104 protein-coding genes, 9 tRNA genes and 1 other RNA gene (2 of these 114 running past the window's edge) are annotated in these 115,343 nt (G+C 46.3%); 59 read left to right on the top strand and 55 right to left on the bottom strand.

Annotation, left to right across the window (positions count from 1 at the left end):
- Window positions 1–220 carry the beginning of a bifunctional methylenetetrahydrofolate dehydrogenase/methenyltetrahydrofolate cyclohydrolase FolD gene (folD, locus tag FTT68_RS01140; protein ID WP_005176331.1) on the bottom strand. It extends 629 nt beyond the left edge of the window, so 220 of the gene's 849 nt are visible here — the first part of the coding sequence; the start codon lies at window positions 218–220; its stop codon lies beyond the left edge, outside the window.
- Window positions 221–373: 153 nt separating this feature from the next.
- Here folD and FTT68_RS01135 point away from each other — a divergent pair.
- The 3 genes from FTT68_RS01135 to FTT68_RS01125 all read left to right on the top strand — a co-directional run bounded on the left by FTT68_RS01135 (window position 374) and on the right by FTT68_RS01125 (window position 1,370).
- Window positions 374–447: transfer RNA gene (locus FTT68_RS01135), tRNA-Cys, on the top strand.
- 14 nt (window positions 448–461) lie between these two features.
- A tRNA-Leu gene (locus FTT68_RS01130) sits at window positions 462–547 on the top strand.
- A gap of 91 nt (window positions 548–638) precedes the next feature.
- Window positions 639–1,370, top strand: a complete 732-nt coding sequence (locus FTT68_RS01125) for a hypothetical protein (protein WP_005176329.1) — start codon at window positions 639–641, stop codon at window positions 1,368–1,370.
- A gap of 40 nt (window positions 1,371–1,410) precedes the next feature.
- On the opposite strand, the gene FTT68_RS01120 is transcribed toward FTT68_RS01125, so the two are convergent.
- Window positions 1,411–3,180: an alkaline phosphatase gene (locus FTT68_RS01120; protein ID WP_180006791.1), complete on the bottom strand. Its 1,770-nt coding sequence runs from the start codon at window positions 3,178–3,180 to the stop codon at window positions 1,411–1,413.
- Window positions 3,181–3,379: 199 nt separating this feature from the next.
- Between FTT68_RS01120 and FTT68_RS01115 the strand changes: the two genes are divergently transcribed.
- Window positions 3,380–3,465: transfer RNA gene (locus FTT68_RS01115), tRNA-Leu, on the top strand.
- Window positions 3,466–3,828: 363 nt separating this feature from the next.
- Here the strand turns inward: FTT68_RS01115 and FTT68_RS01110 are convergent.
- From FTT68_RS01110 to rlmE, 5 genes are all read right to left on the bottom strand, one after another.
- The gene (locus tag FTT68_RS01110) at window positions 3,829–4,143 is read right to left on the bottom strand and encodes a DUF5713 family protein (protein ID WP_016659949.1); all 315 of its coding nucleotides are present in this window, start codon (window positions 4,141–4,143) and stop codon (window positions 3,829–3,831) included.
- A 126-nt stretch (window positions 4,144–4,269) separates the two neighbouring features.
- Window positions 4,270–5,121 (bottom strand): dihydropteroate synthase, encoded by an 852-nt coding sequence (gene folP / locus FTT68_RS01105; RefSeq protein ID WP_180006792.1) that lies wholly within the window; start codon window positions 5,119–5,121, stop codon window positions 4,270–4,272.
- A gap of 188 nt (window positions 5,122–5,309) precedes the next feature.
- Window positions 5,310–5,963 (bottom strand): YitT family protein, encoded by a 654-nt coding sequence (locus FTT68_RS01100; RefSeq protein ID WP_016659947.1) that lies wholly within the window; start codon window positions 5,961–5,963, stop codon window positions 5,310–5,312.
- 259 nt (window positions 5,964–6,222) lie between these two features.
- Entirely contained in the window at window positions 6,223–8,112 is a 1,890-nt protein-coding gene (gene ftsH, locus FTT68_RS01095; RefSeq protein WP_168398992.1) for an ATP-dependent zinc metalloprotease FtsH, read from the bottom strand.
- Window positions 8,113–8,246: 134 nt separating this feature from the next.
- The gene (rlmE, locus tag FTT68_RS01090) at window positions 8,247–8,897 is read right to left on the bottom strand and encodes a 23S rRNA (uridine(2552)-2'-O)-methyltransferase RlmE (protein WP_005176316.1); all 651 of its coding nucleotides are present in this window, start codon (window positions 8,895–8,897) and stop codon (window positions 8,247–8,249) included.
- A gap of 196 nt (window positions 8,898–9,093) precedes the next feature.
- On the opposite strand from rlmE, the gene yhbY reads away from it, so the two are divergent.
- Together yhbY and FTT68_RS01080 are read left to right on the top strand one after the other, a co-directional pair.
- Complete coding sequence (yhbY, locus tag FTT68_RS01085) at window positions 9,094–9,417, top strand: ribosome assembly RNA-binding protein YhbY (RefSeq protein ID WP_005176314.1); 324 nt, start codon at window positions 9,094–9,096, stop codon at window positions 9,415–9,417.
- A gap of 9 nt (window positions 9,418–9,426) precedes the next feature.
- Window positions 9,427–9,966, top strand: a complete 540-nt coding sequence (locus tag FTT68_RS01080; protein WP_075167187.1) for a DOMON-like domain-containing protein — start codon at window positions 9,427–9,429, stop codon at window positions 9,964–9,966.
- A gap of 94 nt (window positions 9,967–10,060) precedes the next feature.
- On the opposite strand, the gene FTT68_RS01075 is transcribed toward FTT68_RS01080, so the two are convergent.
- Window positions 10,061–10,552, bottom strand: a complete 492-nt coding sequence (locus FTT68_RS01075; protein ID WP_160243447.1) for a hypothetical protein — start codon at window positions 10,550–10,552, stop codon at window positions 10,061–10,063.
- A gap of 310 nt (window positions 10,553–10,862) precedes the next feature.
- Here FTT68_RS01075 and carA point away from each other — a divergent pair, with 310 nt between their 5' ends.
- From carA to FTT68_RS01045, 6 genes are all read left to right on the top strand, one after another.
- Window positions 10,863–12,002, top strand: coding sequence for a glutamine-hydrolyzing carbamoyl-phosphate synthase small subunit (gene carA, locus FTT68_RS01070; protein ID WP_005176309.1), 1,140 nt, complete (start codon window positions 10,863–10,865; stop codon window positions 12,000–12,002).
- 14 nt (window positions 12,003–12,016) lie between these two features.
- Entirely contained in the window at window positions 12,017–15,247 is a 3,231-nt protein-coding gene (gene carB, locus FTT68_RS01065; protein ID WP_016659941.1) for a carbamoyl-phosphate synthase large subunit, read from the top strand.
- 92 nt (window positions 15,248–15,339) lie between these two features.
- The gene (gene greA / locus FTT68_RS01060) at window positions 15,340–15,816 is read left to right on the top strand and encodes a transcription elongation factor GreA (protein WP_152342225.1); all 477 of its coding nucleotides are present in this window, start codon (window positions 15,340–15,342) and stop codon (window positions 15,814–15,816) included.
- A gap of 131 nt (window positions 15,817–15,947) precedes the next feature.
- A complete protein-coding gene (locus tag FTT68_RS01055) occupies window positions 15,948–17,384 on the top strand; it encodes a deoxyribodipyrimidine photo-lyase (RefSeq protein WP_180006793.1) in 1,437 nt (478 codons plus the stop codon).
- 42 nt (window positions 17,385–17,426) lie between these two features.
- Window positions 17,427–18,050 carry a CatB-related O-acetyltransferase gene (locus tag FTT68_RS01050; RefSeq protein ID WP_005176296.1) on the top strand — a complete coding sequence of 208 codons (624 nt, stop codon included), beginning with the start codon at window positions 17,427–17,429 and terminating at the stop codon, window positions 18,048–18,050.
- 319 nt (window positions 18,051–18,369) lie between these two features.
- Window positions 18,370–18,807, top strand: a complete 438-nt coding sequence (locus tag FTT68_RS01045) for a universal stress protein (protein ID WP_005176293.1) — start codon at window positions 18,370–18,372, stop codon at window positions 18,805–18,807.
- A gap of 52 nt (window positions 18,808–18,859) precedes the next feature.
- Here the strand turns inward: FTT68_RS01045 and FTT68_RS01040 are convergent, their stop codons facing one another.
- The 3 genes from FTT68_RS01040 to FTT68_RS01030 form a co-directional block, all read right to left on the bottom strand.
- The gene (locus tag FTT68_RS01040) at window positions 18,860–19,189 is read right to left on the bottom strand and encodes an MGMT family protein (RefSeq protein ID WP_168390664.1); all 330 of its coding nucleotides are present in this window, start codon (window positions 19,187–19,189) and stop codon (window positions 18,860–18,862) included.
- A 137-nt stretch (window positions 19,190–19,326) separates the two neighbouring features.
- Complete coding sequence (locus tag FTT68_RS01035; RefSeq protein ID WP_005176288.1) at window positions 19,327–20,232, bottom strand: neutral zinc metallopeptidase; 906 nt, start codon at window positions 20,230–20,232, stop codon at window positions 19,327–19,329.
- A gap of 47 nt (window positions 20,233–20,279) precedes the next feature.
- Window positions 20,280–21,206 (bottom strand): DUF808 domain-containing protein, encoded by a 927-nt coding sequence (locus tag FTT68_RS01030; protein WP_075174426.1) that lies wholly within the window; start codon window positions 21,204–21,206, stop codon window positions 20,280–20,282.
- 203 nt (window positions 21,207–21,409) lie between these two features.
- Between FTT68_RS01030 and trpS the strand changes: the two genes are divergently transcribed.
- The 3 genes from trpS to FTT68_RS01015 all read left to right on the top strand — a co-directional run bounded on the left by trpS (window position 21,410) and on the right by FTT68_RS01015 (window position 25,232).
- A complete protein-coding gene (gene trpS, locus FTT68_RS01025) occupies window positions 21,410–22,423 on the top strand; it encodes a tryptophan--tRNA ligase (RefSeq protein WP_005176282.1) in 1,014 nt (337 codons plus the stop codon).
- A 405-nt stretch (window positions 22,424–22,828) separates the two neighbouring features.
- Window positions 22,829–23,476, top strand: coding sequence for a YqiJ family protein (locus FTT68_RS01020; protein WP_005176281.1), 648 nt, complete (start codon window positions 22,829–22,831; stop codon window positions 23,474–23,476).
- A gap of 25 nt (window positions 23,477–23,501) precedes the next feature.
- Window positions 23,502–25,232 (top strand): flotillin family protein, encoded by a 1,731-nt coding sequence (locus tag FTT68_RS01015; protein ID WP_127798958.1) that lies wholly within the window; start codon window positions 23,502–23,504, stop codon window positions 25,230–25,232.
- A gap of 59 nt (window positions 25,233–25,291) precedes the next feature.
- Here FTT68_RS01015 and pgaD read toward each other — a convergent pair whose 3' ends face one another.
- From pgaD to sdhC, 13 genes are all read right to left on the bottom strand, one after another.
- Complete coding sequence (gene pgaD / locus FTT68_RS01010; protein ID WP_005176275.1) at window positions 25,292–25,780, bottom strand: poly-beta-1,6-N-acetyl-D-glucosamine biosynthesis protein PgaD; 489 nt, start codon at window positions 25,778–25,780, stop codon at window positions 25,292–25,294.
- Window positions 25,773–27,041, bottom strand: a complete 1,269-nt coding sequence (pgaC, locus tag FTT68_RS01005; RefSeq protein ID WP_171260915.1) for a poly-beta-1,6-N-acetyl-D-glucosamine synthase — start codon at window positions 27,039–27,041, stop codon at window positions 25,773–25,775. Before pgaC ends, pgaD begins: the two co-directional genes overlap by 8 nt.
- Window positions 27,041–28,891 (bottom strand): poly-beta-1,6-N-acetyl-D-glucosamine N-deacetylase PgaB, encoded by a 1,851-nt coding sequence (pgaB, locus tag FTT68_RS01000; protein WP_180006794.1) that lies wholly within the window; start codon window positions 28,889–28,891, stop codon window positions 27,041–27,043. The genes pgaC and pgaB overlap by 1 nt, the downstream gene beginning before the upstream one ends.
- A complete protein-coding gene (gene pgaA, locus FTT68_RS00995) occupies window positions 28,891–31,350 on the bottom strand; it encodes a poly-beta-1,6 N-acetyl-D-glucosamine export porin PgaA (protein ID WP_180006795.1) in 2,460 nt (819 codons plus the stop codon). The genes pgaB and pgaA overlap by 1 nt, the downstream gene beginning before the upstream one ends.
- Before the next feature lie 188 nt (window positions 31,351–31,538).
- On the bottom strand, window positions 31,539–32,429 hold the full coding sequence (gene sucD, locus FTT68_RS00990; RefSeq protein WP_104471739.1) for a succinate--CoA ligase subunit alpha: 891 nt from the start codon (window positions 32,427–32,429) through the stop codon (window positions 31,539–31,541).
- 11 nt (window positions 32,430–32,440) lie between these two features.
- Window positions 32,441–33,607: an ADP-forming succinate--CoA ligase subunit beta gene (gene sucC / locus FTT68_RS00985; RefSeq protein ID WP_005176263.1), complete on the bottom strand. Its 1,167-nt coding sequence runs from the start codon at window positions 33,605–33,607 to the stop codon at window positions 32,441–32,443.
- Window positions 33,608–33,777: 170 nt separating this feature from the next.
- The gene (lpdA, locus tag FTT68_RS00980; protein ID WP_045796462.1) at window positions 33,778–35,211 is read right to left on the bottom strand and encodes a dihydrolipoyl dehydrogenase; all 1,434 of its coding nucleotides are present in this window, start codon (window positions 35,209–35,211) and stop codon (window positions 33,778–33,780) included.
- Between the two features lie 99 nt (window positions 35,212–35,310).
- Window positions 35,311–36,519 (bottom strand): 2-oxoglutarate dehydrogenase complex dihydrolipoyllysine-residue succinyltransferase, encoded by a 1,209-nt coding sequence (gene odhB, locus FTT68_RS00975; RefSeq protein ID WP_104471741.1) that lies wholly within the window; start codon window positions 36,517–36,519, stop codon window positions 35,311–35,313.
- Between the two features lie 16 nt (window positions 36,520–36,535).
- The gene (locus FTT68_RS00970; protein ID WP_180006796.1) at window positions 36,536–39,361 is read right to left on the bottom strand and encodes a 2-oxoglutarate dehydrogenase E1 component; all 2,826 of its coding nucleotides are present in this window, start codon (window positions 39,359–39,361) and stop codon (window positions 36,536–36,538) included.
- A gap of 816 nt (window positions 39,362–40,177) precedes the next feature.
- Window positions 40,178–40,888 (bottom strand): succinate dehydrogenase iron-sulfur subunit, encoded by a 711-nt coding sequence (locus tag FTT68_RS00965; protein ID WP_005176256.1) that lies wholly within the window; start codon window positions 40,886–40,888, stop codon window positions 40,178–40,180.
- A gap of 14 nt (window positions 40,889–40,902) precedes the next feature.
- On the bottom strand, window positions 40,903–42,801 hold the full coding sequence (locus FTT68_RS00960) for an FAD-binding protein (protein WP_005176254.1): 1,899 nt from the start codon (window positions 42,799–42,801) through the stop codon (window positions 40,903–40,905).
- A gap of 12 nt (window positions 42,802–42,813) precedes the next feature.
- Window positions 42,814–43,179 carry a succinate dehydrogenase, hydrophobic membrane anchor protein gene (gene sdhD, locus FTT68_RS00955; RefSeq protein WP_005176252.1) on the bottom strand — a complete coding sequence of 122 codons (366 nt, stop codon included), beginning with the start codon at window positions 43,177–43,179 and terminating at the stop codon, window positions 42,814–42,816.
- Window positions 43,179–43,577, bottom strand: coding sequence for a succinate dehydrogenase, cytochrome b556 subunit (sdhC, locus tag FTT68_RS00950; RefSeq protein WP_005176242.1), 399 nt, complete (start codon window positions 43,575–43,577; stop codon window positions 43,179–43,181). Before sdhC ends, sdhD begins: the two co-directional genes overlap by 1 nt.
- 1,020 nt (window positions 43,578–44,597) lie before the next feature.
- Between sdhC and gltA the strand changes: the two genes are divergently transcribed.
- A complete protein-coding gene (gene gltA / locus FTT68_RS00945) occupies window positions 44,598–45,872 on the top strand; it encodes a citrate synthase (protein WP_005176240.1) in 1,275 nt (424 codons plus the stop codon).
- A gap of 119 nt (window positions 45,873–45,991) precedes the next feature.
- Here the strand turns inward: gltA and FTT68_RS00940 are convergent, their stop codons facing one another.
- From FTT68_RS00940 to FTT68_RS00920, 5 genes are all read right to left on the bottom strand, one after another.
- Window positions 45,992–47,446 carry an NAD(P)/FAD-dependent oxidoreductase gene (locus FTT68_RS00940; protein ID WP_180056931.1) on the bottom strand — a complete coding sequence of 485 codons (1,455 nt, stop codon included), beginning with the start codon at window positions 47,444–47,446 and terminating at the stop codon, window positions 45,992–45,994.
- A 175-nt stretch (window positions 47,447–47,621) separates the two neighbouring features.
- Window positions 47,622–48,473 (bottom strand): SDR family oxidoreductase, encoded by an 852-nt coding sequence (locus tag FTT68_RS00935; RefSeq protein ID WP_180056933.1) that lies wholly within the window; start codon window positions 48,471–48,473, stop codon window positions 47,622–47,624.
- Between the two features lie 15 nt (window positions 48,474–48,488).
- Window positions 48,489–49,445 carry a metal-dependent hydrolase gene (locus FTT68_RS00930; RefSeq protein ID WP_180056909.1) on the bottom strand — a complete coding sequence of 319 codons (957 nt, stop codon included), beginning with the start codon at window positions 49,443–49,445 and terminating at the stop codon, window positions 48,489–48,491.
- Between the two features lie 209 nt (window positions 49,446–49,654).
- On the bottom strand, window positions 49,655–51,118 hold the full coding sequence (locus FTT68_RS00925) for a VWA domain-containing protein (protein ID WP_005176227.1): 1,464 nt from the start codon (window positions 51,116–51,118) through the stop codon (window positions 49,655–49,657).
- Complete coding sequence (locus FTT68_RS00920; RefSeq protein ID WP_180056910.1) at window positions 51,106–52,608, bottom strand: AAA family ATPase; 1,503 nt, start codon at window positions 52,606–52,608, stop codon at window positions 51,106–51,108. The genes FTT68_RS00925 and FTT68_RS00920 overlap by 13 nt, the downstream gene beginning before the upstream one ends.
- A 154-nt stretch (window positions 52,609–52,762) precedes the next feature.
- Between FTT68_RS00920 and FTT68_RS00915 the strand changes: the two genes are divergently transcribed.
- The 3 genes from FTT68_RS00915 to FTT68_RS00905 all read left to right on the top strand — a co-directional run bounded on the left by FTT68_RS00915 (window position 52,763) and on the right by FTT68_RS00905 (window position 55,789).
- Window positions 52,763–53,263: a hypothetical protein gene (locus tag FTT68_RS00915; RefSeq protein WP_016659914.1), complete on the top strand. Its 501-nt coding sequence runs from the start codon at window positions 52,763–52,765 to the stop codon at window positions 53,261–53,263.
- A 374-nt stretch (window positions 53,264–53,637) separates the two neighbouring features.
- The gene (locus tag FTT68_RS00910) at window positions 53,638–55,263 is read left to right on the top strand and encodes an NAD+ synthase (protein ID WP_180056911.1); all 1,626 of its coding nucleotides are present in this window, start codon (window positions 53,638–53,640) and stop codon (window positions 55,261–55,263) included.
- 253 nt (window positions 55,264–55,516) lie between these two features.
- Window positions 55,517–55,789, top strand: coding sequence for a hypothetical protein (locus tag FTT68_RS00905; protein WP_180056912.1), 273 nt, complete (start codon window positions 55,517–55,519; stop codon window positions 55,787–55,789).
- A gap of 116 nt (window positions 55,790–55,905) precedes the next feature.
- Here FTT68_RS00905 and FTT68_RS00900 read toward each other — a convergent pair.
- A tRNA-Met gene (locus FTT68_RS00900) sits at window positions 55,906–55,982 on the bottom strand.
- A gap of 186 nt (window positions 55,983–56,168) precedes the next feature.
- On the opposite strand from FTT68_RS00900, the gene FTT68_RS00895 reads away from it, so the two are divergent.
- Window positions 56,169–56,582: a hypothetical protein gene (locus FTT68_RS00895; RefSeq protein ID WP_225876425.1), complete on the top strand. Its 414-nt coding sequence runs from the start codon at window positions 56,169–56,171 to the stop codon at window positions 56,580–56,582.
- A 40-nt stretch (window positions 56,583–56,622) separates the two neighbouring features.
- On the opposite strand, the gene FTT68_RS00890 is transcribed toward FTT68_RS00895, so the two are convergent.
- The 4 genes from FTT68_RS00890 to coaD form a co-directional block, all read right to left on the bottom strand.
- A tRNA-Met gene (locus tag FTT68_RS00890) sits at window positions 56,623–56,699 on the bottom strand.
- Between the two features lie 73 nt (window positions 56,700–56,772).
- An RNA gene (gene rnpB / locus FTT68_RS00885) (RNase P RNA component class A) lies at window positions 56,773–57,151 on the bottom strand.
- Between the two features lie 27 nt (window positions 57,152–57,178).
- Window positions 57,179–57,442, bottom strand: a complete 264-nt coding sequence (locus tag FTT68_RS00880) for a YfhL family 4Fe-4S dicluster ferredoxin (protein WP_034597403.1) — start codon at window positions 57,440–57,442, stop codon at window positions 57,179–57,181.
- A gap of 1 nt (window position 57,443) precedes the next feature.
- Window positions 57,444–57,935, bottom strand: a complete 492-nt coding sequence (gene coaD / locus FTT68_RS00875) for a pantetheine-phosphate adenylyltransferase (protein WP_005176208.1) — start codon at window positions 57,933–57,935, stop codon at window positions 57,444–57,446.
- A gap of 181 nt (window positions 57,936–58,116) precedes the next feature.
- Here coaD and smpB point away from each other — a divergent pair, with 181 nt between their 5' ends.
- On the top strand, window positions 58,117–58,593 hold the full coding sequence (smpB, locus tag FTT68_RS00870; protein WP_005176206.1) for an SsrA-binding protein SmpB: 477 nt from the start codon (window positions 58,117–58,119) through the stop codon (window positions 58,591–58,593).
- A gap of 80 nt (window positions 58,594–58,673) precedes the next feature.
- Here the strand turns inward: smpB and FTT68_RS00865 are convergent, their stop codons facing one another.
- The 3 genes from FTT68_RS00865 to rluD form a co-directional block, all read right to left on the bottom strand.
- Entirely contained in the window at window positions 58,674–59,237 is a 564-nt protein-coding gene (locus FTT68_RS00865) for a flavodoxin family protein (protein WP_104500249.1), read from the bottom strand.
- A gap of 33 nt (window positions 59,238–59,270) precedes the next feature.
- The gene (gene pgeF, locus FTT68_RS00860; RefSeq protein ID WP_005176194.1) at window positions 59,271–60,020 is read right to left on the bottom strand and encodes a peptidoglycan editing factor PgeF; all 750 of its coding nucleotides are present in this window, start codon (window positions 60,018–60,020) and stop codon (window positions 59,271–59,273) included.
- Window positions 60,021–60,084: 64 nt separating this feature from the next.
- On the bottom strand, window positions 60,085–61,137 hold the full coding sequence (rluD, locus tag FTT68_RS00855) for a 23S rRNA pseudouridine(1911/1915/1917) synthase RluD (RefSeq protein WP_180061306.1): 1,053 nt from the start codon (window positions 61,135–61,137) through the stop codon (window positions 60,085–60,087).
- 71 nt (window positions 61,138–61,208) lie between these two features.
- On the opposite strand from rluD, the gene FTT68_RS00850 reads away from it, so the two are divergent.
- The gene (locus FTT68_RS00850) at window positions 61,209–62,192 is read left to right on the top strand and encodes an outer membrane protein assembly factor BamD (protein ID WP_005176190.1); all 984 of its coding nucleotides are present in this window, start codon (window positions 61,209–61,211) and stop codon (window positions 62,190–62,192) included.
- Window positions 62,193–62,652: 460 nt separating this feature from the next.
- A complete protein-coding gene (locus tag FTT68_RS00845) occupies window positions 62,653–64,551 on the top strand; it encodes a DNA primase (RefSeq protein WP_104488032.1) in 1,899 nt (632 codons plus the stop codon).
- Between the two features lie 35 nt (window positions 64,552–64,586).
- Here the strand turns inward: FTT68_RS00845 and hemA are convergent, their stop codons facing one another.
- The gene (gene hemA, locus FTT68_RS00840; RefSeq protein ID WP_016659909.1) at window positions 64,587–65,870 is read right to left on the bottom strand and encodes a glutamyl-tRNA reductase; all 1,284 of its coding nucleotides are present in this window, start codon (window positions 65,868–65,870) and stop codon (window positions 64,587–64,589) included.
- A gap of 78 nt (window positions 65,871–65,948) precedes the next feature.
- Here hemA and FTT68_RS00835 point away from each other — a divergent pair, with 78 nt between their 5' ends.
- The 11 genes from FTT68_RS00835 to panD all read left to right on the top strand — a co-directional run bounded on the left by FTT68_RS00835 (window position 65,949) and on the right by panD (window position 72,027).
- Window positions 65,949–67,661 carry a tetratricopeptide repeat protein gene (locus tag FTT68_RS00835; protein WP_180056916.1) on the top strand — a complete coding sequence of 571 codons (1,713 nt, stop codon included), beginning with the start codon at window positions 65,949–65,951 and terminating at the stop codon, window positions 67,659–67,661.
- Between the two features lie 5 nt (window positions 67,662–67,666).
- Window positions 67,667–68,245: a lipoprotein insertase outer membrane protein LolB gene (lolB, locus tag FTT68_RS00830; protein ID WP_016659907.1), complete on the top strand. Its 579-nt coding sequence runs from the start codon at window positions 67,667–67,669 to the stop codon at window positions 68,243–68,245.
- Between the two features lie 12 nt (window positions 68,246–68,257).
- On the top strand, window positions 68,258–69,088 hold the full coding sequence (ispE, locus tag FTT68_RS00825; protein ID WP_180056917.1) for a 4-(cytidine 5'-diphospho)-2-C-methyl-D-erythritol kinase: 831 nt from the start codon (window positions 68,258–68,260) through the stop codon (window positions 69,086–69,088).
- A tRNA-Gln gene (locus FTT68_RS00820) sits at window positions 69,087–69,161 on the top strand. Before ispE ends, FTT68_RS00820 begins: the two co-directional genes overlap by 2 nt.
- Window positions 69,162–69,187: 26 nt before the next feature.
- Window positions 69,188–69,262, top strand: a tRNA-Gln gene (locus FTT68_RS00815).
- Between the two features lie 19 nt (window positions 69,263–69,281).
- A tRNA-Gln gene (locus FTT68_RS00810) sits at window positions 69,282–69,356 on the top strand.
- A 91-nt stretch (window positions 69,357–69,447) separates the two neighbouring features.
- Window positions 69,448–69,522 (top strand) — tRNA-Gln (locus FTT68_RS00805).
- A 36-nt stretch (window positions 69,523–69,558) separates the two neighbouring features.
- Window positions 69,559–70,512, top strand: a complete 954-nt coding sequence (locus tag FTT68_RS00800; protein ID WP_005176171.1) for a ribose-phosphate pyrophosphokinase — start codon at window positions 69,559–69,561, stop codon at window positions 70,510–70,512.
- A 99-nt stretch (window positions 70,513–70,611) separates the two neighbouring features.
- A complete protein-coding gene (gene rplY / locus FTT68_RS00795; protein WP_005176167.1) occupies window positions 70,612–70,908 on the top strand; it encodes a 50S ribosomal protein L25 in 297 nt (98 codons plus the stop codon).
- A 19-nt stretch (window positions 70,909–70,927) separates the two neighbouring features.
- A complete protein-coding gene (pth, locus tag FTT68_RS00790) occupies window positions 70,928–71,512 on the top strand; it encodes an aminoacyl-tRNA hydrolase (RefSeq protein ID WP_087662153.1) in 585 nt (194 codons plus the stop codon).
- Between the two features lie 134 nt (window positions 71,513–71,646).
- Window positions 71,647–72,027: an aspartate 1-decarboxylase gene (gene panD / locus FTT68_RS00785; protein WP_005176160.1), complete on the top strand. Its 381-nt coding sequence runs from the start codon at window positions 71,647–71,649 to the stop codon at window positions 72,025–72,027.
- A 74-nt stretch (window positions 72,028–72,101) separates the two neighbouring features.
- Here panD and FTT68_RS00780 read toward each other — a convergent pair whose 3' ends face one another.
- Window positions 72,102–72,719, bottom strand: coding sequence for a LysE family translocator (locus tag FTT68_RS00780; RefSeq protein WP_180056934.1), 618 nt, complete (start codon window positions 72,717–72,719; stop codon window positions 72,102–72,104).
- Between the two features lie 49 nt (window positions 72,720–72,768).
- A complete protein-coding gene (locus FTT68_RS00775) occupies window positions 72,769–73,260 on the bottom strand; it encodes a DUF1289 domain-containing protein (RefSeq protein WP_075174416.1) in 492 nt (163 codons plus the stop codon).
- A 199-nt stretch (window positions 73,261–73,459) separates the two neighbouring features.
- Between FTT68_RS00775 and FTT68_RS00770 the strand changes: the two genes are divergently transcribed.
- The 5 genes from FTT68_RS00770 to FTT68_RS00750 all read left to right on the top strand — a co-directional run bounded on the left by FTT68_RS00770 (window position 73,460) and on the right by FTT68_RS00750 (window position 76,894).
- Window positions 73,460–74,392, top strand: a complete 933-nt coding sequence (locus tag FTT68_RS00770) for a rhodanese-related sulfurtransferase (RefSeq protein ID WP_005176153.1) — start codon at window positions 73,460–73,462, stop codon at window positions 74,390–74,392.
- Between the two features lie 209 nt (window positions 74,393–74,601).
- Window positions 74,602–74,904 carry a hypothetical protein gene (locus FTT68_RS00765; RefSeq protein ID WP_005176151.1) on the top strand — a complete coding sequence of 101 codons (303 nt, stop codon included), beginning with the start codon at window positions 74,602–74,604 and terminating at the stop codon, window positions 74,902–74,904.
- Window positions 74,905–74,978: 74 nt separating this feature from the next.
- On the top strand, window positions 74,979–75,593 hold the full coding sequence (locus tag FTT68_RS00760) for a DedA family protein (RefSeq protein ID WP_160243472.1): 615 nt from the start codon (window positions 74,979–74,981) through the stop codon (window positions 75,591–75,593).
- A gap of 39 nt (window positions 75,594–75,632) precedes the next feature.
- Window positions 75,633–76,040, top strand: a complete 408-nt coding sequence (locus tag FTT68_RS00755) for an ABZJ_00895 family protein (protein ID WP_075167535.1) — start codon at window positions 75,633–75,635, stop codon at window positions 76,038–76,040.
- 293 nt (window positions 76,041–76,333) lie between these two features.
- On the top strand, window positions 76,334–76,894 hold the full coding sequence (locus FTT68_RS00750) for a glycine zipper domain-containing protein (protein ID WP_016659900.1): 561 nt from the start codon (window positions 76,334–76,336) through the stop codon (window positions 76,892–76,894).
- A gap of 60 nt (window positions 76,895–76,954) precedes the next feature.
- Here the strand turns inward: FTT68_RS00750 and FTT68_RS00745 are convergent, their stop codons facing one another.
- Together FTT68_RS00745 and FTT68_RS00740 are read right to left on the bottom strand one after the other, a co-directional pair.
- Window positions 76,955–77,479 carry a YecA family protein gene (locus FTT68_RS00745; protein WP_005176137.1) on the bottom strand — a complete coding sequence of 175 codons (525 nt, stop codon included), beginning with the start codon at window positions 77,477–77,479 and terminating at the stop codon, window positions 76,955–76,957.
- 69 nt (window positions 77,480–77,548) lie between these two features.
- The gene (locus FTT68_RS00740) at window positions 77,549–77,755 is read right to left on the bottom strand and encodes a PA3496 family putative envelope integrity protein (protein ID WP_005176134.1); all 207 of its coding nucleotides are present in this window, start codon (window positions 77,753–77,755) and stop codon (window positions 77,549–77,551) included.
- Window positions 77,756–78,129: 374 nt separating this feature from the next.
- Here FTT68_RS00740 and rpoD point away from each other — a divergent pair, with 374 nt between their 5' ends.
- The 6 genes from rpoD to FTT68_RS00710 all read left to right on the top strand — a co-directional run bounded on the left by rpoD (window position 78,130) and on the right by FTT68_RS00710 (window position 84,678).
- On the top strand, window positions 78,130–80,022 hold the full coding sequence (gene rpoD, locus FTT68_RS00735; protein ID WP_180006803.1) for an RNA polymerase sigma factor RpoD: 1,893 nt from the start codon (window positions 78,130–78,132) through the stop codon (window positions 80,020–80,022).
- 99 nt (window positions 80,023–80,121) lie between these two features.
- Window positions 80,122–80,409, top strand: a complete 288-nt coding sequence (locus FTT68_RS00730; protein ID WP_005176130.1) for a YbeD family protein — start codon at window positions 80,122–80,124, stop codon at window positions 80,407–80,409.
- A 140-nt stretch (window positions 80,410–80,549) separates the two neighbouring features.
- Window positions 80,550–81,209, top strand: coding sequence for a lipoyl(octanoyl) transferase LipB (gene lipB / locus FTT68_RS00725; protein ID WP_180006804.1), 660 nt, complete (start codon window positions 80,550–80,552; stop codon window positions 81,207–81,209).
- 81 nt (window positions 81,210–81,290) lie between these two features.
- Window positions 81,291–81,824, top strand: coding sequence for a hypothetical protein (locus tag FTT68_RS00720; RefSeq protein WP_160241544.1), 534 nt, complete (start codon window positions 81,291–81,293; stop codon window positions 81,822–81,824).
- A 1-nt stretch (window position 81,825) separates the two neighbouring features.
- On the top strand, window positions 81,826–83,010 hold the full coding sequence (locus FTT68_RS00715; protein WP_005176121.1) for an iron-containing alcohol dehydrogenase: 1,185 nt from the start codon (window positions 81,826–81,828) through the stop codon (window positions 83,008–83,010).
- Between the two features lie 270 nt (window positions 83,011–83,280).
- Window positions 83,281–84,678, top strand: coding sequence for an APC family permease (locus tag FTT68_RS00710; protein WP_005176119.1), 1,398 nt, complete (start codon window positions 83,281–83,283; stop codon window positions 84,676–84,678).
- 156 nt (window positions 84,679–84,834) lie between these two features.
- On the opposite strand, the gene FTT68_RS00705 is transcribed toward FTT68_RS00710, so the two are convergent.
- From FTT68_RS00705 to rplU, 7 genes are all read right to left on the bottom strand, one after another.
- A complete protein-coding gene (locus tag FTT68_RS00705) occupies window positions 84,835–85,314 on the bottom strand; it encodes a tRNA (cytidine(34)-2'-O)-methyltransferase (protein ID WP_005176117.1) in 480 nt (159 codons plus the stop codon).
- 298 nt (window positions 85,315–85,612) lie between these two features.
- Window positions 85,613–86,995, bottom strand: coding sequence for a siroheme synthase CysG (cysG, locus tag FTT68_RS00700; protein ID WP_180006805.1), 1,383 nt, complete (start codon window positions 86,993–86,995; stop codon window positions 85,613–85,615).
- Between the two features lie 81 nt (window positions 86,996–87,076).
- On the bottom strand, window positions 87,077–88,348 hold the full coding sequence (gene serS, locus FTT68_RS00695) for a serine--tRNA ligase (protein WP_016659896.1): 1,272 nt from the start codon (window positions 88,346–88,348) through the stop codon (window positions 87,077–87,079).
- Between the two features lie 119 nt (window positions 88,349–88,467).
- The gene (locus tag FTT68_RS00690; RefSeq protein WP_180175115.1) at window positions 88,468–89,328 is read right to left on the bottom strand and encodes an RsiV family protein; all 861 of its coding nucleotides are present in this window, start codon (window positions 89,326–89,328) and stop codon (window positions 88,468–88,470) included.
- 582 nt (window positions 89,329–89,910) lie between these two features.
- Window positions 89,911–90,603, bottom strand: coding sequence for an outer membrane lipoprotein chaperone LolA (gene lolA / locus FTT68_RS00685; RefSeq protein ID WP_005176107.1), 693 nt, complete (start codon window positions 90,601–90,603; stop codon window positions 89,911–89,913).
- 218 nt (window positions 90,604–90,821) lie between these two features.
- Complete coding sequence (rpmA, locus tag FTT68_RS00680; protein WP_005176106.1) at window positions 90,822–91,073, bottom strand: 50S ribosomal protein L27; 252 nt, start codon at window positions 91,071–91,073, stop codon at window positions 90,822–90,824.
- Window positions 91,074–91,092: 19 nt separating this feature from the next.
- A complete protein-coding gene (gene rplU, locus FTT68_RS00675) occupies window positions 91,093–91,404 on the bottom strand; it encodes a 50S ribosomal protein L21 (protein ID WP_005176105.1) in 312 nt (103 codons plus the stop codon).
- A 445-nt stretch (window positions 91,405–91,849) separates the two neighbouring features.
- Between rplU and sdsA the strand changes: the two genes are divergently transcribed.
- From sdsA to adeK, 6 genes are all read left to right on the top strand, one after another.
- On the top strand, window positions 91,850–92,827 hold the full coding sequence (gene sdsA / locus FTT68_RS00670; RefSeq protein ID WP_104472144.1) for an All-trans-nonaprenyl-diphosphate synthase: 978 nt from the start codon (window positions 91,850–91,852) through the stop codon (window positions 92,825–92,827).
- Window positions 92,828–92,845: 18 nt separating this feature from the next.
- Window positions 92,846–94,897 (top strand): site-specific recombinase, encoded by a 2,052-nt coding sequence (locus tag FTT68_RS00665; protein ID WP_160241549.1) that lies wholly within the window; start codon window positions 92,846–92,848, stop codon window positions 94,895–94,897.
- A gap of 152 nt (window positions 94,898–95,049) precedes the next feature.
- Window positions 95,050–95,664, top strand: coding sequence for a phosphatase PAP2 family protein (locus tag FTT68_RS00660; protein ID WP_005176089.1), 615 nt, complete (start codon window positions 95,050–95,052; stop codon window positions 95,662–95,664).
- Window positions 95,665–95,693: 29 nt separating this feature from the next.
- Window positions 95,694–96,959, top strand: a complete 1,266-nt coding sequence (locus FTT68_RS00655; RefSeq protein WP_005176086.1) for an efflux RND transporter periplasmic adaptor subunit — start codon at window positions 95,694–95,696, stop codon at window positions 96,957–96,959.
- A gap of 13 nt (window positions 96,960–96,972) precedes the next feature.
- On the top strand, window positions 96,973–100,152 hold the full coding sequence (locus FTT68_RS00650; RefSeq protein ID WP_016659891.1) for an efflux RND transporter permease subunit: 3,180 nt from the start codon (window positions 96,973–96,975) through the stop codon (window positions 100,150–100,152).
- Complete coding sequence (gene adeK, locus FTT68_RS00645; protein WP_005176082.1) at window positions 100,152–101,609, top strand: multidrug efflux RND transporter AdeIJK outer membrane channel subunit AdeK; 1,458 nt, start codon at window positions 100,152–100,154, stop codon at window positions 101,607–101,609. The genes FTT68_RS00650 and adeK overlap by 1 nt, the downstream gene beginning before the upstream one ends.
- 26 nt (window positions 101,610–101,635) lie before the next feature.
- On the opposite strand, the gene FTT68_RS00640 is transcribed toward adeK, so the two are convergent.
- Window positions 101,636–101,908, bottom strand: coding sequence for a hypothetical protein (locus tag FTT68_RS00640; protein ID WP_034597392.1), 273 nt, complete (start codon window positions 101,906–101,908; stop codon window positions 101,636–101,638).
- Between the two features lie 3 nt (window positions 101,909–101,911).
- Here FTT68_RS00640 and FTT68_RS00635 point away from each other — a divergent pair, with 3 nt between their 5' ends.
- A complete protein-coding gene (locus tag FTT68_RS00635; protein ID WP_005176080.1) occupies window positions 101,912–102,268 on the top strand; it encodes a YbjQ family protein in 357 nt (118 codons plus the stop codon).
- 3 nt (window positions 102,269–102,271) lie between these two features.
- The gene (locus FTT68_RS00630; RefSeq protein WP_005176078.1) at window positions 102,272–102,706 is read left to right on the top strand and encodes a YbjQ family protein; all 435 of its coding nucleotides are present in this window, start codon (window positions 102,272–102,274) and stop codon (window positions 102,704–102,706) included.
- A gap of 47 nt (window positions 102,707–102,753) precedes the next feature.
- On the opposite strand, the gene FTT68_RS00625 is transcribed toward FTT68_RS00630, so the two are convergent.
- Both FTT68_RS00625 and FTT68_RS00620 read right to left on the bottom strand, forming a co-directional pair.
- The gene (locus tag FTT68_RS00625) at window positions 102,754–103,557 is read right to left on the bottom strand and encodes an SDR family NAD(P)-dependent oxidoreductase (RefSeq protein ID WP_160241550.1); all 804 of its coding nucleotides are present in this window, start codon (window positions 103,555–103,557) and stop codon (window positions 102,754–102,756) included.
- Window positions 103,558–103,577: 20 nt separating this feature from the next.
- Window positions 103,578–104,273 (bottom strand): hypothetical protein, encoded by a 696-nt coding sequence (locus tag FTT68_RS00620; RefSeq protein ID WP_005176074.1) that lies wholly within the window; start codon window positions 104,271–104,273, stop codon window positions 103,578–103,580.
- A 183-nt stretch (window positions 104,274–104,456) separates the two neighbouring features.
- Here FTT68_RS00620 and FTT68_RS00615 point away from each other — a divergent pair, with 183 nt between their 5' ends.
- Window positions 104,457–107,351 carry a valine--tRNA ligase gene (locus FTT68_RS00615; RefSeq protein ID WP_180006807.1) on the top strand — a complete coding sequence of 965 codons (2,895 nt, stop codon included), beginning with the start codon at window positions 104,457–104,459 and terminating at the stop codon, window positions 107,349–107,351.
- A 49-nt stretch (window positions 107,352–107,400) separates the two neighbouring features.
- Here FTT68_RS00615 and herA read toward each other — a convergent pair whose 3' ends face one another.
- From herA to FTT68_RS00600, 3 genes are all read right to left on the bottom strand, one after another.
- Window positions 107,401–109,149, bottom strand: coding sequence for an anti-phage-associated helicase HerA (gene herA / locus FTT68_RS00610; RefSeq protein ID WP_180006808.1), 1,749 nt, complete (start codon window positions 109,147–109,149; stop codon window positions 107,401–107,403).
- Entirely contained in the window at window positions 109,142–110,377 is a 1,236-nt protein-coding gene (locus FTT68_RS00605) for a DUF4297 family anti-phage-associated protein (RefSeq protein ID WP_045795824.1), read from the bottom strand. Before FTT68_RS00605 ends, herA begins: the two co-directional genes overlap by 8 nt.
- Window positions 110,378–110,476: 99 nt before the next feature.
- Window positions 110,477–111,508: a molecular chaperone DnaJ gene (locus FTT68_RS00600; RefSeq protein ID WP_180006840.1), complete on the bottom strand. Its 1,032-nt coding sequence runs from the start codon at window positions 111,506–111,508 to the stop codon at window positions 110,477–110,479.
- A gap of 255 nt (window positions 111,509–111,763) precedes the next feature.
- Between FTT68_RS00600 and FTT68_RS00595 the strand changes: the two genes are divergently transcribed.
- From FTT68_RS00595 to FTT68_RS00575, 5 genes are all read left to right on the top strand, one after another.
- Complete coding sequence (locus FTT68_RS00595; RefSeq protein WP_160243482.1) at window positions 111,764–112,441, top strand: DUF421 domain-containing protein; 678 nt, start codon at window positions 111,764–111,766, stop codon at window positions 112,439–112,441.
- A gap of 361 nt (window positions 112,442–112,802) precedes the next feature.
- Window positions 112,803–113,747, top strand: a complete 945-nt coding sequence (locus tag FTT68_RS00590) for a transporter substrate-binding domain-containing protein (protein ID WP_005176051.1) — start codon at window positions 112,803–112,805, stop codon at window positions 113,745–113,747.
- A gap of 63 nt (window positions 113,748–113,810) precedes the next feature.
- On the top strand, window positions 113,811–114,554 hold the full coding sequence (locus FTT68_RS00585; RefSeq protein ID WP_005176049.1) for an amino acid ABC transporter permease: 744 nt from the start codon (window positions 113,811–113,813) through the stop codon (window positions 114,552–114,554).
- Complete coding sequence (locus FTT68_RS00580; protein ID WP_005176046.1) at window positions 114,554–115,237, top strand: ABC transporter permease subunit; 684 nt, start codon at window positions 114,554–114,556, stop codon at window positions 115,235–115,237. Before FTT68_RS00585 ends, FTT68_RS00580 begins: the two co-directional genes overlap by 1 nt.
- Window positions 115,238–115,251: 14 nt before the next feature.
- A protein-coding gene (locus tag FTT68_RS00575; RefSeq protein WP_171249308.1) for an amino acid ABC transporter ATP-binding protein crosses the window boundary here: on the top strand, window positions 115,252–115,343 show its beginning. Its footprint extends 634 nt past the window's final position; only the first 92 of its 726 coding nucleotides appear in the window; the start codon lies at window positions 115,252–115,254; its stop codon lies off the right edge, out of view.

The raw sequence follows: 115,343 nt of genomic DNA, 5'->3' as shown, positions 1-115,343 counted from the left end.
TGGTTTCCTGTGGAAGCTCGATTTTTAAAGAGTCCATACCGACACGGCGGCAGGCATTCCCTTTCATACGTACATAAGTTGCAGATGCACCGTCGTCACCTACCAAAATAGTCGCCAGAATTGGGGTACGACCTGTTTTCGCCTTTAATGCTTCTACGCGTGTTAACAAGTCAGCTTCAATTTGCTTTGCTAATGCACGACCATCCAAAACTAATGCCACGGCACATCTCCAAATGTTGATAGGAATCAATTTTGCAAATAATACATGATAATTTAGGCAATTTTCTTTCATATGCCGAATTTATGTGCATATGCGCGATTTATAGTATTGTTTTTTTTCCAGAGCTTGCTAATATGTGCATCACCAAGACGTGGCGGGGTGGCAGAGTGGTCATGCAGCGGACTGCAACTCCGTGGACGCCGGTTCGATTCCGACCTCCGCCTCCAATCTTGGTAAAAATGCCCGAGTGGTGAAATCGGTAGACACAGGGGATTTAAAATCCCCCGCCCTCAAAGCGTGCCAGTTCGAGTCTGGCCTCGGGCACCATTTTAACAGATCTTAAAATGGTGCAGTAAAGAATCCAGCGTCAAGCTGGTTTTTTTATGCCTGCAATTTAGCTTCTGCGTTGACCCTGTCCATGACCCCACAACAGCCCCTGCTTTTTCTACAACAGCTACAACAACACCATCCGGCTGCATTTAAACGCAATTTTCTGCTGTATGGCGCAATAAAAATCAAAGGCATGCTGGATGAGTGGAAAGAAATCCTCCCCTGGGTGCTGGCCCTGCTGATTTTTATTCCGCTGTCGATGGTCCTTGCAGATGTGATTCAGCAGCACTTGCCACAGTTTGATGCCGCACAAAGCAAAAGTATGGCAATTTTAGCGCTCATGTTGCTGTTGATGCTCACGACACCCTATGTGATTTATCAACTCAAACACAGTGCAGCGGCCTTATATCGCATGCTCCGCCATACCCCAATCAAACTGGCGATCGTGATTTTAGTGCAGGCGCTAAATGTCTATTACTGGCAAAGCGTGCTATTGCAAGGGATACTGTTCTTTTTTGCCCTGAGTTTTGGCTTTGTACGTTTTTATAAAGAAAACCTGTTTCGTCATGAGGCTACACCAGAACAGCAATACTGTTTGCAGCAGATTCGCCGTGCAGCGTACTGGTCATATCGTCAGCTTCGTAATACCCACCTAAAAATGTACTTTTATCCCAAAAGTTCGGCACGCTATGCAGACCTGGCGGTACAGCGGATGAAATATGCCAATCTGCATCAGCAAATCATGCAGGTTGAACACAAGTTTGCGCAGCAGATTAAATTTATTGATCTGGACAGTTATCTCAACGAAATCAGCCAATAAAAAAACCGGGACAATCCCGGTTTTTTTATAGAAACAGGGTTTAAGCACTGGCCGGCAGGTCTTTAATTTCCACCAGAGCCGGCGTGTATTGCAGACGGTGATAACGCGCATCATCCAGTTGATAATCTGCTGCTTTGACCGTGTTCACGAATTTCCACTCGGCCAGCATCTCATCTGCCGTAAAGCTGACGGTCAGATAACCTCGCTGATTCAGGTTGCAATAACTCAGCTCATCAATCAGGGTATTAAAGGCAAATTCAAATTCGTATAGCTTGGCCGCCGGAATCTGCAGATATTTTTCCATCCCCGGAGAGGACACCGAACTGGTGGCCAGCTCCACCCCGACAAAGTTCTGCTGGGCATCATACAGCTGTGCAGACCAGGCATTATGAGTATCGCCCGCCAGCACCACCACTTTTTTACCCAGTTGACCCAATATGCTATACAGTGCTTCACGCTCGTAAGCATAGCCATCCCAAGCATCCAGGTTATACGGCACCACGGTCAGAATACGGGCTTTTTCCTGTGCGGTTAAAGTGGGATCGCCCTGTAAATAACGGCTTTTTAGCGTCACCAGTTCTACCAGCATCCGCTCGACATTGGCCAAGGTCTCTACGGTTGCCTGACCACTGGTGATTTGCCCGAGCACCTGCAAGATTTCCGCCGGAATCAGCATTTTCGCCATCAGCACCTGTTGCCCCAGCACATTCCAGATGGCCTGAGATTGGGTCAGCTGCTGCGCCAACCAGGTAAACTGAGTACGGCCAAGCAAGGTACGGTTAGTGTCAGTTAAATCTGCGCTAAATCGGGCGGCATCCAGACCGATCGCGGTTAAATAATGGGCATAATCCAGCTGCTTGTGACGCGCCAATACCCGCGTATCCAGCATATTTAACTGCACCAGCTGACCGAAATTAAACTGGCGATAAATATTCAGATGGTCATTTTCAGAGACCGGACGAATTGGCATCCACTCAAAATAGGCCTGCAATGCAGCCAACTTGCGTGCAAAGAAATCACCTTCGTTGTCCTGATGATTCTCCGCCCCTTCCATCCAGGTATCATTGGTCAGCTCGTGGTCATCCCAGATTACAATAAACGGATGGCGCTGATGCACCGCCTGTAAGTCGGTATCCCCACGATATAAGGCATAACGCTTGCGATAATCATCTAAACGGATAATTTCCTGATTGTTATCTGCGGCCAAGGTACGTCCCAGTTTTTCCGCATCTTCAGTGGCATAACCATCGGCGCCATATTCATAAATATAATCACCCAGATGGATGACCACATCCAGATTTTCCTTGGCCATTTCCTTATAGACATGGAAATAACCGGCCGGATAGTTGGAGCAGGAACAGACCGCAAACTTTACAGCAGCAGTATCAAGCGGCAAGGTTTTGGTTTGGCCTACCGGTGAGCTTTGCGCGCCATAGCGGAAACGGTAGAAATAGGTCTGATTGGCTTCTAAACCGTCTGCATCAACTTTGACGGTAAAGTCCTGCGCCTGTGTGGTCAGCACTTTGCCCGTATTTACAATGTGCTGAAACGCCTGATCGGTCGCGATTTCCCACTGTACTTCCAGACGCATAGCCGTATCTTCGGGGCTAAGACGGGTCCATAGAATCACCCGGTCTGCCAATGGGTCACCACTGGCCACACCATGTAAAAATTGTATTTGTGGCGCATCAGGAGATGGATGCTCTGGATCATCATCGCCACAGGCAGTTAAGCTGAGTGGCAAAGACAGTGCCCCAAAACCAGCAATGGTTTTTTGAATCAGTTCACGACGGTTCATGTGCGTTGTCATACGGTTTTCCTGTTGTTTTTATTTGATCTACCTTAGAAAACCGAGGTTTAGCTTTGATCTCATTTTGATGAAAAAATGATGACAGTCGTTTCCTTCCCTGCCGAGAGTTTAGGCTAATACAATGATTTGCTTGAAAAGAAAGCAATTGTAAGCAAATTTACTTGCCAAGTTTTCCATCCTCCTCTATTATTGCGCACATGCCCGAGTGGTGAAATCGGTAGACACAGGGGATTTAAAATCCCCCGCCCTCAAAGCGTGCCAGTTCGAGTCTGGCCTCGGGCACCATTTTAATAGATCTTAAAATGGTGCAATAAATTACCCAGCGTCAAGCTGGTTTTTTTATGCCCGAAATTTAATAAAACAGATTGAATAGAAAGAGAAGAAATATAAAAAGAAGGATGAAATATCAGGTCACCCTACTCACCTTGCCAAGCTGTTTTTCAAGCATTTATGCCGCCGATGAATCAAGCATTTAATATGATCAAGAAACGCCCGTACAGCAAAGCAACCTGCTGAGTAGGTCTTGCAGGTAGATGAGAGGACTAAAGCATATCCGAAACAGAGCTGCTATTTACTGTACACTCTGTAAGATTGAGCGATAGAATCATCTCAAACCCAGATCACCCCATTATAAAAAAAGAGAGCGGCTTACCACTCTCGATTCGATACCAGCTCTTCCATTTCCAGCTCGAAATAGCCGGCATCTTGCAGCACCATCATCATCGCTTCGGCAATATAGTCCGCCGCAGTATCATCCAGTGATGAGTCCAGATCTTCAAATTGTGGTTTCATCTTGTTGATGACACTTACCGTTTCATGGGCGAAGTGATAAATATCCGCCTCGGACAAATTCGGCTTGGCGACTTTTTTCGCAAACTGTTCAATGGACTGTTTGATTTCAGCGACCAGAATATCGGGATAATAGTCATCGTCAAACATGGGGAGAAGTAAATCTGTAAACATACAGGCACTCAAAACTACAAAAGGTCAAATTCAAGACAGGCTATATAGCACAAAGCCCCTGAAAAGCCAAACTGAGCGAGATTTGAATACCTATATGATATAAAGCAGGCTGGTATAGAGCAGCCCTTAAGCCAATTGCATCGCCTGCCAGATTTTAATGGCATCGGCGGTAGCTTTCACATCATGCGCGCGCACCATACAGGCACCCTGCTGAATACTCAGCAAATGCGCAGTGGCTGAACCAACTGCACGTTGCTGTGGCTCTGCGGCATCCAGCACACTGCCAATAAAACGTTTACGCGACAAGGCAGATAAAATTGGATAACCCATGTCAGTCAGTTTATGGAACTCATTTAGCAATTGCAGATTTTGCTGGACATTTTTGGCAAAACCAAAGCCCGGATCAATCATAATGTTTTCAGCCTTGACCCCGGCATCCAGTGCATCCTGAACCCGTTGCGAGAGTTCACGAATAACATCTGTAGTGACATCTTCATATTGATCCAGATTATTCATGGTGGTTGGCTCACCGCGCATATGCATGATGATCACCGGAATATTTAATTCAGCTGCGGTTTCCAGCGCCTGAGGACGGGTTAAAGCCCGCACATCATTCCAGATATGTGCACCGGCCGCTACTGCCGCACGAATCACTTCCGGCTGTGAAGTATCAATTGAAATCACCACATCCAGTTTGGCCAGCTCCTCGACCACAGGCACCACCCGGCGGATTTCTTCATCAATTTCCACCACCGCTGCGCCGGGACGGGTCGATTCACCCCCCACATCAATGACGGTGGCACCTTCAGCAATCATCTGTTTGGCACGGGCAATCGCCTGCTCTTTTTCATTGTGCTGCCCCCCGTCACTAAACGAGTCCGGGGTTACATTCAAGATTCCCATCACATGCGGCTGAGACAGATCCAAAGTTAAAGCTCCAAAGCTCCATTGACGCTGCGGTAATGGCATCAGCTGCATGTTTTTCTCCTCATTCACAATAAGGCAAATATTGTCTTATGGATAATTCAGTAAAGTAAAGCCTTAGATGTCAAACTGCGGCTTATTTGCATATTGCAACAGCTTGGACAGTCGGCTTAATTTCACAAAAGGGATCATTTTTTTCGTCCGACAAAACAGCTGATAGATCCCCTATTAAAGACAGGAGATTATGACTGACCCTGATAACGCCCCGGCCGATGATTGAGGGCCAAAAAGATACCCATAATCACCGCTGCCAAGATAGACCACAACACCTGCTGATATGGCATCACCCCAAAAGCCAATGCAACGACCACACAATCAATGGCCATTTGTACCTTACCGGCACTGATGCCAGCTTTGTCTTGCAAATACAGCGACAAGATGGTGGCGCCACCCAAACTCGATTGATGCCGGGCCAAAAACAGAATACCGGTTCCCAGCATTAAGCCGCCAGCAATGGCGGCAAAAAGTGGATGCAAATAATGAATGTCCAGATATTGCGGCACAATATAGGTCAATAAAGAAAGTAAGGCCACACAAATAAAGGTTTTCAGCGTGAAGCTTTTGCCCAGTCTGCGCCACGCAAACCAGTAAAACGGCAGATTAATCAGAAAATACAGCAAACTAAACGACCAGCCAGTTGCATAGTGCAGCACAAAAGCAATCCCTGCGGTACTCCCGGTCAGCAGACCTGCCTGTTCATACAGAATCAGGGTAATTCCGACAAACAGCGTTCCTGAGAACAGTGCTAGGCTGTCATCCATATAACTATGTTTAAGCGGATGCATCGATGGTAGAGGCGCAGCTTTTAACGCGCTTGGATTAGATTGGTTATTCATGTTGAGAATCCCCTGTTCACCCTGTACTTGTGGTCTGTGGTGAATAGCATGTGTGTGCTTGTGGCACGTGGTATTTTTATTGCGTTTTTAATATGACAAAGGATAAAAATTTCTACAATCTTTAATTGTTGTCTTTTCTCCTGTCCGGGTTTATGGCTTGCATAGACCTTTCATCTAACCAATTGGGTCAGGTACCCATAAATACATGCAAATTTCATGCATAAAAAAACCACCCGAAGGTGGTTTTCTTAAAATATTCTTAGTTGGCTGGCAATGGTGGTGGTGTGCTTGGACCATTGCTTGGGGTTACATCAATCACCGGATTTTCTGCAACATATACTTTTGGTGGCTGTGGTTCACGGCCTTCCATAATGTCACGAATCTGCTCACGATCAATGGTTTCCCAATCCATCAGCGCTTTTACCATGGCATGGGCAATCTCTTTGTTGTTTTCCAAGATATCCCAGGCCACTTTATATTGCTCATCCAGAATGCGGCGCACTTCACGGTCCACTTCCAGCTGTGTCGCTTCAGAAATGGTCCGGCTACCCAGGCTGCCCATGAAGGATTGCTGTGAATCATCTTCATAAACCATCACGCCTAGTTTGTCCGACATACCGTATTTGGTCACCATGGCACGTGCCATTTTGGTTGCACGCTCAAAGTCGTTCGATGCACCGGTAGATTGCTGATTAATGAAAATTTCTTCAGCAATACGACCACCAAACAGGATTGAAATTTCTTTCAGCATCTTGTCTTTGTAATGGCTGGTCTGATCAAACTCAGGCAACTGCCAGGTTACACCCAGCGCCCAACCACGCGGCATAATCGTAACTTTATGCACAGGATCCGTACCCGGCAGCATTTCCGCCACAATGGCATGGCCTGCTTCATGATAAGCCGTCGCACGACGTTCTTCTTCACGAATCACCATCGATTTACGTTCAGGACCCATGTACAGCTTGTCTTTGGCGTCTTCAAAGTCATGCATGTCGACCGTGTTCTTGTTACGACGTGCAGCAAATAGCGCTGCTTCGTTCACCAAGTTGGCCAACTGTGCACCCGAGAAGCCCGGTGTACCACGTGCAAGGACTTTTACATCCACACCTGTGGTTGAAGGCAATTTTTTCAGGTGAACATTCAAGATTTGCTCACGACCTTTAATATCGGGTAAGCCCACCATCACCTGACGGTCAAAACGACCTGGACGTAATAAAGCTTTATCCAGTACATCGGCACGGTTGGTTGCGGCAATGACGATAATACCTTCGTTGCCTTCAAAACCGTCCATTTCGACCAGCATCTGGTTTAAGGTCTGCTCACGCTCATCGTGACCACCACCAGTACCTGAACCACGGTGACGACCGACCGCATCAATCTCATCAATAAAGATAATACATGGCGCGTGGCGTTTCGCCTGCTCGAACATGTCACGGACACGAGATGCACCGACACCCACGAACATTTCTACGAAGTCAGAACCTGAAATACTGAAGAATGGAACTTTCGCTTCACCTGCAATCGCTTTTGCAAGCAGGGTTTTACCCGTACCCGGAGGACCCACCATCAGGACGCCCTTAGGAATAGTTGCCCCCAGACGTTTGAATTTGGCCGGATCTTTCAGGAAGTCAACGATTTCCACGACTTCCTGTTTTGCTTCATCACAACCCGCAACATCAGTAAAGGTGACTTTAATCTGGTCTTCAGACAGCATTTTTGCCTTTGACTTACCGAAGCTCATCGGACCGTTCTTACCGCCTGCACCGCCACCCATGTTGCGCATAAAGAACATGAATAACAAAATGATTAAGAGCACAGGGAAACTTGCAATCAGCAACTGCATCAACAAACCTTGACGTTGAGGTGCAGTACCTTCAACAACAACGTTGTTTTCAATGAGGCTCGGCATGAGTTCAGGATCTTGAACCGCCGGACGAATACTTTCAAATGGTGAGCCATTGGCTTTTTCACCACTAATTCTTTCGCCATCAATTGTAACTTTTTTAATTTGACCAGCATCCACCGCCGCAACGAACTCGGAATAGTTCATTGACGTTGGCTTATCACTGCCATTGATGTTACTGAAAATCAGAATCAGTACACCAAGTATAATTAGCCACAATACGGCATTCTTGAAGAGATCGCTCAAAGCTTTATTCCCATATCAATCTAATTTGATCATGCCCTTTACAGGGTGACCTTAATGTTAAAGCTGAAGATCAGCCTACAAAACTCTTAAAAACGTACAAAATGCACAATTTTTAACGGCTTGGCAAGTAAACTTTATTTGAATGCCTTCTTCCGGCCCTGTCCGATCAAAAACACTTCTTTCGAACGTGCACGAGAAGCTGCCGGTTTTGCAGTCTTTAATACATCGAAGCTGTCGACGACCTGTTTGCGAAATTCATCGAAGCCAGAACCCTGGAACACCTTCACAACAAACTGTCCGTTTGGCCCCAGCACTTTTTGCGCAAAGTCCAAAGCCAGTTCACATAAATAGATTTGTCGTGGCTGATCTACTGCTCTATTACCTGATGTATTGGGGGCCATATCGGAAATTACAACGTCTACAGTCCGGCCATTTAAAATATTTAACAATTTTTCAAAAACTTCTTCCTCACGGAAGTCACCTTGCAGGAAGGTCACATCTGGTAAGGCATCCATAGGCAAAATATCCGATGCAATCACCAGCCCTTTGTCACCGACCAGTTTGCCGGCAATTTGCGACCAGCTGCCGGGCGCAGCCCCCAGATCGACCACCGTCATGCCGGGTTTGATAATTTTATATTTTTCCTGAATCTCTAGCAGTTTATACGCAGCACGCGCACGATAACCTTCCTTCTGGGCTTTTTTCACGAAAGGGTCATCCAGGTGCTCTCTCATCCACGCACGACTACTTTTGGATAATTTCTGGTTGGTAATGCGTGTTGCCATAACTCTCTAAATATTAAAAACCTTCTAATTTATAATTGTACGTGAAAATTGCCGCGCTTGCAGTACAGATGTGTAGTTAAATGGACGTAGAGGGTGTGATTTTTTCTATTATTTGCATCGATTATTTGCGCAGATTTTACAGCGTTTCAAATTGGGATTTGCTATACTAAGCCGTTTTTAAAATCAGGTTATTTTTATGGCGGCTTTATCTATTCAGGAACGCAAGCGTTTACGTCAAATCGGTCATGCACTCAATCCGGTTGTGATGATTGGCGGACAAGGGCTTACTGAAAATGTCATTGAAGAAACCACGCGTGCGTTAAACGACCACGAACTGATTAAAGTGAAAATTGGCGGTGAAGACCGTGAAGCACGTGCAGCTGTAATTGAGGCAATTGCAGAAGCGACTGGTGCAGAAGTGGTACAGACCATTGGTAAAATTGCCCTGCTGTATAAAAAAGCCAAACCGCAAAATCCAAAATTATCGAACCTGGTTCGTCACGCGCATCTGGCAAAATAATTTTTCCTTATGGCAAGTTATGAACTGAGTGCTTTTGATCGCCGTTTTCAGGCCATCTCCCTGGTCGGGGCGATTGAGCAGCAAAGCCCGTTTAACCTGAATATTGGTTACTGGCTGCGTGATCCGAACCAGTATGTGCAGTGGCCCGATCTGGTGTCTGCGCATCCGCGTCAGGATTTTCTCTGGCAGAACACCTGTTTTGAAGTGTTTATTGGGGTTCATGGGGAAGATTTTTATCGTGAAATTAATCTTTCTCCATCTCAAGCCTGGCAGGCCTATCAGTTTGAGGAATATCGCTATCCGGAAGATATGCCGCCGCAAGCCGCCTATGATATTGAGCTCAACCAGCTGAAACGCACCCATTATGGACTGAATGTCAGTCTGGACTTGGGCGAATTCATGGCCAAGCATAAATTAAAGTGGTCGGATCTGTTCATTGGTTTAACTGCCGTGTTAAACACTTCTGAAGGTGAACACTATTACGCCATGCAGCACAGCAGTCCACAGGCCGATTTTCATAACAAGCGCGATTGGCTGCATCAGTTCTAGGCATTATGTCTGAACTAAAACGCAGTATAAAAAAGTGAGGCACATGACCTCACTTTTTTATTGCCTGCATCGCACGCACCCGCTACAACACGCCTTAGCTTTTAAGGGTGGTGTCGGTTTCAGAAGCAGGTGCCGCCTCTTTTGCTGGTACAACTTTTTTCCAGGTTTCCAAGGTATGTTCTTTGGAGCGCTTGAAGGTTTCAGTTAACTGGTCTTTATGCTTGACTGAAATCTGGCTGACATCGGCTTTAAGCTCTTTGCCAATTTTATTCAAATCTTCAATCACCGCATTAAACTCGGTTTTCACGAACTCTTTTAGTTCACCAAGATCTTTTTGTGAGCTGCCAAAATGCCCCTTGAGCGATTCAATTTTCTGCAGTAGCTCCTTCTTGAGCTGACTGAGCTGCTCCTGCACGCTGCCATTAAATTTTTTCGCTTCGGTCTGCAGTTTTTCCTGGGTCTCCCCGACTGCTTCAGTAACCTGCTGCTTGGCCTCTTGCGCTGCCTGTTCAAGCTTTTCAGTGCCTTCTGCCACCACGTCTTTTAAGGAGTTTTTAGCCGCTGGCTGTTTTTGTTCTGCTGTCATTGCCGTTCACCCGCCTGTTATTATGAAAGACCACAGCATAGTAGAAACAGATAAAATTTAAGTTTTGATTTGTTAGACAATTATTAAATGCTTACATTTCTGTGACATTGCGTGACAAACATGCTTTTGCACCAAAAGAATACTTTTTTATTGGATATTCCGCTTCAAGAACGTGGACTTTTTCAGAGTTGGTGCGTATAATGCGCTGTTAAGTTCAAGCGAGCAGATGTGAGGAGGGTAGGTTGTATAGTAGCCTTCCTTTTTTTTCGTCTACTCGCTTTTTTACAGCCTAAATTTCAGGAGCTTTGGTTTGAGCACCCCCGCCATTTTAGCCCTTGCCGACGGTACGATCTTCAAAGGAACGTCAATCGGTGCATCGGGTAGTACGACTGGTGAAGTCGTTTTTAACACTGCCATGACTGGCTATCAAGAAATTTTGACTGACCCGAGTTATGCACAGCAACTTGTGACTTTAACTTACCCGCATATTGGTAACACAGGTTGTAATGAAGAAGACGCAGAATCTGGTCGTATTCATAAAGTATGGGCCAACGGATTAATCATTCGTGATTTGCCTTTATTGCATAGCAACTTCCGTTCTACACAGTCTTTAGCGGATTACCTGAAGCAACACAATGTGGTTGCCATTGCCGATATCGACACGCGTAAACTGACTCGTATTTTACGTGCAAAAGGTGCGCAAAACGGTTGTATTCTGGCTGGTGAAAATATCACTGAAGAAGAAGCAATTGCAAAAGCACGTGCATTTGGCGGCTTAAACGGTTTAGACCTTGCAAAAGAATGCTGTGACCCGAACGGTTTTGAATGGACCGAAGGCTCATGGGAACTTGGCAAAGGCTTTACTCAACCTGAACTTAAATTCCATGTGGTTGCATACGACTACGGTGTCAAAACCAACATCCTGCGTATGCTGGCAGACCGCGGCTGTAAACTGACCGTTGTGCCTGCACAAACCCCTGCTGCTGACGTACTTGCGTTAAATCCAGATGGCGTGTTCCTGTCGAACGGCCCTGGCGACCCAGCTGCTTGTGATTATGCAATTGAAGCTGTAAAAACTATTGTTGAAACCACCAATCTCCCTGTGTTTGGTATCTGTTTAGGTCACCAGATTCTTGCTCTGGCTTCTGGCGCAAAAACCATGAAAATGGCGCACGGTCACCACGGTGCCAACCATCCTGTACAAAACATCGAAGATGGTACAGTGATGATTACCTCGCAAAACCACGGCTTCGCAGTGGATGAAAGCAACCTGCCAGCAGTCTTGCGTGTTACCCACCGTTCACTGTTCGATGGTACTAACCAGGGTATCCACCGTACAGACAAGCCGGCATTCAGCTTCCAGGGTCACCCTGAAGCCAGCCCAGGTCCACACGACTGTGCCCCACTGTTCGATCATTTCATCGAACTTCTTGAAGCAGCTAAGAAGTAATTAAGGAGCAAATAATGCCAAAGCGTACGGATATTAAAAGCATCTTAATTATTGGTGCTGGTCCTATTGTTATCGGTCAGGCCTGTGAGTTTGACTACTCGGGTGCTCAAGCCTGTAAAGCGCTGCGTGAAGAAGGTTACCGCGTCATTCTGGTGAACTCGAACCCGGCGACGATTATGACTGACCCGGCAATGGCGGATGCAACCTATATCGAGCCAATCACCTGGCAAACCGTTGCAGCGATCATTGAAAAAGAACGTCCAGATGCAGTTTTACCAACCATGGGCGGCCAGACTGCACTGAACTGTGCCCTTGCTCTGGATGCCAACGGTATTTTAGAAAAATACAATGTTGAGCTGATTGGCGCGACTAAAGAAGCGATTGAAAAAGCAGAAGACCGTAAACTGTTTGACGAAGCAATGCGTAAAATTGGTCTGGAATGTCCAAAAGCTGCGATTGCGGAATCTATGGAAGAAGCGCTGGACATTCAGGCGCGCTTCGGTTTCCCTGTGATTATTCGTCCATCATTCACCATGGGTGGTTCTGGTGGCGGTATCGCGTACAACCGCGAAGAATTCCTTGAAATCTGTGAACGTGGTTTCGACCTGTCTCCGACTCACCAGTTATTGATTGATGAATCACTCATTGGCTGGAAAGAATACGAGATGGAAGTTGTTCGTGACAAAAACGACAACTGTATTATCGTCTGTTCAATCGAAAACTTTGACCCAATGGGCGTGCATACTGGTGACTCCATCACAGTTGCTCCGGCACAAACATTGACCGACAAAGAATATCAACTCATGCGTAACGCGTCTTTAGCGGTACTGCGTGAAATTGGTGTAGAAACCGGTGGTTCTAACGTTCAGTTCGGTATTAACCCGAAAGATGGCCGTATGGTTATCATTGAAATGAACCCGCGTGTATCGCGTTCATCTGCCCTTGCGTCTAAAGCAACAGGTTTCCCGATTGCGAAAATCGCAGCGAAACTGGCAGTGGGTTATACCCTGGATGAGCTGAAAAACGACATCACTGGCGGTACAACTCCTGCATCGTTCGAGCCATCAATTGACTACGTTGTAACCAAGGTTCCACGTTTCAACTTCGAAAAATTCCCGCAAGCAGATGCAACACTGACGACTCAGATGAAATCTGTGGGTGAAGTAATGGCAATTGGCCGTAACTTCCAGGAATCTGTCAACAAAGCCCTTCGTGGTCTAGAAGTCGGTGCTTCTGGTTTTGATGAAAAAATCGAAGTGGGTACTGAAGGTGCGCGCGAGAAAATCCTGCAAGAACTTAAAGTTCCAGGCCCAGAGCGTATCTGGTACGTAGCGGATGCCTTCCGTCATGGCTTCACTTTAGATGAAGTATTTGAAGCGACCAAAATTGACCGCTGGTTCCTGATTCAGATTGAAGACATCATCAATACTGAAAACCAGATCAAAACTTTAGGTTTCGGTGATTTAAACGCAGACAACATCCGTGCGTTCAAACGCAAAGGTTTATCGGATCTGCGTATCGCCAACCTGATGGGTATTTCACAAAAACAATTCCGTAAACACCGCTGGAACCTGGGCGTGACTCCGGTTTACAAACGTGTGGATACATGTGCGGCAGAATTCGAATCTGATACCGCTTATATGTATTCAACTTACGATGAAGAATGTGAATCGAATCCATCTGCGAAAGACAAGATCATGGTCATCGGTGGTGGTCCTAACCGTATTGGTCAGGGTATCGAATTCGATTACTGCTGTGTACACGCGGCGCTTGCGATGCGTGAAGACGGTTATGAAACCATCATGGTGAACTGTAACCCTGAAACGGTTTCTACTGACTATGACACCTCAGATCGTCTGTACTTCGAACCAATTACTTTGGAAGATGTGCTTGAAATCGTGCGTACCGAGAAGCCTAAAGGCATTATCGTACAGTACGGTGGTCAAACACCGCTGAAACTGGCGCGTGCGTTAGAAGAGGCTGGTGCACCAATCATTGGTACATCTCCAGATGCGATTGACCGTGCCGAAGACCGTGAACGTTTCCAGCAAATGATTCAACGTCTGCAACTGCGTCAACCAAACAACAGCATCGTAAAATCTGCTGAAGAAGGTATTGCTGAAGCGGCGAAAGTGGGCTATCCACTGGTGGTACGTCCATCATACGTACTAGGTGGCCGTGCGATGGAAATCGTGTACAACGAAGAAGAATTGAAGCGTTACTTACGTGATGCCGTTCAGGCGTCGAATGATGCCCCTGTTCTTCTTGACCGCTTCCTGGATGATGCGATTGAAGTTGACGTAGACTGCGTATCTGACGGTAAAGATGTGGTGATCGGCGGGATCATGCAGCACATTGAACAGGCGGGTATTCACTCAGGTGACTCTGCATGTTCGATTCCACCTTACTCGTTATCAAACGAAGTACAGGACGAAATGCGTCGTCAAACCGTAGCGATGGCCAAAGAGCTGGGCGTTATCGGTTTAATGAACGTACAGTTCGCGGTAAAAGGCGATGACGTTTACATTCTGGAAGTGAACCCACGTGCTTCTCGTACCGTGCCGTTCGTATCTAAGTGTATCGGTGAATCATTAGCGAAAATTGCTGCACGTTGTATGGCGGGTCAATCTCTGGAGTCACAAGGCTTCACAACCGAGATTATTCCTGAGCACTTCTCTGTTAAAGAAGCGGTGTTCCCATTCAACAAGTTCCCGGGTGTTGACCCAATCCTTGGCCCTGAAATGAAATCTACAGGCGAAGTAATGGGTGTGGGTAAAACTTTTGGTGAAGCATTCTACAAAGCTGTGTTAGGCTCGAATGAACGCTTACCAGGTTTGCCAACCGAAGGCGAAATCAAGCATGCATTCATTTCGGTACGTGATTCTGATAAACCACGTGCAGCAGGTATTGCCAAACAGCTTGCAGACTTTGGCTTCAAAATTATCGCTACCGGCGGTACTTATGATGTGATCAAAGCCGCAGGAATTGAATGTGAACGTGTGAATAAAGTAACTGAAGGTCGTCCGAATATTGTGGACCGCTTGAAAAATGGCGAAATTCACCTCATTATCAATACCACTGAAGGCAAACAAGCGCAGCAGGATTCATTCTCAATCCGCCGTTCTGCCCTGCAAGGTAAGGTCTATCATACGACTACCCTGAATGGTGCCGATGCGGTATGCCAAGCGTTAGCCATTAAATTGCCGATGGATGTTTATCGTTTGCAAGATTTAAGCAAAGGTTAATTGTCTACCGAGAAGTCCCGTCACCTCTCGGTGGCGGGCTTTTTTTCATTTATAGAGCTGTATTTTTCTAATATTCAACTTGAGGGACAACAATGCAACGTTATCCTATGACTCCTGAAGGCAAAGTCGCCTTAGAGAAAGAATTACACCAGTTAAAAACTGTTGAACGCCCACGTATTACTGCTGCGATTGCAGAAGCACGTGAACACGGCGACCTAAAAGAAAATGCAGAGTATCATGCAGCACGTGAGCAGCAAGGTTTCTGTGAGGGGCGTATTCAAGACATCGAAGGTAAACTCGGTGCTTGCCAAGTCATTGATGTAAAAGAACTTGAGCAAAATGGTCGTGTTGTATTTGGGGTAACAGTAACCATTGAAAACCTTGACACAGAAGAACGTAAAACTTACAAAATTGTAGGTGATGATGAAGCAGATTTTAAAATTAATAAAATCTCTGTGAACTCTCCAATCGCGCGTGGCCTGTTGGGCAAAAATGAAGGCGATGACGTAAAAATTGTCACCCCGCAAGGTGAAGTTGAGTACGAAATCGTCAGCGTTGAATACATCTAATCCTTAGATGGTTTGACATCCCAAAGCCCCTCTTCTGAGGGGTTTTTTATTATCTTTCAAACAAAAGTTCACGAAAAAATTACAGCAAATGTATATGCTTTAATAGTCAATATTTTTCTATAAATTTTAAAATGCAGCTTATTTGGTTCCGTCAAGATTTAAGAATTCATGATCATGCAGCTCTTTGGCATACTCGCGAAGCTGGCCCTTGCATTGCCTTAGTCGTGCTATCGCCAAAACAATGGCAAGTGCACAATGATGCGCTAATTAAAATTGACTTCTATTTAAGACAACTGAATTATCTAAAAAATGAACTTGCCACGTTAAATATTCCACTTGTTATTTTAACTATTCCATTATGGAAAGACCTGCCAAATCAATTATTAAGCTTATGCCAAAATCATAATATTCAAGCTGTTCATGCCGATATAGAATTGGGTGTAAATGAATTAAAACGCGATGCTCAAACTCAACAGCTATTAGAAAAGAATAATATTCGTTTTGAGTTGTATCATGACCGAACTATTTTCCCTGTTGGAAGCATTCGTAATAAAACTGGTCATCCATATCAAGTATTTGGTGCATTTAAAAAGCAATGCTATGAGAAACTCAGCATAAGCTTGCCACAATGCTACCCAACTATTGAGGTTCAAAAACCAATTCCACAGCACAATGACTTTACAAGAGAAGTTCCACAATTAAGTGATATTTACTCAAATTCAGAAGAAAAAGTAATCAGCGAAAACCTACAAAATCTTTGGCAAATTGGTGAGCATCATGCTTGGGAACTTTTAGATGAGTTTATTGAAAATCAAGTTGAGTATTATCATATTGAACGTGATTTCCCGAATTTGAATAGCACGAGTAAACTTGCAGCTTATTTAAATATTGGCATTCTTTCTATTCGCCAATGTTTACAAGCTTTGTTTCGCCACAGTCACGGCTGTATGGAATTTGAAAACAATGGGCAACAAATTTGGTTAAATGAACTCCTTTGGCGTGAGTTTTATCAGCATATTTTATTCGACTACCCTCGCGTATCGAAAAACTTACCATTTAAATTAGACACTCAACGCATTGTATGGCGCAATGCTCCTGAAGATTTACAGGCTTGGCAGCATGGGCAAACAGGTATCCCAATTGTAGATGCTGGCATGCGACAGTTACTTGCAACGGGTTGGATGCATAACCGTGTTCGTATGATTTGCGCGATGTTTTTAAGCAAAAATTTACTGATAGATTGGCGTTTAGGCGAATCATGGTTTATGCAGCATTTAATTGATAGTGATTTGGCTGCCAATAACGGTGGATGGCAGTGGTGTGCATCTACAGGAACAGATGCTGCACCGTATTTCCGTATTTTCAACCCTGTAAGTCAGTCGCAAAAGTTTGATGCAAATGGCGATTATATTCGTCAATGGGTACCTGAAATTTCACATTTAAATGCGAAACAAATTCACGAACCTTATGCGAAAAATCCACAACTAAAATTGGATTATCCAAAGCCGATTGTAGATTTAAAAAGCAGTCGTGTTCGTGCAATTGAGGCCTTTAAGCATTTGAGTTAACTTCGGCTATAATGGCGTTACGCTTGTTCTTTGATTGCTCTTATGGCTGAACCCTTAATTAATTCCCCTGTTAAGCATTGGTGTGAATTCGAATTTATTTCTAAAACTATGAAAAACCCTAATATTCACATTAAGGGAAACTATTCTTATTATTCTGCTTATTGGGATCAGGGTTTTGAGCGTTGTGTTGTGCGTTATTTGCATGACAAGCCTTCTACGCCTGAGAAGCCAATTGATCAGCTTTATATTGGCAATTTCGTGTGTTTTGGGGCGGAATGCGTGATTATGATGGGCGGTAATCAGTTACACCGAACTGACTGGATTTCTGCCTTTCCGTTTGATACGCGCAGTTTTGTACCTGCTGGCGATACTGTTATTGGTGATGGTTGCTGGATTGGCTCACGTGCCATGATTATGCAAGGCGTGACGCTGGGTGAAGGTGCAATTGTGGCAACTGGTGCGGTCGTAACAAAAGACGTTCCACCTTATGCCGTGGTGGGAGGAGTTCCTGCCAAAATTATTAAATATCGCTTTCCACAAGAAGATATAGAAAAACTGCTTTCCCTTAAAATTTACGAGATGGATGAAAAGCAGTTTTTAAAGATGCGGGAACAGTTGCAGACAGAGGATGTTGCTGCTTTGGTTGATTATTTCAAAGACTGCTGATTATTCCCTTGGACTTTTGCTTAGGCCAAGCATCAGGTCAAAACTTTCATCTAATCGATATTAAAACTCAAAAAACCTGAGCTAAACACATTCTAAAGCTAGACTTAATGAAATAAGCCTTCAACTTTAGTGTAAACTGCTGATTAATTACTCAAAAACATGTTAAATTAGAAAGGCTTAAACTTTCTTAAAAAAATAATTATCCCTATGAAATTACTGGGTTTTATTATTTAAAAATAAGCGCTAAGATAACATTAAGGCAATAGAAAGTGTTCCCTCAATTTTTTATTGTTGAATGACACAATAAGGAGAAATAACGATGGCATTTCAACACATTTTAGTTCCAGTGGACGGTTCTGAAACTTCTTACGCAGCAGTTGCCAAAGCAGTCGAGCTTGCCAAAGCTTTCGGCAGTAAAGTAACCGTTGCACAGGTGTTAACACTCGATCCATATATTGCATCAGAATACATTTCAGCAGGCCAGACCAATGACCTGATTGAACGTGCGCGTGTGTCTATTCTCAAAACACTGGATGAAGCCAAAGCAAAATTCCAGGAACAAGGTGTAGCAGTTGAGTCTCGTCTGCTTGAAGGTCAAGTGATTCATCGTGAAATTGCACGTGCTGCAACTGAAATGAATGCAGACCTGATTGTGATGGGTTCTCATGGCCGTACCGGTTTGAAAAAGTTATTCCTCGGTAGCGTCGCGCAAAGCGTACTGGGCGAAGGTAATGTTCCTGTACTCATCGTACGTTAATCTTTCCTCCAGAAAATTCCCTGTACCTGCGGGTATGGGGAATTTTTTATTTTTAGGGCTGCCATTGATACTGCTTTAAGCTCACCTTGTTATTCAGGACCACTACACCCTCCTGTATCAGTTTTAACGCCTGTATATTTTCACCCTGCGCATTGATTTTGCTTAGGCTAATTTTCCCTTGCGCATTTAGCACCCGATGCCATGGCAACACATGCCCCGGTGCCAGATGTTTCAGTACATAACCCACCAGACGCGCATGTTTCGGCAAACCGGCCAGTTTTGCAATCTGACCATAGGTGGCAACTTTACCAGGTGGAATCTGGGCAATCACCGCGGTGATATAAGCGGCCAACTCCTGACTGGGACGTGCTGGAATAGACATAAAAAGAATCTTAGAGTGTTGAAATCTATTGGGATGAAAAGCTGTGCTGGTTAGAAAAGCTAGGCTTAAAAAACTAGAGGACATGCAGTTGCACATCCTCCTGTATTCACCTTGAGTTAAAAAGCGGATGCAACACTTTAGATGGCTTGTCCAAAGGTATCGCAATCATTCATATTGCCCGACTTCAGACCAGTATTAAACCATTGCACGCGCTGGGCACTGGTACCATGGGTAAAGCTATCCGGCACTACTTGTCCGCTCGAACGTTTTTGCAAATAGTCATCGCCAATTTTATGTGCGGCATCCATCGCTTCCTGTACATCGCCCTGTTCCAGGAATTGAGTACGCTGATGGTTATGATGCGCCCAGACACCGGCCAGACAATCGGCCTGAAGTTCCTGACGAACCGATAACTGGTTGCCTTCGACCTGACTGGCACGCTGACGCATCTGCTGTACCTGTCCGGAAATCCCCAGAATGGTCTGAATATGATGGCCGACTTCATGTGCAATCACATAAGCCTGGGCAAAATCTCCAGCCTGATCCTGACGCGATAATTCGGTCTGGTTCTGCTCGCCGGAAATTCCCATCTGGGTGCGCATATCTTTAAAGAAACCAGTATCTAAATAGACTTTCTGATCGGCCGGGCAATAAAACGGCCCCATGGCAGCGCTGGCATTGCCACAGGCGGAACTGACCGCACCATTAAACATCACCAGTTTGGGTGGCACATATTGCTGGTTCAGCTGCTGGGCAAACACCTGCGTCCAGGTATCTTCGGTATCGGCCAGAATGGTACCAATAAACTCCATCGATTCCTGCTGCTCCGGCGTCGGATTTTCCAGACCACGCGTTTCCGCGCTCTGCCCCTGATTGGTCACCTGTTTGGTGGCCTGATAGGCTGTTTGCGGATCGACCCCAAAAAACTTCCAGGCCACAAAAGCCACCACCAGACCCAGAATACTGATCCCGCCGGCTTTGGCACCGCCACCACCGCGACGATCTTCTACATTGCTACTGACGCGACGACCTTTCCAACGCATAGCAATCTCCTTATTATCTTTATCTCTTGGCTAGAATTTTACATAGTTTAAGAGGCTTTGGAACGTGGCCAGACCTTTTTCACCAGACCAATTAGCGCCACCACAATCAAACCGGCAATAAAGCCCACAGCAAAATTGATCAAGGTTGGAGTAAGCGCACCAAAAATACTGCCGATATTGGGAATTTCCTGCACGTATTCCACACTGTCTTCGGTAAAGTGATGTACCAATGGAATAGCGTGGTTGATAATCCCGCCGCCCACCAGGAACATGGCCAGAGTCCCGACAATCGACAGGATTTTCATCAAGATTGGCGCAAAGGCCAACAAGCCGCGCCCGACCGACTGTTTAAAATTAGAAGCCTGTTCCGAGAGATGCAGCCCAATATCATCAATCTTGACAATAAATGCCACTAACCCATAGACCCCAATGGTCATGGCGATGGCAATAATACTCAGCACTGTGACTTTTACACCAAAGGCCGCGGTAGCTACAGTACCCAAGGAAATGACAATAATCTCTGCCGAGAGAATAAAGTCGGTCCGGACTGCCCCTTTGATTTTTTCATTTTCAAACGTGGCCAGATCGGTTTCGGTTTTAATTAATTCCTGCTGCGCTTCTTCGGCAGTTTTGGCTTTTTTCTTGTGCAAGGAATGCAGGACTTTTTCAACCCCTTCATAACATAAGAATAAACCGCCCACGACCAGTAACGGGTTAATCAGCCACGGCGCCACCACGCTAATCAGTAGAGCTAAAGGCACCAGAATCAGTTTATTGACAAAAGAACCTTTGGCCACGCGCCAGACCACCGGCAGTTCCCGCTCCGAACGTACACCGCTGACCTGCTGGGCATTCAGGGCCAGATCATCACCGAGTACACCGGCCGTTTTCTTTGCGGCCATTTTACTCATGACCGCCACATCATCTAAAACAGTGGCAATATCATCTAATAATAGTAATAAGCTACTCGCCATAATTTTTATCCTTATCGTGTTCTAGGCTTATTCTAAGGAGAAATCTTCCAAAACTTTGTATTTACTTCATTAATAAATCTTTAAAATTTCCAGACAATTGTTGATTCTGTTCGGCTTATCCCGTGACATTCAAAAATATTATGCCGTACAATGTAGCCCAATCATCGGTATAGAAATGTCGTAACAACGACTTGGAAGAGATAATGAGTAATCAAGATAATCGTCCTGTTATTTTGACTGGCGACCGTCCAACCGGACAACTTCACCTCGGTCATTTTGTAGGTTCTTTACGTTCACGTGTAGGTTTACAGGATTCTCACCATCAACATCTTTTACTTGCCGATGCTCAAGCCCTGACTGATAACGCCGACAACTTTGAAAAAGTACGTCGTAATATTATTGAAGTGGCGACCGATTACCTGGCCGTGGGCATTGACCCGACCAAAACCACCATTTGTGTTCAGTCTTGCCTGCCGGCCTTGAATGAACTGACCATGCTGTATTTAAACTTTGTCACTGTGGCACGTTTAGAGCGCAACCCGACCATTAAATCTGAAATTCAGATGCGTGGTTTTGAACGTGATATTCCAGCTGGTTTCCTGTGCTATCCAGTTGCCCAAGCGGCCGATATTACCGCGTTTAAAGCGACTGTAGTGCCCGTGGGTGAAGATCAGATTCCTATGATCGAACAGACCAACGAAATTGTACGCCGCATTAACCGTCAGGTAGGTCAGGACCTGCTGCCTGAATGTAAAGCACTGCTGTCGAATGTTGGCCGTTTACCTGGTTTTGATGGTAAAGCCAAAATGTCAAAATCATTGGGCAACACCATTGTGCTCGATGCTACTGACAAAGACATTAAAAAAGCAGTAAATGCCATGTACACCGACCCGAACCACCTCCGCATTGAAGATCCGGGCCAGGTTGAAGGCAACGTGGTATTTACCTACCTAGATGCTTTCGATCCGAACAAAGAAGAACTGGAAGAATTAAAAGCCCATTATCGCCGTGGTGGTCTGGGTGATGGTACCGTGAAAAAACGTCTGGAAGGCATTTTAAAAGAGCTGATTGGTCCAATCCGTGAACGCCGTTTAGAACTGGCCAAAGATCCGGATTACATCATGGATATCTTAAAGACCGGTACCGATAAGTGCCGTGACATTACTCAAGCCACTTTAGATGAAGTTAAAGCCGGTTTAGGGGTGTTCCGCTTCTAAGCCCCATGCTGATCTTGAAAAGCCTTTCCTCGCGAAAGGCTTTTTTATGCTACGTTTACAATGATGGAGAAAATATGGAGAGAAATGTCACACAATTTTTATAGAAGCAACAATCTTTAACATGAATTTACCTGAACGCTGCTGAACCCTGCCTCATGCCGGCGTATTCTAGTCATATGTTCTAGGAGCAATCCTAATTCATAACATTTCTCCTTTACCGAAACTGTGCAAGCAGATTCGTTGTTCTACGCAATGATCACCCCAATCATTGCGTATTTTTTTGCCTAAAATATGCAGGTTTTTTAGACAAAAACGCGGCCTAATGCTATGCTAGGCGCATTCAATAATAATATATATTTTGAATATCAATAATTTAAACACAACAGAACAATAGAGTATTCAGTTATGTGGGATTTGCTCACTCACCCTTCCAATCTGATTTTTAGTGTCTGTATCTGCCTGCTGTTTTTCTTTGCCCTGCTGGAAGTGTTTCTGTTACTGGCCGGTGGCGGCAGTCAGGGCATTCTGGACCAGTTCCTGCCAGATGACTTAATTCCGCATAAAGATGTAGAAGTGAATATTGATGGTTCTAGTGGCCTGTTGGTCCAGTTTCTGGACTGGCTGTACATTGGCCGGGTACCGCTGCTGATCTGGCTGATTATTTTCCTGACCTTATATGGTTTGTCTGGCCTGATTTTACAATCAGTGCTGTTTCAATGGATCGGTCAATATATTACAGCCTGGATAATGGCACCGGCCTGTCTGTTTCTGAGCATGCCCCTGGTGCGTTATAGCGCCATGCTGATTGCCCGCATTTTACCGCAAGATGAAACCACCGCCATTTATAGTGACGAGCTGATTGGCCGCACAGCCACCATTATTTTAGGTGTGGCTACTCCCAATTCTCCGGCAGAAGCCAAAGTGCAGGATCAGCATGGTCTGACCCACTATATTCTGGTAGAACCGGAACAGGACGAAAGTTTTCAACAGGGTCAATCCGTAATTTTAACGGGGAGAACCAAAATTGGCTTTTATGCCATGCATTTAAATTAACAACTGAAAAACACAAGAGATAACAATGTTAAGTTCAAATATGTATAACGTCTTGATTATTGCCGGAATTATTTTCCTGGCCTTATTTGTGATTGGTTTAATCCTGGCCCGCCTGTATCGCCGCTCTAGCAAGGAAATTTCCTTTGTGCGTACCGGTTTTGGCGGTGAGCATGTCATTCTCGGCGGGGGGGCGATTGTGTTACCGGTGCTGCATGAAATTATTCCGGTCAATATGAATACCCTGCGTCTGGAAGTGCGCCGTGCTGAAGATCAGGCCCTGATTACCCGCGACCGTATGCGTGTCGATGTCATGGCCGAATTTTATGTGCGGGTTAAACCGACCGCTGAATCTATTGCCACCGCAGCACAAACGCTGGGGCAAAAAACCATGTCCCCGAATGAATTAAAAAATCTGGTCGAAGGTAAATTTGTCGATTCTTTACGTGCCGTAGCCGCAGAAATGGCGATGGAAGAACTGCATGAAAAACGCGTCGACTTCGTACAGAAAGTACAGCAGGTGGTGTCGGAAGATCTGTTTAAAAACGGTCTGGAACTGGAAACTGTATCTTTAACCGGACTGGATCAGACCAGTTTCCGCTACTTTAACCCGCAAAATGCTTTCGATGCCGAAGGTCTGACCAAATTAACCGAAACCATTGAAGACCGTCGTCGTAAACGTAACGACATTGAACAGGATGCCGACTTAGCCATTAAAGCCAAAAACCTGGAAGCCGAACAGGCGCGCCTGCAGATTCTTCGTGAAGAAGAATATGCCAAGTTACAGCAAGAACGTGAAATTTCGGTACGCCGTGCTGAACAGCTGGCGGAAATTGCAGCCCAGGAAGCAGCCAAAAAACGTGAAGCGGAAGAAGCCCGCATTGCTGCTGAACGTGAAATTGAACTGAAACGGATTGGCTCAGCACGTGATGTCGCCAATGAAAATATTTTAAAAGAACAGCTAGTCCAAAAAGCCCAAGTGGAACAGAAGAAAACCATTGAGCTGGCCGAACAGGACCGCGCCATTGCCATTGCGGAAAAATCCCGTGCCGAATCTGAAGCCAAAGCGCAGGCCGATTTAGCCCGTGCTCAAGCGGTAAAAGCAGAAGAAGAAGTGATTACCGTACGTGAAACCCAGCGCGCAGAACGTGCCAAGGCAGTCGAGCTGGTGGCTGCCAAGCAGGCCGCTGAAAAAGATGCGATTGCCATTACTGTTGCTGCTGAAGCGGGCAAACAGGCGGCGGTCGATGAAGCGGAAGCGGTGCGGATTACCGCAGAAGCCAATGCAGAACAGCTGCGTTTAAAAGCGCGTGGTGAAGCCGATGCCAAAGTCCTGCTGGCACAAGCGATGGAAAAACAGTATCAGGTTGATGCTGAAGGTACCCGTGCAGTCAACGAAGCCAATAACATCCTGTCGACGGAACAGGTCGAAATGCAGGTACGTCTGGCCATGCTGAAATACCTGCCAGAAATTATCCGTGAAAGCGTCAAGCCAATGGAAAATATTGATGACATCAAGATTCTGCACGTCAATGGTTTAAATGGGATGGGCAGCGCACATGTCGATGGCAGCGAACACGGTCATGGTCAAGTGGCCCTGTCTGATCAGGTGGTGAACAGTGCCCTGCGCTATCGTTCGCAAGCGCCGTTAATTGACAGCCTGATGAGTGAACTGGGTATTCATGGCGGTGATATTAACGGTCTGACCCAAAGCCTGAAATCTCAGCCGAAAATCAATCAGGAAACTTCATCAACTTAAATGAGGTGAATAAAAAAACGCAGCTAAGGCTGCGTTTTTTATGGCTGTTTTTCAATGTTCTATGATGAAGACAGTGGCTGATGAACTTCAAATTTTTCCAGCTGTCCATCTTGATCATAATGTAAGGTCAGATTTTTGGCCTGCTGCAAATACGCCATTTCAGTTGTGTCGACCTGAAAACTTTCCGCCAGCTGCTCAGTCTGAATATGCTCCGGAAAAGCCCGGCGCTCATTATCACGAAAACGCAGCCAGTTATACACAGCCCAGATCAGCAGAATCAGAATAAACACCATAATCGCCAGCCCCAGATAAAACAGGCTGAACGAGCTTTGCGGCGCCGACATCACAAACAGCTGCTCATATACGGTATAGCCCTGAAACAGCCACAGCAACATAGTGATCAGAGGCAGGAATAACCAGATCCAGGCCAGCCAGCCCAGAAAGAATAGTCCATAGCCTGCGGCCTTGTTACGTACATAGCGCGGCTCATCAATATATTCTGGTAGCTCCAGCTGAGCTTCATCCTCAATCATTTTAAATTTAGCCATGCTCGTGCTCCTTGGTAAAACCACGGTCCGGGCTGACCCAGCGTGCACGTTTCTGCTTTTTCAGCAAAGTTTTTGGCACAGACACCACCGTGGTCAGCGCGGTAATCAGCCAGAAAAATAGCGGATACCAGATTACCCAGAAATAGGTTCTCAAGGTACGGTTTTTATCATATTGATGATCGATCATTAAGCTGACCAGAAACTGCAGCAAACAGGTCAGGCCCAAAATCACCCCGTACCACTGCGGCAGAATCGATTGAATCGCCCACTCACCCGGCAAGGGGAAAAACAGCCCATAAAAATACAGCACAAAGATGCCCATAATCACATAGGCCCATAGCACGCTGATGATCGATTCAATCACAATCGGCCACATCCGTCTAAGGCGCCATTTAAACAGTTTTGGCACATAGGCAATCAGCACTTCAATCCCGCCTTGTGCCCAGCGCAAGCGCTGTTTCCAGAGACCTTTAAACGTTTCCGGCATATAGATATAACACAGGGCTTTGGGCACATATTGCAAATCCCAGTGGTCGAACTGCAAACGCCACGAAACATCAATATCTTCCGTAATCATGTCATCACGCCAGTAGCCAATCCGGTCCAGCGCGGTTTTACGAAAACCGGCAATCGCACCTGATACGGTAAAAATCCGGCCATAGGTGCGCTGCGCGCGTTTAATCAATCCAATAATCGAGGAAAACTCACCAACCTGAATTTTACCCAGCACACTGGAGCGGTTAATAATCCGTGGATTACCGGTAACCGCCCCGACACGCGGGAAGCTGGTCAGCTGATGCATCATCCAGAATACCGCGTGTGGATGCAGCAGCGCATCACCATCAATACAGACCAGAAATTCATAGCGACTGACCATTGCCCCGGCTCTTAAGGCATAGGCTTTGCCCTGGTTTTCGGCCAGATGGACCACCCGCAGCTTTGGATATTGCGTGGCCAGTTCATCCAGAATTGCTGCAGTCCGGTCCTGACTGCCATCATTGACTGCAATTACTTCAAATTCCGGATACTGGCTTTGCATGGCAAACTTGATGGTACGTCTGACCTGCTCTTCTTCATTGAAGCAAGGAATGATAATACTGCAGCCTTCATCGCTCGGTTCAGGGAAATGATCCTGACGGTATTCCCGTTTAAAATAAAACCAGATCCCGCCTGCAATCCACAGCCAGGCCATCAGCAAGGGATATAAAAATGCAAAACCAAAATAAAAATCATTAAAACTCAATTTCGAGAACACTTCCATCATTGCGGCTCTCCCTGTTCCAGGACATAGGGATCACGATAACTCAGCGGACTTGCATTCAGGCTCAACGCCCGGTACAGGTGCTGATGCACGGCCTGCCCATGGGTCGGCTGATAATTATCAATACCAATTTTTTGAATGCCCTGACGTCTCAGCTGCTGATATATCTGCTGATAATGTCGCCACTCTGTTGCAGTGCTATCCGAATTGATCTGCAAGTTAATCATCAAATGCTGCTTTTCCCGCTCATTTAACTGGTTTAAAGCCTGATGCAGATTTTTGATGGCTTGGGGGGATGCCAACGGATCGACAGCCAGATACAGGAAATCGGCATGATCCGGCAGTTGCTGCAGCAGTTTTTTCAGTCCGTCAAGTGGCTGATTCTGAATCTCCAGCTTTAATGCAGTCTGATAGTTGTTACTGATATTGGCATAGTATTTACCCTGGCTTTTGGTCCGGTTCTTGATGCTCAACACCTGTTGCAGCTGTGCCTGACAGCTTGCACTCCATTCAGCCTGAAATACGGCGCAATGTAACGCATCGCCGGTTTCAATCATCAGCCCTTCAATCGAGCTGTTGTTTTTCACCAGATCTGCGGTCAATTCTGCCAGATCATAACCTTGCCGGGTTTCCAGACTCAGCGGCATTTCTGCATATACCCGATTAGCAATCCGGGTCCGGGCCTGCCATACCACCCGGTTCAGCAAATCCTGAGCCACCGGCAAGCTTCGATTCGGAAAATAAGCCACATCAATTTTACCATCGGCATTCTGATCGGCCACCGCATTTAGGACCAGCGTATTGGATTGAAAGGCATTGACCTGATTGAGCAGCTGGCTCAAATGTGCTTCTGATGCGGTGATATTGCTCCCTGCCAGATCTGCCAGGTTAATGCGTAATAAACTTTTACGCTGCTTATGCGGCGCCCGGCTATTCATTAAGAAGTCTTTAATTTCACCAAACACTTCTTCTGGTGATGGGTTTTCCGTAATCAGGGCACGCTGATAGGTGGTATCGGCATCGGCCAACGTCAATACACTGCCCAGACTAAACGACATTGGTAGACCGGCTTCACGGGCCAGCGCTTCAGTTTCCTTGGTCACCGCACCATACGGCCAGAAAATGGCACGGGTATTGATTCCCAACTCACGATCCAGAATCTGCTTTGATTGACGCAAGTCTTTTACCACTCGCTTCGCATAGGCGCGATCAGATTCATAACGCTGCTGGGCCGGGAAATATTCACGGGTAATCGCGGCTGGCTGCTGGTTTAGCTGCGGATTGGCAATAATCCCGTGATGCAAGTCATCACTGTGTGAGGCAAACTCGACCAGACCGGATTGCTGCATTTCACGCATCTGCGGCCAGTTCATCAGGTTGCCCTCCCCATAGGCTTCATAGGCATCTTTGGTATTGCCATTAATCCAGCTGGTCGGAATGGCAAAAACAGCCGGAACCTGATGCAGCTTTAATAAGGGGAAAATATGGCTATAGCTGCTGAGTGCGCCATCATCAATGGTAATTAATACTGCTTTTTCCGGTAAGGCTGTCTTGTGCTGACGGGCCCGCCAGACATCTTCTAGCCGAATGGGCTGCCAGCCATGTTCTTTAATCCATTGCAGGAACTGGGCAAAGTTATGGGTACTGATGGCGTATAAATCACGGTCACCCTGTTTGGCAACGTCATCACGCACATCATGAAAAGTTAAGGTAACAAATTCATAGGCCTGCGCATCAAGCGGCGCTGTAGTTGCTGCTGGCGCTGTGCTGGTCTCGGCCTGCACGGTCAAAGGAGAATAAACACATGCAGCGATACAGGCACTCAGGAGTAAAGCGGGTTTCATTTGCATTAGAATCGTCCTTCAAAGCCGAATACTGCATAGGTTTTTTCTTCTGTTTTGCCATCGTATGGATGGCTGCCCCAACCAATGCCATAGTGCAGTTTCCAGGTTCGTGACACATGCCAGTCATGGCGATACAACAGGTTATATATCGGCTCATTGGAATAGTCTTTCTGTCCAAATGTGCCCAGCGTCAGTTCAAAATGCTGATTAAAATGTTGCTCATAACGACGCCAGGTCATCCAGTCATGTTCCAGTTTCAGCTCTAAACTATGGCTGGATTCAGGATTAAAATAATCCACGGCGACGGGCTTATTTTTTCCATAATAGCCGCTGAGCGTGGCACGACTCAGATGATGCGGGGCCTGATAAAACTGCTGGCTAAAATAGGCCTGATATTCCTGACGGGTGTTGCCATCATCAATATCGGTCAATTGAAATTGTGCACCGGCTTTACGCGACTCGTTGGCCTGCCAGTTAAAACCCGCCCGATACGACTGTCCTTCATGTGCTTTGGCCATTGCCTGCAACGGAATATCGGCCTGGGTATTCACCGCCAGATGATATTGCCAATGATCATTTAACCAGTGTGACCAGTCCAGTGCAGCGCCCACACGGTCTTCATCTAAAGATTGAGACAGCAACAGGCTGGCATACTTGCGATCTTTGGACCAGGCCACACCCAGACCTAAACGCGGATCATCCAGGGTGCCATCTTCATAACGCCCCTGCCGATGCTGATGGTCAATAAAAACCTGATAATGCTCATTTAGCCACGGGCTGTTAAGACGGGTCCAATGAGTACGCTCTTCTGAACCTTTTAAACGGTTCAGCAACTGTTCCTGATCGGAACGACTTTCAGAAAAATAACTTTCATGCTGAATGCTGAAATGATCGCGATCCTTTAATTCTTTGCGGCTTAATTGCACACCGGTATCATCTGCAGCCGTCTGTAACAAGGCCTGATTCAGCTGACGCCAGCCCCTAATATCATTCAGGGCTTGGGCATTTTGCATCTGGTTAATCTGGGTGATTTGACTGACCTGATCCAGGCCATTCCACTGCTCCAGCGTTTGTTGGGAAGTCAGTGGTTTTTCACGCCAGCGCTGAATTTGTGCCAGATTGTTCTGATAGGCCAGATTATTCGGTGCAATTGAAACCAGGGTTTCAAAATACTGCTCGGCTTTGGCATGTTCGTTGCGGTAGGCATAGTTCAGCCCTTTTAAAGCCAGATACTGCTCCCGGTCTTCATGGGTACTGCGGTCCACGCCTTTGGCCTCGCTATAACGATAACGCGGTAACTGACGGTCCATGTCCTGAATCAGCTGATCAGCCTGCTTGAATTTTTCCTGTTCGATATAGGCATAATACAAACCAGCATACACCGTATAGTCTGCATAGTTCTTTTCCTGAAACAGGCTTAAATACACCGGTTCAGCCAGTTCCGGTTGTCGGGTGGCCAGATAGGCATCGGCAATGGCATGGCGTACATAAGCCGGCCAGTTTGCAATTGGCTGATGCTGCTGTTGCACAATTTTCAAGACCTGCTGATGACGCTTACGCTGTCCCAAGGCATACAGATAATCGGCATAGAATGCGCGCTGCAGTTCGGCGTCAGCTGCCACCTGTGGTTCATGTGCAGCCATATCGGCCAGTACCGCATCCAGCTCGGTATAGGCTGTTGCATATTCACTGCGCAGTTGTGCCGTTTTATAGGCCTGTACTGCATTCTGAATCCGGGTAGAAAACTGGTGCTGTTTGACTTGCAATAATAAACGAGGATGGCTCTGTGCTAACTGTTGTTGCAGCAGATAGTTCTCTGCTGCATGATGCTTGCCATTAAGCATCAGCGACAGTACATATTGTTCATGGCCTGCAATGCTGCTTTGCTTTTTTAATCCGGCTTCGGCTGCCTGCAAGGCTTGTACCGGCATATTCAGGATACGATAGGTATAAGACAGTAAACTCAGGTCATCGGCACTAAGCTGTTGCCATTGCAGGTTTTTCAGCAACGTTTTAGCGGCTGCTGCCTGACCCGACTCGGCTTCCAGTACCGCGTGCCAGACTTTGCCGCTGGCCTGGGTATTTAAAGGCTGAAACCGGGCCAGATACGCTTTGGCCTGAGCGTACTGCTTGGCATCACGGAGCACCTTGATAGCGCTGACCTGGGCATAGGCAGGAAAGGTTTTAGGTTGAATCTGCTGCGTTAGGCGGTATAAATCCTGTGGATGTACCACAGGCTGACCATAGGCCAAAACTAGATAATCCGCAATTAACTTTTGATCTGTGGGAAATTGAGCTAATAACGCCTGCAAGCGATTGAGTCCAGAGACCACCTGCCCGGACCGAACCATCTCCACCGCGTGCTCACGTTGCTGATCAAGCGTATTGGCATGAGCAGAAGAAAAAAATAAAAAAGAGCAAAGCGACAGACACTGAATCGGCATGATCGTTGTTATTTTGATCATATAAATTCTCAAGTTTCTGATAATTATTGCTCGATATTCTATTAAAGTGTGATGTAAATCACAATTACCAAGGCAATCATTTTATTTGTTTTGTATGCTTTACTTTTTCCTCAATAGAAGCGTCATCATTATCTATGTTCTTTGCCATAAAAAACCCCAAGAACTGGGGTTTTTTAGTCAGGTAGGTTTTACACCAAACCTTTGGCCTGCAATACTTTCAGCATGGTTGAACCGAGCTCGGCCGGGCTACGGGTATAAGCCATTCCGGCACGTTCAAAGGCAGCAAATTTCTCCTCTGCGGTTCCTTTACCGCCAGAAATAATCGCGCCAGCATGGCCCATGCGTTTGCCTTTTGGTGCGGTTACACCGGCAATATAGCCCACCACAGGCTTGGTCACATGCGCCTGAATGTATTCGGCTGCTTCTTCTTCGGCTGTGCCGCCAATCTCACCAATCATGATAATGGCTTCAGTTTGAGGATCGTCCTGAAACAGTTTCAGACAGTCAATCTGGTTCATGCCCGGAATCGGATCACCGCCGATGCCGATACAGGTCGACTGGCCCAGACCCAATTTGGTGGTTTGCGCAACCGCTTCATAGGTCAGCGTTCCTGAACGCGAGATAATCCCGATTTTCCCTGGCTGATGAATATGACCTGGCATAATCCCGATCTTACATTCGCCCGGGGTGATAATACCCGGACAGTTCGGGCCAATCAGGCGTGTACCATTACCATTGGTTTCCAGATAGCGTTTGGCTTTTAGCATATCTAGGGTCGGTACACCTTCAGTAATTACCACAATCAGTTCAATACCGGCATCGACTGCTTCAACAATCGAGTCCAGTACAAAAGGTGCGGGTACATAAATCACCGAAGCATCGGCCTGAGTTTCACGAACTGCCTGCTTCATGGTGTTAAATACTGGCAGGTCTAAATGGGTTTGACCACCTTTACCTGGAGTTACACCGCCGACAACACGCGTGCCATAATCCAGCGCCTGAGCCGAATGAAAGGTTCCGTTTTTACCAGTGAAACCCTGAACCAATACTTTTGTGTCTTTATTTACTAATACGCTCATGATGCATCTCCTTAAGCTTTTACCGCAGCAACAATTTTTTCTGCAGCATCGGCCAGGCCATTTGCAGAAATTAAGGTCAGGCCAGATTCATCCAGTAATTTGGCCCCCAGTTCAGCATTGTTTCCTTCCAGACGTACCACCACCGGCACGCTGACATTGACTTCCTGAACTGCTGCAATAATCGCTTCCGCAATCATGTCACAACGTACAATCCCACCAAAAATATTGATTAATACTCCCTGAACCGAATTGTCGGCCAGAATAATTTTAAATGCTTCAATCACGCGCTCTTTGGTTGCACCGCCACCGACATCAAGGAAGTTGGCCGGTTGACCACCATACAATTTGATGATGTCCATGGTTGCCATGGCAAGACCGGCACCATTGACCATACAGCCAATATTACCTTCTAGCGCTACATAGTTCAGATCGAACTCAGAGGCTTTCAGTTCGCGCTCATTTTCCTGACTCTTGTCACGCAGCGCCGCCACTTCCGGCAAACGGTACAGCGCATTGGAATCAATGCCAACTTTGGCATCGACACATAAAATTTCACCGTTTTCACGTACAGACAGCGGGTTAATTTCAAACAGGGCAAAATCGTTTTCAATAAAGGCCTGATACGCCGCGGTCATGATTTTGACAAACTGGTTGATTTGTCCATCTTTTAAGTTCAGGGCAAACGCAACTTCACGTGCCTGAAATGGTAATAAACCGACTAGAGGATCAACTTCAACTTTAATAATTTTTTCTGGGGTTTCTTCTGCGACTTTTTCAATTTCGACCCCACCTTCGGTTGAGGCCATAAAGGTCACGCGACGGCTAGAACGATCCACCACGGCACCTAAATATAATTCACGCTCTACCGGATAGACATCCTGGGCCACCAGAATACTGTTCACCGGCTGGCCATTGGCATCGGTCTGATAAGTGACCAGTCGAGTACCGATCAGCTGATTGGCATACTCTGCCGCTTCTTCAGCCGATTTCACCACTTTCACACCACCCGCCTTACCACGGCCACCCGCATGCACCTGGGCTTTCATGACAGCGAATTTGCCACCGAGCTGTTCAAATGCCTGTACTGCTTCATCTGCATTGGTTGCAAGCAGACCTTCCTGCACCGGCATACCATATTTTTTTAATAGCGCTTTGGCTTGGTACTCATGTAGATTCATTTATTTACCTTTTACTACTTTTCACGTTTTTTTATGACTCGCTAAAACTCCAACATCCATCGTCGTGAGTATTAACATTTATACAGTTTTATCGTTTTAGTTTTAGATGATTATTCAAACAAAAACAACCACCAAATGAAAAAGAGCGGTCGAAACCGCTCTTTTTTTATTTATTTACGCTTACGCTGAATCGCGTGGATGGCACGTCCATCGACGGCCAGTGCCGCTTCGTGCACCACCTCAGAGAAGGTTGGGTGACCGAATGTCATTAATTGTAAATCTTCAACTGAAGATACAAATTCAAGCGCGATCATACCTTGGTGAACAATGTCAGACGCCGCAGGTCCAATCACGTGCATACCCAGTAAACGATCTGTTTTAGCATCGGCAACGAACTTCACGAAACCAGCACCTTCACCGGCAGCTAAAGCCCGGCCGTTGACTGCGAAACCGAATTGACCGGTTTTCACTTCATGACCTTTTTCTTTGGCCTGCTCTTCTGTTAAACCTACCCACGCCGCTTCAGGGTGTGTATAGATGACAGAGATGATGGTGTCATAGTTCACTTGAGCAGCATGACCGTGAATACGTTCAACTGCCATTACGCCTTCTTCCATGGCTTTGTGTGCCAGCATTGGACCGCGTACCAAGTCACCAATTGCGTATACGCCTTCAACAGAAGTCGCACACCAGTCGTTCACTTCAACCAGACCACGTTCAGTCAGTTTGATACCACAGTCATCAGCCAGTAAGCCTTCAGCATACGCACGACGACCCACACACACGATCAGCTTGTCGAAAGTCTGTTCTTTCTCTTCGCCGCCTTGGGTGTATTTTACAGTTACTTCACGACCGTTGACTTCAGTGCCAGACACTTTCGCGCCTACACGGATATCCAGACCCTGTTTGGTCAGCAGTTTCTGGTAGTCTTTTGCCAGCGCTTTATCCGCCATTGGCAAGAAGGCATCCATTGCTTCAAATACAACAACTTCAGCACCTAGACGACGCCATACTGAACCAAGCTCCAGACCGATCACGCCGGCACCAATCACACCTAAACGCTTCGGTACTTCAGGGAACTCAAGCGCGCCAGTAGAGTCAACAATAATGTCTTGATCAACAGGAGCTACCGGAATGTTCACTGGTACAGAACCAGACGCAAGAATTACGTATTTTGGTTCTAGAACCTGAGTTTCACCTTCGTGAGGAACAAACTCAACTTTCTTACCCGCCAGTAATTTACCAGTACCTTTTAACCATTCGATACCATTGCCTTTCAGCAACTGGTCAATACCGCCAGTCAACTGGTCAACAATCTTGTCTTTACGTGCCAGTAATTTAGACAGGTCAAAGTTTACTTCACCTGTCGTAATACCATGATCAGCCAGGTGATGAACGGTATCTTCATAACGGTGTGAAGAATCAAGCAGTGCTTTAGACGGGATACAGCCCACGTTTAAGCAGGTACCACCTAAAGATGGTTTACCTTTGTGGATGCGTTTTTCGATACATGCCACTTTAAAACCAAGCTGAGCCGCACGAATGGCTGCTTCATAACCGCCTGGACCACCGCCAATAACAACTAAATCAAATTGTTGAGACATTTTTATCTCCAATCAATCTCTCTAAATCCCCCCTTTTGCTCAAGGGGGAACCTTTCCCCTCTTTTTTAGAGGGGTTAGGAGAGATTTTTAATTAATAAATTATAAGTCAAGGATAAGTTTAGCTGGCTCTTCTAACAATTCTTTGATTGTTACAAGGAAACCTACCGCTTCTTTACCATCGATTAAACGGTGGTCATAAGACAGCGCTAAATACATCATTGGCAAGATTTCAACCTGACCATTGACTGCCATAGGACGTTCCTGGATTTTGTGCATACCCAGAATAGCAGTTTGTGGTGTATTCAGAATTGGCGTAGACAGCAGTGAACCGAAAGTACCACCGTTAGTAATGGTGAATGTACCGCCAGTCATGTCTTCAATCGCAAGTTTACCTTCACGTGCTTTCGCAGCATAAGCACCAATGCCAGATTCAACTTCAGCGTAGTTCATACGGTCTGTATCACGTAATACAGGAACCACCAGACCACGGTCAGAAGATACAGCTACACCGATGTCATAGTAACCGTGATAAACGATATCGTCGCCATCAATTGATGCGTTGACTGCTGGGTAACGTTTTAGCGCTTCAGTCGCAGCTTTTACGAAGAATGACATGAAGCCAAGACGCGCACCGTGGCGTTTTTCAAATGCGTCTTTATATTGCTTACGCATTTCCATGATTGGTTTCATGTTCACTTCGTTGAACGTCGTCAACATTGCAGTTTCTTGAGTCGCTGCAAGTAAACGTTCAGCTACACGCTTACGTAAACGCGTCATAGGAACACGTTTCTCGATACGCTCGCCTACTGCTGCAGTTAAAGGCGCAGCCGCTGGTTTCGCCTGATGGTTTGCCACATCTTCTTTGGTGATGCGACCGCCACGGCCTGTACCTTGTACGTCAGCAGCGTTGATACCTGTTTCAGTCAATGCTTTACGCACTGCTGGTGCCTGGTCCGCAACTGGTTGAGCACGCTCAACTACAGGTGCTGCACCTGCTTCAGTTTTCGCAGCGGCCTGTTCAACTTTCTCTTCAGACTGAACTGCTTGAGTTTGCGCAGCGCCAGATACAGCACCTTCTTCAAACTGTGCAATCACTTCATTTGAAAGTACAGTATCGCCTTCATTTTTAATGATTTGAGCAATCGTACCGTCTGCAGGAGCTACAACTTCCAGAACAACTTTGTCAGTTTCAATGTCACAGATCACTTCATCACGTGATACTGCTTCACCTGGTTGTTTGTGCCAAGTCGCGATTGTTCCATCTGCAACTGACTCTGGAAATACCGGTGCTTTAATTTCGGTTGCCATTACTTCGAATCTCCTGTTATTCAACTACGATCGCAAGCGCGTCATTGATGAGCTGAGCTTGTTGTTTTGCATGCAAATATGGTGAACCACACGCTGGAGCGGCAGAAGCCTCACGACCAGCAAAGCTGATACGAACCTGTTTACCAGCTTTCATCACGTCATCATATAGACGCGGCGCGATGAACAACCAAGCACCTTGGTTCTTCGGTTCTTCCTGAGTCCAAACCAGTTCTTTCACGTTTGGATAAGCTTCAAGAATTTCCGCAATGCGTTGTTCTGGGTATGGATACAACTGTTCAATACGAACAATTGCCGTGTTGTTCAATTCTTTTTCACGACGTTTTTCAAGCAGGTCGTAATACACTTTACCACCACAAAGTACCAGACGGGTCACGTCGGCCTTGTTGATGTTGCTGTCGATTTCGTCAATCACGGTCTGGAAGGTACCAGTTGCCAGCTCATCAAGAGATGAAGTTGCCAGCTTGTGACGCAGCAATGATTTCGGTGACATCACAATCATTGGCTTACGGATTGGACGAATTGCCTGACGACGTAAAGCGTGGAAAATCTGTGCTGGTGTAGTCGGGGTAATCACTTGCATGTTGTCTTCAGCACACAGCTGTAAGAAACGTTCTAAACGTGCAGATGAGTGTTCCGGACCTTGACCTTCAAAGCCGTGTGGCAGCAACATGGTTAAACCACATACACGTTCCCACTTGGTTTCACCAGAGGCGATGAACTGGTCAATCACCACTTGCGCACAGTTAGCGAAGTCACCAAATTGTGCTTCCCAAATGATCAGACCGTGTGGAATCGTGGTCGCATAACCATATTCAAATGCCAGTACCGCCATTTCAGACAATAGCGAGTCATATAAAGCAAAACGCGGCTGGTTTTCTTTCACATGGCACAATGGAATATAAGTTTCGCCATCAACCTGGTTATGCAGTTTGGCATGACGGTGCGAGAAGGTACCACGACCTACGTCTTCACCAGTAATACGTACCAGGTAACCCTGATCTAGCAGTGTTGCATAGGCTAGAGTTTCAGCAGCACCCCAGTTCAGCGGCATTTCGCCGGTCTGCATTTTCAGACGTTCGTCAATCACTTTAGACACCTGACGCTGCATCACGAAACCTTCTGGAAGTTTACGCATGCCTTCACCAAGCTCTTTTAAGCGCTCAGCCGGGAAAGTGGTATCCCATTCGTCAGTGTATTCATGGCCCAGGTACGGCGTCCAGTCCACAAACATTTTCTTGTTCGGTTCAAGAACCAGCGCATTGGCAACGTGATTACCTGCTTCAAGATCGGCACGGTAGTCTTCAACCATTTGGTCTGCAGCAGCGCGATCTAATACGCCCTGTTGTACTAGTTGGTCTGCATACAAAGTACGTGTAGTGGCTTTCTTGTTGATCACCTGATACATCAGTGGCTGGGTTGCAGATGGCTCATCCGCTTCGTTGTGACCACGACGACGGTAACAGAACAGGTCAATCACTACGTCTTTACGGAAAGTATGACGGAAGTCGTGTGCCAATTGCGTTACGAAGATTACTGCTTCAGGATCATCACCATTCACGTGGAATACTGGCGCCTGAACCATTTTCGCGATGTCGGTACAGTATTCTGTAGAACGCGCATCACGTGGATCAGAGGTAGTGAAACCAACCTGGTTGTTAATTACGATGTGCACAGTACCACCCACGGTATAACCGCGTGTTTGTGACATCTGGAAAGTTTCCTGGTTCACGCCCTGACCTGCAAATGCAGCATCACCATGTACGATTAATGGCAATACGTCATCGCCACCAATGTCTTTACGACGTACTTGACGGGCACGTACCGAACCTTCAACCACAGGTCCAACAATTTCAAGGTGCGACGGGTTAAACGCCAATGCCAAGTGAACTTCGCCACCTGGGGTCATTACGTTAGATGAGAAACCTTGGTGGTACTTAACGTCACCCGAACCTTTCTTGTGTAAAGATTTACCTTCGAACTCGCCAAACAGGTCAGCCGGGTTTTTACCCATGATGTTAACCAGCAAGTTCAGACGGCCACGGTGTGGCATACCAATCACGACTTCTTTACAACCAACCGCACCGGCACGTTGAATTAGTTCGTTAACCATTGGAATGAAAGATTCACCACCTTCCACACCAAAGCGTTTTGCACCAACGTATTTATTACCTAAATATTTTTCCAGACCTTCAGCGGCAGTTAAACGCTCAAGGAAGTGTTTTTTCTGTTCTGCATTGAAGCCATACTGACCACGGGCACTTTCAAGACGCTGTTGAATCCAGCGTTTCTCTTTGGTGTCAACAATGTGCATGTACTCTGCACCAATTGAACCGCAGTAAGTTGCTTCCATCGCTTCAACCATTTCGCCCAGCGTGGTATCTGTTTTACCAATCGCCAGGTTGCCTGTGTTGAATACGGTATCTAAATCAGATTTGGTTAAACCGTGCGCAGCAAGATCAAGATCTGGCACTTCTTCGCGTTTTGCCAAACCTAGCGGATCTAATTTTGCTTTTTGGTGACCACGATTACGATACGCTGCGATCAGTTGCAGGACGCCTATTTGACGACGTTCATGCTCAGAGCTTACCGCGCTTTGAGCCACAGACTGAATACGATTTGAGTTGCGACCCAATAAAAGGAATTGCTCACGTACATTGCTATGAGGTTGATCACCTTTTGGGAATTTATCGAAGTACACTCTCCAGTCTTCACCAACTGACTCTGGAGACGTTAAATACTGCTCATAAAGTTCTTCAATATACGCTGCACTATCAGCGGAAAGTTCAGTGTCAAGACGCAGAGCGTCAGCAACTTCTTGCATTTGTGGACCCATTTCCTATTGCAAAAACATTTTTCAGGATGCTTTTTAAGCAAAACCCATGATTGATAATGTCAAATTGGTAACATGACATTCGTCCCCATTCGACAACTGTCATGAGGCGTTATCACTACATTAGGACTACCCAATGTGAATAATGAATCATAACGCCCTGATTGGCATCATCACTCATTTTATACTCGGCCAAAACCGAGCAATTTTTTTGCAAATCGACTTAGAAAAATTAATTCGGCAAATTAGCTTTTCTAAATAGGTTTACTCTAATTTCTGGCTTTCTACATCTCTTTAAATGTTGAAAAAATGTACATAAATTCAACCTCAATTTTTAAATATAGAAGTTTATTAATCGTAACATGATCTCCAACTCTCAATTGATTTTTTTGACGTATACCCCCTATAAATTGGCGAAATACAAGAAACATATTTTGCTCTAACATATGGTGCTTTATTTAATAATTAGAAGCAATTAAGACCAAAGTCCAACGGCTTCTTTATTCCATAAAACAAAAGAGAGCACATCTTTCAATCTGCCCTCTTCAACTTGCGTTATATAATAACATCTTGCACCACTTTTTGCAGTCTCATGCCCCATTTCTGGGCGTATTAAAACAAAATACCATCACTCTATTACACTTTTTTAGAAGATTGATTTAAAACTATTCACCTGCACTTTTCATACCCAGTTTGTATGCAGCAATGCATCTCATCAGACCAACCCCATTCAAGTGTTCAATAAAACAGCATAAAAAAAGCACATCCAGAGATGTGCTTTTTGAATTCACCAAACTGGCGTTCAGATTAACCCGCAGTATCCAGAAGCATGTTACGGATGTGACCGATTGCTTTGGTTGGGTTCAGACCTTTCGGACAAACTGACACACAGTTCATGATGCCTTTACAACGGAACAGCGAGAACGGGTCATCAAGACGCGCCAGACGCTCTTGAGTTGCAGTATCACGTGAATCGATGATGAAGCGGTAAGCATTCAACAGCGCTGAAGGACCCAGGAATTTGTCCGGGTTCCACCAGAATGATGGGCATGAAGTTGAACAGCATGCACATAAAATACATTCATACAAGCCATCTAGGTGCTCACGGTCTTCCTGAGACTGTAAACGCTCTTTTGGTGGCGCAGGCTGGTTGTTGATCAAGAATGGCTGAATCTTGTTGTACTGGTCGTAGAACTGATTCATATCAACAACTAGGTCTTTGATCACTGGCAGACCTGGTAATGGACGAATGGTGATTTCATTTGGTAAATCGTTCAGGTTCCAAAGACACGCCAAACCGTTTTTACCATTGATGTTTACACCATCAGAACCACAAATACCTTCGCGGCAAGAACGACGGAACGTTAAAGTTTCGTCTTGTACTTTCAACGCCAAAAGTGCGTCAAGCAACATACGATGCTTATCAGTCAATTCCAGCTTGAATGTTTGCATGTACGGTGCTTTATCCTTATCAGGATCATAGCGGTAGATATGAAATGTACGAGTACCTCTACTCATCTTGTTTCTCCTGATTAGAATGTACGTGGTTTAGGTGGAATAGCTGCAACAGAAAGCGGCTTGTAACGTACTGGTTTGTACTCAAGACGGTTGTCTGCAGAGAACCACAGAGTGTGCTTCATCCACTCATCATCACGACGACCATAAGAATAAGTCGGGTGATCTGGTGGTAATTCAAAGTCTACAACAGTGTGCGCACCACGACATTCTTTACGCGCAGCAGCAGAAATCAAGGTTGCTTTTGCGACTTCGTATAGGTTTTCAACTTCTAATGCTTCTACACGTGCAGTGTTGAAGACTTTAGATTTGTCTTTCAGGTGGATATTGCGAACACGTGGTTCAAGCGCAAGAATCTGTTTCACACCTTCTTCAAGCAATGCTGAAGTACGGAATACACCTGCGTGATCCTGAACGATGTTACGAATTGCATCCGCAACTTCTTGAGCGTTTTCACCTGAAGTTGATTCGTCAAGTTTACGAATACGGTTCAGCGTGTTTTCAAGTACAGTTGTAGGTAGTGGTTCGTACTCGCCATCGTGCTGTTTAGTTACATACTCAATGATATGTTGACCAGCCGCTTTACCAAATACCACCAGGTCAAGCAGTGAGTTAGTACCTAAACGGTTTGCACCGTGTACAGATACACATGAACATTCACCAATTGCATAGAAACCTTTTACAGGTTTCGCAAAGTCACGGCCTTCTGCATTTGTAGAATATGTGTCAGTGTCTTTGTCGTAGTTAGCAACCAGTGGAGTCGTTTCACGAGATTCTGGAACAACAACCTGACCATGAATGTTGGTCGGAATACCACCCATTTGGTAATGGATTGTTGGTACAACCGGAATTGGCTCTTTGGTACAGTCAACGTTCGCGAATTTCTTGCCAATCTCGAATACAGATGGCAGACGTTTCATGATCGTGTCAGCACCCAGGTGCGTCATATCCAGCAAGATGTAGTCTTTGTTTGGACCACAACCACGGCCTTCTTTAATTTCCTGGTCCATAGAACGTGATACGAAGTCACGTGGCGCCAAGTCTTTTAAAGTAGGAGCATAACGTTCCATGAACGGTTCGCCAGAATCGTTACGAAGGATACCACCCTCACCACGACAGCCTTCCGTTAACAATACGCCTGCGCCCGCAACACCTGTTGGGTGGAATTGCCAGAATTCCATATCCTGTAATGGAATACCTGCACGAGCAGCCATACCAAGACCGTCACCCGTGTTGATATACGCGTTAGTAGAGGCACGGTAAACACGACCTGCACCACCAGTAGCGAATAGCGTCGCTTTAGCTTGGAATACCGCAATTTTACCTGTTTCCTGGTCAATTGCAGTTACACCCAGTACGTCGCCTGCTTCGTTACGGATTAAGTCAAGTGCAATCCATTCAACGAAGAATTGAGTACCCATTTTCACGTTGCTTTGATAAAGCGTGTGAAGCAGCGCGTGGCCTGTACGGTCAGCAGCAGCACATGCACGTGGCACAGCTTTTTCACCGTAGTTTGCAGAGTGACCACCGAATGGACGCTGGTAAATTGTACCGTCTGCGTTACGGTCAAATGGCATACCCAAGTGTTCTAATTCATAAACCACTTGTGGCGCTTCACGCGTCATGAATTCGATCGCGTCTTGGTCGCCTAACCAGTCAGAACCTTTAACCGTGTCATAGAAGTGGTAGTGCCAGTTATCTTCTTGCATGTTACCAAGAGATGCACCAATACCACCTTGCGCTGCAACTGTGTGCGAACGTGTTGGGAATACTTTGGTCAGTACTGCAACTTTCAAACCCGCTTGAGCAAGTTGGTAAGATGCACGCATACCTGAACCACCACCACCAACGATGACTGCGTCAAAAAATTGGTGTGGAATATTTGAATAATCTTCTTTAGGGTTAATCGCGCCCATGATATCTTCCTATCAATTCGCCCAGAAAATCTGGATTGCCCAGATTGCGTATGCAAAAACAGCAATAATCACTGCTGAAGTCAGCACTAGGCGTAAACCTGAAGCTGAAGGACCCATCTGACGAGTAGTCACGTAATCTGTGAATACCTGCCACATACCAATCCATGCGTGTGCAACAAGAGATAAGACTGCCAATAAAGATAAAATCTTCATTGGTAATGTCATCATAAAGCCGTACCACTGTTCAAAGTTAAATCCGCCATTCAGCAGAATCCAACCAAATACCACAACGGTATAAACAGCAAGAACAACAGCACTTACGCGTTGGATAAACCAGTCGCGAGAACCTGAACCCGTTAAACCTGTAGCACTTTTCATTAGAGAACAATCCATACAAAGGCTGCGAGAATACCAATCGCAGACAAGACTAATGCGATAGTAGCTGCAACACGACCACTTTGCAGTTCCTCTGCAACACCAAGGTCAGCAAGTAAATGCTTGACACCAGCGATGAAGTGATAGATTAATCCGGCTACAAATACCCATACGATAAAGCGGACAAAGAAACCGTTAAAGATTTCCTGTACTTCTGCAAAACCTTCTGGCGAAGACAAAGACTTGTCTAATAACCAAAGAAGTACCGGTACGAGTAAAAATACGATGACACCTGAAAGACGGTGTAAAATTGATGCAATAGCCACAGGTGATTTTAAGTTTACTGATAAAACTTGACCCATGGACAAATTGACAGGTCTGTTGCTTTTCACAGCGGGCATCCTGTAAGTAAAAACTCCATCCGGAGTTTGTTGGAATTAATTCGAAGGAAAGCTGGCATTGCTAGGCATTCGAATGCCTATATTCAAAACGACACTGAATTATAAAACGTCAACTATTAAAATACAAACAACCGCACTGGGCTTTTTGAACAAAAAATCCTTAAATAAGAATCATTAACAAATAGGTAATTTATGAAACACATCAACCGGATACATCTTTAAGGCATCATCTCACTGTTTTTTATTAATTTATTTTATATTTCTGCTATTGGTTTTAGCTATAATTGCAATTTTCACCGGACTGAAATATTTAGACTAAAGCAGCACAGTAAATGTCTAGACACTATATTATTGAATCTTTTCACTTTATCTTTGGGTGCCTGAATATTTTTTCCTTGAATATTTGCTATCAGGCAAACAACATGAAATATTTTCAGCGCCCTGCCCGTGCTTCCCGCTTCAGGCCGGCATTTGGATTTTGAGTCTTGCAAAAGCTGACAGATTGCTCTGACTTTACTTGCAATTTCAGCGCATCAGAACAAGTTAACTGGCTGAATGGCTGATTTAATCAGCTATTTTTTAACCAGTTAAACCTAAAAAAATGACAGACTTAGCGCTTTTATTTATGAATAACAAAGCAGCAGCAGAACCGGCAAAGCCCAGCTAAGTTATGAAAAACAGATACATTTCGGAAAGCTTAAAATTCCAGCAGCCTGGCTTTTCAAGAGCTTTTAACGCTAAAAAATTGCTTACAATTAAAGCATTCCTATTATTTTTTTCTGCACCTGTCCGGGAATTTGACTTATTATAGCGCGTCGGTGCTGTGATTTTACTCAGTTTTTCATACGAATATTTTTTGACTAAGCTGCTGTGTCAGCGTCACTTTTTATCCATAAGTATAATTGACAAAATTTCAGTACACACTAATCTTATAGCAAATTTTCGATCCGTCTGATTCGCGCATTAAAAGATTGATACTACGAGTCAGATCAACATTCACCAGGACAGGAGATCTATTGAATGTCTGAAGCAACTGGCAAGAAAGCCGTTTTACAGCTTGATGGCAAAGAAATTGAATTACCAATTTACAGCGGCACATTGGGCCCAGATGTAATTGACGTTAAGGATGTGTTGGCTGCAGGTCACTTTACTTTTGATCCTGGTTTTATGGCGACAGCTTCTTGTGAATCTAAGATCACATTCATTGACGGTAACAAAGGTGTTCTGTTACACCGCGGTTACCCGATTGATCAATTGGCGACTAAAGCTGATTACCTGGAAACTTGCTACCTGTTATTAAACGGCGAGCTTCCAACAGCTGAGCAAAAAGAAGAATTTGACGCGAAAGTTCGTAACCACACCATGGTTCACGACCAAGTTAGCCGCTTCTATAACGGTTTCCGTCGTGATGCGCATCCTATGGCGATCATGGTTGGTGTTGTGGGTGCATTATCTGCGTTCTATCACAACAACCTGGACATCGAAGATGTTAACCACCGTGAAATCACTGCGATCCGTTTAATCGCGAAGATTCCTACTTTAGCGGCTTGGAGCTACAAGTACACTGTGGGTCAACCATTCGTTTACCCACGTAACGACTTAAGCTACGCTGAAAACTTCCTGTACATGATGTTTGCTACGCCTGCAGACCGTGACTACAAAGTGAACCCGATTCTTGCCAAAGCAATGGACCGTATCTTCACTCTTCACGCTGACCACGAGCAAAACGCGTCTACATCTACAGTACGTTTAGCGGGTTCTACCGGTGCTAACCCTTATGCTTGTATCGCTGCGGGTATCTCTGCACTTTGGGGTCCTGCGCACGGTGGTGCGAACGAAGCAGTTCTTAAGATGCTGGATGAAATCGGCACTGTAGAAAACGTTGCTGGCTTCATGGAAAAAGTGAAGACTAAAGAAGTTAAACTGATGGGCTTCGGTCACCGTGTTTACAAAAACTTCGACCCACGCGCGAAAGTAATGAAAGAGACTTGCGACGAAGTTCTTGGTGCATTAGGTATCAACGATCCACAATTAGCGTTAGCAATGGAACTTGAGCGTATCGCGCTTTCTGACGAATACTTCATCAAGCGTAACCTGTATCCAAACGTAGACTTCTACTCTGGTATCATCCTGAAAGCGATTGGTATTCCGACAGAAATGTTTACTGTGATCTTCGCGCTTGCACGTACAGTTGGTTGGATCAGCCACTGGTTAGAAATGCACAGCGGTCCTTACAAGATCGGTCGTCCTCGTCAGCTTTACACTGGCGAAGTTCAACGCGACATCAACCGTTAATCCGGTTCGCGTTCAACGACGAAAAAACCACCCGTTTGGGTGGTTTTTTTATGGACATTCAAACTAAATGCGCGTTTCGACCAGACCGAGGCAACGCCAATATTCAGCGCAAAAGTACGTTAAGCTACCTGATAATGCTCCAGATCTAGGCGCTGTAAACGTCGCTTTAACTCGGCCAGTGACCACGGCCAGGCGGCAAAGTTGCGACCATTCTGGTCCAGATAATAACTTTGACAGCCGCCACGGTTAAACACAGTTTTCTGCACATGAGTCTGTACTTTGGCATTGTGGTATTTCAGCACATCCGGCTTGATTTCAATGCGCTTTAAGCCCTTGGCTTTCATTTGCAATAAACCACTGACAATATAGTCCAGTTGCGCTTCAGCAATGCCAATAAAGGAATCATAGACCAGAATATTCGGCCCGAGCACCAAAAAGGCATTGGGTAAATGCTGGATACTGGTGCCCAAAAAGGCTTCGGGTGAACTGCTCTGCCACAGCTCGGAAAGTCGTTGGCCTTGGGCATTCTGCACACGGCGACCAATCGGTGGATGTGACACCTCAAAGCCCGTTCCCCAGATAATCACATCGACCTCATGCCGGTCACCATTGGCGGAAATCACCGTATTGCCTTCAATTTCCACCAAGCCATGCGGAATTAAAGTGCTATTCGGGGCCTGCAAGGCCGGATAATAATCATTGGCAAACAGTAAACGCTTACAGCCGACCGAAAAATTGGGGGTAACCGCCTGACGTAAAGCCGGATCTTTGACCTGTAATTTTAACAGCTGCCGGCTGAGTACATTCACGGGCTCCAACAAAGGTGGATGACGCAGGCCAAAATTAATCAGATTCAAAGATTGCGATACCGCACCGCGCCAACGCTGCTGGATGGCCGGAAACTTGGCCAGTGTACTTTTCATCACCTGATTCAGAGGCAGATCAGGCTTTGGCAGGACCCACGGCGCTGTACGCTGGAAAATATATAACTCTTTGGCCAGAGGCTGAATTTTCGGAATAAACTGAATGGCCGAGGCGCCGGTGCCAATGACCGCAATGCGTTTACCACGCAGGTCATAGGCATGGTTCCAGCGTGCCGAATGGAACATTTCGCCCTTAAAACTGTCGATACCTTTAATTTTCGGCAGTTGCGGCTCGGTAATCGGGCCGGTAGAGAAAATCACGGTTCTGGCCCGATATCGCCCTTTGCTGGTGTTGAGCTCCCACATCTGTTCAGTCTCATTCCAGCGTGCATCTTGCAGTTCATTATGAAATTCAATCTTGGCATATAGCTGAAAACGGGTCGCCACATCTTCCAGATAACGCAGGATTTCCGGCTGCTTGGCAAATAAATGACTCCAGCCATGACTTGGCGCAAAGGAAAAAGAATATAAGGCCGAGGGCACATCACAACCACAACCCGGATAGGTATTGTCCCGCCAGGTGCCTCCTACCCGGCCGGCTTTTTCCAGCACCAGATAATCCTGATAGCCAGCCTGATTCAGTTTATAGGCCGCTGCCAGACCGGAAATACCCGCCCCAATAATAATGGTGTCATAGACCCGGCTTGGCATAGTAGTTGATCTACCGCGCTGCTCAGTTGTTTGAGAATTTGGCTGATTGGCCCCTGCCCTTGCTGATGCTGCACTGGCACTTTTGGCTTTTCGACTAGGCTTTTTGAGCACAAGATCGGCCGGCTCAGCGACCGTTTGCAACGTGACTTGATCATCTTGTTTCATTTTTTTCTACTCAGGATTTTTGTACATATTTATTGAATAATGGATAACCCACACCCAGCAGCTTGGTATATAAACGCGGCGCGGCACGCTTGAACCACCAGAACAGTTTGGCATCTGGCTGTGGAATGGTATACAGCTCGCCCCGGTCTAAATTGTTTAAGGTCTGCGCTACCACCTGCTCACAGCTGACAAAGGCATGATGGGTCAGCAAATGATCTGCCAGTCCCGAATAATGCGCAGGCAAACGGCCATTTTTCATGATATTGGTCGGCACCAGCGTTGGGCATAACACATTGATGCGAATATTGGCGCCACGTAACTCGGCAGACAGGGTTTCAGACAAGGCCAGTACGCTGGACTTGCTGACGTTATAGGCGGTCATTTCCGGCACTGCGGTATAACCAGCAGCCGAAGCGACATTAATAATCGCACCACCACCCTGCTGTTTCAGTTTCGGTACGAAATAATGACAACCGTGGATCACGCCCCATAAGTTGACCTGCATACACCATTGCCAGTCGGCCAGGCTGACTTCATCAAACTTGCCACCCAGCCCCACACCGGCATTATTGATCAGCAAAGTCACCGGATGGCCCAACAGCTGTTCAGACTGTTCAGCCAGTTGCTGCACCTGCTCGGCCACACCCACATCACATTGCAACGCAAAGGCCGCAGTAGCAAACTGGTGTTCAATCTGCTTGGCGGTTGCTTGAGCCGCCGCCAGATTGATATCGGCACAGATCACGCTGCCACCACGCTTGGCCAGTTCCAGCGCAAAACTGCGTCCAATCCCACTGCCTGCACCGGTCACCACCGCATAGGCCTGCTGGCTCAGTCGCACTTTTTTTGCAAATAATCCCATCATCCTTCTTCATCCTTACACTTTGAGCGCCGGGGTAAATTCCTTGACGAAATACGGCGTTAACACCCCGCTTTCCGGATGCAGCAAACGTTCCTTGTAATAGGCTAAAAAGGCCGAAGTATCATGGTCATTCGGATGAAAACCGGGACGCAGATAATCCAGAATATGCGCCCAGCTACTGCCATACACGCCATCTTGCAGACCAAAAATCAGCTTGATGCTACGCGGCAGGTCTTTCCAGTAACTCAGGCTAAACAAATTAGACGGTTTGCGATAAAACGGCACCAGCAGCGAGGCAATGGAAATCAGCACCAGGATGGTGATGAGCGCCGGGAAGAAACCGGCAATGCGCAAGCCATAACTGTTGGATAAAGACTGGAACACATCATAGGCAATGTCTTTGTGTTCCGATTCTTCCAGCATGTGCCACATCCAGATGGCACGCTGCTTTTCATCATGCGACTGGAAGAAAATTTCCTCATGATTCATCATGTACTCGGCCAGCACCGCGGTGAAATGTTCAATGCCAGCCATCAGCGACAGTTTCATCGGCTGTGGCAAACGGTTAAAGCCGTGATCAAAGACAAATCTGGCCCAGGAACGGAACAGCTCAACCGGCAGATCGGCATCCCGAAAGGCATCATTCAGCTCTTCATGCAATCTGGAATGTAGCGCCTCCTGGCCAATTAGGGAGGTGACCCGCTTTTTTAGCACGGGATCATTTAACAGCTCACGATGATAACGCGCGGTGTCAATCACCAGATCTTCGCCATAGGTCAGGAAAATCGACAGCGAGGCAAAATAGGCACTGGCCAGTTCGGCATTCAAGTAAAATTTGGGGTCTATTTCTTCGGCCTTAAAGTCGAATTTCATATGCCGGATTGGGAGGGCAGCCGACTGTTTCTCGGCATCAAAAGGTGTCGCGCTGAAAAAATGGCGAACAGGCTGAGGTAAAAACTGAGCAATCTGCATGGCTATTCTCTTTGTTTTGTCCATTTGAGCCAGGTCAAGACACCGTGGTCATCGACCTGAATGAGACCAAAACTAAGCCAGCCCTGCATTGAAACCAGTTGCCAAAATCGTCATAAAATTGGCAAATCGTGACTTTAAAAAATATTGTCTGACAATTTGCTCACACTTTTTTCCGCAGAGCTCATTTCCTTGTCAATTGGGGTCAGCGCCTATTTGGACACTCTGTCACTGCGGTTACTGGGCAGATAACGCACTTTGCGTTCTTTGGACTGATAAATCCACTGATGATCGAACAGGCCCTGATTCAGATGTTCAAAACGGAAGTTACCAATCGCTACCGCATAAAAACCGGTGCCCTGCTGTTTCTGCTGCTCGACTTGGGCCATCAGTTCTGTCGGTAACTGCCCCATGATGAAATCGGACACCACCAGCACATCGGCATTGTGAAAATTTGGCTGGGCCAGCATCGACAGGGCATGTTCGATGGCGGGAATAACATCGGTGCCGCCATGAAAAGACTGGCTAAGAAAGTGAATCAGATCATCCAGCGAATAGCCTTCGAGTAAATTCAGGCTGGTCAGCTGGGTCGAGAAGTTAATCAGATACATCGGGCGTTTGGCTTTCATGGCCTGAATTGCCAGATACAGACTCATGGCTTTGGCAATCAGCTCCGGCTGGCCGTGCATGGAACCGCTGGTGTCCAGACACAAAATCATCGGGCCTTTTTGCCCCAGACGCTTGTGCCGTGCTGTTTGATCCTGAATTACCCGACTGCTGTGCTGACCTTGCAGGTTAAAGCTCATCAGGTTGGATTCCAGATATTTCAGGTCAAATAAAAGCGCCAGATCGGGATCGGCCAGTAAGGCCAGCTCGCTCGGCAGCGCCAGATTCAAATCCTGCGCCAGCTGAATGCCGGTAATTTCTTCGTGCCAATGCTGCTCCAGCAATTCCAGCTCCTGCTCTGGCCGATGCTGCTGCACGGCCTGGCGCGGATAATGTGCAGGCTGGGCAGAACCGATTTTCTGACACAAGGCTTGCAGCTCACGATCCTCCTGCAAATAGCTGGCCCATTGCTCAAACTGCTGGATATCCTGTGGTTGTAACTGGCCTCTGGAATAGTCAATAAAAATACCGGTTTCGATGCCGGTGGCATCTTTGTATTTGGCCAGTCGCTGCATCTGGCTGAGAAAATCGCGAATCTCATCCAGAAAAGCATCCCGCTGCAAGGCCAGCTGCTCAAATTCCCAATGAGCAATGGCTTCGGTCAGTTTACGTTGCCATTTTTCTGTTAATAACTGTGCCTGTAGCTCGCGCTGTCCGGCAGAGAAAGTAGCGCTTTGAGTCCAAAACGGGCTTAAATCAGGCAGCCCCAGCTGAGCCTGAAAATCCTGATATTGCACCTGCATCTGCTGAAACTCGGCGCTATTGATGGAGGGCTGCGCCAGCCAGTGTTCCAGTTGCTGCTGCACTTCCCTATAAGGATGCTGCTGATCGAGACTGGATTTGGCCTGATAGGCCCAGGCCCGGACTTTATCATCCAGATGCTGACTGACTTTCTGATCATCCAGCCAGTGTTTTAAGGAGGAGTCGGCTAGTTCCTGATACAGCTGTCCGGTCAACTGCTCTAACGCTGTATGCTGACGCTGATGCTGCTGCAGGTCTAGCCTTGACATAGCTGTTCCAGCCGCGCGCAGTCTTGCAGTTGCAGCTGATAGCGCTGTAACTGCTGCTGCACATGCTGTTGTAACTGGGCACTGTCGGCGGCGGCAACAAAGACTGAAGCAAAATGTGCTGACTGGGCATCAAAACGCTGCTGTAACAGGGCTAAGTCTTCGCTCAGTGCATTTTGTAGCTGGGCAAGCTCTCCCCGCAACTGCTGCACCAACTTTTCATCAATGACACGGCGTGCGCTGCCTTTCGGGTATTTAATATACGGTGTGACCACTTCTTCCAGCCCATAATAGCCGCCTTTTAAGGTACAGAGCCGGCCGCCATTAAAGTTACACACGATGCCGCGAATTTCCTCACCGGAAGCATCCACAGCAAAGAAATCCTGTTTGCTGTCCATTTTATTTAATAACAGATACAGCACTTTATCCTGATAATGATGATCCAGGTGAGTCACTGCTCTTAAGTACTCCTTGTCCTGAATCAGATAGCTTTCATAGACATCATCGGTATAGTAAAAAGCGTTCAGCATCTGCTGTTCCAGCTCGTCTTTGCGCTGAATTAGTGACTCCAATTGCAAATCGGCATGCAAGCCAATCTCCAGAATGGCCTGATCAATCAGCTTGTGCATCTCCCGAATATCTTCCAGCTGATTCCACAGGCAGGATTTCAGAAGATACAGATCACTGACCAAGACCTGCGGCCGGCCATTTAAAAATGCCGCAGCTTTGAGCAGATAGGCTACACGTTGCCAGCGCCGGTCCGAAATATAGACCGACAAGCCATCGACATGCTGCTGTAAATACTGGCGAATCAGATCAATCACCTGTAATACCAAAGCCGGCAGCTCAATTTCATGAATCTGTTCGCGCCATTCGGCCAGCTCGGCCTGGGTAATTTTAAGTGATTCATCAAGCTGTAAATGAGCACTGCCCGGTTTGGCTTGTAGCAGCTGATGAAAATTGCCGGCCTGCTGAATGGGTTCGACCACCAGACGCAAAATAAAACGGTCATACAGCGCATCCAGTCCCTGATTCGGTTCAGGAATTTCATTGGATGCACCAATCAGCACACTTAAGGGCACCTGCTGCAGCTGCTCGCCATTTTTAAAGACTTTTTCATTCACCAAAGTCAGCAAGGTATTTAAAATGGCCGGGCTGGCCTTCCAGATTTCATCCAGAAAAGCAAAATCGGCACAGGGCAGATAATGCTCGGTTTTACGGATATAGTGATCTTCTTTTAGAGCTTTAATTGACACCGGGCCAAAAATTTCTTCCGGGGTACTAAAGCGGTTCATCAAATATTCAAAATAGGCATCGACCTCAAAAGCGGCTGCAACCCGTCTGGAAATCAGGCTTTTGGCCGTGCCCGGCAAGCCGTATAAAAAGGTATGACTGCCGGCCACAGCGGCCAGCAAGGTTTGTGCGATCACCTGTTCACGTTCATACATCTGCTGGGACATTTGCGAAATAAGTGTATGAATACGTGCTTTCATCGAATACCTGAACGTGCGCGAAAAACTGCATTGTAACGGTTTGCGGAAATGAAGAAAAACCGGCAAGCCACCGCAGATGAAATTTTTGCTACAAATTTACCTGCCAGTTTTGTTATAACTGGGAAAATTGAATGGCCCGACCTGATCTTTCACCATGCTGTTACTGAAACTGTTACCGCTACTGCTACGCCTGCTTAAACTGGAGCAGTTTCGCTGCCGGGCTTTAACCCCGGGCGAAATTGCGTTATGCCAGCGCGTGTTCGGGCAGCTGATTGATTACAGCCGGGTCAGCATCATGAATCATCCTTATTTGCCCTGGCAACCGGCGCATATTCTGATGGCGCCGCAAGGTTATATTCATGTGCGTGATCCGCTGTACCGGGAAGATTATAGCCAGGCACCGCTTGCCTTTCAGGCGGTGCTGATTCATGAAATGACACATATTTACCAGCATCAGCAGCAGATTAATGTGCTGCTGAAAGGTGCGCTGCTGCAAACCGCTTTTTATCTGTCTGCCGGGCGGTATAATCCCTACCGTTACCAGCTGATTCCCGGTAAACCGTTTTTTGCCTACAACATTGAACAGCAAGGCGATATTGCCCGCGATATTTTTTTAAACAAGATTGACAATATTATTCTGCATCCACCGGCTTAAACTGCGCTGCAATAGCGTTTGCATATTGAAAAATGCCGGTTTTTTGTGCCATCAGGCCCGATTCACCGAACCCATGCTTTTGTTACTCAAGCTTACTAAATAAAGCATTATGCGCCTTCTCTCACGGCGCGAATTGCCGCTACTATGCAATTATCCTGAATATGCTCTAGCATCTGAATTAATTTAAGATAAAATAAACCCGTCTGATTTTTTGCATTGCAAAATAAGATTTTATCAAGTCGTATGCGTATTACTTTTTATACTTGAGCCAGTCGGCAGTACTTTTTAGTATCAGAATGCACCGCTGCCCGATCACCATAATTACAAGCGGCAGCCCGTGTATTCAAAACCCTATAGGAATAGGACGTAAATTAATGAAATCTTTTAAAATTGCCCTTGCACAGTTCTCTCCATACATTGGCAATCTCGAAGCAAATGCGCAAAAAATGCTTGAACAAGCAAATGAAGCGAAAAAACAACAGGCTGACCTGATCATTTTCCCAGAGCTTTCTCTGATTGGTTATCCAGCAGAAGATTTGCTGTTACGCCCAAGCCTCAAAAAACGCACGCAAAAAGCGTTTGAACAGCTCAGCCAGATTAAAGACATCGTTGTGGTATTTGGTTTTGTCAATGAAACTGAAGATGGCCAGCGTTATAACTCGGCTGCGGTAATGAAAGATGGCCAGATTCTGGGTATTTATAACAAGCAGAATTTACCGAACTACGGCGTGTTTGATGAAAAACGTTATTTTAACGAAGGTCATCAACATCTGGTCTTTGAATACTTGGGGCATAAATTTGGCGTACTGATTTGTGAAGATGTCTGGTCTTTAGCCACTGTACAGCAACTGGCCCAGCTGAATGTAGAAACCGTGCTGGTGCTGAATTCATCGCCATACGAAGTTGGTAAACCACAGCACCGTATTGATACCATGACTGCGCTGGCCAAACAGCTGAATCTGAACCTGGCCTATGTCAATCAGGTTGGTGGTCAGGATGATCTGATCTTTGATGGCACCAGCTTCCTGATCAGCAAAGACGGTGAACTTGCTTTACGTGCGCCAACCTATCAGGAACGCCTGTTTGTGGTGGAGTATGAAGCCGAACAGCAGCGCTATAAAACGGGCGAACAGGCGGCAGCCCTCGACACCATGGCTGAAATTTATCAGGGTCTGGTGCTGGCAACACGTGACTATGTACAACGTTCAGGTTTCCCAGGCGTGATTCTGGGTTTATCTGGCGGGATTGACTCTGCACTAACCTTGGCCATTGCGGTTGATGCCCTGGGTGCAGACAAAGTACAAGCGGTGATGATGCCGTATACCTATACCGCGCAAATTAGTGTAGAAGATGCTGCACAGCAAGCCAAAACCATGGGTGTGACCTTTGGCATTGCCGAAATTCACTCGATTGTGAACAGCTTTATGCAAACCCTGTATCCATTCTTTGGCAATAGCCCGGTTGATACCACCGAAGAAAACCTGCAGGCCCGTGCCCGCGGTACGTTGCTAATGGGCTTATCCAATAGATTTGGCAACCTGGTCCTGTCGACTGGTAACAAATCTGAACTGTCAGTCGGTTACTGCACCCTGTATGGCGATATGGTTGGTGGTTATGCAGTTCTCAAAGATGTCTACAAAACCATCGTGTTTGAACTGGCCAAATACCGGAACAGTATAAGCGAACAGCCGGTGATTCCGGAGCGTGTAATTAGCCGTCCGCCATCAGCTGAACTGAGCCCGGACCAGAAAGATCAGGACTCTTTGCCACCGTATGATGTGCTAGATGCGATCCTGTATGCCTATATTGAAGAAGACCTGAGCCAGGACGATATTATTGCCAAAGGCTTTGATCAGGCTGTGGTTGAAAAAGTGGTGCGTCTGGTTGACCGCAATGAATACAAACGCCGTCAGGGCGCAATTGGTCCACGCATTACATCACGTTCTTTTAGCCGTGAACGCCGTTATCCATTAGTCAATGGCTGGAAACCGGGCCTATAAGCCCCTGATCTGATCCATCCTAAAAACCTCAAGCCAGTCTTGGGGTTTTTTATTGTCTGCTGGAATGAGGCTACTTAGAATACGCATCTTCCCCTGCCATCTAAACCGATCCTATATTTTTGAGTTCTACGTCATTCAAAAAAACCAATATCAATGAATCGTCTAGGTTGACTAAAAACAGATAGACAACGGTCTATGTTTAACCCTATGTTCAAGATATGCATGAGCTAAAATTGGATGCAATGGATTTCATATGACACTAAGAAATACCCTGCAGACTTTAGAACAGATTTATCATTATTTAACTGAACGTCCGCATTTTCATCGCTATAGCCAGTATGAGCACCTGAACGCGTTTTTCGCCGAAATCCATGATACAGGCAGTATCGAGTTTGAAGCTGGGCAGTCTTATCTGTTTAAAGGTATATTTAATGGCAAGCCTAAAGTGATTGATGGTTCTAAAGCGCCGGCCCTTGCGCATAAACAGGAATTCTTAAGCTGGGTACAGCAACAGCTGAATTCCTAAGCCAGCATTTTATTCATCGCTGGTATCTAAATTGCGCGGAGAGTTTGCACAACATTTTTTTGGACTTTTTGAACAGACAAAAAAAGAGACCAAGCTGAGAGCTTGGTCTTTTAAAATGGTGGCTATGACGGGACTTGAACCTGTGACCCCCGCATTATGAGTGCGGTGCTCTAACCAACTGAGCTACATAGCCGTAAACTGTGTGCGCATTATCTAAAGTTCGGACTTTATCGTCAAGATATTTATCTACTCAAATGAACACTGTTTAAGCAAAACATGACGTTTTTATTAATTTTTAACCGGATTTGCAATTTTTTACTTGGGTCAAACCCTTTCGCTGACTATGATGAAACTTTCCAGGATCAATCATTTGAACACAATGCAGTTAAAAATATGGATCAGTAGTCTGCTAGTTGCGACATTATCGGGCTGTCAGCTGGTTGCCCCACTCATGGTGGACTATAACGGGGTACGCCGCGATGTCGCAGAATTTATTAATGGTCATCTCTGGTTCACCATTCCGCAAAAACGCATTCTGGTCGAGTATGCCAAAGGCCAGCAGAAGATTTTAACCGCAGATCGCCTAAGTCCTGAAGCACAACAGGCGCTTGCACAGGAACGCTATGAAGGCCGTTATTGTGCTGCACAAAAAATTACCGTGTCCAAACTGGATCAGGTCGATGAGAAAATTTTTGTCTATGCCGACCAGCAGCAACGCTGGCAACAGATTCAACAGCTACAGCAGACGCTGAAGCTGGATGTGCAGCAGCTCAACTGCGAGCACAGATTTTAAAGACAAAAAAAAGATCACATAAGGATGTGATCTTTAAAAATGGTGGCTATGACGAGACTTGAACTTGTGACCCCCGCATTATGAGTGCGGTGCTCTAACCAACTGAGCTACATAGCCGTAAACTGTGCGCGCATTATCTGCTGTAATGTTTATAACGTCAAGCCCTTCTACAGGCTAATTGTACAAAATTTGGTGAAGTGAACCGATAAGCCGGGTTCTGTCGAGAACGATCATTCCTCTAGGCGTACAATCACTCATACGCTCAAGCGACCTACCCGAATCCAGTACGGGCCGTACCTCAGGATTCCTATTTGGTCTTGCTTCTGGTGGGGTTTACCATGCCATGAACTGTTACCAGTCATGCGGTGCGCTCTTACCGCACCCTTTCACCCTTACCTTCGATTTCTTCCGAAAAAGAAACCTGAATGAAGGCGGTCTACTCTCTGCTGCACTTTCCGTCGGCTCACGCCGCCCAGGCGTTACCTGGCACCCTGCCCTATGAAGCCCGGACTTTCCTCCCCTGCTTTAGTCACGGAGACCTCCACAGCAGCGATCGTCTGGTTCACTTCGAGGGCGCATCTTAACAAATAAATGCACTAATTGCTCGTGCTTTTTTGATCAATCAGTTTTTGATACTTTTCCAGCAATTGTTCCTGGGTTTCGACATGATGGGGATCATGCGGAATACAGTCCACCGGACAGAATAACTGACACTGCGGTTTATCATGATGCCCGACACATTCGGTACACAGCGCCGGGTTGATTTCATAAATCAGCTCGCCCATGAAAATAGCCTCATTCGGGCACACAGGTTCACAGACATCGCAGTTAATGCATTCATCGGTAATATATAAAGACACGCTACCAACCTTGTTGATGTTTGCGTTCAAAGGCTTCGACCACGGTTTGCGGTACAAACTTGGTCACATCTCCTTTTAAACGCGCAATTTCACGCACCAGCGTAGATGAAATAAACGAATATTGCTCTGACGGCGTTAAAAATACCGCTTCAAAATTGGTATCCAGCTGACGGTTCATATTGGCCAGCTGAAACTCGTATTCAAAGTCAGACACTGCACGTAAACCACGCAGTACCGCCGTGGCCTGCTGTTCGCGGAAGAAATTCACCAGCAGGCCATCAAAGCCGACAAATTCCACATTGGGTAAATGGCTGAGTGAGGTTTTGGCCAGTTCTACCCGCTCATCTAGAGTAAACACCGGATTTTTATGATGACCAATGGCAATTGCGACCACCACTTCATCAAACATTCTGGCCGCCCGTGTTACTAAATCGATATGACCATTGGTGATTGGATCAAAGGTCCCCGGATAAATCACGCGAGTTTTAGACATCCATTTTTACTCTAGTTGGTTTTGTAGAGCCATATTTTAGCAAAAACTTGATTTATTGGTGAATAAACTCGGCCAATTTCACAAAAATCCTGCGATAGTGCTGTAATTCAGCGCTGATTTTGGAATTGTCAGCATGCCTGTGTTTGGGGCACAATAGGCCTAACGTTGGAAGTGACTCATTATGGCGAAAGCAACTGTAGTTAAAAAAAATACCAGTGGCACGATTGCACAGAACAAACGTGCACGCCACGATTATTTTATTGAAGAAAAATTTGAAGCCGGACTGTCCCTGCAAGGCTGGGAAGTCAAGTCTTTGCGTGCCGGTCGTATGAGCCTGACCGAAAGCTATATCACCTTTAAAAATGGTGAAGCCTTCTTATTTGGCGCCCAAATTCAACCTTTACTGTCGGCTTCGACCCATGTGGTGCCTGAAGCGACCCGTACCCGCAAGCTGTTACTGAACCGCAAAGAAATTGCCAAACTGCTCGGTGCGGTGAACCAGAAAGGTTATTCCTGTGTGCCGCTGGTCTGTTACTGGAAAGGTCCGCTGGCCAAACTGGAAATTGCCCTGGTGAAAGGGAAACAGCTGCATGATAAACGTGCCACTGAAAAAGACCGTGACTGGCAGCGTGATAAAGCCCGTTTAATGCATAAATAAGCACGTTTGAACACAAGTACTTGATGTAAAAATGCCTCCAACATGGGAGGCATTTTTTATTGCATCATTGGAAAGCAAACTTATTTCTGTTTTAAGCCCACCAGATAAGCGCCAAACTTCACCGCTGTTTCCAGGTCACCTTCTGGCGGGGTAACGTCAACGCTGGCATTGTCAGACTGGGTCATTAAGCCCAGAAAGCTCGACATCCGGTTAATATCATGCGGACTACGGCCTGTTGGCATAAACGGCAAGCCCGACCATAACATGCCATGCTGCATGGCAAATAAATTGATCTGCTGTAACACCGCCAGCTTGTCACCGCTTAAACCGCCGCCATTGGTAAAGCCAGCAGCAATTTTGCCCTGCCAGCTTCGCGCCAGCCAGCGTTTTGAAGATTGTTCCATAAACTGTTTCAGTGCCGAAGTCAGACTGCCCATATAGGTTGGACAGCCCATGACCAGAATATCGCTCTGATCCAGCACATCCCAATCGACCTCGCTCACTGCCATTAAATGTACTTCAGCTCCGGCTTTTTCGGCGCCCTGCACAATATGCTGTGCCACCTTAGCGGTATGGCCATAGGGACTATGATACACAACACAGACTTTTACTTGCGACACAGATGTTTGATCAGTAACAGACATGGAAACTTTAAAAACCCAATAATTCAGTCAAGTTTAGCATTGATCAGCGATAAAAACGAATGTTGCCATGCGTCCGGTTTTGGCCTGACGACGATAAGAATAATACTCCTCGGCCTGCCGATAGGTACACTGATCACCACCTAAAATGGTGGTTACCCCCTGCTCGGTCAGGATATAGCGGGCAATCGCATATAAATCGGCATAGAATTTTCCGGCCTGTTTCCCTGCCTGAAAGGCGCTGCTTAATGCGGGATATTTCTCACAAAATACCTGCTTTACTTCGGCCCCTACCTCAAAACACGGCTGGCTAATGGCCGCGCCTAACCAGGCCCAGGTCGGTGGGTGCTGCATGGCGGCAATGGTATTTTCAACAATACCCTGTGCCAGACCTTTCCAGCCGGCATGTAAATTGGCCACTTCAGTGCCATCCTGATTGCCCAGCACAATGGGCAGGCAGTCGGCGGTCATCATCATTAAGGCATGGCCTTTGCGCTGCGTGACCAGTCCATCGCCTTCCGGTGCATTAAAATGCAGCTCATCATTTATCACATGACACAAGGTGCTGTGGGTCTGGTTCATCCAGCTGATTGTATTAACACCGTATTCGGCCAGCTGTTCCAGTAACAGCATACGATGCTGCTGCACCCGTTCCGCTGCATCCTGTACATGCAAGGCTAGGTTAAAACCGGCCAGTTCCGGTACTTGCGCTGGCAAGGCCTGCTGATGCTGAATCCGCGTTTGCGCCACATAAACCTGTGCCGGTAATCCCTGAATAAATTGCATCTCAGCTCCTGTGTTCACTTAAAAGCGGCGTTGAGATCATACTTTCTCAACGCTGCAGAACGGTTTAATAGGCAGCGTTTTCGCTACGCAACACATCCACCAGCTGGCTGAAATCTTCCGGCCACGGCGCTTCAAACATCATGTCCTGTTTGGTACGTGGATGCACCAGCCCCAGTTTGGCCGCGTGCAGTGCCTGACGTTTAAAACCGCGCAAGGTTTCATTGAGCAGCTCGGAGGCTCCAGCCGGCACACGCACACGTGGCATATACACCGGATCGCCAATCAGACCATGACCGATATAGCTAAAATGAACCCGAATCTGATGGGTACGGCCGGTTTCCAGACGCGCCTGAACCCGGGTGAAATGCTGGAAACGCTCTTTCACGTTATAGTGGGTCACGGCGTCTTTGCCGCCCGGAAGCACTGTCATTTTGACACGGTCGACCGGATGGCGCTTGATCGGTTCATCAATGGTGCCGCCGGCAATGATATTGCCATATACCACCACGTCATAAATCCGGTACACCGACTTGTTGGCCAGCTGCTTGCTCAGGTCAAACTGTGCCTCAAGATTTTTCGCCACCACCAGCAAACCGCTGGTGTCTTTATCAATACGATGTACCAGCCCGGCACGTGACAATTCTGCCGATTTTGGATAATGGAACAGCAAGGCATTGACCAGTGTGCCGGTAATATTGCCCGCACCAGGATGCACCACCATGCCAACCGGTTTATTAATCACTAAAATATCATCATCTTCATAGGCAATATCTAAAGGGATGTTTTCAGGCTGACTGTTGGTCTGTGCTTCAAGTTCAACATTTAAACTTAACAGTTCATTGCCTTCGCACTTGTACTTTGGTTTGACAGTGTTACCATTCACCAACAAATGACCATCTTTTAGCCACTGCTTCAGTTTTTCACGTGAAAAATCACTCCAGATGAGGGCTGCAACCTGATCGATACGTTGCCCCAGATAGCTTTCATCCAGTTGAAATTGCAACGATAAACGTGTTGCAGTTGGGTCTGAAGTATGATTATCTGCATCCTCAGAATCATCAAGTAAATTGAAGTCAGTTTCAGGGATGTTGGAATTGGAAGATTGTGCTTGAGACATTTGATCATTCAGACAAAAGTGGTTTAATAGCGCAATTGTAGCTCATTGCCCGTAATAACAGAGGAATTTTTATGTCGCTACCACGTTATAAAATTACCATGCTAGCTCTTTCACTTGGCGTTGCATCTGCAATCGTGGGCTGTAGCAGTAATCCAAAAAAAGAAGTGGTCGATACAGGTCCGCAATCTAGCGAACAAGTTTATATTCAAAAAGCAGAACGAGCACTGGAACGCGGGCAATATACCGATGCTATCCAGCATCTTGAAGCATTAGAAACCTATTATCCTACCGGTGAATATGCCCAGCAGGCACAACTTGAGCTGCTGTATGCAAAATTCCAGCAAAAAGATTATGAAGGTGCAGTCGCACTGGCCGACCGTTTTATCCGGATGAACCCGCAGCATCCAAATGCTGACTATGCCTACTATGTGCGCGGCGTGGCCAATATGGAACAGAACTATGATGGTTTAATCCGTTATACCTCGTTAAAACAGGCGCATCGTGATGTCAGCTATTTAAAAGTGGCTTATCAGAACTTTGTCGATTTCATTCGCCGTTATCCATCAAGCACCTATGCTGTGGATGCTGCACAACGTATGCAGTTTATCGGGCAAGAGCTGGCAGAAGCGGAAATGAATGCGGCACGTTTTAATATTAAACGTAAGGCCTGGGTCGCCGCGGTGGAACGTTCACTCTGGGTAATCGAACATTATCCGCAAACCCCACAGATTCCGGAAGCAATTGCCACCGCAGCCTATGGTTATACCCAACTGGGTGACCGTGCCACTGCACAACAGTATATTGACCTGTTAAAACTGAACTATCCAAATCTGGTTAAAGCCGATGGCTCTGTAAACCTGCGTGCTGCACGGAATGAAGGTAGCTGGCTAAACCGTGCGACTTTGGGTATTTTTGGTCGTGAAGCACAGGCCACCACCGAACAGCAGCAAAAACTGGCCAACCAGCAGGAAGAACCACGTAGCTGGACCAACCGTTTAAGTTTTGGTTTGCTGGACCGTCCTGAAAAACAGGAAAACAGTGAAGCGGCCGAGTAAACATAATTAACATCCATGACTGTCTTAAATTTGATTTAAACATTCCATTGGATACGCGGATGTGGCAGGGATGCCACACGTTCCCCATCACAACAAGGATGTTGTGTATGGGGAACAAAGACTTTTGCCTACTTTGGGTCTTTCCAAAGTAGGAAATTCTCCATACAAAGCCCTTAACAGGCCGAATGAAAATAGAGGCCCAACACACTTAAAATAAAATTTTTTTCTTCCTTTTATTGTCCTAACATAAGTACAGCTTTGAAAAATAGCGAGTAAGGATAGAGCTTTTAACCTGTTTTTCAATTTTGCAAAATATAAAGCATACGTTACTATACTTGCCCTTTTATCTTGGCCACTTGCCTGAACACGCAAAACCGGATAGAAAGGAAACAATACACTGTAATCTCTATACCCTGTCGATCTGTTCGACCTACCGCTTAACCGACCCGATAAAAACAGTATGGCTATTCCTCAACACACGATTGATCAGATTCTGGATCGGACCGACATTGTCGATCTGATTGGTCAGCGCGTGAAACTGAAAAAAACCGGGCGGACCTATTCGGGCTGTTGTCCATTTCATCAGGAAAAAACCCCGTCTTTCCACGTTTATCGCGACAAACAGTATTATCACTGCTTTGGCTGTCAGGCCAACGGCAATGCAATTCGCTTTTTAATGGATATCGACAGCCGTAACTTTGTCGATGTCATGAAAGATCTGGCCAGTCAGACCGGTATCGAGCTGCCAAAAGACAATCAGGACAGCAAAAAACTGGTCTATAAACGCGAGGCCAAAAAACCGGCGCCACCGGCCAAAACTGCACCCGCGCCAGCAACACCCACACCGACCGAAACTGATCAAGTCCCTGCTGCACATTTTGATCCTTTTGAGCAGTTCCAGCCAGCAGATGATCCCTTTGCCGGTTTTGAACAATATCCGGATTTTGATCAGGAGCCGATCCAGGAAGGCAACCTGTTTGATCTGCTGGAAAATGTGGCGCAGTTTTATGAACAGCAGTTACCGCACAGCCAGTCGGCACAGCAATATTTTCGCCAGCGCGGTTTAAGCGCACAGACCATCCAGTTCTGGCGTTTGGGCTATGCACCGGAAGACTGGCAGCATCTGGAAAAAGCCTTTCCACAAGATATTGAAGGTTTAAAACTGCTGGGGCTAATTCGTACCAGCGATTCCGGCCGTGATTTTGACCTGCTACGTGACCGGGTGATTTTCCCGATCCGCGATCACAAAGGGCGTGTGGTCGGTTTTGGTGGCCGTGCGCTCAATGATGAAATCAAGCCGAAATATATCAACTCGCCCGATTCGGAAGTCTTCCACAAAAACCAGCTGCTGTATGGCCTATACGAAGGCCGCAAGCAGAAAGCCCAGGACTGGCTGATGGTGGAAGGCTATATGGATGTGATTGCGCTGCAGCAATATGGCATTTATGGCGCCGTGGCAACGCTGGGGACTGCCAGTAATACCGAACACCTGAATATTCTGTTTAAGCAGAACTCACGCATTACCATTGCCTTTGATGGTGATGCCGCAGGTCAGAAAGCAGCACGACGTACGCTGGAAATTGCCCTGCCCCTGCTGAATGATGGCCGTGAACTGAAGTTTTTTGTGCTGCCGGATGATCATGACCCAGACTCGCTGATCCGCCGTGAAGGTATTGAAAATTTCCGCCGCCTGCTCGATCAGGCGCCGCTACTGTCTGATTTTGTGTTTGCGCATTTAAGTCAAAACCATGATATCAGCAAGCCCGAAGGCAAAAGTCAGGTGATGGGCGAGTTAAAACAGCTGACTGAACTGTTACCGAAAACCGGCTCTTACCGTTATCTGCTGCAACAGTTTTTCCGGGAAAAACTCGGCTTTAACCGCAAATGGCAGCCACATACCAATAATGATGCCTCACTCAGCTTTAGCACCAAGGTTGATGCCGAAGAATATGTGGTGGCGATTCTGATCAACCATCCGTATTTATATATTCATTTTGAACCGTTACGCGCACTGATTCCGGCCGATCAGTTACTGGCCAAAATCCTGCAAATCTTTAACGGAATTTTTGATGAATTACCGGATGATCCAGAACTGGCCAAATACTATGTGCTAGGCGCCTGTGCGGCTTATCACTACGAATTACAGCGCATTTTACAGCAAGCCAATGTCGGCGATTACACCACTTCGCCAGAGAAAGCTGACAAGCTGGCCGAAGATTTTTCCATTAAACTGCAATACCACTTCTTGCAGCAAAAAATCCGCTCGAAGAAATTTAGCAGTATTGAAGAAATGCGTAATCTGAAACATCAGATTTATCAGATTGATAAAAAACGTTCTCTGACCTTACTGGAAGAATAAGCGGCATTAAAACAATGCTGAACCATCACAATGGCTTAGCGTTTAGATTTACGCCGTTTGGCACTGACCTGCTGCAGTTCGCTTTGCAGCATTTCAAAGTATTCCGGATCTTCGGCTTTGGCCGCCTGACGCAGCACAATCGAGGTGGGATGCAGCAATTTCTGGGTCAAACGGTAAGAAAATTCCTGTAACACCTGTGCCGCATTTTCACCTTTGGCAATTCGCGCCATCGCCAGTTGCAGTTCTTCCTGACGTAACGTTTCACCCTGCTCACGATAAGCCTGAATGGTACTGCCGGCACTTTTGACCTTTTGCTGGGTTACCAGTTCGGTCGCCAACTGATTCACCATCACCTCGGCTTCTACCGCGGCCTGACGACGCTGTGCCAGATTCTCATCAATCACGCTTTGCAGGTCATCGACACCGTATAAATACACACCATCTAGTGATTCGACTTTCGGGTCGATATCACGCGGAACAGCCAGATCGACCAGCAACATCTGCTGGTAACGACGCTTTTTCAGCGCGGCTTTGACTTCTTTATAGCCAATCACCTGATGCAGGCTGCCGGTACAGCTGGAGATCACATCGGCGCGATGCAAATGTTCTGCCAGCTGTTCAAATTCAATAATTTCAACTTCTACCCGATGGGCAATTTCCTGGGCCAGATTTTCAGCACGGGCGCGGGTACGGTTACAGATCATGACCTTGGCCACGCCCATTTCCGCCAGATGTTTGGCCACCAGGCTGTTCATTTCACCTGCCGCCACCACCAGCACGGTCAGCTTGTCCGGATGGCTAAACACCTGTAGCGCCAACTGTGCTACTGCATAGCCCATGGACACCGCATGACTGCCGACTGCTGTTTCAGAACGCACCCGTTTGGCCGCATAAAAGGCGTATTCAAAAATATGGTTTAAATCTTGCGAAACCGTGTGGGCATCTTTGGCCAAAGATAAGGCCGATTTGACCTGCCCCAGAATTTGCGGTTCACCGAGCATTAGGGAATCGAGGCCGCTGGCAACGCGCATTAAGTGGGTGACAGCCTGCGCATTTTCATAGCGATAAACGTGATTTTGTAGTTGTTTGACATCCAGACCATTTACCTGGGCGAGCCAGCCCAGCACCGTGTCTGCATGGTCAGACATGGCGTACACTTCAGTTCGGTTACATGTAGAAACCACCACCATGTCATTTAACAGGTGGCTCTGGCTTTGTTCGGCAAGTAATTGAGTTAACTTTTCAGGGTTAAAAGCAATTTGCTCACGCAATTCTACAGAGGCGGTTTGATGGTTGACACCCAATGCAAAGAAAGACATATCAGATCATCATTTCGCTAAATTTATGCTATTGTGCAATAACGGTGTCATAAAAAGCATTACTTGGATCAAGAAAAATTGCGTCAAACAACCAGCCGGCTTAGCGGCGCGACAATTAAGCAATATTCTACCACAATCTTACTCGTGGGTAGCATGGCTTCTAGTGCTCATATTAGAGCATCTGGAGATTTTTTCCATGCACCTACAAATCTGAATGCCATAAAACAAAGCATGGTGGCGGAATTTGCCCTCGCCTCAAATGACGTGGCCACCGCCTTACATAACTATACTGTACTGGCAATTAAAAGTAATTCAACCAGTATTAAACAGCGCGCACTGAATATTGCACTGGAACACAATGACTTAAATGCAGCTTTGGACATTGCCACCCACTGGGTGATTCAGGAACCGGAAGATGTTCCAGCCCTGTTTTATCTGGCGCATATTGCCCTGAAAGCGCATGAATATGACCTGGCCGCTGAAACCCTGGACAAGATTCTGGCCATTGATGCCACTGCCGATTTAGAACAGATTCTGGCCGGTATTGCCCCGGAGTCGCCAGAAGATCGTGAGTTTCTGATTCAGGCACTACGCACCAGCAAAGAAAAAGATAATCCCTCAATTCTGATTCTGATTGCCGGTTTAAAAGCCCAGAATGGCCAGTTAGAAGAAGCGCTGGAAACGGTCAACCGGGTGCTACGCAAACGTCCGAAAGTGACCGGTTATATCCTGCTCAAAGCCAGCCTGCTAAGTGCGCTGCAAGACTCAAAAGCTGCCCAGGAATGGTATGCCAAATCCAGCCGCAAACATAAAAACAATCTAGAAGTACGTCTGGCTGAAGCCAAATATCTGTTAAAAACCAATCAGCCGGAATTGGCCCTGACCAAACTGGAAGCGATGCTGGAAAAATGGCCAAAGGAAGATGAAGCCCTGTTTCTGGCTGGTCTGACCAGTATTGACTTGAAGCAGTATGAAAAGGCCGAGAAATATCTGGTCGAGTTGCGCTATTCCAACCAGTATCAAAATGAAGCCTATTACTATCTGGCGGTCAATGCCGAGCGTAAACAGCATTTTGAAACCGCCAAAGCCTATTACCGTCTGGTCGATGGCAGCCTGTATACCGTTTCGCGGCGCAGCATGATCAATATTTATAGCCAGCAAAGCCGCCAGCATGAAGCCTTACGCTTTTTAACCCAGGAACGGGTCAATTATCCGCAGCATGCCAGTTTTTTATATCAGGCTCAGGCGGAAATTCTAAAGCGCATGAACAACAAGACTGCCGCCTTAAGACTGCTGGATGAAGCCATCCGCAATTTACCCGATGATCCGGAACTGCTGTATTCAGAAGTGTTGCTGCTAGACCCTTATCAGGACAAAGACAAACTGGACCGCTTGCTGAAAAAGCTGTTACAGGTCGAGCCGAACAGTCCGACTTATTTAAATGCCTATGCCTATACCCTGGCGCTGCAAAACCGCCGGCTGGATGAAGCACGCCAGTATGTGGAACAGGCACTGGAATTCGCCCCGGAACAGGCCTCAATTCTGGATACTTTAGGCCTGATCAGCTATCTGCAAAATGATTTTGACACCTCTGCCCAGGTGCTGGAAAAGGCTTTTGCCTTAAGTGCAACAGTCAAAATTGGGGTCCGTTATGCCAAGGCGCTGTATATGCAGGGCAATTTGACAAAATTTCGTCAAGTTTTACAACAACTCCAACAAAAATATCCAAATGATCCGCAATTAGAACAGCTTCATTCGTTATTGTTACCGCAACACAGCCCTCAGAGTTAATACGCATGCAACTTATTTCCAAACTCAGTCTTAGTCTTGTCACGGTCAGCACCCTGGTGCTGGGTGGTTGTCAGCAGTTCACCCAACCGCAAACACCCGCAAGCCCAATGGTTGAGGCAGAAAATCAGTTTCATCTGCAAGGAAAAATCGGGGTACGCACACCACAGCAATCAGGCAGCGCCTTTTTTAACTGGCTGCAACAGCAGGAACAGTTTGATATTGAGCTAAGCGGCATTTTAGGCGTCGGTAAAACACAGATTTCCGGCCAGCCGGGACAAGTCACACTGAATAGCGCCAAAACCGGCACCATTCAGGCAGCAACAGCCGAAGAACTGCTGCAGCGGGCCACCGGCTGGCAAGCGCCAATCAGTCATATCATTGACTGGGTGCAGGCACGTCCGGCCACCACACAGGCCAAAGTCGCTTACGATAGCCAGCGTCGTCCAACCCAGTTTCTAGAAGATGGCTGGACCGTTGATTTAAGCTATAACGAACAGGCGCGTTTGCCAAACCGTTTAATTTTAAAGCAAACATTTGAATCCGGTCAGGAGAACCGTATTACAATGGTGATCCAAAACCGTTAATTTTGTGCTGTCATGATTCGTGTTCCCTCACCTGCCAAACTGAACCTGTTTTTGCATATTACTGGCCGCCGTGAAAATGGCTATCATGAACTGCAAAGCATTTTCCAGCTGATCGATCTCTACGACTGGCTTGAATTTGAGCCATTGGATACAGCCGAGATTCAGATCGACGGTTTAAATTCAGTCGATCTGGAACAGAACCTGATTTATCGGGCGGCGCAGATCTTAAAACCTTTTGCCCAAGCGCCGACCGGTTTAAAAATCCGGCTGGACAAACAGATTCCTATGGGTGCCGGACTTGGTGGTGGCTCATCCAATGCCGCCACCACCCTCATTGTGCTGAACCAACTGTGGCAATGTGAACTCAATTCTGAGCAGCTGGCCGATTTAGGGGTGCAACTGGGCGCCGATGTGCCGATTTTTGTCCATGGCCGCAATGCCTGGGCAGAAGGTATTGGTGAACACTTAACATTCATAGACTTAGAACAAAAACAGTACATAGTGCTAAAACCTGACTGTTTTATCAGCACTCAACTGCTTTTTTCACAAAAAACGTTGACAAGAGATACGAAGCCATCTAAATTTTGCGCCTATCAGTTGAAGCCATCTGATTTCGGAAACAACTTTGAGCCACTGGCCAGAGCCTTATATCCTGAAGTCGATGAAGCCATGCAATATCTGGATCAGTTCGGAGTTGCCAAGCTTACAGGTACAGGTGCCTGTGTTTTTATTGAAGTGACTTCAGAAATGAAGATTGATGAGATTCTGGCTCAGGCACCATGTAAAGCTTACCTGGTCCACAGTTTAGCCGAATCACCATTAATTCATTTCAAAGTTGAATAGGGGTATCGCCAAGTGGTAAGGCAGCGGGTTTTGATCCCGCCATCCGTTGGTTCGAATCCAGCTACCCCTGCCATTTTTCACCTGTAGATGTACTGTATTAGGGGTATCGCCAAGTGGTAAGGCAGCGGGTTTTGATCCCGCCATCCGTTGGTTCGAATCCAGCTACCCCTGCCATCTTACAGTCATCAAATTTAGGGGTATCGCCAAGTGGTAAGGCAGCGGGTTTTGATCCCGCCATTCGTTGGTTCGAATCCAGCTACCCCTGCCATTTTCTCGAAAAAGACAGAGCATTGGTTTGCTGTTCTGCTGTTAATTTACCTTGACATCGACCAGCAAAAATATTAAAGTTCTGCCGCATTAGGGGTATCGCCAAGTGGTAAGGCAGCGGGTTTTGATCCCGCCATTCGTTGGTTCGAATCCAGCTACCCCTGCCATCTATTTCCATACATTCCAACCGCCAAGGGTGCTTCATGCCCAATCTTGTCGTTTTTAGTGGAACTGCGCATCCACAATTCGCCCAAAAAGTCGTAAGCCATCTTCACATTCCTTTAGGTGCTGCCTCAGTCGGTCAGTTTTCTGACGGTGAAATTGCTGTAGAAATTACCGAGAATGTACGTGGTAAAGACGTTTTCATCGTTCAGCCTACTTGTGCCCCAACCAATGATAACCTGATGGAAATCCTGGTGATGGCAGATGCATTGCGTCGTGCAAGTGCTGGCCGTATCACTGCCGTGATTCCTTATTTCGGTTATGCCCGTCAAGATCGTCGTCCTCGTTCAAGCCGTGTGCCAATTACTGCAAAAGTGGTTGCAGATATGTTGACCACTGTCGGTATTGACCGCGTGGTGATGATTGACCTGCACGCTGACCAGATTCAAGGTTTCTTCGATATTCCTGTAGACAACATTTACGGTACGCCAGCGCTGCTTGCTGACTTACGCCAGCAGTCACACGACAACCTGATGGTGGTTTCACCTGACGTGGGTGGTGTCGTACGTGCCCGTGCTGTTGCCAAGCAAATGGGGGATATCGACCTTGCGATCATTGATAAACGTCGTCAAAAAGCCAATGAATCACAAGTGATGCATTTGATTGGTGATGTGAAAGATCGTGACTGCGTCATCGTGGATGACATGGTCGATACCGCAGGTACCCTGTGTAAAGCAGCAGATGCACTCAAAACTTTTGGTGCGCGTAAAGTGGTTGCTTATGCTACTCACCCGGTGCTGTCTGGTAAAGCGATTGAGAACTTAAAGAATTCTGTGATTGATGAACTGGTTGTTACTGACACCATTCCATTATCAGAAGAAGCTCAAAACCTTGGCAAGATTCGTCAGGTTTCAGTCGCAAGCATGGTTGCTGAAACAATTCGTCGTATTAACAACGAAGAATCTATTAGCGCAATGTTCGATTCTTATCTATAATAGTGCGCTAAATTTTCAAAAGCCCTGCTTTATGCAGGGCTTTCTATCACCAGATCGGTCGCAGGTCTGGTTTATTTAACCTGAAATAGGATGTCTATCATGGCAAACTTCGTATTAAACGCTCAAGCGCGTGAAGCAGCTAACCAAGGGAAAGGTGCGAGCCGCCGCCTTCGTCACGCTGCTCAAGTTCCAGCTATCATTTATGGTGGCGACGCTGAGCCAGTAGCAGTAACTTTAGAACTTCGTGAGCTTGTAAAAGCTTTAGAAAGCAATGCTTTCTTTGAAGAAGTTGTAGAAATCAAAGTAGGCGACAAAGTTGAAAACGTGAAAATCCAAGCGTTACAACGTCACCCTGCTAAAAACACACCAATGCACGCTGACTTCAAACGCGCATAAGTGTTAATGGTGTAAATTAGTGTCAAATATTTCACTGATTGTTGGTTTGGGCAACCCAGGTACTGAGTATGCCCAAACCCGCCATAATGCAGGCTTCTGGTTTGTTGAACGCCTTGCAGATCAATATGGCATCTCTTTAAAAGCTGATCCGAAATTCAAAGGCATCAGCGGTCGCGGTAATATTGAAGGTCAGGACGTTCGTCTGCTATTACCAACAACCTTTATGAACCGTTCCGGTCAAAGTGTTGTGCCCTTCGCCAAATTCTATCAAATCGCACCTGAAGCCATGCTGATTGCCCATGATGAACTGGATATGAATCCGGGGATTATTCGCCTGAAAACTGGCGGCGGTCATGGTGGTCATAATGGTTTACGTGACATCGTTCCACACACCGGTCCAAATTTCCACCGTTTACGCATTGGTATTGGTCATCCGGGGTCTAAAGAACGTGTTTCCGGTCATGTGCTCAGCAAAGCCCCAAGCCAGGAACAAGGCTTGATGGACGATGCCCTCAGTCACGCGCTGTCTCGCATGAAATTACTGGTCAATGGCGAGATTCAGCAAGCCATGAACCAGATCAATGCCTATAAACCCAACGAATAACCTAATAATTGTTGAACAATCCTGCTTGCCATCTGGCAAAATTGGGCGCAAAATGCGCTCGTCGGCTGATTCGGTCGCAGTGATTGATTCAACCATAAGATAAAGATCTTAGGTCCACTAAGGAGACGCTAGCCATGCTATCTCGTTTATTAAAATGCAAAATTCACCGTGCTTTCGTGACACATGCGGAACTTCATTATGAAGGTTCATGTGCAATTGATGGCAAACTTATGGATTTAGCTGGCATTCGCGAATACGAAGAAATTCACGTCTGGAACGTAACCAATGGCAAACGCTTTACCACTTATGCGATTCGTGGTGAAGACAATTCAGGCATCATTTCAGTCAATGGTGGCGCAGCACATCAGGCAGATGTCGGCGATATCATCATTATTGCGACTTTCGGTGATTTCACTGAAGTAGAAGCCAATGCGCATAAACCACGCCTGGTATATGCCAACCCGGACAACACCGTGAGTCACACCGCCAACTGTATTCCGGTACAAGTCGCTTAAGACCTAAGATCATCCTACGAAAAAGCCCGCACATTGCGGGCTTTTTTATGGCAGAAATATAAGTCATGGGTTACTTAAAACAGATACTGCCCTGCTGTGCTGATTAGTCCATACAGCGCAATCAGAATTAAAAGAGCACCACACAGCGCCAGTACCGGCCGATAACCGCGTGACAGCGTTAAACGGTAAAAACCCAAATACAACAAAGACAAAGTCAGAAAATCCAGTACAATCCAGCTGGCGGTCAGCAAGATTAGACTATCATTAAAATGATCGGTGACCTGAATAAATTGCGGGAAAAAGGCACTAAAAAACAGAATATCTTTCGGATTGGAAATCCCGACCAGAAAACCCTGCCGAAATCCGCCTACAGCGCTGGCCGTCTCCTGTTTCGGTCCGGCCGCTGCCCGGCTTTCCTTGAGAATGTCCACCCCCAAATAGGCAATATAGACACAGCCTAGCAGCTTAATTAAATCCAGCCAGAAGGCCTGAATATTGAAGATGCCTTTTAAAATCAGCACCGAGCAGGCAATTAACAGCAAAGAAGCTAAATTAGTCCCGACAATGGTCTGAAACGCCCGCCGGTAACCACCTTTGAGTCCGGCACCAATCACCAGCATCATCACCGGGCCTGGGGTGGCAATCATGATCACCACCGCCAGACAGTACAACAGATATTCAGCCATATTGATCATCTGTGGTACTCCTGCGCTACTCTTGCTTAAACCTTAGGATGAAAAACTAGTCATCCTCTTCCAGACTGACTTTTAATAAATGCTGGCTAATGCCATCGGCACGTAAAAATGCCAGGTCATAACTCGCAGTCGCCAGTGCCAGTACCCGACGCTCAAATTCCTGCCACAGTGGTTTAACCTGCGCGGCCTGAATACCAAGACCACTGTCATCGGCCAGATGCTTGTTTTTTTCACATAATTTGAGCGCATGATATAACTTGCGGCCTGCGCTGGCATCGGGACGTAAACGCACCCGCTTTGACAGGACAAAATGCTCTACCTGCGGCAAGCGGGCAAATGGCAACATTGGTACCAGAATCTGGTCCAGCTGGGCATCCAGACGCTGCCAGACAGCCGTTTGCTGTTCGGGGGTATAGCCATTCCAGCGTATCACTTCATGATTAAAACGACGACAACCACGACACACTGAATCACCAAATACCGTAGAGCAGCGGCCTGCACACGGGGTCAATGAGGCGATTCGACGATCCGTACTCAAAATATACTCCAGAAAAGCGCAGTAATGCCGGCCTGAATGCGGCCGTATTACTTTTGGTAAAATCATAGGCGAGGATAGGCATCATAGCCGACTCTATCGCAGATTTAAAACCATATTTCTGTTCTGGATTTCTCGCTATCTGGGCACTTTCACGCTAAAATATGCCCCTCAAATTTTTTATATCACATTGGAGTACTCCATGAACGCTACTGTAGAACAGCTTGCACCTGTAGAACAGCAAGCGACCTCTGGTTGGGTTGTTGCCGCACTTTATCAATTCAAAGAAGTTCAAGATCCTGCAGATCTACAACAACGTCTTTTAGACTTGGTAAACAGCATCAACCTGTGTGGTACTCTCATTGTGGCGGGTGAAGGGATTAATGGTACGGTGGCGGGCGACCGCGAAGCCATTGATCAGGTACATCAGTTTCTTTTAAACGAAGGCTTTAGCGCGATGGAATATAAAGAGTCGCACAGCGCCGACAAGCCTTTCCGTAAAATGAAAATCAAGCTGAAAAAAGAAATTGTGACTTTGGGTGTAGAGGTCAAACCACGTGATCTGGTCGGCCATTATCTGGACCCGAAAGAATGGAACGAACTGATTGCACGTGATGACGTAATTTTAATTGATACCCGCAATGACTATGAATACAAGGCCGGGACTTTTAAAGGCGCGATTGATCCACAAACTGAAACCTTCCGTGAATTTCCAGACTATGTGAAAAAAGAACTGGAACAGCACAAAGACAAGAAAATTGCCATGTTCTGTACCGGTGGGATTCGCTGTGAAAAATCCACTTCGTTATTGCTACAAGAAGGCTTCCAGGAAGTTTATCATCTGAAAGGCGGTATTTTGAAATACCTCGAAGAAACCCCGGCAGAAGAAAGCCTGTGGGAAGGTGAATGTTTCGTATTTGATGGTCGTACTGCGGTTACGCATGGTGTGGAAGAAGGTCAAAATACCAAGTGTCATGCCTGTGGTTGGCCTTTACTGCCAGAAGAAGTGGCAGAACCAAGCTATGAACACGGCGTATCTTGTAAATACTGTATTGATAAAACCACAGAAAAACAGAAAGCCGGCTTCCGTATGCGTCAATCTCAGATTGCAGCGGCAAAACGCAAACGTCTGTAATAATGTAAACCAGTACAAATAATTTTACAAAAAGCCCTATTTATAGGGCTTTTTTTACGTCTGTTCACATACCAGAATCAATTCAATACCAAAGCACCCTCTGGTACTAACAGAAGCCAGTCATGCTTAGGCTAAACTCCAAATCACAACAAAAACAATGCAGTTTTATTTTGACGTACAGATTCTCACCCATGGACAAGGATTGACTTATGCAAAGAACGATAACAACACGCTATAAACACCAATTCCGTACTGCCTTACTGCAACGAGCGCATCAGCAGCAAGATCTGCAATTGCACCACCTGAAACAGCAGCTTGAACAGCGTTCACACTTGTTTATTGTGGGGTTTGGCACCGTGCTCGGCGCGATTCTGGCAATGTTTATTGCCTATCACCTTTCCAATATCTGGAGTGGTTACCTGATTGTCGCTGTCTTGCCGCTGCTGGTGGCGTATGGGCTTCGAAAAGTCTATGTGCACACCCTGTCGCATACCGCTGAGGAAGATTTTTAGTTACGTTTCAGCTCTTTACTGAAAAACCAATCCTCTTTAGCATGAAGGTCTAATTTTTAGGCCTTCTTGACTTTATGAACCTGACCGAATGGATTATTTCCATTATGGAACAGCTGGGCTACTTCGGTATTGCCCTGCTTATGTTTCTGGACAACGTATTCCCCCCTATTCCTTCCGAAATTATTATGCCTTCTGCTGGTTATTCGGCCTCACAAGGTGAATTACTGTTTGTTGGTGTCGTGATTGCCGGCTGTTTCGGTTCGCTACTGGCAGCGGCCTTGCTGTACTGGATCGGCTATAAATTCGAACATGATGCAATTTTCCGCTTTGTCGACCGCTACGGCAAATACCTGTTCCTAAAATCGGCCGATGTCAAAAAATCACTGGACTGGTTCGAGCAGTATGGACATCGCATTGTCTTTGCCGGACGCATGATTCCGGCGGTACGCTCTTTAATTAGTATTCCCGCCGGCATGAGCCGGATGCCCTTCTGGAAATTCATGTTCTACAGCAGCCTCGGCACCATCATCTGGACCACTTTTCTGGCTGCGGTCGGGTTTTATTTTGGCGAAAATCAGGCGCTGATGCAGAAAATTTTTAGCCAGGTCGGCTATGTCATTATTGCAATTGTGATTGCGATTATCGGCTGGATTCTATACCGTAGGTATATGCGTAAACGCGCTTCGTGATGTGCATTGGCCGAGCTACAGGCCAAACTTGGGGATTCAATGAAACACTATTTGCTGCATTTGGCTGCGGTCTACAGCATTGCGCTGGTCCTGCTGACCATGGTTCTAGTTTATGGTTTAAATCTTGGGGTATTAACCCTTTTTCCAACACTGGTGGTGGTCGCGCTGATCAATGCCAAACATTTTGTAAAACGTGAAAAACGCCTGCCGACCTCAGATGAAAGAATTCAGCTGATTTGGGGCAGCAGTGCCGTGGCCATCATCATTGGCAGCCTGTTTATCTTTTTTATGGTGCTGATGAACCCCTATGCAGAGCAGATTATTCAATCGGCTGAGAAAATGGGACTGGCCCTCATGGCAGTGTTGATGCTATGTATGGTCGCCATCCATGGTGCGGTATTTTATGCCGCCTACGTCTGGTATGCCGCTTATTGCGCCAAACAGTAATAGTTAGTCGATTTTCAGACACTGTTAAATCAAATTATCCTGAAGTAAATTCTTTCGTGCAGATGGGTGACTTCCGGACAGCGCATCTGCATAGAAAATTTAACCGTATGTAAGTAAGCCCTGCTTTTCGTCACCAGAAACCGACATAAGTTATTTATCTTAACGTGAAAGGTGCAATTCTCCTGCCCGCGCCGGGTGCTGTCTGATCTAAGTTAAAACTCAAGCGATCCGATTGATCTTAATTTTTTGATTCATTTTACTTAGATCATCATCAGCCCCAAGAGGATACAGACATGACGAATCCAGAAATAGAAACCCAGCGCCAGCAGGAACAAAAACGCGAACAGGTCAAACAGCTGCCAAAACAGCAGCAGCAACAGCTGAATGCCAACCCGAAAACCGGTGAAACCGGCACCCATCCGGTGGGCACCGGTGTCGGTGCGGTCGGCGGTGCAGCCACAGGTGCCGCAGTCGGAGCCACCACCGGCCCGATTGGCGCAGTGGTCGGAGGTACCATTGGTGCCGTGGTGGGTGGTCTGGTTGGTAAAACCGCTGCGGAAGCCGAAAACCCGACCGAAGGTGATGAAGATATTTACTGGCGTGAACACAGCCAGAGCCAGCCTTACTACACCAGCCTGCAAAACACACATCCGGACTTAAGCTATGAGCGCGATTATCAGGCCGCCTATCGGGTCGGTTATGCCCAGCGTTCACGCTATGAACCGGGTACACGCTTTGAAGATGTAGAACCCGATTTACGCAGCGAATGGGAGTCCACCAAGGGCGATACCCGTTTGGCCTGGGAAGATGCCAAACATGCGGTGCGTGATGCCTGGAACCGTATGACCCGCTAATGTAATCCGGCTATAAAAAAACACCTCCGAGGAGGTGTTTTTTTATTTATTCGGTTTGCATCAGTTTGGAGTGTGATACATCAAATACAGTTCATTAAGGTTGTCCGGAATTTCTTCCGCCAGCTCATCCATTAACTGACCATTACGACGGAAGCTTTCCATTTGCGGGTCTTCTTCATCAATGCCGCTAAACACCATGATTGGTAAAGTCAGATCTACCAGCTGTTCTTCAAATTCTGGCGTGAACCAGGCTTCTTCATTCAGGAACATGGCATCCACAAAGCCCACACTCCAGTCGCCCAAGCTTGATTCTACATCTGCTTCTTCAATTTCGAATGGAAATTCAATGCCTTCTTCATTGGCCAGGTTTTGACGAATGGATTCGAGCCAGGTTTTCACCTGCGCTACGATTTCTGCCGGCACTTTTTTCTGGTTGCCTTCAAACAGTTCATCCAGCCATTGGTCAAATTGCGGGCCGACTGCAATGGCACACAAAAAACCATGAGTGGCAGCAAAATCTAGACCGTATTCGTTCTGGTCACCATCTAGATATTCACTCAACAGGTCTAAATCTAAAGCACTCATCTTAAATCCAAAAATCGTCTATACAAGGTATAGCATAGCATTTTCCGAAGACTTTACTGAACCCAAATTTCAGTCATCTTCGTCGTCAAAATCATCTTCGTCGAAGTCATAATCAAAATCCTTGAGATCACGCTCCAGTCGACGCTGTGCCAGCAGATCATCAATCAGGCGACGTTTTTCTAACGATTCTTTCGCACTGATTTTACCTGCCGCTTCATCGAAGCTGACATCATCATCACCGTAGTTATCATCTAGTTCAAAATCTGTTGAAGACACTAAAACTACCTCAGAATGAAAAAATGTGAATGGGTTTAGCCGCTATTTATCTGCCTTTGAAAAAGTTGTCAAGTTTTATTTATATTTTTTGTTTTTCCCGACTATTTTTGGCTTGTATTTCGCGCTAAAATTTGTGTATTTATGAAGACCTTATCTGAATAAGTATAGTTTAAAGCATATGACAAGAATATTTCGCGGACAAAACGGATGCCAGACTTGAAAACCGGGCAAGATGCCCCATATTCCTATTCAGTTTTGCTTTCAAACATTTTTATAAAATCATGCTTGATTGATCAAATCAGAAACTTTTACAGCAAATTGTGCTATCATGCACGGTTTTTCACTGCCACAGATTCAACGAAGAGTAAGCAAAGATGAGCGATATGACTTCCCCTACTTCGCAAGTAGCGGCTCTGATTAGCCGAGGCAAAGAGCAAGGTTACCTAACTTATGCCGAGGTTAACGATCATCTCCCAGACTCAATCACGGAAAGCGAACAGATTGAAGACATCATCCAGATGCTTCAGGACGTGGGCATTCCTGTGCATGAACGTGCACCTGAATCTGATGATGCGATGTTCGAAGACACCACAGAAGCTGCAGATGAAGTCGCTGAAGAAGAAGCAGCGGCAGTACTGGCTTCTGTAGAAAATGAGCCTGGCCGTACCACGGACCCTGTGCGTATGTATATGCGTGAAATGGGGACCGTTGAGCTGTTAACGCGAGAAGGCGAAATTAGTATCGCGAAACGTATTGAAGAAGGCATCCGTGATGTGCTGCATTCAATTGCGTACTGGCCAAATGCCGTTGAAGTGGTTCTACAAGAATACAAAGATTATGAAAATGGCGAACGCCGCCTGGCCGATCTGCTTTCAGGTTACTTAGATCCTGAAACCGATGAAGAAATTCCGGAAGTGCTGGAAGATGAAGCCGTGCTCGACGATGAAGAAGAATCGAGCAGCAAGAGCACCAAAACCAAAGATGTCAAACTTGATGACGACGATGAAGAAGAAGAGTCAGAATCGGATGATGATTCTGAAGCGGATTCTGGTCCGGACCCTGAAATTGCCAAAGTACGTTTTGCCGAGCTGACTGAAGCCTGGAAAAACGCCAAAGACGTCATTGCAAAGCATGGCCGTAACAGCAAAGAAGCGGAAGCTGCGTTACAGGCTCTGGCCAGCGTGTTCATGATGTTCAAATTTGCGCCGCGCCTGTTTGATATTATTTCAGAAATGATTCGTGGCACGCATGACCAGATTCGTGCAGCAGAACGTGAAGTAATGCGTTATGCGGTACGTCGTGGCCGTATGGACCGTACCCAGTTCCGTACGACTTTCCCGGGTCAGGAATCTAATCCGGCATGGTTAGACGAACAGATTGCCAAAGCTCCTGCAGAGATGAAAGGCTACCTGGAAAAAGTGCGTCCTGACGTACTGGCCTTCCAGCAAAAAATTGCCGACATCGAAAAAGAGTTGGGTCTGAATGTTAAAGACATTAAAGACATTGCCAAACGTATGGCGGTGGGTGAAGCCAAAGCACGTCGCGCCAAGAAAGAAATGGTCGAAGCCAACTTGCGTCTGGTGATCTCGATTGCCAAGAAATACACCAACCGCGGCTTGCAGTTCCTGGATCTGATTCAGGAAGGTAACATCGGTCTGATGAAAGCGGTAGACAAGTTTGAATACCGTCGTGGTTACAAGTTCTCGACTTATGCGACTTGGTGGATTCGTCAGGCGATCACACGTTCGATTGCCGATCAGGCACGTACCATCCGTATTCCGGTACACATGATTGAAACCATTAACAAGATTAACCGTGTTTCTCGTCAGTTGCTGCAGGAAATGGGCCGCGAACCGACACCGGAAGAACTCGGTGAACGTCTGGAAATGGACGAAGTGAAGGTACGTAAAGTCCTGAAAATTGCCAAAGAGCCAATTTCCATGGAAACGCCAATTGGTGATGATGAAGATTCGCATTTGGGTGACTTCATTGAAGACAGCAACATCACCTCTCCGGTCGATGCTGCAACTTCAGAAGGCTTAAAAGAAGCGACACGTGAAGTGCTGGAAAACCTGACTGAACGTGAAGCCAAAGTCCTGAAAATGCGTTTTGGTATTGATATGCCAACCGATCATACTCTGGAAGAAGTCGGTAAGCAGTTTGATGTGACCCGTGAACGGATCCGTCAGATTGAAGCCAAAGCCTTACGTAAATTACGTCACCCTTCCCGCTCTGAACACCTGCGTTCATTCCTGGAAAACGACTAAGTCAGCAGCGGCTTGAATTGGGATCAATCCATCCCCATTTAAGTAGCAATGCCAAAACGCCTGCGCCTTGCAGGCGTTTTTCAATCTTTTGAGGTAATTATGATTGACCGCACTCCCTCTCGTGAATTACAAGAGCATCTTTGGGTTTTTCCGATGGATTACCCGATTAAACTGATTGGTCTGGCCGGTGCAGAGCTGCGTCAAGCGGTGAACGATATTTTCGTGAAACACTTCCCGGACTTTGATGGCGACAAAATGACCGTGACCCCGTCGCGTACCGGTAAATACCACTCGATTACCGCACAGCTGCGTTTCGAGGAGCTGGAACAGGTGCATGCGGTCTATGCCGATTTAGCTGCCTGCCCGCTGATTAAAACCGCGCTTTAAGTTTCAAAAAAAACACGCTTCATGCGTGTTTTTTTATGGCGTACCGTGCAACCGCAGTAATTTAAAGCAGGCACACTCCTATTCCTATTCTGAATCATTATAATTCACATCAGCAGATTTCATTTTTAAGGACGCAGCCTGTGACCGATGCGCTTCAAAAACCGACCCTCATTATTCGCCAGTATTCGCAATTAACACCGTATCAAGACCGCTTTTTAGAGATGAAGCAGTTGACTGAACAGCGTGATGCCAATACCCCCGATGAGCTCTGGATTTTGCAGCATCATGAGGTGCTGACCCAAGGTCAGGCCGGCAAGGCAGAACATATTCTGATTCCCAGCCATATTCCGGTGGTACAAACCGACCGTGGTGGACAGGTGACCTGGCATGGTCCGGGCCAGCTGGTGGCGTATTTCCTGTTTGACCTGAACCGTTTGGGCTGGAATGTCCGCACGCTGGTATCGTATGCCGAAAACCTGATGATTGCGCTGCTCAAAAAATATGGTATTGAAGCTTATGCCAAAGCAGATGCGCCGGGTGTCTATGTCGCGGAGCGTAAAATTGGCTCATTGGGCTTTAAAATCCGCAAAGGCCGTAGTTACCATGGACTAGCGCTGAATATTGACTGTGATTTGAGTGGTTTTCAAACCATTAACCCCTGTGGGTATGCCGGTCTGGAAATGGTGCGCATTCAGGATTTAGTCCAAGACTATCCATCGTTTGAAACTTTATGCCGAGATATCATTGAAACTTTAGAGCACAGTGGTTACTTTAGTGAGGTTCAAACCATTCAAGCCTAAATGACTTTACTTTTGAATAAGAAATAAATTAGAGTATTTACTCTAAACCCAATAATAGATGTTAACAAAGGGACTCAGCGAGTGATTTCAAGCAAAACCGTGAAGCCCGCTTTGCAACAGGCCTATGTCAAACTCATGATGGATGTGATTGGCAGAGGTCTGGTGATGGCAAGCCAGGTCGATCAAGAAATAAAACAGGAAGTTGCAAAGTTTCCCGCAAATTTTATCCTGTCCATGAAAGTGTTTCCCAATGGACCTGCGTTCATTGCCCGGGTGACTGAAGATCATCAGCTCGAACTGCTGCCTGAACTGGATGGCAAACCCGATCTGGTCATTACCTTCAAGCATCTGACCCATGCCTTTTTGGTGTTCTCGTTTCAGGAAAGTACGGCACAGGCCTTTGCCCATGACCGCATGATTGCCGATGGTGACCTGTCTTATGCCATTCGTCTGGTGCGTTGCCTGAACAAAATGGAAGCCCTGATTTTGCCTAAACTGCTGGCAGAGCTGGCCGTCAAACAATACCCATCCGAACTTAACTTAAAAGAAAAACTCAGCGGAGCTGCCCATATTTACCTGAAAGTGGCTCAGTCCTATTTCCAACGGAGTGCATAACATGGCGAAGCCTTATTACGAATTTTTTTGTCCAGTCAAAGTCATTGCCGGCAATGCCGCACTGGAACACATTCCGTTTGAATTGGTGACTTTAGGTGCGAAACGCCCGCTGATCATTACCGACAAAGGCGTCCGTGGTAACAACCTGCTGGCCCCGGTTGAAGCGGCTTTTGAATCGACCGATGCTGAAATTGGCTATATTTTTGATGATGTACCACAGGATTCAAGTCTGGACACGGTACGTAAAGCGGCGCAGCTGTATCGTGACCACAACTGTGATGCCATTATTGCTGTCGGCGGCGGTTCGGTGATTGACACCTCTAAAGCTACCAATATTCTGGTGACGGAAGGCGGCGATGACCTGCTGAAATATTCCGGTGCGCACAATCTGCCAAAACCATTAAAGCCCTTCTTCGTGATTCCGACCACTTCAGGCACCGGTTCAGAAGTCACCATGGTCGCGGTGGTGTCAGATACTGAAAAGAATGTCAAAATGCCATTCGCCTCTTATTACCTGATGCCGCATGCCGCGATTCTGGACCCGCGCATGACCCAGACCCTGCCACCGCATTTAACGGCAATGACAGCTATGGATGCCATGACCCATGCGGTTGAAGCTTATAGCTGCATGGCCTCGAATCCGATTTCGGATGCCTATGCCACCGCCGCAATCAAGAAAATCAGCAATAACCTGTTTAAAGTGCTGGACAATCCAAGCGATGCCTATGGCCGTCTGGAACTGGCACAGGCCTCGACCATGGCTGGTATTGCCTTCTCCAATTCGATGGTGGGTCTGGTACATTCCCTCGGTCATGCCTTAGGTGCAGTGGCGCATCTGCCGCATGGACTGTGCATGAACCTGTTCTTACCCTATGTGCTGGAATACAACAAAGATGTCAATGGCGACAAAATTGCCGAACTGCTGCTGCCATTGGCCGGCCCGGATATTTATGCCCAGACTCCGGCGCATCTGCGTGCCGATAAAGCCATTGCTACCCTGCTGACCATGCGCGACCGTCTGTATGCCATGACCAAATTGCCACGCACCTTGAGTGAAACCGGCAAGGTTACAGAAGCGCAGCTGGATGAAGTGGCCGAAAAAGCCCTGAACGATGGCTCGATCATTTACAACCCGAAAGAAGCCAGTCTGGAAGATTTGAAATCTATCTTAAAAAAGGCTTGGTAATTTCCAGCAAATAGGCGAATATAGCCAAAATTTCTAGAAGCCTGATGTTTTTTTAAACATCAGGCTTTTACTATACCCAAGAAAAAGTTCTTATTTATTCAGATGATTGGCATATTTTCTGCTAAAAATTTCTGAAAAAGTTACTGACAAAAGCAACCATTTTGGAGTAGATTGGCGGACTTTTGTTTTATTGATAGGGGGGATCGTTCGTCTCAAACGATCCTTAGGAACATGACTGATCCTTGATCAACGATTAAGAGGATAACGCCGTTGACAAATATCTCTGGGACTCAATCGGCAGCTAAACTGCAAAAAACGCTAGGGCTCTGGCACATCATTATTATTGGTTTAGCATATATTCAACCAATGACCTTATTTGACACTTTCGGTTTAGTATCGGAAGAAAGTCATTTTCATGTACCCACCTCGTATATTTTTGCCTTGGTTGCAATCTTGCTGACCTCGTTAAGCTATGGTCACATGATTCGCCGCTACCCATCTTCGGGTTCTGCCTATACTTATGCGCAGAAATCCATTCACCCCAATGTTGGCTTTATGGTGGGCTGGTCATCCTGGCTCGACTACCTGCTGTCGCCAATGGTGAATATTATTCTGGCCGTGATTTATCTGGAAGCGCTGTTCCCGGATGTTAATCATTGGGTCTGGGTCATTGTACTGACCGCGTTTATGACCGGCATCAACCTGCGTGGTGCGCGTTTTGTCGCCAACTTCAACAGTCTGATTGTATTTATCCAGCTTCTGGTCATCGCGATCTTTACCTGGATGGTATTTACCAAACTGCAGGCCGGTTTTAATGCCGATGGCCCGATTAGTGCCGAACAGCGTTATCAGCTCTGGAGCCTGGAACCGTTCTGGAATGAGCTGACCTCAGTCGGTGCGCTGATTACCGGTGCTACCTTACTGTGCTTCTCCTTCACCGGTTTTGACTCCTTAAGCTCGCTGGCAGAAGAAACAAAAGATACCGAAAAGACCCTGCCAAAAGCGATTTTCCTGACTGCGTTAATTGCCGGGATCATCTTTATTGTCAGCACCTACTTCATGCAGATTTACTTCCCGAATGAACCGGGCAGCTACTTCAAGAATATTGCTGAAACTCAGCCAGAAATTCTGATGCTGGTGGGTGGTTCACTGTTCCAGTCCTATGTACTGACCTTCGCAATTGTAACGGTGATGGCTTCGGGTATTTCTGCACATGCCGGTGTATCCCGTTTGATGTACGTGATGGGCCGTGATGGCGTGATTAACAAGAAAATCTTTGGTCATATCAGCCCACGTAACTTCACACCGTCTTATAACATTCTGATTGTCGGTGCGGTGGCCTTAACTGCAGGCTTTATGGATCTGGATTTCGTGATTTCCCTGATCAGCTTTGGTGCCCTGACTGCATTCAGTTTCGTCAATCTGTCAGTCATTTCACGCTATGCGCTGCGTGATGGACGTACCCGCAACGTTAAAGATATTCTGAACTTTGTGGTGGTGCCGCTTTGTGGTTTTATCGCGGTGTTTGCACTGTGGCTTGAGGTTGATGAAACATCATTGAAATATGGTTTATGGTGGGCAATGGCCGGTATTTTATACCTGGGTTATAAAACCAAAGGCTTTAAACACCCTGCGCCACAACACAATGAATTTGACGATAAACTCTAAGTTTAAGTCATTTAAAAAGGTGCTTCGGCACCTTTTTTTGTTTCTACGTTTCAGGTCAAGTTTTGACGGCTTGATCCTGCTCACTGAAAAAATAAATAGCGATAAAAAAACCAAGATCAGTGATCTTGGTTTTTTTATTCTTCGCAATGATCTGCCCTAGCTTAAAGGCTGGAAACCCTGCTGACGCCAAGCTTCATAGACAATGACCGCTGTGGCATTCGACAGGTTTAAACTGCGAGAATTTTCTGCCATCGGCAAGCGAATCCAGTGCTCTTGTGGGAACATCAAACGCACATGCTCAGGCAAACCGCGGGTTTCTGGTCCCATCAACAAGGCCACAGGACGGTTTAAATCCGAAGTATGCGGGGTTTCTGTACCCTTGGTGGTTAATGGATACACGGCATCCACGCCTATGCCTTTGCTGGCCAAATTGGCCAGACAGTCTTCAATTGAATCCCACAGTTGCATCCGTGCCCATTCGTGGTAATCCAGACCGGCACGTTTCAGCTTTTTATCATCCAGCTCAAAACCCAGGGGCTTGACCAGATGTAACTGAGCACCGGTATTGGCACAAAGCCGGATAATATTACCGGTATTGGCAGGAATTTCAGGCTCATATAACACAACGTGGATCACTTTTTACTCACTATCTGGTTGATTTAAGCAATTAAACTTTCTTGATGGGACAAGGATGCTGTCAGGGTTAAAGCGCTACGCAGTATTGCCCTTTTGCATCTCCGGCAACCATGATTCATCATAGCTGCCACTTGACAGGCGCAGCCTTCGTCTTGCGCTCGGGCAACACGTTGTGTTGCTTTATCCTCTTTACTTAGGCATAGCCTTCGTCTTGCGCTCGGGCAACACGTTGTGTTGCTTTATCCTCTTTACTCAGGCGCAGCCTTCGTCTTGCGCTCGGGCAACACGTTGTGTTGCTTTATCCTCGCTCATGCCATTGTAGTTGTTCGCGCAGCTTCACCACTTCACCAATAATGGTCAGAGTGGGTGCCTGAATTTGATGTTCAGTAACTTTAGATGCAATATCCGCCAAAGTCCCGACCACCACTTTCTGCTCCGGTGTGGTGCCTTTAGACACCAAGGCCACTGGCATATCCGGACGCTGGCCATGGGCAATCAGTTTCTGGCAGATTTTTTCCAGTCCCACCAGTCCCATATACAGCACCAGAGTCTGGTTTTCATAGACCAGCTCGCTCCACGGCAGTTCCGGTGAACCTTCTTTTAAATGCCCGGTCAGGAAACGTACGCTTTGTGCATAGTTGCGATGGGTTAAAGGAATGCCGGCATAAGCTGAACAACCCGAGGCTGCGGTAATGCCCGGCACCACCTGAAAAGCCACACCTGCAGCAAACAGTTCTTCAATTTCTTCACCGCCACGGCCAAAAATAAACGGATCCCCGCCTTTTAAACGGCAGACACGTTTACCTTCCTGCGCATACTTGACCAGCAAGGCATTAATGCCCTCTTGTGGCACGGCATGATTGGAGCGCGCTTTCCCAACATAGATCTTTTCAGCATCACGGCGGCACAGCTCCATAATCGGATCGGACACCAGACGGTCGTAAATCACCACATCGGCCTGCTGCATCAAGCGTAGTGCTTTTAAGGTCAACAGCTCCGGATCACCCGGACCGGCACCGACCAGATACACTTCACCTTTTGGCGTGGTCCATTCCTGCAAGGCCTGCTCAATCAAACGATTGGCTTCTTGCAGATTGTCATTAAAGACCTGCTCTTTAAGCGGACTGGCATACAGGTTTTCCCAGAAAATCCGGCGTTCATCCGGATTCTGGATTTTGGCCTTAACCGCAGCACGCCATTGACCGGAAAAACTCGCCAGTTTGCCCATGCCATGCGGAATACTGGTTTCCAATTGGGTGCGAATCTGGCGCGACAACACCGGCGATGCACCATTCGTGGCCACTGCAATCAGCAAAGGCGAACGGTCGACAATAGCCGGCACCATAAAGCGGCAATGTGGCGGATCATCCACACTATTGACCAGCACATTTTCAGCTTCACAAGCCTCAAACACCTGACGGTTGATTGCTGCATCATCGGTGGCGGCAATCACCAAACGATACTGGCGCAGCGGAATTTCAGTATTGAAGGCAGCAGCCTCATAGTGCCCCTGGCTCTGCTGGACCAGTTCCAGTAAAGCGGCATCAATGGCCGGCGCCACCACATCAATAATAGCGCCTGCTTTTTGCAGTAAACCGGCTTTACGGTAGGCAATATGTCCGCCACCGACAATCAGACAGCGTTGCTGTTGCAACTTTAACGAGATTGGAAAAATATCCACACACTACCTCAGTAATTTAGTTCTGATTGTCTTAAGCAAATTTTGTGCACAAATTGGTGCATTCTGTACATCAACCTGAATTTAGTCGATATATTCTGCACCACCCATGTACGGACGTAGCACTTCAGGCACTTCAATTGAGCCATCCGCGCGCTGATAGTTTTCCATCACGGCCAATAAGGTGCGTCCAACCGCCAGACCTGAACCATTCAAGGTATGGACAAATTCAGTTTTCTTCTGGTCAGCACGATAACGCGCTTTCATACGACGCGCCTGGAAATCCCCCATGTTAGAACACGAAGAAATTTCACGATAGGTATTTTGACTTGGCACCCACACTTCCAGGTCATAGGTTTTGGTCGCACCAAAGCCCATATCACCACCACACAGGATGATTTTACGGTACGGCAAGCCCAGCGCCTGCAAAATGCCTTCTGCATGACCGGTCAACTCTTCCAGTGCCTGCATAGAATCTTCAGGTTTAACGATTTGCACCATTTCTACTTTATCGAACTGGTGCTGACGGATTAAGCCACGCGTATCACGGCCATAAGAACCGGCTTCACTGCGGAAACATGGGGTATGCGCAGCATATTTCAGCGGTAAACGGTCCGCATCAATAATTTCGTCACGGACAAAGTTGGTGACTGGCACTTCCGCGGTTGGAATTAAATAGAACTCTTTTTCGCCCTGCAGCTTAAACAGGTCTTCTTCAAATTTTGGTAATTGACCGGTACCACGTAAAGAATCGGCATTGACCAGGTACGGCACATAGGCTTCGGTATAGCCATTTTTCAGGGTATGTGTATCCAGCATAAACTGGGTTAAAGCACGTTGCAGACGCGCCAATGGCCCTTTTAAAACGCTAAAGCGAGAACCGGTCAGCTTGGTCGCGGTTTCAAATTCTAGACCACCCATCCATTCGCCTAAGTCGGTATGATCTTTGATTTCAAAATCAAATTCGCGTGGTGTACCCCAGGTCAGGATTTCCACGTTATCGGCTTCATCTTTACCTTCCGGCACAGATTCATGTGGCAGGTTAGGAATAGTCAGTGATTTGGTTTCAATTTCCGCCTGTAATTCATTTAAAGCCACTTCGGCTGCTTTAATTTCATCACCAATGGCTGACATACGTGCCATGATTTCTGAAGCATCACCACCGGCTTTTTTAATCTGACCGACCTGTTTGGCACCGGCATTACGCTCGGCCTGTAGAGCTTCCGTTTTGGACTGGATTTCTTTACGGCGAGCTTCCAATGATGCCCATTCTTCTACATTGAGTTGCACACCACGTTTTGCCAAGGCTAAATTTACAGCCTCAATATTATTTCTGAGTAATTTCGGGTCGATCATAGCCAATCTTTTGTAAAGAAAAAAACTGGCTATAGTGTAAGCGCTTCGGGTTAAAAAATACAGTAATCCGCTTCACGGCTGGGGCTTATTACAGCAATCTGGCGCAGTTTTTTCACAATTTACTGGGCCGGATACTTCGGCAAACTTGGCAGATATTCAGCTTTAATCAGTTTGTCCACCGCATAATACGGCAGCTCCAGTTCCGGCATGCCTTCTGCATAGGAAGCCAGCTCATACAATGGATAGACAAACACCAGCCCATTGGCGCCATAATAAAAATTGTCACTCAGTCGCAGTTTGTCACGCTGGATGTCGTGCTCATTCAGCCAGTTGTAATTATGGTTAAACAGTTCTTGTACCAGTTTGGCTTCACTATTCGGCAGCAGAATATCCTGCAAGGCCAGACGTTTCTTGCTGTTTAAATCAAAGGTCACAAATTCCTGATGATGCATACCATGCGCCGCCCCGGCCGGATAACTATAGCTTTGCATGCTAAAGGTAGCCAGACGGCCATGCTGGCCAATATAACGTACATAGGTAGAACTCAGGCTAAGACGGTTAGGCTCCTCTGTGCTATTGGCCTCTGATGCTGACGATGCTGACGATGCTGACGATGCTGACGATGCTGACGATGCTGACGATGCTGACGATGCTGACGCAGTAGAAGCGGCATCTTCACTAAATGCAATCGGGTCAGCCTTTTTAATCCGCTGCATAAAATACGCATTGATCCACGGCACATTGGTATTGACCGTCTGAATATCGTATTCGGTACAGCCCTCTTCATCACAGCGCTGCTGCTGTTTCAATTCCACCGGCACCACTTTGGCCTGAATCATGGGAATGGCAGCTGCCTGAGTCTGACTTTGCTCGGCCTCCACCTGAGGTGCGGCATCCTGCTTCGGCTGACAGGCGCTTAACATTAATGCCGTGGTCAGTGCGATGGTCGTGGTGAGCAGATTTGATTTCAGATGTTGCATTGCATTTCCCCTATGTTCATGCTGCAATTTTCAGCAGTTTTCACCCCGCAAAGGCGTTGTATACGCTCAATTTAGCTATTTACCACTATATAAAACTCCTGCTGTTCGATCCTAGAGCAGTTCTGTAACCTGCGATAAAAAATGAAAAATCAACCAAAAACCATCCGCAGCGGTACATACCAAAATTTATAATATTCCATTAAAATTCATAATGATAATTTTAAAATAAAATCAAATCCTGACTGCACCCTAATCGTGCATCTGCGGCCCATTCAACGGGAAAAATAAATTATCCCAAGATTTATCCACAGAAATTGTGGATTCTTTCACAGAGCAAAAGCAGACAGATCAGCCGTGATTCTGGTTAACCCTTATTTTTGGTTAATTTTTAACCATTTTCAGGGAGGGCAATTTTTATTGCCATTTCATGCATGTCCGCATGGCTCAACTCGCTCAATTGACTTTCCGTTCAATCCTACCATTGGACGATTATTCACCTAAAAATAAAGGAGCCATTAAAATGGCTCCTCTATGTTTTTGCTTTCACAGATAAAATCTTTTTTAAGAAATGATCATCATCCCTTATTGATCAATAATATCTGTGCCTTTTGGCGGGGTGAAGTTAAAGGTCGAGTTGGCAATGTTCGGGTTCACCTTCACATTGTTAAAACGTACATAGGTGGTTTGACCTAAAGAATCTTCCAGAATCATCAGGCTTGGTGCTTTGTTGGCACCGAAACTGATGGTCAGACTCTGGAAAGCCCCTTCATCACTTTTTGGATACAGGGTGTAATAGGTTTTGCCTTTGTTCGGCTGGGTCACCCGGTATGACTGCATAATCTGGTTGGTATTGCCCGACAATAACAGTGCTGGTGTATTGGCAACCTGCTCATCCAGGTTTTGACGCACGGCCTGCTGCAAGTCCGGGTCATAAATCCAGACTGTTTTCCCTGAGGTCACAATGGTCTGTTTGGCCGGACTGGTGGTTTCCCAATAGAATTTACCCGGGCGCGCCACTTTCATTACGCCTTTAAATTCCTGATTCATATGCTGGGCAGTCAGGCCCTTGTTTTTAGGCGCTTTGCCGCTGGTTTTGGTGGTCTGCTCAAAGTTAGCGGTCATACTTTTAATATGACTCAATTGTTTGACCAGATTGGCAGTGGCTTGCTGCTCCGATGCTGCCACAGGCGCAGCATACACAGTCGTACTCATCACTGGTGCCAGCGTTGCAGCACCCAATGCCATAGCACACATGGTTTGACGAAGCATTTTCATAGATTCACCTTTTATTGTTGCATATCGCAATGTATTCATGGACTCATCTTAAACCAAATAAAGTGCCTAAATTTAGAGAAAATAAGAAGTTTTGTATGTTTATTAATATCAAATGTTCTTTTTTATCCATCATCATGAAGATCAGGGTTGCTCTCTTTCCCGATGCGACATGCATAAAAAAACCCACAGAAAACTGTGGGTTTTTGTTCTATTGAATCTTATTCAACAGATACGTAGCGACGGCCAAATTGACCTTTCACTTCGAATTTTACTACGCCGTCAGCAGTAGCAAATAAAGTATGGTCACGGCCCATACCTACATTTGCACCAGCGTGGAATTCTGTACCACGTTGACGAACGATGATGTTACCTGCAGTTACAGTTTGACCACCGTAAACTTTAACACCTAACATCTTAGGATTCGAATCACGACCGTTCTTAGTAGAACCACCGGCTTTTTTAGATGCCATGTCTCATTACTCCTAGTGATTAGCCTGAAATACCAGTAATTTTCAACTCGGTGAACCATTGACGGTGACCTTGTTGCTTACGGTAGTGCTTACGACGACGCATTTTGATGATGCGGATTTTGTCGTGACGGCCATGGCCAACCACTTCTGCAGTTACTTTAGCGCCAGCTACAACTGGAGCACCGATTTGAATGCTATCACCGTTTACAAGCATTAATACGTCATCAAACGTAATAGTTGCGCCAGTTTCAGCTTTCAATAATTCAACTTTAAGGGTTTCACCCTCAACTACACGGTGCTGTTTACCACCGCTTTGGATTACTGCGTACATAATGTACTCCAAACATGCCCGTGTCGTCGTGCCGGTAAAGGGATATACCGATCTTAAAACGAACGCCACTGGGGTTATACAAGGGCAGAGATTTTAAGGGATAACGCTGCAAACAACAAGAGATTTAGCCAAAATATTGCATCAGCCGGCTGTTTATTTTATAAACATGCAACGAAAAGCAACAAAAATGGTCAAAACCCTACATTTTTCATTGATCTAATCAAATTGCTTGTTAGAATCGAAAACGCCAGCATGCTGATGCTATCACCGCTGCCTGTCACCGGGAGGCCATCAGCGCCAGCACGAACAGGAAAGCAGACCATTGCTTCGTACTTCATAACGACAACCACAATGGCCGCACCGCAGATTGCAGATTTCCTGTCCAGACGTTTTTCATTGTTACACTATATCGTTGTTACTTGACACAATTGAGGTTCTCCTTCACATGACCATCGACTTTAAGCAAGATATTCTCGCGCCTGTTGCTTCCGATTTTGCCGCGATGGATCAGTTTATTAATGAAGGCATTACCTCAAAAGTCGCACTGGTTATGGCGGTCAGCAAGCATGTGGTGGAAGCCGGCGGCAAACGTATGCGTCCGATTATGTGCTTACTGGCGGCCAAAGCCTGCGGCGCAGAAGATCTGGAACAGGCGCGCAGACTGGCGGCGATTATTGAAATGCTGCATACCGCAACCCTGGTGCATGATGATGTGGTCGATGAATCCGGCTTGCGTCGTGGTCGTCCAACCGCCAATGCCACCTGGAATAACCAGACCGCCGTATTGGTCGGTGACTTCCTGATTTCACGTGCCTTTGACCTGCTGGTCGATTTAAACAACATGACCTTGCTAAAAGATTTCTCGACCGGTACCTGTGAAATTGCCGAAGGTGAAGTACTACAGTTGCAATCACAGCATCAACCGGACACCACCGAACAGACGTATTTAGATATTATTCACGGCAAAACCTCGCGCCTGTTTGAACTGGCCACCGAAGGTGCCGCCATTTTAACCGGCAAGCCGGAATACCGTGAACCGTTACGTGTCTTTGCCGGCCATTTTGGTAATGCCTTCCAGATCATTGACGATATTCTGGATTACACCTCAGATGCCGAAACCCTGGGTAAAAATATCGGCGATGACCTGATGGAAGGTAAACCGACCTTGCCTTTAATTGCCGCCCTGAAAAATACCACAGGTGCGCAACATGAAATTATCCGCCGCAGTATTGCTACGGGTGGAACCTCCGAATTGGCGCAGGTTATCGAGATTGTACAGACGTCAGGTGCATTGGATTATTGCCAGCAACGTGCCACGGAAGAAACCGAAGCCGCAATTGCGGCCTTAAATGCCTTGCCAGATACAATCTATCGTCAGGCCTTGGTCAATCTGGCCAAGCTGGCCCTGCACCGAATTCAATAAATAGCTTCATCCTTGCCTATGCATATAAAATTTTATGACCTATTCCTGAACATGCAGGATCAGCTGGAAACCACGCCCGCTGATCTTGACGAGCAACTGCTCATTGAGCTGGTCAACCGTATTCGACCAGCCAACACCGAAAATAGCGAAGAAATACAAGAAAAGTTTCAGGCCTTTTTACATGCCCTGCTGATTACGCCCAATGCCGCCAATACCTTACAAAGTTTTGTGCTCTGCTTAATCAGCCAGTACAAACAGACCAGCCTGTATGCCGATACCGGCATCCTGTCTTTAGATGGTTTCTGGAGCCAGCTGTTTCAGCGCCTAGGGGCGCATTTTTTACCGCTGATTAATGATCAGAGCCAGCTGCAGGACTTGCTGCGCCGCATTTTCCATCAGCGCAGTGATAAATACTGGCTGGATGATATTGAAGATCAGCAGTGGCAGCAGCTGTTTCGCCTGCTGAATCAGGGCCATCGTAATCAGGATGATAAAAAACTGATTCGTCAGGAAATCATTAAAGCCATTACCGTGCTGTCCTATCGGGTCAGCGGAATTGGTTTATATCCGGAATTTATTAATGCCCATCCGGAACTGACCGAATACGAATCACCATTTTTAGTGCAGAACCGTGAAATCAACGATTTCATTGTGCAATATAAAAACCTGCATCAAAGTGCCGACAAATTTGAAGCGGTAATTCCACCGGATGCCTCACAGGCGCTGGTGATGATTGACCAGTGCCGTAACGTCAGCCATAAAATTCGCCGGGCCACCAAACGGATTGGGGTCAGTGTCAGCCTGACCTATTTGCTGTCCTTACTGGAACAGTGTCTGGACCGGATTGAACTGCTGCTGAACCTGATTGTTGAAGAAGATGATGTGCGTTATAGCGCCATGGGCGAGCTACTGGTCGATATTACCACCGCGCTGTATAGCGAACGCAGTGTCCGCTCCCTGCTGGCTACCAACAGTGAATTGATGGCCTTGCAGGTGACTGAAAATGCCAGTAAAACCGGTGAACATTATGTAAGTACCGACAAGGCCGGCTTTCTGGAAATGTATAAATCGGCTGCCGGGGCCGGGGTCATTATTGCCACCATGGCCACCCTTAAGGTGCTGGCGGCACGTTTAACCTTGGCGCCGCTGATGCAGGCCTTTATTAACAGCATGAACTACTCGCTGGGCTTTATGCTGATTCATGTGCTGCACTTTACTGTGGCCACCAAACAGCCGGCGATGACCGCTGCCGCACTGGCTTCGACCGTACAGCATCGCAAAGGCTCGAAAATGGCGCAAATTGCCGAGCTGGCCGCGCTGATTATCAATATTATCCGGACCCAGTTTATTGCCATTCTGGGCAATATCTCGATTGCCATTCCGGTGGCCGCCCTAATTGCCTTTATGTGGGATGCGGCGTTGCATGAGCCTTTAATGAACCATGCCAAAGCCAGCAAAATGCTGCATGACCTGAATCCGTTTACCTCTCTGGCAATTCCACACGCAGCCATTGCCGGTGTGTGTCTGTTTTTATCGGGCCTGATTGCTGGTTACTTCGATAATATGGCGGTGTATCGCAAAGTCGGACCACGGCTACAGGCGCATGCCAAACTGAAAAAATGGATGAGTCAGGAACGGCTGGACCGTTTTGCCGCCTATATTGAACGGAACTTGGGCGCACTGGCCGGTAATTTCCTGTTCGGGGTTATGCTCGGCAGTATGGGCACAATTGGTTATATTCTGGGTCTGCCTTTAGATATCCGGCATATTGCCTTTGCCTCGGCCAACTTTATTCAGGGTTTGATGAACGTCAACGGTAGTCCGGAAATTGGCCTGATTATTGTGTCTTTCCTGGGTGTGCTGTTAATTGGCCTGACCAACTTATTTGTCAGCTTTACCCTCACCATTATTGTGGCCCTGCGCGCACGTCGGGTACGTTTTGAACAGTGGAAGCCATTGGCCAAACTGGTCATGACCCATTTCCTGACCCGGCCCAGTGACTTTTTCTGGCCACCGAAGCAACCTGTTGAAGTTGAAGAACAATCTGGCCCGGCCAAGGGTCATCATTAAGGAGTTTGTTAATTTATTTTGTCATGTGTTAAAAAGAATTGAAAAAGAAATTAGCATAATTTATACAGGCTTGAAATGAAGTGTACTGGCGAGTACACTTTAATCCATTACCGGACTGCGCTCGGATCAGCTAAACTAACCAGGATTTCGGCATGCCTAATTTTTTGCTTTATCTCGGTGGTTTGTTGTGTTTTTTCAGCGTGTTAATGCTTTATGTTCCAGCGCTCACTGCCCTTGATTCGGCAATTGTAGACTGGTTCAGCCAGCACCGTAACGAGATGTTGAATTCACTAATGACGGGATTATCTGTCGTTGGTGGCATGCCATTTGTATTATTTTTATCCAGTCTTTGGTGTCTGTATCTGGCCAGGCAGAAGGAATATGCAAATATCGTGCTGGTCAGCATTGGACTGATGGGGAGTTTTGCCACTGCCTGGATACTCAAGTATCTGATTGCAAGAGAGCGCCCGCCAGAAATGTATCATCTGGTCAATAGCTATGGTGCCTCATTTCCCAGCGCACACAGTTTTTATGCCGCAACGCTGGGCTGTCTTGCAATTTATGTGTCAATGCAACATCCCGCACATAAAGCCATTGTAATATGTGCTGTTATGTGGATGTTGCTGATGGGAATTTCAAGAGTGTATCTTGGCGTACATTTTCCCTCAGATGTCCTGTCAGGCTGGAGCATAAGTTTTATCTGGATCACGCTGCTCTATCTGATCTTGATCAAGTACAGCCAGCGCAAACCAATGAATAATTTTTAGATAGATAAAAATCTAATTGAGGTGGAAGAATGATGTCTGCAAAGCTTTGGGCCCCTGCCCTCACTGCTTGCGCATTGGCCACAAGCATCGCGCTTGTGGGTTGTAGCAAAGATCCAAATGATGCGCAGCAAGCTGCAGCCCAGCAGCAAATGCCTCCAACAGAAGTTGGGGTCATTGTTGTACAGCCACAAAGTGTCGAGCAGTCTGTTGAACTTTCCGGCCGTACCACTGCCTTTGAAATTTCTGAAGTTCGCCCGCAAACCAGCGGTGTGGTGCAGAAACGTCTGTTTACCGAAGGTAGCTATGTACGTGAAGGTCAGGCCTTATATGAAATTGATTCACGGACCAACCGTGCATCGGTAGATAGTGCCCGTGCAGCATTGGCACGTCAGCAGGCCAATCTGAACGTTTTACGTGTCAAAGAAGGCCGTTATCGTCAATTGGTGGGCAGCAATGCCATTTCCAAACAGGAATATGATGACATTGTGGCGCAGGTGAAACTGGCAGAAGCAGATGTCGCGGCCACCCGTGCCGAACTGCGCAATGCAGAAATTAACCTGGGTTACTCAACCGTACGTGCACCAATTTCAGGTCAGACCAACCGTTCTACCGTGACGGCAGGTGCATTAGTGACTGCCAGCCAGCAGGAACCGTTAGTGACCATTCAGCGTCTGGACCCGATTTATGTGGATATCAACCAGTCGAGTGCTGAACTGCTACGTTTACGCCAGCAGCTGAGTAAAGGTGATTTAAACAGCAGTAACAACACCACAGTCAAGCTGAAACTGGAAGATGGTAGCTATTATCCGGTTGAAGGCCGTCTGGCATTCTCCGATGCCAGCGTTAATCCGGATACGGGTACCGTGACTTTACGTGCAGTATTCCCGAATCCAAACCATCTGTTATTGCCAGGCATGTTTGCCACTGCACAGATTGTGCAAGGGGTAATTCCAAATGCCGTGCTGATTCCACAAGCTGCCATTACCCGTACCCCAACCGGTCAGGCCATGGCGATGCTGGTCAATGCCAAAGGTGTGGTTGAACCACGTCCAGTGACCACAGCCGGTATTCAGGGTAAAGACTGGATTGTGACTGAAGGTCTGCAAACTGGCGATAAAGTTATTGTAGAAGGTATTGCCAAAGTCAAGCCGGAACAGAAAGTGGTAGCCAAACCATATCAACCGCAAGCTGCCGCGCCACAAGGTGCCCAGCAACCTGCTGCATCAGATAAAGCAAAACAACCAGCAGATCAGGCGGATGCTCAAGCTGAACAAAAAGCTACTTCAAATACATAAGGGGTAGACTTCAATGGCTCAATTTTTTATTCATCGCCCGATTTTTGCATGGGTGATTGCACTGGTGATCATGTTGGCGGGTATTCTAACCCTATCCAATATGCCCATTGCCCAGTATCCGACCATTGCGCCGCCAACGGTCACCATTTCTGCGACCTATCCGGGTGCTTCGGCTGAAACTGTTGAAAACACAGTAACCCAGATTATTGAACAGCAGATGAATGGTCTCGATGGCTTGCGTTATATTTCATCGAACAGTGCCGGTAACGGTTCTGCGTCTATTGCGCTGAACTTTGAACAAGGCGTCGATCCTGACATTGCCCAGGTTCAGGTACAGAACAAATTACAGTCTGCCACCGCCCTGCTGCCGGAAGATGTCCAGCGTCAAGGGGTGAGGGTCACCAAATCAGGCGCCAGCTTCCTGCAAGTTCTGGCCTTCTATTCGCCTGATGGCAGCATGTCAGCAAATGACATCAAAGACTATGTTAACTCCAATATTTCTGAACCCTTAAGCCGTGTGGCGGGGGTCGGTGAAGTTCAGGTGTTTGGTGGTTCCTATGCAATGCGCATCTGGCTGGACCCAGCCAAAATGGCCAGCCTGCAAGTCACCCCAAGTGATATTGCCACAGCCATTCGTACCCAGAATGCCCAGGTCGCTGTCGGTCAGTTAGGTGGTGCACCCGCCATAGAAGGTCAGGTGCTCAACGCAACCGTAACGGCACAAAGCCTGCTGCAAACCCCAGAACAGTTCAGCAATATCTTCCTGAAAAATACTGCTTCAGGTGCACAGGTGCGTCTGGGTGATGTAGCTCGTGTAGAACTCGGTGCAGACAACTATCAGTTTGATTCCAAATTCAACGGCAAACCTGCCGGTGGTGTTGCGATTAAACTGGCAACTGGTGCCAACGCGCTGGATACCGCCCAAGCCGTTGAAGAGCGCTTAAAGCTGTTACGTCCAAACTACCCGCAAGGGATGGTCGATCAGCTGGCCTTTGACACCACACCATTTATTGAATTGTCGATTAAGAGTGTTGTTAAAACCTTAATTGAAGCGATTATTCTGGTATTCCTGGTGATGTTCCTGTTCCTGCAGAACTGGCGCGCCACTATTATTCCAACCATGGCCGTACCGGTGGTGGTCTTGGGGACCTTTGCCGTCATCAACATGTTCGGCTTCTCGATTAACACCCTGACCATGTTTGCGATGGTTCTGGCGATTGGTTTGCTGGTCGATGACGCGATTGTCGTGGTGGAAAACGTGGAACGTGTCATGGTCGAAGAACATCTCGACCCTGTGGCAGCCACTGAAAAGTCAATGAAACAGATTTCTGGCGCGTTAATCGGGATTACCTCGGTGCTGTCTGCGGTATTCGTACCAATGGCATTCTTCGGTGGTACGACCGGGGTGATTTATCGTCAGTTCTCGGTGACCCTGGTCACGGCAATGGTACTGTCGCTGATTGTAGCCTTAACCTTTACCCCTGCCCTGTGTGCGACCATGCTGAAACAGCATGATCCGAACAAGCCAGAAAGCAACGGTCTGTTTGCGCGCTTCTTCCGCTGGTTTAACCGCAGCTTTGACAAGCTGTCGGTGAAATATCAGGGCGGTGTGAACCGTATGACCCACAGCAAGATTTTCTCCGGAATTATTTACGGTGCAGTGCTGGTTGTGATTGTGCTGTTATTCCAGAAACTGCCATCTTCATTCCTGCCGGATGAAGACCAAGGTGTGGTGATGACACTGGTGCAATTGCCACCAAATGCCAGTCTGGAACGGACTGACAAAGTCGTCAGCACCATGACCAACTACTTCCTGGAAAATGAGAAAGAGCATGTCGAGTCTGTGTTTAGTGTGGCCGGCTTCTCCTTCACCGGGGTTGGACAAAACGCAGGTCTGGCCTTCATTAAGCTGAAAGACTGGTCAGAACGTACTTCGCCAGAATCTCAGGTCGGTGCGATTATCCAGCGTGGTATGGCACTGAACATGATTGTTAAAGATGCTTCTTACATCATGCCACTGCAATTGCCTGCTATGCCTGAACTGGGCGTGAGTGCCGGCTTTAACCTGCAGCTGAAAGATGCCAGCGGTCAGGGTCATGAAAAACTGACCATGGCACGTAACATCATTTTAGGTGAAGCAGCCAAAGATCCACGTCTGGCCGGGGTTCGTCCAAATGGTCAGGAAGATACACCACAGTACCGCGTGATTGTGGACCATGCGCAGGCCGGTGCCTTGGGCGTGAGTATTGCTGAAATTAACAGCACCATGGGCATGGCCTGGGGTGGTTCGTACATCAATGACTTTATCGACCGCGGTCGTGTCAAGAAAGTCTATGTTCAGGGTGAAGCAGGCTCACGTATGATGCCGGAAGACCTCGATCAATGGTATGTACGTAATAACCGCGGCGAAATGGTACCATTCTCGGCCTTTGCAACCGGTGAATGGACTTATGGTTCACCACGTTTAGAGCGTTATAACGGCGTATCCTCCATGAACATTCAGGGTACACCAGCGCCTGGCGTCAGCTCGGGTGATGCGATGGTGGCCATGGAAGAAATTATTGCCAAGCTGCCAGACATGGGCTTGCAAGGTTTCGACTATGAATGGACCGGTCTGTCACTGGAAGAACGTGAATCGGGTGATCAGGCACCATTCCTGTATGCCCTGTCATTGTTAATTGTCTTCCTGTGTCTGGCAGCGCTGTATGAAAGCTGGTCAATTCCGTTCTCGGTATTACTGGTCGTACCATTAGGTATTGTCGGTGCCCTGTTCCTGACCTTCAGCGGGATGGTGCTGTTCCAGAACCCGAACCTGTCGAATAACATCTACTTCCAGGTGGCGATTATTGCGGTGATTGGTCTGTCTGCGAAAAACGCGATCCTGATTGTCGAATTCGCCAAAGAGTTGCAGGAAAAAGGTGAAGACCTGTTTGAAGCCACTTTACATGCGGCAAAAATGCGTTTACGTCCAATTATCATGACCACTTTAGCCTTCGGTTTTGGTGTACTGCCGCTGGCCCTGTCTTCAGGTGCAGGTGCAGGTAGCCAGCACTCGGTCGGTTATGGTGTTCTGGGCGGCGTAATCAGTTCGACCTTGTTGGGTATCTTCTTTATCCCGGTATTCTACGTGTGGATTCGAAGTATCTTTAAATACAAACCAAAACAACAAAATCATCAGGAGCATGTATCGTGATGCAAAACTTATGGTCTCTTACAGGCCGTGGTATTGCGGTTTCTGCCCTTGCGCTTGCTTTGACAGCCTGTCAGAGTATGCGCGGGCCAGAGCCGGTTGCTCAGGCGAATATTCCGAGCAGCTATAGCAATGCTTCCGGAAGCTCTGTTGCAGAACAGGGTTATAAAGATTTCTTTGCCGATCAGCGCCTGCTACAGGTGCTGGATCTGGCCTTGACCAATAACCGTGATTTACGTACTGCGGCGCTGAACATCCAGCGTGCCCAGCAACAGTACCAGATTACTGAAAATAACCAGTTACCGACCATTGGCGCCAGTGGCAGCGTGTTACGTCAGGACACCATGAGCAATCAGGGTCGTGGCCCAAGCACCTCCTATAACGTAGGTTTAGGGGTCACCGCCTATGAGCTGGATTTCTGGGGTCGGGTCCGTAGCCTGCGTGACAATGCACTGGATAATTTCCTGGCCACCCAGAGCGCCCGTGATGCCACGCAAATTGCCCTGATTGGTCAGGTATCTCAGGCCTGGCTCAGCTATTCCTTTGCCAATGCCAACCTGAAACTGGCCGAGCAAACTTTAAAGGCCCAGCTTGAATCGTATAACCTGAACAAAAAACGTTTTGACGTTGGCATCGACAGCGAACTACCGGTACGTCAGGCGCAAATTTCAGTCGAAACCGCGCGTAATGATGTAGCTAACTATAAGACTCAGGTGGCGCAGGCACAAAACCTGCTGAATCTGCTGGTGGGTCAACCGGTTCCGGCCAATCTGCTGCCGGCACAGCGTATTACCCGCATTACCTCCAATACTGCAATTGGTGCCGGCTTACCAAGTGATCTGCTGGTAAACCGTCCCGATGTTCGTGCAGCGGAATACCGTCTGTCTGCCGCAGGTGCCAATATTGCCGCAGCGCGTGCCCGTCTGTTCCCGACCATCAGCCTGACCGGTTCCGCCGGTTATGCCTCGGCCGATTTAAGTGACCTGTTCAAATCAGGTAACTTTGTCTGGTCAATTGGTCCAAGTCTGGATATTCCAATCTTTGACTGGGGCACACGTCAGGCCAATATCCGCATTTCAGAAACCGATCAGCAGATTGCGCTGTCAGATTATGAAAAGTCGATTCAGACCGCTTTCCGTGAAGTGAATGATGCCTTGGCAGTGCGTGAAAATATTGGTGACCGGATTGCCGCACAGCGCCGTCTGGTTGAAGCCACCAATACCACCTATCGTCTGTCGGAAGCCCGTTTCCGTGCCGGCATTGACAGCTATCTGACCGTACTGGATGCACAGCGTGCCTCTTATGCAGCCGAGCAAGGGCTGTTATTGCTGGAACAGGCCAATTTGAACAATCAGGTGGAACTGTACAAAACCTTGGGTGGCGGCCTGAAAGCCAACACTTCAGATCAAGTGACCCAGCAGCCGTCTGTGGCAGAACAACGCCGCGCTGCTCAGCAATAAGATTGTCTGAGTTGCAGCGTCAAGCATCAGGGTGATTTCATTCTTATCGCTTGATAATCAAGCCAGTGAGCCTCGCGCTGACTGGCTTTTTCTTTGCCTGATGATGTGCCTGGATCATCCATTAAATAAAAGTAGCTCGATAGAGTGATGAGCAAAGCAAAGAAATCCTGTTTTGCTTGTAGTGACTCGCCAAAGGACTGGATGCACATCTGCCCGTATAAAACTGTAAAAGAGATGTTTTGATTGCATTTTGCCCGCAGTTTTTCTATCTTCATCAGCAATCTATTGTTATTGGTCATCACATGTTACTGAGTAATTTGGAATCTGTACCCGGACACACCATTCGCCAGCAAATTGATGTGGTATATGGCAGCACGGTACGCAGCAAGCATGTCGGCCGTGACCTGCTGGCCGGATTGAAAAATATTGTCGGTGGTGAGCTGACAGCCTATACCGAACTGCTGGAAGAATCGCGTCAGGAAGCCATGAACCGGATGATCGACAAAGCGCGCAGCATGGGTGCCAATGCCATTGTCGGAATCCGTTTTTCTACTTCCAACATTGCCCAGGGTGCATCTGAACTGTTCGTTTATGGCACGGCGGTGATTGTCGATCCAATCATGCCAAAACTGCCTGATCCCTTCCCTGCACAGGACTAAGTCATGGATGGATTGCTTCTGCAGCTGCTGATTTTTGCGGTACTGTTTGCCGTTGGCTTCGGTTTTGGCCGCTATAACGAACGCAAGCATTTTCAATATCTGGCCGAACAGGAACAGCGACTGGCCTATATCCAGCTCGACAGCAGCCGCTTTAAAAGCACCGACCTACCCGGCCAACTGGTCAGCAGCAATGTGGTAATTTCACATGATTACTTTAAATATGCAATTGCCAATGTGCAGAATTTACTCGGTGGCCGCCTGACCAGTTATGAAAGTGTGGTGGAACGTGCGCGCCGCGAAGCAATTGTACGCTTAAAGCTGGAAGCCGAGAAAATGGGCGCCACCCAGATTTTAGGTCTGCGTTTAAGCACCACCGAACTGGGGATGCAAGGTGGGATGGTGGAAGTGTTTGCGTATGGGACGGCCATCAAGAAATAAGCTGATGGCCTGATCTGTCTTCATCTCGTCAAATGCTCTGGAACGTATTACTTCACCTTCATTTTACGGATCATTTTATACAGCGTACTTGGCGACAGACGCGACACCCAAACCCCCAGTTTTTCCTTGGCGCCACCGACCACAATATATTCCTCACCCGCCAGCAAGGCACTGACCGTGGTCTGGGCAAACAGGTCCGGCTCCAGACCGTTTTCAATCGCTTCATCCTGATGGCCCTGCGGTTTGCCTTCGCCATTTAAGGCATTAAAAGATACATTGGTTTTGACAAAGCCCGGGAAAATTACCGAAACCTCGACGCCATCTTGCGCCACTTCCGCACGCAAACTGTTGGCCCACATATGAATTGCGGCTTTGGCCGCCGAATAAGAGGCACGGTACTGGGTGCCGAGCAAACCGGCGACACTAGAGACAAAGGCAATCCGTCCCGATTTCTGGGCAATAAAGGTCGGTAACACGGTTTTGGTCAGGAACACCTGCGAGAAATAATCGACTTCCATAATGGCACGTTCTGTCTGCATGGTGGTGTCCTGAATCAGCGCGCGCTGGCTAAGACCGGCATTGTTAATCAGCCAGTCTATCCGGCCTTTGGCCGCTAACACCTGCGCATAAGCATGCCGTACCTGTGATTCATCGGTAATATCGGCACAAACTGACACATGGCGTTCCGGGTTCAGTAAAGTCACGCGCACCTTTTCCAGTTCTTCATAACGGCGTGCGGTCAGAATGACGTCGGCACCTTGCAAGGCACATTCTTTGGCCAAGGCTTTGCCCAATCCGGAAGATGCCCCGGTAATCCACACCACTTTCCCTGTTAAATCCTGCTTGGCCATGAATCTGTCCCTCTATACGTTCATTTGTTGTGATGAATATCAGTGTAACCGCGCTCTGGCTGCGGGTCATTGCCCACAAAGCCCAGAAAATGATTGAAATACTGTTCCGTTATGCGGGTATCAAACTGGGTGCCGAGTTTTTCCAGCCGCTTATAGCCAAGCTGGGTGGTCAGCTGAATCACCCCGGTCAGGGTTTTATCGACCATAAAATTAAACTTCAGCATTTTCTTTGGCTCGCGGACCAGACTGGTCACGCCCTGATCGACAATCTGGGTAAAAGCCCGAAAGGCTGGCTGGATATAGGCACTATTGCCCTGCCGGATTTGTTCGACACAACCCAAGGTTTCTTTAATCAGCACATTATCGACCGGATAGGCCACATAGGCCTGCCCCTCTTTTTCATAGGTTTTCTGCTGCAGATAATTCACCATCGGCACCAGACGGTCATTGCCAAAAAAGGACACCGACCACGGCATATATTTTTGCACGGTGTCCATCACCTGCTGCACAATCTTTTCCGATTCACGGTCGGGCGAGCTGCTGGTCCGGGCAATTTCACCAAACACCTGATCGACAATTTCACAGGAAATATGTGACAGCACCTCGCCTAAAGGCTTGGCCAGACTGTGCGGATTACCCTGGTTAAACTGTTGATGTAACTGCTGAAAACGCTGATAGGTAGCTGGGCTTAATTTTAGTGCGATTGAATAGGTCATTGTTGTTCTCGCTTTTTTCGTCGTTGTTCTGCGAACTTTGCGCATTGTTATTTGCCTACATCATACGACGAGTAAGTGCAGATGCCAATTGCTTAAACAAGCCAATGATTCAGGCTGCCTAAGTCGCCATTTTTTTTGCTACAATAGATGCAATTTTTTATCTACTTTTGATCTGTTCGAACTATGACTGATTCAGCGCAAAATATTGCTACAACTTACGATCCGACCGCGATCGAGAAAAAATGGTACCAAACGTGGGAAGAGCGCGGTTACTTCAAGCCGTCTGAAAAAGGCGAGTCTTTCTGTATCATGATTCCGCCACCAAACGTCACCGGTAGCTTGCACATGGGTCATGGTTTTAACAATGCCATCATGGATGCATTAACCCGTTATAACCGTATGTCAGGTAAAAATACCTTATGGCAACCGGGGACTGACCACGCCGGTATTGCAACACAAATGGTGGTAGAGCGTCAGCTCGGTGCGCAAGGCATTAGCCGTCATGACTTGGGCCGTGAAAAGTTCATCGAAAAAGTATGGGAATGGAAAGAACAATCTGGCGGTAACATTACCCGTCAAATCCGTCGCCTCGGTTCTTCTGTCGACTGGTCACGTGAACGCTTCACCATGGATGAAGGTTTATCCAACGCAGTGAAAGAAGTGTTTGTAAAACTTCACGAAGAAGGCTTGATTTACCGCGGTAAACGCCTGGTGAACTGGGACCCTAAACTGCAAACTGCCCTTTCTGACTTAGAAGTTGAGTCTGATAAAGAAGAACAAGGTTCACTTTGGCACTTCAAATATTTCTTTGAAGATAAGTCACTTCGCACGCACGATGGTAAAGATCACATCGTGGTTGCAACCACGCGTCCTGAAACATTGTTGGGTGATACAGCGGTTGCGGTTGCCCTTGATGATGAACGTTATGCGCACCTTGTCGGTCAAAACATTATCCTGCCAATTACAGGTCGTGCGGTTCCTATCGTTAAAGACGAATACGTTGATAAAGAATTCGGTACAGGCTGTGTAAAAATCACCCCTGCCCACGACTTCAATGACTATGAAGTAGGTAAACGCTGCGAGTTGCCAATCATCAACATCTTCAACAAAAATGCTGAAGTGTTGGCCGAGTTTGAATACATCGCAAAAGCGGGTGAGCAAATTTCTAAAACCATTCCTGCCCCAGCGAACTACATTGGTTTAGAGCGTTTTGAAGCACGTAAAAAGTTAGTCGAACAAGCAGAAGCTGAAGGCTGGTTAGACCAAATTCAACCGTACACATTGAAACCACCTCGCGGTGACCGTTCAGGTGTGATCGTTGAGCCATTATTAACAGACCAATGGTATGTGAAGATTGCACCGCTTGCGAAACCTGCAATTGAAGCAGTTCAAGACGGTCGTATCAAATTCGTACCTGAGCAATACAGCAACATGTACATGGCGTGGATGAACAACATTCAAGATTGGTGTATCTCTCGTCAATTGTGGTGGGGTCACCGTATCCCTGCTTGGTACGATGCAGAAGGTAATGTTTACGTTGGACGCTCTGAGGAAGAAGTTCGTGCGAAAAACGGTATTGCCCCTGAAGTTGAATTGAACCAAGACGAAGACGTATTGGATACATGGTTCTCTTCTGGTCTTTGGACATTCTCAACTTTAGGTTGGACAGGTGACGAAGCGAAAGACAAAGAAAACTATTTCTTAAATACTTTCCACCCGACTGATGTATTGGTGACAGGTTTTGACATCATCTTCTTCTGGGTTGCTCGTATGATCATGCTTACGATGCACTTCATGAAAAATGAAGATGGCACACCACAAGTACCATTCAAAACTGTGTATGTACACGGTTTGGTACGTGATGGCGAAGGTCAGAAGATGTCTAAATCTAAGGGTAACGTGCTTGACCCATTAGATTTGATTGACGGTGTTGATCTTGAAACTTTAGTACAAAAACGTACCACAGGTTTGATGAATCCGAAACAAGCAGCGAAGATTGAAAAATCGACCCGTAAAGAATTCCCTGAAGGGATTCAATCTTACGGTACAGATGCAGTTCGTTTCACCTTCTGTGCGCTTGCCAACACAGGTCGTGACATTAAGTTCGACATGAAACGTGTTGAAGGTTACCGTAACTTCGCCAACAAAATCTGGAACGCAACCCGTTTCGTGATGATGAACTGCGAAGAGCAAGTGATTGGTCAAGACGTTCGTCAAGACCTTTGGGAATTGCCTGAGCAGTGGATTGTCAGCCGTCTACAAAAAGCGGAAGCTGCGGTTCAACAAGCCTTTGCGACCTATCGTTTAGACTTGGCTGCACAAGCGATTTACGAGTTCATTTGGAATGAATACTGTGACTGGTATGTCGAGCTGACGAAACCGGTTCTGAATGACGAAAACGTATCGGTTGAACGTAAAGCTGAAGTGCGTCGTGTGCTTCTTTCTGTAATGGAAGCCTCTTTACGTTTGGCACATCCGTTGATGCCTTACTTAACAGAAGAAATCTGGCAAACACTTGCGCCGAAACTCAACATTTCTGGCGAAACGATTATGCTCGCACAGTACCCTGTTGCTGACCAAGCATTAGTGAATGAACAAGCTGAAGCAGATATGCAATGGCTGCAAGGTTTGATTGGTGCGGTACGTAACATCCGTGGTGAAATGGGCCTAGGTAATGCGCGTTTGTTGCCTGTTCTTCTTCAAAACACAACGGATAGCGAGAAAGCACAAATCGCACGTATTGAACCGTTGTTTAAAGCATTGGCGAAAGTTGAAAGCATTACTTTCCTTGCAGATGCTGAACAACCGCCATTGTCTTCATCATCTGTAGTTGGACATGTGTCTGTATTCGTTCCTATGAAGGGTTTAATTGACCCGAAAGCGGAATTGGGTCGTCTACAAAAAGACTTAGACAAGGTTCAAAAACAGCATGACCAAATTGCAACTAAACTTTCGAATGAAGGTTTTGTGGCAAAAGCACCTGCGGCTGTGGTTGAAGGCGAGAAAGTAAAACTTGCTGAGTTTGCGGATCAGTTAGCGAAGATTAAAGCGAATATGGAGCAAATTGCAGCGCTTTAAGGTGTTGTTAGTTTGGTTCAAAAAAATCCCCTCTTCGTGAGGGGATTTTTTATTTCCATTTTTGGCAAATGTCTTCAAATGCAACGTCTTTCCATTGCTCTTTCCATAACGTCCAATATGGAATATCACTAGAAGATGGCTCAGGATTACAACGATCTATAGTAACGATAGATGGGAGTACTATTGAATCTCCTACTAGCAATGCATCACCTTGATGCAAGCTAGGCAAAATATCGATAATACCACCAAGCGAATCGGGTAAAAGTTTTCTTACATAGTTTTGATCGACAGGGTTTGTAAGTCGCATCGAAATAAAATTATTACATTGAGCAAAAATAGTTTCAGAAATTTCTGATGGTCTTTGACTAGATAACATTAATGTTATCCCATACTTTCTTCCTTCTTTAGCAATTCGCTCGATTGCAATTTTAGATGCTCGATACTTTGTTAGTTCACTGTTAGGAACATACTTATGTGCTTCTTCGTAAACCATTAAAATAGGAACATCATTATTAATTTTCTCTTCAGCATTAAGCTCAAATCTATGTCTTTTATAAAAATATCCATAATCGAATATTAATCTAGAAATTACTGAAACAGTAATTGTCAGCACTTCAAATGGAACATCACTTAAATCAATTACAGTAATATTAGATTCTTTATCTTTTTCAAAGCCTAAAATTTGTTTAAGAACATTCACAAACTCTATATCTTTAAGGTCGTTATTAAACATAAAACTTAAACGATCTTGTCTAATTTTTTCACTCAAACGATTATAGAATTTATCTAATGTTCCATCAGCATACATACCCTTATTAACATACGAATTTTTCGTAGGTAAAAACTTTAATTGCCTATCAAAAAAATAATTGATTTTTTCATCATCATTTTGAAAATAATAACCAACATCCTTATCAATATTTGCATCATCAATCATGCAATTATCTGGATTTTTAGAACTTTTAGTTTCATTTTTTAAATTAAAAATAGCATTAATAACTTCGTTTAAATCAAATTTTATTGGAGTATCATAAAAAATATTAGATATATCAGGGTTATGCTTTTTCTTATTAAGTGTAACTATTTTCCTAAATATTGAAGACTGATTATAATTATCACGTTCACCTGTATCCAATAAAATTTCTTCTAACTCATCACTATTAAGTAACCAATATGGTATTTCCAACGTATTAATATCTAAAAAATTAGCATTCGGAAATGCATTTTTATATTCAGAGTGAATATCAAAAATAATAATATGAGAATTATTCAGACTAAACTTACCACTTTTTGCAGATACTGCTGTTTGTAGAATTTTAGATAACGTATGTGACTTTCCTGAGCCTGTTGAACCCAAAATGGCAATATGTTTATTAAAGAACTTATTACCATCTATTGGTATTAGAACATTTTTATTAGTACTTAATTTACAAAAATTTAAACGTTTATCCTCTGAAATTGAATTATAAATCGCTCTAATATCCTCTAATGTAGCTGGTTGCACTAACTTAGGTGGAATTGCAATTGTGTCGCCACCTCTTGTAAATTCACCATCTTCCAATACACCTAATGGTAATGCTTCTATTAGATAAATTCTTTGGGTATTGTGATCAATTCCAATTGTAAAATTTTCAATAACAGCAATCAGTATGGCATCATCATTATTAGTCACTCTAATGTATGATCCAACTTTTAATGATTCATTAGGCAGCTTAAAATCTTCAAGATTTGTAACCTGCACAATAATTTTATTAGGTTTTACTGATATTACTTCTGCTAAACATCCTGTATCACTCACAAATCATTCTCCTCAAACAATCTAAATTTGAAAAATAAATATCAAAAGAATCATCAATATCTATAAATGGATTTTTTGAATACATTTGGTAAATATATTTATTTGAAATTTTTTCTTGATGTAATTGATTAAAATCATCAAGATCATTAATAATTTTCAAAAAAACTCTATAAGGATTACCATAATCTACAACATCTCGTATAAATAATTTAGGATCAAAACTACTTCCTTTATAGTAATAACCATCTTCTATTAAAAAATTTTCACTTATCAATTCTTTTTTAATTTTGCACAGATCTTCATCTTTAAAATTATGTAAATATACATAAGGACAAAATTTTTCAACTTGTCTTACAGCATGTTGATTTGACCATTTATGACTAATACTCTTTAAAAGATTTTTTATTTCATAAAAATCGATACCTGATGCATCTATCAAAAAAAACCTATTAAATTTAGACTGAGTATTATTAAAATATCTTTTTCTTATTGACTTAGAGTACCTTTCTCCACTTATTCTTTCCAAATACCAATGATCAAAAATCATTTTTTTAGAATACTTGAGATCACCAATGAATCGACTTTTCGTAATTTTTCTTTCGGTTTCCAATTGGTTTTTGGCTAAATTTCGTATGATATAGATACTTTTTGCATAAAAAAACTCTGCATCACCACTAGAACATATATTTAGTTCAGATAGTTTTTGCAGTATGGACTCATGCTGTTGATCTAAAGATTGACCATCAATATTAAGAGTTAACTTACTTAAAAATAGTTCTAAATTTTCATCATTTAAACTTAACTCTTCATGAATTTTCGTGGTTACACTCGGTTTATCTTCTTTTTCTTGTGTTTTACTTGTTAAAAGGCTCTCTTTAAGATAAGCAATACTAATAGGAAGTAGGATTTTATCTTGTCCACTTTTATAATGACCAAATAATTTATATTGTATTAATTCTTTACCGTCTTTAACTCTTTTTGAAAAATCTTTAACCATCCAAACTATAGCTTCTTTAATTTTTGATGGCGTAAAATCGCTTTTTTCATAATATTTACATTGTATGGCAACTGTTTCACAGCCTATCTGCTCAATATCAATATCTTCAATACCTTCAACAGTAAAACTAGCATTTTCATCTTCATGGTTCAGGATTTGCAGAATCGTATTATCAAACTGATATAAATAGCCCCTAATTGTATCTATCGCCTGTCTATTTGGCTCAGACATTTTCACCCCTATAGAAATAAAAATTAAAAAAATAATTGATTATTCTATATTCAGTTCAAAAAATTATCTAATATTTTTATACACTTATTTCCTTCTCGGTTAAAGCACCCCATGCTCCAACAACATCTCCAACCCACTCTCTTTTCCCATATACATGAGTCTTTGTTTTTCCGCTTTAAGCTGTTGCTTTACCGCAGACACATCCGCATCAATCTGTTTATACAACTGCTCAATATTGAGTTGCCCTTTGGACTTTTGCACCGCAATTTTGGCTTTATTTGACCATACAAGCGAGTTAATCAATTCCTGCATCTGCTGTTTTAAGGACTGGCTTTGTGCTTCTAACGCCTGTTGGTAAAACTTGAATTGTTCTGTGCTTAAACCTTTGTTTGAACCGTTTTTACTTTGCTCAACTTCAAGCTGAAGTTTCAGTAAAAAGAATAAATCTTCCTGTTCGTATGCTTCATTGGCACGTTGTAAAAGCTCGGTCTTTTCCTCTTTTTTAGCTTCATCGGGCTCACGATCAGGGTGAATGATGGAAGCAATCTTGAGATACACAGTTTTGAGTGATTGATTCACCATCTTTTCAGCTTGCGCTTGTTTTTCTTGCTGACGTTTTAACTTGGCTTGCTCACGTGCTTGTTGGTATTGATCATTATTCCAATCTTCAAATACATCATCGGCTTGGACTGTTTCAGTTTCAGGCTCATCAAAAGTGTCTATATTTTTCTTCTTGTTTTTTTTCTTGCTGTATTCATCTGCCTGCTGATAATAGACATGCATTTTTTCCACTTCATCTAACTGCTTTTGACTCAGCAAATGTGAACCTTGTAGTAACCGTGCTAAAGTTTGGATTTTATCTTCCACCAATGCTGTATTTGATTTCGTGAAACTATAACTACTTAGACCATTCCAAAGTGTCTTCATCTGTTCATACAAAGTGCTATATAACTCACGATACGCAGGCATCAGCGCCTTTTGACTATAGGCACGAATGTCATCTTGGGCATGTTGCCATGCAAGCAATAACTGTTTCTGCTGTTCAATCTCATCAATTAAACGATTCAGCTTTTGATGCTGTGGTGAGACTTCAAGCACCATGTTTGGCATGGTTTTCAGCGCAAAAGGCATAGGGAAGATAAAAGCAAAAGAGAAATTATACCTGATTTATGTGAAAGTATTTTTTGACTCATCTCAGTAAAACTGAAGCAAAGCAAAATCCTGAGCAAATAAGCCTTAACATTACATGGCTTCAGATCAGGTAATTTTTTGAATTAACCAAGTCACTCAAATCATTGCAGTTTATTACGCAACTATAAACATTCAGCCGCCGCAATTCATGCATAGTATCAACAAAGACCAACAGATTATAAAAAGGACATTCACATGGATTGGGCCAGTATTTTTATTCATGACACCACCTGGGCTTTTGCTGCTGAAATTAGCGTGCGTGCCATCCTTATGTTCAGCATGATCATTATCTTTTTACGCCTGACCGGCAAACGGGGGGTGCGCCAGCTGTCAATTTTTGAACTGGCGATTATTCTGTCGCTGGGTTCAATTGCCGGCGACCCGATGTTCACCGAAGATCTGCCGCTGATTCAGGCCCTGCTAATCATGAGCATCGTGATTTTCCTGTATCGTCTGGTGACCTGGTTAATGATGAAATACCAGCCCTTTGAAGATCTGCTGGAAGGCAAGTCACTGTATATTGTCGAAGATGGCGAGCTGGTCTTAGAAAAGATTAAACGCGGTAAAATGTCGCACGATGAATTCTTTGCCGAAATGCGCCAGCAAGGGGTCGAACATCTGGGACAGGTACGGGTCGGTTTACTCGAAAATGATGGCAAGTTCAGCATCCTGTTTTTCTCCAATGATCAGGTGCGGTACGGTTTACCCCTGTTTCCCAAAGCCTGTCAGGAAATCACCGACGTTAAACCGCATACCCATTACGCCTGCGTATACTGTGGCTATACCGATTTTTTGCAACGTGCCGAGCAGATCTGCCCGCGTTGTGACAGCTGTCACTGGACTGAAGCCATCAATACCTTACGGGTAGATTAATCGCGTGTTTTAAATCTCTGTGCCGGTTCATCCACCTTCGCCCAACCGTTTTATCTCAACTTTGGTCATATCTTGGTCTTTAATGGCCCAAGACTGGCACAGTTCCTGCTGTATTTTATTCATGCTTTTTGCTGCTATTTATCTAAAAAGTGGTTATTTCATAACGATTTATCATTAACAAAACGGTTAAAAATTTCGCTTGAGCAATGCTGGAAATCTCGCTTAAGATGAAGCTATGCCGTTGTGCAGAGATAATTAAAACAATCTCATTTGCTTCATTACCTGATAAATCAGTTCCAGGATTGGAATTGCCATGAATAACAGCAAATGACCAATAATCAATACAAAAGGAGTTTTGTACATGACCTCTAAACGCACCCTCACCTCCCTGTTTTGTGCCAGCGCATTCATGCTTGGCCTCAGTGCTTGTAGTGACAATAAAGCTCCAGCTGATGCCAATAGCAACACCAATGCCGCTGCCTCGAGTTCGGGCACCTTAGAGAAAATCAAAAAGTCCGGCACCATTGTGCTGGGTTATCGTGACTCATCCATTCCCTTCTCCTATATTGCCGATACGCCAAATCAGCCGGTCGGTTATGCGCATGACCTGCAACTAAAAGTGGTGGAAGCGCTAAAACAGAAACTGGAGATGCCAGATCTGAAAATCCGCTATAACCTGGTTACCAGCCAGAACCGGATTCCACTGGTCTCTAACGGGACGGTCGATTTAGAGTGTGGCTCGACCACCAACAATCAGGAACGCCAGCAGCAAGTGGCTTTCTCGGTCGGTTTCTTCCAGGTGGGTTCACGTTTACTTACGGCCAAAGATTCCGGCATTCAGGATTTTGCTGACTTAAAAGGCAAAAAACTGGTCACCACCGCCGGTACCACTTCTGAACGTTATATCCGCCAGCATGAAAAAGAACTCGGTATTGGCGAAATTATTTCAGCCAAAGACCATGCCGAATCGTTCCTGATGCTACAAAGTGGCCGTGCGGCTGCCTTTATGATGGATGATATTCTGCTGGCCGGTGAAAAATCCAAAGCCACCGATCCAGACAAATGGGTAATTGTCGGCACGGCGCCAATTCAGGAAATTTACGGCTGTATGCTGCGTAAAGGCGATGCTGAATTTAAACAGGTGGTGGATGATGCCATTAAAGCCACCTATAGCTCGGGTGAAATTAACCAGATGTATAACAAATGGTTCCAACAGCCAATTCCTCCAAAGAACATCAACTTGAACTTTGAAATGTCCGATCAGCTGAAAGACCTGATTGCCAATCCGCACGATCGTGATCAGTAACACTCCAACATAAACCGACTCAGGTAAACACGGATGCTTTACCTGAGTTTTTGAGGAGGACGTATGAATTATAGTTGGAACTGGGGTGTCCTGTTTCAGTCGACCGGCATTGGCGACAGTACCTATCTGCACTGGATTCTCGCCGGTCTGGGCTGGCTGCTGGTGATTGCCATTGTGGCCTGGAGTATTGCCATGCTACTGGGCAGCATTTTGGGGATTATGCGAACCCTGCCCAGCAAAACCGCCCGCACGATTGGCACCGCCTATGTCACCATTTTTCGTAATGTACCGCTGCTGATCCAGCTGTTTATCTGGTTCTATGTGGTGCCCAATTTCCTGCCAGCGCCCATCAAAAGCTGGTGGATGAATGATTTAGGCGCGCATACTTCAGCGCTGATTTCAGCCAGTATCGGGCTGGGACTGTTTACCGCGGCACGGGTCTGTGAACAGGTGCGCACCGGTATTGAAGCCCTGCCACGTGGACAGATCAATGCCGGCTATGCCATGGGTTTTAGTACCGCGCAGTTATATCGCTATGTAATTTTGCCGCAGTCATTTCGCACCATTTTGCCGCCGTTAAGCTCGGAGCTGACCAACTGCGTTAAAAACACCTCGGTCGCCTCTCTGGTCGGGGTGGCTGAAATTATCTCGCAAATGAAAACCATCAGTGAGTACACGCAAAACACCATTGAAATTTATACCATTGTCACCGTTATTTTTATTGTGATTAATATTTGCCTGATTCAGGGCATGAACCTGCTGGAAAAACGTTTACGTGTTCCCGGCCTGATTGCAGGAGAAAAATAATGGAATGGCTCACTGCATTTTTAAATGATTTACAACTGTCCGGGCCGGCGCTCTGGCATGGTTTTACCATTACCTTAAAAGTGCTGGTCATGGCGACCATTGGCGGTATTCTAATTGGCACCCTGCTGGCGTTAATGCGCCTGTCTTCTATTCGCGTACTGAATCTGTTTGCACAAGGCTATGTCAATCTGTTCCGCTCGATTCCCCTGCTGCTAGTGCTAATGTGGTTCTATTTTGCGGTACCGTTTTTCTATACCGCCCTCACCGGGAATTACCTGACCATTGATACCGCGCTGGTGTCGAGTATCGTGGCCTTTATGCTGTTTGAAGCAGCTTACTTTTCCGAAATTGTCCGTGCCGGGATTCAGTCCATTCCCAAAGGCCAGACTGCGGCTGCCTATGCGCTGGGCATGACTTATGGCCAGTCGATGCGGCTGATTATCTTACCGCAGGCCTTTCGCAAAATGACCCCGCTGCTGTTACAGCAGACCATCATCCTGTTTCAGGACTCCACCATGGTTTATGCCATTGGCCTGCTGGATTTCTTCCGTACCAATTATGTCCGCGGCGATTTAATGGCGCTGCTGACCCAATATATTCTATTTGCCGGGCTGGTGTATTTTAGCGTGAGTTTAATCGCCACCTATGCAGTGAAAAAACTACAAAGGAGGCTGACGGTATGACCGAACCCAAGATTATGATTGACCTCCAGAATGTCAGCAAATGGTATAAGGATTTTCAGGTCCTGACCGATTGCAGCACCCAGATTCGTCAGGGAGAAGTGGTGGT

Origin of the sequence: Acinetobacter sp. Q85-2, assembly GCF_013420555.1 — a bacterium.
Taxonomy (GTDB): Bacteria; Pseudomonadota; Gammaproteobacteria; order Pseudomonadales; family Moraxellaceae; genus Acinetobacter; species Acinetobacter indicus.
The sequence above is the reverse complement of the archived record's forward strand: the minus strand, read 5'-3'. Positions and strand labels throughout refer to the sequence as shown.

Bases quoted from the DNA above. Each gene is read 5' to 3' on its own strand.
- FTT68_RS01125 (WP_005176329.1), top strand. From the start codon at position 639: ATGACCCCACAACAGCCCCTGCTTTTTCTACAACAGCTACAACAACAC.
- FTT68_RS01120 (WP_180006791.1), bottom strand. From the start codon at position 3,180: ATGACAACGCACATGAACCGTCGTGAACTGATTCAAAAAACCATTGCT.
- FTT68_RS01110 (WP_016659949.1), bottom strand. From the start codon at position 4,143: ATGTTTACAGATTTACTTCTCCCCATGTTTGACGATGACTATTATCCC.
- folP (WP_180006792.1), bottom strand. From the start codon at position 5,121: ATGCAGCTGATGCCATTACCGCAGCGTCAATGGAGCTTTGGAGCTTTA.
- FTT68_RS01100 (WP_016659947.1), bottom strand. From the start codon at position 5,963: ATGAATAACCAATCTAATCCAAGCGCGTTAAAAGCTGCGCCTCTACCA.
- rlmE (WP_005176316.1), bottom strand. From the start codon at position 8,897: ATGGCAACACGCATTACCAACCAGAAATTATCCAAAAGTAGTCGTGCG.
- yhbY (WP_005176314.1), top strand. From the start codon at position 9,094: ATGGCGGCTTTATCTATTCAGGAACGCAAGCGTTTACGTCAAATCGGT.
- FTT68_RS01080 (WP_075167187.1), top strand. From the start codon at position 9,427: ATGGCAAGTTATGAACTGAGTGCTTTTGATCGCCGTTTTCAGGCCATC.
- FTT68_RS01075 (WP_160243447.1), bottom strand. From the start codon at position 10,552: ATGACAGCAGAACAAAAACAGCCAGCGGCTAAAAACTCCTTAAAAGAC.
- carB (WP_016659941.1), top strand. From the start codon at position 12,017: ATGCCAAAGCGTACGGATATTAAAAGCATCTTAATTATTGGTGCTGGT.
- greA (WP_152342225.1), top strand. From the start codon at position 15,340: ATGCAACGTTATCCTATGACTCCTGAAGGCAAAGTCGCCTTAGAGAAA.
- FTT68_RS01055 (WP_180006793.1), top strand. From the start codon at position 15,948: ATGCAGCTTATTTGGTTCCGTCAAGATTTAAGAATTCATGATCATGCA.
- FTT68_RS01050 (WP_005176296.1), top strand. From the start codon at position 17,427: ATGGCTGAACCCTTAATTAATTCCCCTGTTAAGCATTGGTGTGAATTC.
- FTT68_RS01045 (WP_005176293.1), top strand. From the start codon at position 18,370: ATGGCATTTCAACACATTTTAGTTCCAGTGGACGGTTCTGAAACTTCT.
- FTT68_RS01040 (WP_168390664.1), bottom strand. From the start codon at position 19,189: ATGTCTATTCCAGCACGTCCCAGTCAGGAGTTGGCCGCTTATATCACC.
- FTT68_RS01035 (WP_005176288.1), bottom strand. From the start codon at position 20,232: ATGCGTTGGAAAGGTCGTCGCGTCAGTAGCAATGTAGAAGATCGTCGC.
- FTT68_RS01030 (WP_075174426.1), bottom strand. From the start codon at position 21,206: ATGGCGAGTAGCTTATTACTATTATTAGATGATATTGCCACTGTTTTA.
- trpS (WP_005176282.1), top strand. From the start codon at position 21,410: ATGAGTAATCAAGATAATCGTCCTGTTATTTTGACTGGCGACCGTCCA.
- FTT68_RS01020 (WP_005176281.1), top strand. From the start codon at position 22,829: ATGTGGGATTTGCTCACTCACCCTTCCAATCTGATTTTTAGTGTCTGT.
- FTT68_RS01015 (WP_127798958.1), top strand. From the start codon at position 23,502: ATGTTAAGTTCAAATATGTATAACGTCTTGATTATTGCCGGAATTATT.
- pgaD (WP_005176275.1), bottom strand. From the start codon at position 25,780: ATGGCTAAATTTAAAATGATTGAGGATGAAGCTCAGCTGGAGCTACCA.
- pgaC (WP_171260915.1), bottom strand. From the start codon at position 27,041: ATGGAAGTGTTCTCGAAATTGAGTTTTAATGATTTTTATTTTGGTTTT.
- pgaB (WP_180006794.1), bottom strand. From the start codon at position 28,891: ATGCAAATGAAACCCGCTTTACTCCTGAGTGCCTGTATCGCTGCATGT.
- pgaA (WP_180006795.1), bottom strand. From the start codon at position 31,350: ATGATCAAAATAACAACGATCATGCCGATTCAGTGTCTGTCGCTTTGC.
- sucD (WP_104471739.1), bottom strand. From the start codon at position 32,429: ATGAGCGTATTAGTAAATAAAGACACAAAAGTATTGGTTCAGGGTTTC.
- sucC (WP_005176263.1), bottom strand. From the start codon at position 33,607: ATGAATCTACATGAGTACCAAGCCAAAGCGCTATTAAAAAAATATGGT.
- lpdA (WP_045796462.1), bottom strand. From the start codon at position 35,211: ATGTCTCAACAATTTGATTTAGTTGTTATTGGCGGTGGTCCAGGCGGT.
- odhB (WP_104471741.1), bottom strand. From the start codon at position 36,519: ATGGCAACCGAAATTAAAGCACCGGTATTTCCAGAGTCAGTTGCAGAT.
- FTT68_RS00970 (WP_180006796.1), bottom strand. From the start codon at position 39,361: ATGCAAGAAGTTGCTGACGCTCTGCGTCTTGACACTGAACTTTCCGCT.
- FTT68_RS00965 (WP_005176256.1), bottom strand. From the start codon at position 40,888: ATGAGTAGAGGTACTCGTACATTTCATATCTACCGCTATGATCCTGAT.
- FTT68_RS00960 (WP_005176254.1), bottom strand. From the start codon at position 42,801: ATGGGCGCGATTAACCCTAAAGAAGATTATTCAAATATTCCACACCAA.
- sdhD (WP_005176252.1), bottom strand. From the start codon at position 43,179: ATGAAAAGTGCTACAGGTTTAACGGGTTCAGGTTCTCGCGACTGGTTT.
- sdhC (WP_005176242.1), bottom strand. From the start codon at position 43,577: ATGCCCGCTGTGAAAAGCAACAGACCTGTCAATTTGTCCATGGGTCAA.
- gltA (WP_005176240.1), top strand. From the start codon at position 44,598: ATGTCTGAAGCAACTGGCAAGAAAGCCGTTTTACAGCTTGATGGCAAA.
- FTT68_RS00940 (WP_180056931.1), bottom strand. From the start codon at position 47,446: ATGCCAAGCCGGGTCTATGACACCATTATTATTGGGGCGGGTATTTCC.
- FTT68_RS00935 (WP_180056933.1), bottom strand. From the start codon at position 48,473: ATGGGATTATTTGCAAAAAAAGTGCGACTGAGCCAGCAGGCCTATGCG.
- FTT68_RS00930 (WP_180056909.1), bottom strand. From the start codon at position 49,445: ATGCAGATTGCTCAGTTTTTACCTCAGCCTGTTCGCCATTTTTTCAGC.
- FTT68_RS00925 (WP_005176227.1), bottom strand. From the start codon at position 51,118: ATGTCAAGGCTAGACCTGCAGCAGCATCAGCGTCAGCATACAGCGTTA.
- FTT68_RS00920 (WP_180056910.1), bottom strand. From the start codon at position 52,608: ATGAAAGCACGTATTCATACACTTATTTCGCAAATGTCCCAGCAGATG.
- FTT68_RS00915 (WP_016659914.1), top strand. From the start codon at position 52,763: ATGCTGTTACTGAAACTGTTACCGCTACTGCTACGCCTGCTTAAACTG.
- FTT68_RS00910 (WP_180056911.1), top strand. From the start codon at position 53,638: ATGAAATCTTTTAAAATTGCCCTTGCACAGTTCTCTCCATACATTGGC.
- FTT68_RS00905 (WP_180056912.1), top strand. From the start codon at position 55,517: ATGACACTAAGAAATACCCTGCAGACTTTAGAACAGATTTATCATTAT.
- FTT68_RS00895 (WP_225876425.1), top strand. From the start codon at position 56,169: ATGCAGTTAAAAATATGGATCAGTAGTCTGCTAGTTGCGACATTATCG.
- coaD (WP_005176208.1), bottom strand. From the start codon at position 57,935: ATGTCTAAAACTCGCGTGATTTATCCGGGGACCTTTGATCCAATCACC.
- smpB (WP_005176206.1), top strand. From the start codon at position 58,117: ATGGCGAAAGCAACTGTAGTTAAAAAAAATACCAGTGGCACGATTGCA.
- FTT68_RS00865 (WP_104500249.1), bottom strand. From the start codon at position 59,237: ATGTCTGTTACTGATCAAACATCTGTGTCGCAAGTAAAAGTCTGTGTT.
- pgeF (WP_005176194.1), bottom strand. From the start codon at position 60,020: ATGCAATTTATTCAGGGATTACCGGCACAGGTTTATGTGGCGCAAACG.
- rluD (WP_180061306.1), bottom strand. From the start codon at position 61,137: ATGTCTCAAGCACAATCTTCCAATTCCAACATCCCTGAAACTGACTTC.
- FTT68_RS00850 (WP_005176190.1), top strand. From the start codon at position 61,209: ATGTCGCTACCACGTTATAAAATTACCATGCTAGCTCTTTCACTTGGC.
- FTT68_RS00845 (WP_104488032.1), top strand. From the start codon at position 62,653: ATGGCTATTCCTCAACACACGATTGATCAGATTCTGGATCGGACCGAC.
- hemA (WP_016659909.1), bottom strand. From the start codon at position 65,870: ATGTCTTTCTTTGCATTGGGTGTCAACCATCAAACCGCCTCTGTAGAA.
- lolB (WP_016659907.1), top strand. From the start codon at position 67,667: ATGCAACTTATTTCCAAACTCAGTCTTAGTCTTGTCACGGTCAGCACC.
- ispE (WP_180056917.1), top strand. From the start codon at position 68,258: ATGATTCGTGTTCCCTCACCTGCCAAACTGAACCTGTTTTTGCATATT.
- FTT68_RS00800 (WP_005176171.1), top strand. From the start codon at position 69,559: ATGCCCAATCTTGTCGTTTTTAGTGGAACTGCGCATCCACAATTCGCC.
- rplY (WP_005176167.1), top strand. From the start codon at position 70,612: ATGGCAAACTTCGTATTAAACGCTCAAGCGCGTGAAGCAGCTAACCAA.
- panD (WP_005176160.1), top strand. From the start codon at position 71,647: ATGCTATCTCGTTTATTAAAATGCAAAATTCACCGTGCTTTCGTGACA.
- FTT68_RS00770 (WP_005176153.1), top strand. From the start codon at position 73,460: ATGAACGCTACTGTAGAACAGCTTGCACCTGTAGAACAGCAAGCGACC.
- FTT68_RS00765 (WP_005176151.1), top strand. From the start codon at position 74,602: ATGCAAAGAACGATAACAACACGCTATAAACACCAATTCCGTACTGCC.
- FTT68_RS00760 (WP_160243472.1), top strand. From the start codon at position 74,979: ATGAACCTGACCGAATGGATTATTTCCATTATGGAACAGCTGGGCTAC.
- FTT68_RS00755 (WP_075167535.1), top strand. From the start codon at position 75,633: ATGAAACACTATTTGCTGCATTTGGCTGCGGTCTACAGCATTGCGCTG.
- FTT68_RS00750 (WP_016659900.1), top strand. From the start codon at position 76,334: ATGACGAATCCAGAAATAGAAACCCAGCGCCAGCAGGAACAAAAACGC.
- FTT68_RS00745 (WP_005176137.1), bottom strand. From the start codon at position 77,479: ATGAGTGCTTTAGATTTAGACCTGTTGAGTGAATATCTAGATGGTGAC.
- rpoD (WP_180006803.1), top strand. From the start codon at position 78,130: ATGAGCGATATGACTTCCCCTACTTCGCAAGTAGCGGCTCTGATTAGC.
- FTT68_RS00730 (WP_005176130.1), top strand. From the start codon at position 80,122: ATGATTGACCGCACTCCCTCTCGTGAATTACAAGAGCATCTTTGGGTT.
- FTT68_RS00715 (WP_005176121.1), top strand. From the start codon at position 81,826: ATGGCGAAGCCTTATTACGAATTTTTTTGTCCAGTCAAAGTCATTGCC.
- serS (WP_016659896.1), bottom strand. From the start codon at position 88,348: ATGATCGACCCGAAATTACTCAGAAATAATATTGAGGCTGTAAATTTA.
- FTT68_RS00690 (WP_180175115.1), bottom strand. From the start codon at position 89,328: ATGCAACATCTGAAATCAAATCTGCTCACCACGACCATCGCACTGACC.
- lolA (WP_005176107.1), bottom strand. From the start codon at position 90,603: ATGAAAATGCTTCGTCAAACCATGTGTGCTATGGCATTGGGTGCTGCA.
- rpmA (WP_005176106.1), bottom strand. From the start codon at position 91,073: ATGGCATCTAAAAAAGCCGGTGGTTCTACTAAGAACGGTCGTGATTCG.
- rplU (WP_005176105.1), bottom strand. From the start codon at position 91,404: ATGTACGCAGTAATCCAAAGCGGTGGTAAACAGCACCGTGTAGTTGAG.
- sdsA (WP_104472144.1), top strand. From the start codon at position 91,850: ATGACCATCGACTTTAAGCAAGATATTCTCGCGCCTGTTGCTTCCGAT.
- FTT68_RS00665 (WP_160241549.1), top strand. From the start codon at position 92,846: ATGCATATAAAATTTTATGACCTATTCCTGAACATGCAGGATCAGCTG.
- FTT68_RS00660 (WP_005176089.1), top strand. From the start codon at position 95,050: ATGCCTAATTTTTTGCTTTATCTCGGTGGTTTGTTGTGTTTTTTCAGC.
- FTT68_RS00655 (WP_005176086.1), top strand. From the start codon at position 95,694: ATGATGTCTGCAAAGCTTTGGGCCCCTGCCCTCACTGCTTGCGCATTG.
- FTT68_RS00650 (WP_016659891.1), top strand. From the start codon at position 96,973: ATGGCTCAATTTTTTATTCATCGCCCGATTTTTGCATGGGTGATTGCA.
- adeK (WP_005176082.1), top strand. From the start codon at position 100,152: ATGCAAAACTTATGGTCTCTTACAGGCCGTGGTATTGCGGTTTCTGCC.
- FTT68_RS00640 (WP_034597392.1), bottom strand. From the start codon at position 101,908: ATGACCAATAACAATAGATTGCTGATGAAGATAGAAAAACTGCGGGCA.
- FTT68_RS00635 (WP_005176080.1), top strand. From the start codon at position 101,912: ATGTTACTGAGTAATTTGGAATCTGTACCCGGACACACCATTCGCCAG.
- FTT68_RS00630 (WP_005176078.1), top strand. From the start codon at position 102,272: ATGGATGGATTGCTTCTGCAGCTGCTGATTTTTGCGGTACTGTTTGCC.
- FTT68_RS00625 (WP_160241550.1), bottom strand. From the start codon at position 103,557: ATGGCCAAGCAGGATTTAACAGGGAAAGTGGTGTGGATTACCGGGGCA.
- FTT68_RS00620 (WP_005176074.1), bottom strand. From the start codon at position 104,273: ATGACCTATTCAATCGCACTAAAATTAAGCCCAGCTACCTATCAGCGT.
- FTT68_RS00615 (WP_180006807.1), top strand. From the start codon at position 104,457: ATGACTGATTCAGCGCAAAATATTGCTACAACTTACGATCCGACCGCG.
- FTT68_RS00605 (WP_045795824.1), bottom strand. From the start codon at position 110,377: ATGTCTGAGCCAAATAGACAGGCGATAGATACAATTAGGGGCTATTTA.
- FTT68_RS00600 (WP_180006840.1), bottom strand. From the start codon at position 111,508: ATGCCTTTTGCGCTGAAAACCATGCCAAACATGGTGCTTGAAGTCTCA.
- FTT68_RS00595 (WP_160243482.1), top strand. From the start codon at position 111,764: ATGGATTGGGCCAGTATTTTTATTCATGACACCACCTGGGCTTTTGCT.
- FTT68_RS00590 (WP_005176051.1), top strand. From the start codon at position 112,803: ATGACCTCTAAACGCACCCTCACCTCCCTGTTTTGTGCCAGCGCATTC.
- FTT68_RS00585 (WP_005176049.1), top strand. From the start codon at position 113,811: ATGAATTATAGTTGGAACTGGGGTGTCCTGTTTCAGTCGACCGGCATT.
- FTT68_RS00580 (WP_005176046.1), top strand. From the start codon at position 114,554: ATGGAATGGCTCACTGCATTTTTAAATGATTTACAACTGTCCGGGCCG.